Source organism: Pedobacter miscanthi (assembly GCF_032678605.1).
GTDB lineage: Bacteria > Bacteroidota > Bacteroidia > Sphingobacteriales > Sphingobacteriaceae > Pedobacter > Pedobacter miscanthi_A.
This window is the reverse complement of record NZ_JAVTSU010000017.1, coordinates 1-115,343: the sequence shown is the minus strand read 5'-3', so window position 1 is coordinate 115,343 and position 115,343 is coordinate 1. Positions and strand designations below refer to the sequence as shown.

Below are 115,343 nucleotides of genomic sequence, written 5' to 3'. Positions count from 1 at the left end.
TTACTTCCCCCGGCAAAAAACTGTCTAACAAATGGTAATGAGGTGCTATTGCCGTAAGCGTAGCCATAGCCCAGGTTTAACCGGTTCGCCCAAATCAAATTGCGGTTAATTTTATAGAAATCCCTAAAATCAGCCTCTGCCCTGATGAACTGGGTAAGCGGTGTATTGAATAAAGTTTTTTGTCCTAGATCGTTTTTTGGCGTAAACAGTCCCCAAACATTACCACCCGTTTCTAAACTGCCATAGAAATAAACGTTGTTGCGACGGTTGGTTTCCATCTGGTTGGTATAGGTAAAGTTATAATTACTACCTATGATAAATTGATTTTCAAGTGTACTCCTTAACAATGGATTTGCTTCAAATAGACTATCTCTCCTGAATGTATCCGGAAAACTTGTCGAAATATAACTGATCGAAATAGGATTAAAGTTATGCTCCTTATACTGGTTCTCCTTAAAATTATAACCATATTCTCCTTTTATGGCATGTAAGGTGTATTCAGAACCGCGGTTAAGCATCTGGTAAGAAAGCGAAGCAATGGTTTTAGGGATGAATGCCGTTGTACTGTTCGGTTTGTAGAATGGTACAATAAACCTTGGGAACGTCAGTTTTCCTTCAGCTGTAAATGATAATGAATTCCGGCCTAGCGATGTACCCCTAACCTGCGTTTCGAAACCACCACTTACGCTGATATCCAGTTGTTCTGCACCCCTGAATAAGTTTCTTGTCGTTTGCGTAACCTTTACTTCCGAACCCACAAAATTGTTCGATTTACTGGTTCCTGTAACCGAAAAGCTCAATGAGTTTTTCTTAAGAGGGGTGAGGTAAATGTTCAGGTCTAACTGATCGTTTTTGAAACTATCAATCGGTAAAAACTCAGCCCTGACATCCCTGAAAGCACCAACATTTACCATTCTGTTTAACGATTGGTTGTGATCTTTACGGTTGTAAGGTTCACCTTTCTGGAAAAAAACCAAACGGTCGAACAGTCTCGATTTAAAAGTATTGCGATCGTCGTAAATACTAAAATCGTGATATTCCAATGGTTTTAGCTTCCTTAAGGTGGTATCTCTCCTTAAGCTATAATTCGGGTAAATATTGATTTTTCTGATGGTGTAAGGTTTCAATCCTGCATCAGGTGCAATATCTTTAACTTTAACAGTCACATTTACCAGGTTTTTGCCAATGGTACTATCTACCTGCATAATCAGGTAATCGGGACTGAAATAAAAATAACCCTGTTCTTTCAGGTCATTATCTATCCTGATCCTTTCGTTTTTGTAATTATCAAGGTCGTAATAATCGCCTACTTTTAATAAGGTTTTGTCCTTGTTCTGGTTGATGATTTTGGTTAAAATGCCGCTATCCGGTGGGAAAGTGATTTTGTTGATTTTGTAACGGTTTCCGGTTTCGGCAGTGTAAACGGCCTTCCCTTTTTTATCTTTTACTACGGTATCGCCGGTAACAACGGCCTGTAAATAGCCCTCGCTAATTAAATAACTGGTGAGTACATCATTATTGTATTTTAATTTAACCTCGCTAACCAATACAGGTGGCTCGCCCTGCCTGCGCAACCAATTTTTAAAACCTTTCGGTTTTTTAGGTTCGCCTGCCAGGTTGTAAATACCCAGTTTATATTTAATCCCCAAAATGGATTTATTTGGACGGGGCCTTGTTTTACTTTCTAAATCGCTTTTTACCTGTTTTTCATCATCAATTTTACCTGATGAATCAGGATTGATCTTTACTTCCGCACCCGTGTATAAATGTTGTCCCGGCTTTAACGATTTGGTAGAGCTACATGCAGCCCAAACTAAGCAGGCCAGTATAAATAAAATTGGTCTAGTTAGTTGTCTCATTTTTAGGTTTTTGTTCAATGTTTCTTCTGTTTCGTTTTTTCTGGAAAATCTCTCTGAATTTATTATAATCTACAACCAGGGTGAAACCTAAGCCGGTTTCGATGATCTGTCCTTGTACAATTACATCATTCTGGTTGCGTCGGTAAGCTCGTAGTCTATATCTTCCATCAGCTGATAAAGCATATTCTACATTTACGTTCCCTCCGATATCTGTCGATTTTTCGCCCGGAGCCTGCGGTCCTTCCAAAGCAAATGAGCTACCCACCGTTACAGTCAACCTATCGTTTAACAGTTTTTTAGATAAACCTACTTCGAGGTCTGTTTTCTGTTGAAGTGATCCGGTAGAATAATCTTCTGATGAGTTTACCCCAAAGTTAAGTTCAACGCCCTGGATAAGATCTGAAGCTAAATTATTTAACTGTTCAGTCAGTAATTTACTTACACTCGATCTTGCGAGGGTAGAAACACCTCCACCACCGCCGGCCAAACTTTCGAAAGGATTGTTGGCAATAAACCTGTTCAGTGCCAATAAGGCAAAAACCTGTTTGTTCAGTTCGCTTTCATCACGGTTTACGTTAATTAGTTTGGTATAAACCGTTCCGTTTAATGCACCACGTTCGTTTTCAGGTAAATCGAGTTTGAAAGCAATGATCGGTTTCAACAGTTCACCTTTCATCATCAGGTAAACCTGAAAAGGTAATTTGGTTTTGGCCTGGATATTATCCGGTTCGTTAATCAGATCGATAGGAGCGGCATTAACTTCATACAAGGCGGTAAGGTTAACATTTGCCGAAGTGGGTTCGCCCGTCCACACAATCGTACTTCCTTTTACCAGTTTAAATGCTTTTTTACCCAGTGGACCAACGGATAAATTGTAAGAACCATCAATAATCTCATAACGGCCTGTTAAGCTAATTTTTCCGCTTGGATCCATGGTGGCATTCAGATCAGCTTCGCCTTTAATGTTCAGGGCATCGCCATTTGATGGATCTACCACCACATTAAGTTCGGCTTCAGGATCAATCGTTACCGCGGCCACCAGGTTTATTCCTTTAACAGGCGATTTGCTAATGCTGTCTACTTTTAGGGCTTTCTGTCCGTTAAATGGTGGCGCATCAGCATCTATAAACTGCACAATCCCTTCCTGATCAATGATTGATGGATCGCTGGATGGCAAGGCAAAGAAGAACTTAGTACCCTTGTTCACCTTAATATTCATGTTTACGTCGGGTTGGTTCAAATCTCCACGTACTTTAATGTCGCTGGTAAGGAAAACCGTTCCGTAAATCATATCATTATCCGCTGAGGTAGAATTGATCGCCCTGAAATTGTTCATTTTAATATCTAAACCGAAGCGGTAGTTTTTGAAATCGGTAGTGTAAACTTTTCCGTTGATGGTTGCTTTTTGGTTTAACGAATCGATCAGAGTAAAATTATTAAAACCAATGCCCTCGTTCGTAAATGATATTTTCTCGTTTGGCATGCGGAAATATGAATTTACATAAGCCACTTTGAAGCCTGCGTTGTTGAAAGTTAAATCGCCCAATATTTTTGGAGCGGTAAGGGCTCCTTTAACGGTAAGGGCTCCGGTTAATGTTCCGGTACCGTTTTTAAGCTGACCGGCAGATAAACTCTCGATATTCTTCATTTCGATTTTATCGATGTTCACTGTAAGATCTAAGGCGCTTTGTGGTGCGGTATAATAAAATCCGTTAACCCTTAACTCATGTACACCGGTTAAGGCTACATTTACCTCAAACGCATTTTCAGTATTGTTATTTACTGCCAAACGTAAAGTCCCTAACTGGTCTTTTTGATAACGCAATTGATCAATGGTTAGGTTAGCTTCGAATTTTGGTGTTGAAGCTAAATCTTTAACATTTGCGGTCCCGTTTAAACGGCCACCAACCAAAGTGGTATCAGTTTCAGCAAATTTCGTTAAGGTTTCTAACTGAAAATCTTTAAATTCTACCGTTAATGGTGCATTTGGTTGGGTTGGGTTACTATTGATGGAAAGCGACTGACCGCTGTTGCTGATCTGGAACTGGTTTACCAATATGCCCGAAGCGCCAAACTGGATGTAGTTATCCTGCGAAACCACCCATTTTTGATAATCGAGCAATAATTTCTGTGGATCTAAAGTGAATTTAAAGTCTTTATTGATTGATTGGAAAGTACCACCAATTACATATTTGTTTTTAAGCTGCCTATCGCGGAGAAAGATGTTAACCCCTAAATTGTTGTTTGCAGCATCGCCACTTACCTCGGTATTGAACAAGGCAATAGATGAACTCTGAAGGCTTTTAACGGTTAAACTATAATCTAATTTGTTATTGTCGTTATTGATGTTCAAAACCGTAGTATCTACCTTGAAATCGCCATATACCACCTGTGGGAAGTTACCTTTAATCTGCAAGCTGTCCTTCCGGGTATCAATTAATCCATAAAACTGCGATTGTTTGAATACGGTTAATGCCGGAACAAAGTTTTTAAGCAGTTTAGAATCGTAAACCTGTACAAAGAACCTCAAACGCTGATCGGGAACCTTTGTAACGGTACCGAAAGCATAATATTTATTGATTTCGTTAATTACCGCGCTGCCTACTTTGGTCAATTGGTACTTGCCATCAATTTTGGCTGATAATATTTCGGATTTTAACGTAAGTTCGTTTTCAGTAGCTGTCGATTTAGCACGGATCGAAATCGTATCAACATTTACCTTTTGTTTGTCTTTTACCAGTTGCAGGCCGGTAATATCAACCGATCCGTTTAAATAATCGGCATCTGCGGTAGCCAAATCTACTTTAACTACACCAGCGGCACTTAAAACGGTTGGACTGAAGTTTAAAGCCTGAAGATTAACCTGTTTTAAATTTAAATCGGCTTTTACGGCAGGATATTTACCAGCAAGATTCACTTTTGCATCTAAATTAAAGTTGGCATTGCTATCGGGCATGTTACTTTTGATGCTGATGTTCTGGTTGCTATAATTGCCGGCAAGGATTAAATTGCGGTAGGTGTATTTGTTGTAATAAGCGCTGATTACTTTTGCGTTAAACTTTGCATCGATTTTTTTAGGGTCGAGCCCTGTACCGGCAACATTTGCTTTTACTGAAACGCGGCCAAGTTTGGGCTGCATTTTTAACAAACGGCCTACGTTAAAGTTGTTCAGGCTAATGTCTGCTTTGTAACTTTCTTTGCCTTTTGGTCCGTTCATGCCTGCTACCACTACCGCGCCGCCCATATCGGTATTGATATTCAGGTTGGTGTTAAAATCGGTCATAGAGCCTTTAAAACTGCCTTTTGCATCAATTACATTCGGTAATTCGATTGATGGGGGCAAAGATTTTTTAGGCACGGCCACCAAAATATCACCTTTCGTTACATGCAGTTTTTTGATGTTTAAATCAAGAAAGGTTTTTTTGATGTCGGGTAGGCCTCTGGCTTTTCCACTGATGTCGATCTGCGTATTTTTTAAGCCGCTGATTTGCAGTTTCGGAATATTCAGGTTGTTTAAATAACCGTTTACATCTGCAGTTATTTTAATTTTTTCGTTGCGGTAATTGGCCGGTACGGCATCGCTAAAGTAACCTGCATCTTTTAAACCAATGGTTGTGTTTTTTAAAGCAATATTCAATTTAACGCGTTCAGGATGTTTGGTTAAATCTTCCATTGAAGTAAAATTTAACTCAGTAGCGTTTTCTATCGAGGTATTTGGCGTTTTCAGGATAAAATTAGCCAGTTTGATCTGTTTGTCGTTATACACCGCATCGCCACGTAATTCATCCAGGATAAAACCACTTTTTTCTTTTAACGATCCGTTTTTAATGTTGGCTTTAATTCCGGCTGCACTGTAACTTACATCACTGGCACCCAGGTTAAGCTGATTGATTTTAAGGTGGTTAAAATCCATGCCTTTTACAGCAGGTTTTGCGCCAAGGTTATCGAACTGTACATTGTTATCGGCTAAACTAATATTCTTGATTATCAGTCCCAATGGCGATTTTTCAGGAACAACGGTATCTTTAACTTTCTTTAAATTGTTGCTCGGCGCAGGTTTAAAGGCAAAAAGGATATTCGATTTGTTTAAATGCGCATTATCAACGGCATATTTGCTGTTGGTTAAATCTACTTTAAGGTTTACCAGGCCAAGATCGTTTACATCGGCTACAGCTTTGGTAGTCGAGATCTGGTCGTCGTAATTTACCTTTACCTTACTGAAAACAAAGTTCTGTACTTCTATTAATGGTAATTTGCCCTGTTCTTTCTGTGTACTATCTACGCTGTTGGTGATGTGCTGAACCAATTTAACAAGTGGTTTTTGTTGTAAATAGCGCAAAGAAGTATTTACGAGGCTTAATTCTTTTATTACATAATGCTGGTTGGCGAGATCAAAATCCTTGATTTTGGTTTTAAATGCACCTAAATACACTTTTACATCGTTTCCGGCCACATCATCACGATAATTAATGCCAATATCTTCAAACGAAACTTTATCAACAGAAAATTTTAGGGTAGATGTCGTGTCTTTTTTTACTTTTTCTTCCGGCTTTTTCTGGTCACTTGCAAAAGCATCCACCAGAAAAGAGAAGTTGAAGGTTGTATCGGGGCTGATACGTTTCACATTTGCACGTACATTTTTTAGCTCAATGTTATTTACTTCAACGGTGTTTTTTAACAGTTTAAATAAACTAATATCAACGGCTAATTTTTCAGCATATAAGAGGGTATCGCCTTTACGGTCTTCGATGTAAAATTTATTTAAAACCACATCTTTAGGTAAAGCTATTTTAATGCTTTCTAAACGTACCTCCGTCTTGGTTTTGTTTTTAAGGTAGTTTATGGCTTTATCCTTAACAAAGTTTTGAACGGCCGGGATATTTAAAGACAGGGCTAAACCAACAACCAATATGATGATGGCTGCAATTACCCACAATAAAATTTTGAGACTTTTGCGTACGTATTTATTCAAAGCTAATCGTGTTTGGTGTCAGTTAAAAGCTAAAAGCATGCCACTAATGTTAAATTTAAGGCAGTTTTTATTAATTAATACAAAAAATAACTTAAATTGTTCGCCCGCTATAAAAATTTAACATGGGCGGTGATGTAAACAGTTAAAAATGAAATCAATAAACCTAAATATATCCTTTGAGCAATATGCCGGTATCGAAGAATTAACATTGGCAGATCGAACCCTTTGCGAACTTTCGGAAAAGGCTTTGGCAACTTCTTATTCACCATATTCTAAGTTTAGGGTAGGTACAGCAATCCGTTTGGCTTCGGGCGAAACCGTGCTGGGCAGCAACCAGGAAAACCTGGCTTACCCGTCAGGGCTTTGTGCTGAACGTGTTGCGCTTTTCAACATTGGCTCTACTTATCCAAATGTGGTAATAGAAAGCATGGCGATTACGGCTCAAACAGACCATTTTGAAATTTTAAAACCGATTACTTCTTGTGGAGGTTGTTTGCAGGTAATGGCAGAATTTGAGCGTAAGCAAAAAGCACCGATTGAAGTGATTTTTTATTGCTTAAACGGCGAAGTTTTAAAAGTGCCAAGCGTAAAGAGTTTATTGCCTTTTGCTTTTGTTGAGGATCGGTTGGAAAAGTAGTTGATATAGAGACTTTGTCCTGTCTCGAGTTACCGTCATTTCGAGCAGGGTGGAGAAAATCTATCTTTGATTATAATACTAAGTGCCTTTATTATAATTTAATTTTTTCCCTACAGCGCAGTCTTGCCTCGGCTACCGATGAAAAATCGGTACAGATCCGCCGCCACCGAAGGGCTCTTTCTTTTTGGCATCAAAAAGACCAGCGTAGCTAGCTTGAATGCCGTTGAAAACATAAAAGCCTATGAAAAAACAAAAAAATGCCGGCTGAAAATTTATTCATTTTTTGATGTAATTTTCAATGGTATTCATGAGGGCTTACGCCGTTTTCTTTCGAAGCAAGTGGGATGGCTGGGACGGTGGAATCCGATCCGGATGCCTTGATCGGGAGTTAGGCCGGATTTAATTAAAACGGAGATGTTTGCTTTGGCCAAGCTCGGCGGAAATGCATGCCGAGATAAACCATTCATTAATAGGGTTATATAAAAATCAGTGTAAATGACAGAGGATTCTTAGTAATGATAAACCACGAGAAATCGTCATTGCGACAAGGCTTTTTCAGCCGACGAAGCAATCTTAAAACGATCGCGACTCGCGTGCGCATTAGGATTGCTTCGTGCCTCGCAATGACGGATACTTTATTTATATTTGATTTTTTTAACCAGAATGAAGTATCTCTACACCCTCGTTTTCTCTATTTTTATTTCTTTAGGCGCATGCGCGCAGTCCGTACTCAAAAGTAAAGCTGATTATAAAATCACCTATTTCCGTTCTTCAGATGGAAAACCGAAGGAAGACCGTAATCCGGCCATCACAATTGTTTCGGCAAATCAGAATTTGATCAGCAATGCCGCCATACTCGGTAACAAGGCGAAATACCCTTACGAACAAAGTATTGTGACAAAACCCGCAGGGATTTTATTTCAGGTTGCAGATTTAAGTGCGAATAACCAAATAGCTACGGCGGATAGTGCTGCGATTGCCAAACAGGTTTTTGAGCTGAGCAACGAAACCAAAGTGATTTTAGGTTATACCTGTAAAAAAGCCACAACGGTTGTGAATTCGAACCGTATTGATTTATGGTACACTACTAATGCCGGTATAAAAGCCGCGCCAACGAGTTTGGGGCAAAAGCTCGGTCTGGTTTTAGAGCAGGTACGCAATGGGAACAGCTTTGTAACGGCTACCAAAATCGAAGAAGTTAAAAAAATGAAAGCAATCGACTTACAAAAGATAAGCGACAAGTTAACTGATGGGTTAACCTATAAGGATCTGCTTTGGAAAAGCAGGTTTACCACCTTAAATGTTTTTAATAACGAACAGATCAACTTTATTGATAAACCGCAATCGAACGATTCTATATTCCGTTTTGCGGGTGGAACGGTGATTGCCAGGAAAGTTAAATTCCCTGAATTGAAAGCTAAACCCAATGTTTTTGTTGATTTAACCGAACAATCGAACGGTGATGCCTATGATAGAACGGGTTCAGTATTTATTATTCCTACAGATAAGCAGATCAGTTTGATGGATGCACTTAAAAACTCTGTTAAAGACCTGCCAGTTTACGACAACGGAAACGGCAAAAAATACCAGGGTGTAGTGGCCACGGCAAATTATAACCCTGTTATTGAACTGATGCGGTTTTTTACCCCTTTTGGCGTGGGCAAATACAATACTTTAAAGCTAAAGGATAAAAACTGGGCAGAAAAAGTGTATTACAGACAGGATGTATCAGAACTTTTTCCGTTGGTAAATGGAAAAGAAGTATGGGTAGCTGTTTTTATTGGTAATTACGATAAAGGCGGACACAAAGTGTCGTTAAATATTACACTACATAACGGTGGAAGAGAAAAGGAGGTTAAAGAAGTGATTTTACCTTTGTTTAACTCAACAAATGTAATGGAAATGGCGGGACAGGAATATGCCACGATGTTTAGCAGTGATAAGGGACTGGAAGTTTCTTTTACTTTAACAAAAGATTTGAAAGACGCAAAACTACGTTACATTACCACCGGGCATGGTGGCTGGGGGAACGGTGATGAATTTGTGCCACGTAAAAATACCATCTGGCTGGATGATAAGGAAGCTTTTGCTTTTACGCCCTGGAGGCAGGATTGCGGATCGTACCGTTTATCTAATCCGGCTTCGGGTAATTTCGAAAGCGGACTTTCTTCTTCTGATTTAAGTCGTTCTAACTGGTGTCCGGGTACGGTTACCAACCCAAACTGGATCAGTTTAGGTGATTTAAAGGCAGGAACGCATGCGATAAAGGTAACCATCCCAATGGGGAAGCCAGAAGGCGGCAGTTCTAGCGCATGGAATGTATCGGGTGTGTTGTTGGGCGAGGAATAGGGGATATGGAGATCGTCATTGCGAAACCGATTTTTCATCGGGTGAAGCAATCTTTAAAGTAGGGATACGACGGTATGAAAGATTGCTTCGTCGTTCCTTCTCGCAATGACGCCCGATTTTTCTATGCACCATACAACCCCAAATAGCAGCACAATGCTGTCTTTCTAAACCGGATTGCAGAGAAGATCCTTTTTAGCTGCCAGAGTGTAGGTTGTGGGCAAAAAAGATCGTATCGGAAAGCCGGAGGTAACGCTTAACAAACCTTACGGAACCCTGCTTTCCAAATCAGCGGAAACAAATTTAGATTCCGGCAGATGAGACACCAGCCTACGGGATGGAAAAACAAATTTTCCACCTCGAAATGTGAATAACCTGTCTTCACTCTGTGCTATCATTTTTATTATATTTACGGCTGCCAATTTTTGTAAATAAATGAGTGAAGAATTAGATCAAAACGTAAACGAAGAGCACAAACATACCATAACCCCAATAAACGGTTTATACGAAAACTGGTTTCTCGATTATGCGTCTTATGTAATTCTCGATAGGGCTGTTCCGCACATACACGATGGTTTAAAACCTGTTCAACGCCGGATTATGCACTCTTTAAAGGAGATGGATGACGGGCGTTTTAATAAAGCAGCCAATGTAATCGGTAATACGATGAAGTACCACCCGCATGGTGATGCCTCTATTGGTGATGCGATGGTGCAAATTGGGCAAAAAGACCTTCTTATCGATATGCAGGGTAACTGGGGCGATCCGGTTACGGGCGATAGTGCTGCGGCACCACGTTATATCGAGGCGCGTTTATCAAAATTTGCCAACGAAGTGGTTTTTAATCCGGATACTACGGAGTGGCAGCTCAGTTACGATGGACGTAATAATGAACCGATTACCTTGCCGGTTAAATTCCCATTATTGCTTGCACAAGGTGCGGAAGGTATAGCCGTAGGTTTGGCTACCAAGGTAATGCCACACAATTTTATCGAATTACTGGATGCCTCAATTGAAGCACTACAGGGTATACGGCCGAATATCTTGCCCGATTTTTTTACGGGTGGAATGGCCGATTTCTCGAATTATAATGAAGGGCAGCGCGGAGGTAAAATCCGGGTACGTGCAAAAATTACGGAGAAGGATAAAAAGACTTTGGTCATTACTGAGGTTCCATTCAGTACCACAACCGGTTCTGTAATTGATAGTATTTTATCGGCCAATGATAAAGGCAAAATCAAAATCAAAAAGATTGAAGATAATACGGCCGCCAATGTAGAAATTGTTGTGCACCTGGCGCCGGGTATTTCGCCTGATGTAACCATTGATGCACTTTATGCTTTTACGGCCTGTGAAGTATCGATTTCGCCCAATACCTGTATTATCCAGGGGGATAAGCCGCACTTTTTAAGTGTGAATGATATCCTGATCGAAAATACAAAACATACCAAGCGTTTACTTAAAAAAGAACTCGAAATCCGTCTGCATGAGTTGCAGGAAAAGATTTTCTTTAGTTCGTTATTAAAAATATTTATTCAGGAGGGGATGTATAAAAATCCTGAATACGAAAATTCGAACAATTTCGATACGGTGGTTGAGGTTTTACATATTTTGTTTGATCCTTTTAAACCATCACTTTACCGCGAAATTTTGCCGGAAGATTTCAAAAAGCTGATCGATAAGCCAATGAGTAGCATCACCCGTTTTGATGTGAAAAAGGCCGACGAACAGATGAAAAACCTGGAAGATGAAATTAAAGTGGTTAAAAACCATTTAAAACACCTTACCGAATATGCCACCGCCTGGTTTCAGAAACTGAAAGATAAATACGGAAAAGGCAGGGAACGTAAAACCGAAATCCGTTTGTTTGATCGGGTAGAGGCTTCGAAAGTGGCATTAGCCAACGTAAAGCTGTATATGAATACTGAAGATGGATTTATTGGAACAGGATCGGGATTAAAGAAAGATATACATGTTGCCGATTGTTCGGATATTGATGAGGTGATTGTTTTCCGTGAAGATGGTAAATGCATCATTACGAAAGTGGCTGATAAAACCTTTGTGGGAAAAAATATTATCCATGCACAGGTATTTAAGAAAAATGATGAGCGTACCATTTATAACATGATTTATAAAGATGGTGCAAGTGGTACGGCCTATATTAAAAGATTTGCTGTAGTAGGGGTAACCCGGGATAAGGAATACGATTTAACCAAAGGCTCAAAAGGATCGAAGGTATTGTATTTTACTGCCAATCCGAACGGAGAAGCTGAAATTGTAAACGTTGCACTGAAACCACATTCTAAATTGCGTAAACTCCAGTTCGATCAGGATTTTGCGGAAGTGGCCATTAAAGGCCGCGGTTCGCAGGGTAATATCATTTCGAAATATCCGGTTAAAAAGATTATTTTGAAAAGTAAAGGTGTTTCTACGTTATCAGGTTTAAAAATCTGGTACGATGAGTTGCTGAAACGCCTGAATGTTGATGGCCGTGGAAAATACCTGGGCGAATTTGATGGCGACGACCGCATTTTGCAGGTGCACAAGGATGGTTACTATGAATTAAGCTCGTTTGAACTGAGTAACCACTTTGATGATGGCCTGATCCTGATCGAGAAATTTGATCCGGAAAAAACCTTTGCTGCCGTACATTTTGAGGGCAAGGCACAGAACTATTTTATCAAACGTTTTGTATTCGAATTGCAGGCTAACGGAAGGAAAACCATTATCATCAGCGAGGAACAAAAATCGAAACTATTGTACCTTACTTCCAATCCGGGTGCAAAAGTAATTGTTGATGTATTAAAAGGAAAAACGCAGATTCCGGAAACATTGGATTTGATCTTAACTGAACTGATTGATGTTAAAGGTTTAAAGGCAAACGGTAACCGTTTATCTCCACACGATATTCAAAAAGTAGTGCTTGAAGAACCCGAAATAGAGGAAGAAGAAATTGAAGAAACTGTTGCAGGAGAAGGGGAAGAAGATGGACCGGTTGAGGAAGAAAATGAGCCTGAAGAGGAAACAGCACCAAAAGCCGGACCGGAGACACCGGTAACGGAAAAACCGGTAGCTGAAAAGCCAAAACCAAAATTCGAACGTACGGAAGATCCTGTTGCCAAAGTTGAAAAACCTGTGGCTGTAGAAAAACCTGAGGTTGAAAAAATAAAACCTGAACCAGTTAAAAAGGAAGAAACCAAGGCAGAAGAAAAACCTGAAAAGGAAGAAAAACCGGCAAAAAAGATTGATTTAGAAATCACCAATCCGGATGATATCGATATGGATGATAAAGGGCAGTTGGGGTTGTTTTAATAATAAGGCTTAGCGAGACGCTAAGATCAGATTAGATGATGACTTTTCTCTTGCAAATCGTCATCCTGAACTTATTTCAGGATCTTTCTGGCTATGAGACCATGAAATGAATTCAGGGTGACGACCGCCTTTATTGTGCTTAAAAAAGGATCGTCATTACGAGAAGGCTTTTTCAGCCGACGAAGCAATCTTTCTTGTAGGATCGATAACCGGAAAGATTGCTTCCCCGAGAAGTCGGGGCCGGCTGTGGTACCTCCTCGCCATGACGGATTTTTAATAAACAACAAAGGCTCCTGATTTTACATCAGAAGCCTTTTCCCTTAAAAAAGTATAGAACATTATTTAATACTTACCAATACCTGGATTTTTCCAACGGTTTGCTGGTTAAAATCCTGTAAAGCTTTTCCTAAAACCTGACCAACTTTAACCTTATTTAAATCTGCTTTCATAGCCACACCCCGCTGTGATGAACTAACCAGCATATCGCCTCTTTTAATAACACCGCCTTCTAAACAAACTTTAGTTGGGATTACCCCAATAACACCCATCGGTACTTTACCAACAAGTTCTGAATCAATATTTTCTTCCGTTAATAAAACCCCTGGTTTGGTGGCATAAACTCCCGCTACCAGATTAGAGTAAGCACCATTCGATTTTTCAACCGCTCTGTCTTTATCTGTTGAGATGATTAAAATATCACCTGGTTCAAAATCTTTAGTTTCTCCGTTTACATCAAATGCTTCTGCTAAATCGGCTCCTCCGGTTTGCGTACCACCATTAAAGAAACCCTTACCAGCTTTGTTAATCCTTGCCACATTACCGCCTGCACTTTGGCCGATAAAAATATCTCCTGATGCGCCTGTATGGTTCGCTAATATGGCTGTTCCGGTACCGGCATCTGATACATGAAGCGTTGGATTACCATTGGCCGCATTGAAATTTGCGAAACGGGCAGCTCTTCCGGTTCCAAAATTAGGCGTCCAGCCGTATACTGCGTTTCCGGTTCCATCATTATTGGCCTCGATACCATGGCCGTTTTTACCTGCATTTGCGGTAATTCCGTTTCCGTTACCTTCAGTAAGTGCAATCAATGCCGGTCCGTTTCCTGCAGCGTTTGATGAATAAAATAATCCACCAAACCCACCCGTGCCTGACGATAATCCATAAACCCCGGCTGTTCCGAAGTTGGCAAAAATAGAATTTACCTCACCTTTAACGGCGGGAGAAATACCTTGGGTATTATCTACCTTAAAGTTACCCGCAATTCCATTTCCGACTGTTTTTGCGGTTATAACATCATTTGTGTTTGCTGTGTTAAAGTTTTCAAAATGAGCAGCACGACCGGTACCAAATGATGGAACCCAACCGTATACCGCATCTCCGGTACCATCAACATTGGCTTCTAGTGCATTTCCGTTTTTACCAGCGTTAGCTGTAATGGCGTTGCCATTACCATCGGTTAAAGCGATAAGGGCCGCACCATTACCTGCAGGGTTAGAGGCATAAAATAAACCTGCCCTACCTCCGGTTCCGGATGATACGCCAAAAATGCCCGATGCACCAAAGTTTCCGAATATGGTATTTACTTCTCCACGTACGGCAGCACCAACACTATTGGTATTATCAATTTTAAATGAAGCTGCATTTCCAAGTGTATTATCAGGTATATTACCATTACTATTTGATGTTACCTCTAATATATTTACATCAGTGTTTGTTGCATTGGTATTGATGAATCTACCGGCTCTACCTTTACTTCCGCTATTACCAACCTCGCCCTGAACAGCCACAGCGGTACCGGTAGTATTTGTGGCAATAAAACCTCGAACACCAAAGCCACCGCCATCGTTACGGCCCACAACCGCTCCTGCTATATCGCTGGTGGTTAAACCAACAACGGCCTCGCCACCACCTGTATTCTGGCCCAGAACACCTGCCGAAGTTTGTGCGCTTGTAATCCCGTTTATAGCCAAACCAGTTCCGCTCGTACTTTTAATCCCAATACCACTTCCAGCTGTTGAAGCATTGATTACTATGCCATTACCTAATGTGTTTACCGTTAATGCTGTGTTTGCATTTGCATTGTTTGCAATAGCGATGCTGGCTGCAGGGCCATTGGTTGATGTTCCAAATAAACCTGTACCGGTATTGCTATTGGCATACACACCATAACCTGCTGCGCTGGAGTTACCGTAAACACCTAAGCCATTTGGTGTTACCCCGTAAACACCCCAGCCACTTCCATTATGGCTGCCCCACATTCCAATACCCAAACCGCCGGTACCATTATTGATGCCACGAACGGCAGAGGCAAAACCACCAGGTGATGTTGAGTTTACAATACCCCTCATTGCGGCAATGCTAGATGATGTGGTATTATTGATACCCTCAACTGATGTTCCATCGCCATTGTTGGTGATCGAGAATAATGTTGGTGCAGAGTTTTCTGTGGCAGCAAAAGGAAGTGTTAATGCACCTCCTGCATCTGATCCTGGCGCCCAGGTTGTTCCATTATATTTTAAAACCTGTCCATTAACGGGAGCAGTAGCAGCAACTGCAATATTTTGTATGCCATTAACTACCGGATTAGGATAATTTCCACTTAAATCGCCGCCAGCAGCACCAGTAAGTGCACCAGCAGGTCCCACTGGTCCGATAGGGCCGGCAGGGCCAGTTGCCCCTACAGGTCCTTGCGTGCCTTGTGCACCACCTGGGCCAACAGGACCTACTGCACCTGTTGCTCCTGTAGCACCAATTGGTCCGGTTGCTCCAGCAGGGCCGATAGGGCCAATAGCTCCTGTAGCCCCTGTTGGACCAGTTGCTCCAATAGGTCCGGTTGCTCCGGTTGCACCAGCAGAACCAACCAATCCTTGCGGACCAATGGCACCTGTTGCTCCTGTAATACCAATTGGCCCTTGTGCACCAGCAGGGCCGATAGGGCCAATAGCTCCTGTAGCACCCGTTGGTCCGGCTGCGCCAGTTGGTCCCGCCGGACCAGTAGCACCTGCAGGACCAGGGTTACCCGAAGCTGCGTATAAAGCAAAAGGTACACTCATTAATTGTGTTGCGCCTAAATCTGTAAAAGCACCGCCACCAATAGCCAGTTCTACTTTTAAATACTGATTTGCATTTTGCCATGGCACACCTGTTAAAGTTCCTGTTGATGGGCTTCCTTTACCAATTTGCAAGGAAAAAAGACCCAGTGCATTGGTGCTAAGATCGTGGCTTTCCTGATATTGTACAGGTCCGTTGGCACTGGCTCCCAGTATAGAGATCCTAACTTTTACATTTTGTTTGGCAAGTACAGTTCCATCGTTATTGCGGGCAACTGCCTGATAGTTGATCCCTGTTAATCCACTCTGAGCAAATACTTTCCCAAGGAAGATGAGGGTAACCGCAACGATGAGCGTAAACTTTTTCATGTTAAATAATTTAAGTGAAGAGGTATTAGATGACTATTTACTGTTTTGTACTGCTTTCTTGTTGCATGGGTGGTTGTTTAACTTCTGCTTTGGGCTCGGTTTTTTCAACTTTGATTTCTGATTCGGAAGCTGTTTTGATATTGCTTACCGCGGTTCTTTTCGCCGCTGAAAATGACGAACGCTGTGCGCCCGGTGTATAATTCTGAAACAACCTTTGTTTAGTAGGCGTAGAAACGTCTTTTTTCGAAACTTCTTCTTTAGGTTTCTGAGCAGCAATTTCGGCCACTTTATTCGGGAATAAAGTATTAATGGTTGATTTCTGTGCTTTTGCATTTGCGATACCAATAACAGTCAGCATCAACAGGAAAAATAATTTTTTCATTTTCTATAGCGTGTTTGTAGGGTTAATATTTAATCAATAGCATAACTTAAGGTAAATTTGATTCCGTTTTTAAGCACATACCTCCTCGCTGTTGGCGCGATATAACTCATGTCGAACTGAAAAGTTTTTACTTTTAAGCCCAGGCCAACGGAAACGTGCTGTCTGTTGCCTTTTTCAGGATCTTCGTAAAAATATCCGGTGCGGAGAAAAAACTGGTTCATGTAAGCGAACTCCATACCACCGGCTATCGTAAATTCTGATATTTCTTCTCTGAAACCACCTGGCGCATCAAAAAGAGAAGTAAATAGCGCACTTGGTACACTTCTGTTCGGATCTTTGCCTTTTTCAATCTCGTTTGTTGCAATTCCGTTTGCATCCAGTTTATACCTTGGCGGCGTAGGAACCATCAGTTTGTTTACATCCACCAGAAAGGTTAGGCTGTTGGACTGGTTTTTTAACAAGGTATATCCACCACCGATGCGTAAATTCATAGGTAAAAATGATTCGCCTCCGGGAGAAGAGGAATATTTTAGTTTGGTACCTACATTGGTTAAACTCACTCCCCAGGCATAACGCGAATTGTTTAATGTGTTTTCGGAATACAGGCTGATATCGGCCGCATAGGCATTAACTGGGTTTACCTGTAAACCATTAAATGTTCCGTTGCCTAAATCGCTTCTAATGAAACGCCCGGTTAATGCAATGGCAAAATTATCTCCGAATTTTCTGGAGTAGGTTCCGTCGATGGCAAACTCGTTGGCATTATATTGTTGTAAAAGTCCGCCGTTTTCATCACGGAAATTAATGTTACCCTGATCAAAATATTTTAAGGAAACACCAATTACTTCTTTATCGTTTAACTTGTGGTAAGCATTTAAATTGCCAAGGTGAAGGCTTTTATCAATCTCCCTCATCCATGGCACATACGAAACACTAATACCTGTTTTATTTGCGAAAGAGAGTTTTGCACCATTAATATAATTAGAATTGGCATCGCTGATTAATCCCGTTCCTGCCTCTCCAACCCCTGAGTTTCTTGCATCAGGACTGATTAATAAAAAGGCCGCACCAGTAGTTACTGTACTGTATTGATTTTGGAGCTGAGCCTTTGCGTAATTAAGCGAGCAAAGCAAAATCAGTACAACGTATGCAGTTTTGATAAGCGTTTTCATCGACGTATTTTAGATAGTGAGCAGTTTGGTTTATTGTATAATGAGCTTTTCAGAAAATGTGCGGTAGTTAACGTACAGTACCACGTGGTACACTCCTGAAGCCAATCCATTTAAAGGTATTACATACTCTATTTTGCCCGCTAAACTGGTAACTGAACTTGAGTGTACAATCTGACCGGCATTGTTAACCAGGTTAATCACCACCTTGCCATCAGTTAATAAATCGAAATCGACTTTGGTTTTTCCAATAGCAGGGTTGGGGTATACGCGCATATTACCAACGGCATTAGGAACAAAATTGGAAGCTATTATTTCTGGCTGCTGGAAACCCTGTGTAAGCATAACACCTGCGCTTTGCAGGGTAAGGGTTGCTACCTCGCCAACGGTAAACTGTACTAAAGTAGTACCAACCTGTTCGCTTCCACCGGTACTGGCAACTACACTACGGGTAAGTGTGGTTTGTCCATAAGATTTAAATAAACACAGCAAAAAAATTAAAGAAAGTAAAAATACCTTTTTCATAGAGCGCAGGGAGTTTGTTTTTTATGGTTTATAGAATTAGCATTCTACAAATTCAACCACAATTTTCACCTTCCGGTAGAGGTAAAGGATGAGCATTAATGGATGACCACTACAAATTGACAGAAAGCAATCTGTTATTTCAATACGCTTTTTACGGTATTTTTGAAATGAATATTAATGAACAGAAATTATTGCAGGCCTAAAAAAGCCTTGTTTTCTAAGGCGTATTTAACCAGTGATGCTGTATTATTTAAGCTGAGTTTATAAAAGATATTTTTTCGGTGGGTATCTACTGTTCTGGTACTTAAAAAGAGCAAATCAGCAATTTCTGCATTCGTATTGCCATCAATAATCAGGCTTACAATTTCCAGCTCGCGTGAGGAGAGCTGGTGTTTGTTCTTTTTATCCGAATACTTATTGGTTTGTAAAAACTCTTCAAGTATATGCTGCAGATTTTCTGATACATAATATTCGCCATGATAAACACAATCAACCGCATTAAAGAGATGTTTGTCATCAGTATCCTTAAACAGATATCCTTTTGCACCGGCCTCGAGCATATTCAGTACATTTCTCTTATCATTTAACATCGAAAGTATAATAACCTTAATGTGTGCATAATCAGATTTTAAAATATCAAGGGTTTGATAACCGTTTAAAACCGGCATGTTAATGTCCAGTAAAATTACATCCGGACAATCGATTTTGATGAGATCGATTACCTCAGCACCGTTATTGGCAACTGCAATTACGTTGAAATCGCTTCTAACGGCTAAAATCAGCTTCAGGCCGTTAATTAATACATTATGATCATCTGCAATTAATATCTTAATCATTAATTTTTGGTTTTAAAATCCTTTTTAGGTTAATCGAAATGGTAACCGCAACACCTTTTCCTACTGCCGAATCAATATCCAGTTCGGCCCTTATGGCTTTGGTAAGCGCTTCGATATTAAACAACCCATAGCCCCTTTTCATGGTATTGTAATCGTATCCCTTGCCGTCATCCTCATAAAGTAAAATCAGCTTTTCGTTACGGTTAATAATTACGATATAAATATTTTTGGCTGCGGCATGTTTAATGGTATTATTGATCAGCTCCTGGCAGATCCGGTAAATGGCATATTCAGGTGTACTTTTAAGGGCCACAGTAAAACCTGAGTGATCAAAGTGGATGTTAATAATCCCCAATCTGTTAATGTTATCAATCAAATCTTCCATTGCCGTTACCAGTCCGTTTTCATCAAGAGTTTGAGGGCTTAGGTTAATGAGGGTGTTCCTTAATACATCTACAGACGAATCGATGTATGCTGCAGATAACTTGCGCAGTTCGCCGCCGTCTATCATTTTATTGATGTCGCCTGCCAGGAGGTAATGTTTTAAGGTAGAAAGCTTTAAGCCCAGCTCATCGTGCAAATCATCCGCAATTCTTTTTCTGTCGGCTTTTTGAAAGTTAATCATCTGCCGCAGCTGTAACACCTGTAAATGTTTTACCCATCTGAGGTAAATAAACAATGCTATTAGCGAAATCACGATTAAAATAAGCGTTCCCAAGCCAATAAACCAGCTTTTTTGCCAAAACGGCGCACTGATCAAGATAGATAAAACCGTTTTTTCATTACTGATCACATCTGTGAGTACGAGTTTAAACTTCCCCGATGGCATATTCGGAAAACGGATACTGTTGCTGCCAAAAACACTTACTTTTTTATTATCGTAGCCAATCATCTGGTAAACAATTTTCCTTTGCGCAGGATCTATAAAATCCATCGTACTAAAGGCAATTGTTATTGTGTTTTCATCATGATTGAGCTTTAAACTGCTTGCGGTAATTGGATTGCCGATGCCCTGATGGATTTGATCATTAATGAGAATATCCGTAATCTGTGGCTTTGAATAGCTGGTGTACACATTCGATTTTACTGGATTTATCACGTTAATTCCGTTAATTCCTCCAAATACCAATGCTTTATTATTTAACAATACAGCCGCATTGGCATTAAAAACCATGCTTTGTAACCCGTCATCAATGGTATAACGTGTTTGATTTCGGTTCCTGGTGTTATAAAAGTACAGGCCATTGTTGGTTCCTATCCAAAGATTTTGATTTTCATCAGCCAGTATGCTGCTGCAGTTGGCATCAATTAAGCTGACTTTGGCAATGGTATTCGAATCAGGATTAAATTTTAAAAGTCCTGAAGTGGTGGCCAGAAACAGCATTTTACCAACCTTTATACTTCCGTTGATGCCATAGGGTGATCTTGCAATTTCTTTGTTGAAAATAAATTTTCCGTCTTTTAAATCTGCAAGGTATAAAGAGGTATAATAGGATTGAATAATAGCTTTATCTGGTGTAACAGGCAAAATATGTTGGATATTTGGCCATGTTACCGCCCGGTTAATGCCCTGGTCCATTTCGAAGTATATCCGGTTTTCTGATTTCAGCACAATTTTAGCTACACCGTATTCGGTAGCGGCAAATAAATTTTCTCCAATTTTTAAAATCTGATTGATCTGTACTTTCCCGTTCAGTTTTTCAGAAAAGCTTGTTTTTAATAAGCTGAAAGTTTGCTTTTTATCATCGTAACTAAAAAAAAGCCCGTTAGAAAGCCCTACTAAAATATGGCCATGATCTAGTGCTGCAAGGTGTGAAACGCCAAGTTTTAAAAATTCGTGTTTTAAAGGTTTATTTAAATCCTGGTTATAGATGAGTAAACCCGAGGTTTTTGTGCCGCACCAAAGCTGGCCATTTTTTGTTTTTAAGATAGCGCTAATATCATTTTCAAAATTAGCCGGAATATTGTCGGCTTTATCAACGAACCTGGAGAAAATTACCTTATTTAAATTCGTATAATCCAGTCCGTAGCCATTAATACTTAAAAAAATGTTCTGTTTTTTATCAATGTAGATTTTTTTGATGTAATTACCCAATAAACTGAATGCATCATCCGATTGATGGGTATATTCAGCAATAAACTTTTTACTCCCTAAATCGAATAAAAGTAAGCCATTGTTTCTGGTTCCGATAAAAAGCCATGGTTTATTGGGGTATTTGGCTATTGCTGTTGCCGCAATGTTTTTGCTGGTTTTACAAGTGTTAAAGCGCTCATAATGTTTTGTTTTGGTGTTTAATTCAATCAATCCCTTATCGCTGGCCAGCCAAAGTAAACTGTCTGATGCAACATATACGTCAGCAATGTGACTGTTGAGCGCCTCATTATTACTGTTCATAAAATACTCCTGTACATGCTGCTCCATTACATCATCTGTTTTATTGATGTAAATGCCTTTTACCCCTCTGCTGATAAACCAATTGAGCTGCTGGTAAAAGGGAACAGGTGCAAACTGGTATCCGTTAGAATAAGTGGTGATGTATTTGGTTTTATTATCCTTACTGCTGTATTTATAAACATTGCCTGCCAGATATACCCATAAATCTTCCTGTTTATCAATATAAAAAGGGAAAGAATAATAATTATCGTTCAGTTTAACTCCATTAGTAAAATTATAAAGGCTGAAATTATCCTGTTTCCTGTTGTATTTTACCAGGTTGCTCTGCGAACCAATAATTAAATCGCCGTTTTTGTCTTCTATGATGTTGGTGATGTAATTACCAGGGAAAGCTTTAACGTTATTTTTATTTTTGTAGGTGATACAGGTTTTACCATCAAAACGGTTCAATCCATTTTCCGTACCCATCCATAAAAAACCATCATGATCAACATGCAAAGCCTGTACTATCGGGTCACTTAAGCCATCTTCAAGGGTGAGGTGTTTAAAGAGTAAAGTAGGTTTTGTTTGGGCCGAAAGGGTTAGCTGTAATAACAGAAAAAAGAAAATACCACAAATCCTTTTTAACAAAACAGATTTCGAAAAGCCGTTAATAAGGTACATGGGATGTTAATTTGGGATGATTTGAGGCCTTAAATATATAAAATTATAATATTTTTCAATTTTATATTCGTTGATAATAAGCGTATTGCGAAATTATGGTGCATAAACCTGCTTTAAAATATCATTAAATTAAAAAAGCATATATTTGTAATGCTCAAAGGGGTGCTTTTTGATGTTGCAATTTCTGTTGCCATCAATTTGCTGAGATTATACCCATTTAGAGGTTTAAGCCAGAAGGTTTAAGGCGTAGGGTTTTTGAACCTTATATCCTATACCTTAAACCTTACATCTTCTAATGAACCTGATTCGGATAATGCCGACGTAGGAAGAGGTTAAAAATGACCATGCTGTTTCGCCCTGAAAGCAGTCTTCAAATTTTATATTGTAAATGGATTTTCAGGATTGGTTTAAGCTTTTTCAAGAGCAGATTATACATACTTCTTTAGTGGAGTGGTTTGCGGTTGGTTTTGGTGTTGCAGAGGTTCTATTTGCCCGGAAAAATAGCATTTTGCTCTATCCAACCGGCATCATTTCGATTTTGTTATCGATGTTTTTGTTGCTGAACGTAAAATTATATGCAGAAACATTGTTAAGCATCTATTACCTGGTAATGAGTGTTTACGGCTGGGCAATCTGGAAAACAAGAAAACTGGATGGTGAAAATCAGGTATCATGGTCGAGTAATAACGAACTTACCATTGCTGTTTTAATCTCTGTTATCGGTTTTGGTGTGCTTTATTTGGTATTGAGACACTATACCGATTCGGACGTACCCCTATTCGATGCATTTGTTTCGGCTACCGCCTGGGCAGGAATGTGGTTATTGGCCAAACGAAAAATAGAAAACTGGATCTTCCTCAACATTTCAAATATTGTGGCCATCCCTTTGCTTTTTCATAAAAAACTCCCTTTAATGGCTTGTTTAACTACGTTTTTATTCACTGTAGCCATCTTCGGCTTTTTCGACTGGAAAAAGATCATCAATAAAAGCAGGTTCAAATTGGCGCAGCCATCATCATAAAAATCAGCATGCAAGATACATTAACCACTACCTGGCAAGAAAAAGTAAAAACCTATGCGGCACTTTCTGAAGAAATGGGGAAACTTCATCCCGAAATTTTAGCACTGGCCTATCAGGAAAACTGGTTTAAGCTTTTTGTACCCACGGTTTATGGCGGACCAGGCAGAAAACTCCCTGAAATTTTAAGGTTAGAAGAAGAACTGGCGGAAGCCGATGGCAGTTTGGGTTGGACCATTACCTTATGTGCCGGTGCCGGTTGGTTTGCTGGTTTCTTAAATCCTGATTTGGCTGCAGAAATTTTTGCCGACCCTGAAGTTTGTTTTGCCGGAAGTGGAGCTGTTGGTGGAGTAGCCATTAAAACCGAATCGGGCTATCTGTTAAACGGTAAATGGAATTATGCCAGCGGTGCTTTACACGCCACCATATTTACAGCCAACTGTACCCTTAAAGATAAAAATGGCAATGATATTTTAGATGAAAACGGAGAACCGGAGATTAAATCGTTTATCCTTAAAAAAGATGAAGTAGCGATTTTACCCGGATGGTCTTATTTTGGTTTAATCGCCACCGGAAGCCATGCTTTTGAGGTCAAAAACCTAAATATACCCGAAAACCGGACTTTTAAAATTAACCAGCATATCGAAATAGCCGATGCAGGATTTGATTATCCTTTTTTACAGCTCGCAGAAACCACTTTAACCGTAAATAGCCTGGGCATGACCAATCATTTTATTCAGCTGGTTGAAGATGCTTTTTATTTACGCACAGGTTTAAAAAGATATAACGATGAGCAGGTTTCTTTTTTTACAAACGAACTCAATAGCTGCAAACAGACAATAGGAGATCTCCGTACTGAATTTTATAACACCTTTGATCTCTCCTGGAATAAGCTGGTGAATCACCATGAAATTGATAACGATACCCTGGCTAAAGTCAGTGCAATCAGTCGTAAACTGGCACATGCCTGTTGGCGAACTGCAGCCAGGTTATTTCCCTACTGTGGTTTAGAGGCTGCCAAAAAAGAGTCAGAAATTAACCGTGTTTGGCGTGATATCCATACCGCTAGTCAGCATGCTTTGCTCACTTTCGAGGTTTAACTACTCCAATAGCTCGGGCTTAATTTTATCTTTAAAATCTTTGGCAAACTTATTTAACTTTGGCTGTATCACAAAGGCACAATAAGGCTTGCCCTGGTTACCACTAAAATAATTTTGATGGTAATCTTCAGCCTCGTAAAACTCTGCCGCAGGCGAAATTTCTGTAACAATGGCTTTGTCGAAAATTTGTTCCTTAGTGAGGTTACTAACCATTTGTTCAGCCTGCTTTTGCTGATCCTCGTTCTCATAAAAAATAACGGAACGGTACTGCGTACCAATATCATTTCCCTGCCTGTTTAAGGTAGTTGGATTATGGGTTTTAAAAAACACGAGTAAAAGCTCTTCGAAAGAGATTACATCTTCATTAAAGGTGATTTGAACTACCTCTGCATGGCCGGTATCGCCATTACAGATCTCCATATAAGTTGGATGTTTTAATTCTCCTCCCATATAACCCGATGTTACCTGGCTTACACCATTTAACGTTTGAAATACGGCTTCGGTGCACCAAAAGCAGCCTCCGCCAAATGTTGCTGTTTGCATATCCTACTTATATAAAATCTATTCCAACTTTTTAAATCCATCAAGAAAAACATCTTTTTGGCTTCCAAAGTATGAGTTAACGACTGGTTATTCCTGTAAGTTGTTGATCTTTAACTTACAGTGGATCAATATAGTATTTATACCGTATAGTGCAAACAATAAACATTTTTCTGTTAAAAATATGTACTAAATAGAACACCCCCAATTTAAATTAGAGGGGTGTCTTTTATGTAACAATTAAATTGTTTTTGCTTTTATTTTTTTTAGTTCTGATTCGAGATTTGCAATTGGCGTTTTTTCATTTTTCGCCTTATCTATTGCTGTTTCCTGTGTTTTAATCGCTTCTTCATGATAGCCTAAGCGATAAAGTATATGTGCTAAAGTATCATAGTATCCGGCAATTGGATTTAATTCAATAGATCGCCTGCTCCATAACATCGCCTTGGTAAGATAATTGAGGTTTTTAGTGCCGGTTTCGTAAAATTTCCAGGCTGCATTGTTTAATTCGTTGGCATATGAATTAGATGGGGAACCAAACGTTACCATAGATGATTGTGTAACCGTAGTTTTCCCATATATTTTTTGTAAGCTATCCAGTTTTTCTTTTGAAATTTGTTTTTGCTGGGGCATCGAAGCGATATGCTTTTTTGTTAAAGCCTCCTGGTTTCTTTTCTCTATTTTTTTTATACTATCGGCACCGATAGTCATATAGTAATTATCGTAAAAGTAACTGGCAGTTCTTAAATAGCTAGCGGTATCCTTTACCGTACTGTAGTACCATAAAATTTGTGTGTGGTACGCTTTTTCTCCGTTTATGTAATCCCTTTTCCAGGTATTTCTGGCAAAAGAAGCAGCTGAAATTGCCCTCGGCGTATTTTTGGTTTTTGCTGCATCAGCAATGGTATTGGTGATGATCGCATTGTTAATGGCTGTTCTTCTTGGATATGGCTCTGTTTTGTACAAACTATCAATAATTTTTCTGTTGGTACTGGCCAGTTTATAAGCATTCCCATCGCTAAACGGTCCAGCCTCCAGGATATACAGTACATTCTGGTAATCGTTAAAATCTCCGATTTTTAAGTTGTTTGCATATTGCTCAATAAATTGGGCGTTGTTTGTAAACCCGATTTTTTTTCTGGCATCAATTAACTTTTTCAATAACATGTTGTTACTTTTATCCGCATGATATTCAGCTTCTAAATCAGAAATAGATGCATCTTTTGAGGCTAATAAAGCTTTATCGATCATTATAGCGTATTTTTTCTGATCAGTAGAGTTTCCGAAATCTTTATAAAATACATCCTTATTGGAGTGCAGAAAAACAAAGGCAGGAAAAGATTTTACATTTGCGTCCCTGATAATTGACCTCACGCTGGTATCGGTCATTGTGGTTTTATAAACGATAAAATTTTCATTAATCCTGTTGATTACCTCAGGTTCATCTAAAGCCGATTTAAAACTGACTTTTGCATTAGGAGGTAAATTAGTAGGCCTGGGGATGCCTGTTACTTCTAAAATTAATAAAACTGGCTTTTTAGATGATGAAGATTTTTCTAATGCCGTTTGTAAAGATTTTGAGTTTTTTAACTCCTGCGCGAAACCTGAAGAGTACGCGATAAATAAAGATAAGATAAGCGTGAAGAGCTTTTTCATTTTTGAGCGCAAATTAGGTAATTTAACTAATAACGCCCCCGATTTTTACATTGGGGGCGTTATGTTTATTATTGATACTGAATGTATATAGGTTTTGGGGTAAGCTTTAAAAGCTCTTCCGGCGTCATTAAACGTTTAGGCTCCTTTTTAAGGTCATTTTTGTAAAATAATTTGAAACCCGTAAACTGAACCGGTTCTCCCTGTACAAAATGACGGTAAGTTCCTTTTTTCAATTCAGGTTCGCCCCATCCGTCCATATGCACTACTACTTGTACTTCCGGACGAAGTTTAATGCTTGCAGAATTGGTTACCATTTTTTTAGTGAAACGGTGCAATACAAATACTTTTGGAGGAAGGTTATGTTTTTTAACAATATCAGCTAAATATTGAGTTACATAGTTTACATCAGCAGCATCATACGTGCCGATTTTTTTTCCTGGCAACGAACCATCTTTCATCGAAAACTCCGGATCGATACCTAAATGTACATAAGGCAATTCAAGATATTTTTCAATGTGTGGCAATTCTGCCTTAATGGTACTTAATGCTACCTGAAGATCTAAAAACACAATGGTATTGGGGTGCATTTTAGCAATTGACAAAACAGAATCGATTTGTTTATTAGCCATTCTGTTAATGTATTTTCCATCTTTTCCCGGTGTACCGCTTGCCACTGCTGCAATATAGTGTAAACCTGGTTGTACCGGGGTGCTAGGATCTGCTTTTTCCCAATGTTTAACTTCTGCATTTAAGCGTTGCCACATTTCTTTTGGAGCGTATTCCCCCAATGCACCCATTTTTTTTGAGTGCAGGTTTCCGTAATAAACCACTATACGTTTAAACGGCAAAATAGCGCCAGCTAAAGGATAGGGTTGGTTTTTTACAGGCCATTTTCCGGTGGTATCTCCATTAGCTAGTTTTTTAACCAAAGAGTCGTAAAGTTTTGGATCAACAGGTTTCATTACGTTTACTGCTGAGTCCGCTTTCTTTTTAGTCGTATCAGATGAGAAGATTTTACCAACACCGCTGCCGCCTTTACCATCTGAATTACAGTTGGCGAACAAGCTGATTGCGGCAAAACCAAGTATTAGGGTGCCTGCTAATTGAGGGAATTTCATAGATATATTAGATAATTAAAATTTAGTCTTTTTCCGGACCAATGAAAGTAGGACGGAAATCTGATAGTTTAAAATAAAGTAATTAACATTTACACATTACAGAATTTACCAAAAACACCCAATGGTAATTTAATGCCGGATGTTGCCTGTAAATAAAGTTCTCCGGTTTCTAGATTTTTAACCGCCGGGAAAGAAGTACGGATTAAATTTTCGACAATCACCGAAGAAAAACCAAGCGAGTAGGTGTTCAGAATCAGGAAATGTTCTTTTTCGTCCAATAACTGTACAACATCCTGCATCATTTCCTGGATATGGTCTTCCAGTTTCCATTTTTCCCCGTTTGGTCCGTGCCCGTAAGCAGGTGGATCTAAAATGATTCCATTGTACTTTTTGCCACGTTTCAGTTCTTTTTTTACGAATTTCAAAGCGTCTTCCACCATCCAACGGGTATCTTTTAAGCCAGAAAGTTCCTGGTTTTCATTTGCCCAGGTTACTACCTGTTTAATAGAATCAACGTGGGTAGTTTCTGCTCCTGCTGCATTGGCAATTAATGAAGCTGCACCGGTATAAGCGAAAAGGTTTAAAACCTTTGGCTGTGGTGTTTTAAATTTTTTGATCGAAGATGAAATAAAATCCCAGTTTACGGCTTGCTCGGGGAATACACCAACATGTTTAAAAGAAGTTAAACCTAAACGGAGTTTAATGGCAACTTCGTTGTTTTTATAATCTACATGCCAGCGATCAGGAATAGATTGGTTTTTCTTTACCCATTCTCCAGCTGTAGCCGAACGGCCCCTGAAAGTAATGTTGGCTGTTTTTTTCCAATCCTGTTCCGATAATGTTTTTTTCCATACGGCCTGTGGTTCAGGACGGATAAGAATCACGTTTCCAAAACGTTCTAATTTTTCAAAATCCCCGCAATCTATCAGTTCATAATCTTTCCAGTGGGTTGGGGCAAGTAATTGTATCATTTGTTATTTATGTAGGTCGTCATTGCGGGGCACGAAGCAATCTTAATGCGATAGATATACAGAAGGAGATTGCTTCGTGCCTCGCAATGACGATTTTATTTATTATAAATTTAGCGGTTCGTTAAGTCATCAGAAATGTAAAGAATTGTACCTTTTGCATTACCATATAAGCTTTTTGGTTCTTCAACAACGTGTTCTTCACTTCCCGATTTAGGAAAACTTTTGGCATGTTTTGCTTTTAAAAAATCAATAAAATCTTCTACCTCGTTTACCATGCTATCTGGTAAGGTTTCCAATTTATCAATGATATTTTTTGTGGCCGTAGTCATTAAACAAATATACGGTTTTTCTTAAAATTTATCTTTTGCAGCTTTCATAAAACGGCTGGCAAATACAAAGTCGTTCAGCTCTTTAATGTCGGTATGTGCAATTTCCTTATTGCTGCCTTCCCAGAATTTTTTTCCTTCGTGCAGGAACAAAATATAATCGCCGATGCCCATTACCGAGTTCATATCATGTGTTACTACAATGGTAGTGGTTTTATACTCTTCGGTAATTTCCTGGATCAGCTCATCAATAACGATAGATGTTTTTGGATCCAAGCCCGAGTTTGGCTCATCACAGAACAAATATTTCGGGTTCATCGAAATCGCACGGGCAATACCCACACGTTTTTTCATACCACCAGATAATTCAGCAGGAAATAATTTGTTTTTACCGGCAAGGTTAACGCGTTCCAGACAAAAATCAACCCGCTCCAGTTTTTCCTTTCTGGTTTGATCGGTAAACATGTTTAAAGGAAACATGATGTTTTCTTCAACAGTCATACTATCAAACAGGGCAGATCCCTGAAAAAGCATACCAATTTCCTTACGCACTTCGATACGCTGCTCGTAGGTCATGGGTGTAAAATCGCGGCCATCGTATAATACCGAACCAGAATCGGGCTGGTGTAAACCCACCATACATTTAAGCAAGGTAGTTTTTCCCGATCCCGAACCGCCAATAATTAAGTTGGTTACGCCTTCTTCAAACTTTCCTGAAATGCCTTTTAAAACGTCGTTTCCGGAGAATGATTTATAAATATCTTTAATTTCGATCATTACAATAAAAGTTGAGTAACTAAATAATCGCAAACAAGAATAGAGATACAGCTAATAACAACTGCTCTTGTACTGGCCTGCGAAACTTCTAAAGCGCCACCTCGAACATAAAAACCCTCGTAAGCCGGAACCGATGTAATGATAAAGCCAAACACAAATGCTTTTACTAAAGCAACCACAATGGTATAAGGATTAAAATCAGTTGTAATACCTTGGATATACTCTGCCGGCGTAACCGCACCTGAAATTGAACCACCAATGTATCCACCGGTAATGCTTAAGAACATCGAAATGATCACCAACATGGGTACCATGGTAATGCCTGAAATAATTTTAGGCAGAATTAAATACCCGGGAGCATTAATACCCATAATTTCTAATGCATCAATCTGCTCGGTAACCCGCATCGAACCAATTTCTGATGAAATGGCCGAGCCGATTTTTCCTGCCAGTACAATTGCACTAATGGTTGGACTTAACTCCAGGATACTCGAGTCGCGGTTTACAGAACCGATAATGGTTTTAGGTATAAAATCACTAACCAGCTGGAAAGCAATTTGTAAAGTCATTACCGCACCAATAAAAGTAGAGATAATGGCAATTAGTCCTAAAGAGCCTACACCAACATAATCCATTTGTTTGGCAATCTCTTTAAGATATATTTTCAGTTTTTCCGGCCTTCTGAATACAGACTTGAGTAGCAGGATGTATCTGCCGAAATTGGTAAAATTCATTCCGTATGTATTTGCTTAATTTAAATGATCATTCTTATACTACTACAAAGAAACGATAAAAAAGTTGTCGCTCTTTGCTAATTGTAAAAATATTCGTGGTTTTGAATATAAATATGGTTTTTTGTCAACAAAAATTAAACCACAAAACATGAAAGCTGTAATAACCGGTGCAAGTAAAGGAATTGGAAGGGCCATATCGCTAAAATTGGCACAAAATGGATACGATTTAATTTTAGTAGCAAGGGGAGAAGCTGATTTGAAAGCACTAAGAGAAGAATTAACACCTTATGGGAATGCTGTTTTTATTTTCGCGGCAGATTGCTCAGTTAAAGAAGAAGTATATGCTTTTTTAAATTCAGCCGCCATTAATTTCGATGATATAACAGTTTTAGTTAATAATGTGGGTATTTTTTTACCAGGGAGTTTGCTTGATGAAGACGACAAAACCTTCGAAAAGCAGCAACAACTAAACACCAATGCCAGCTATTATACCAGTAAATTTTTCGGAAAAAAAATGCGCTCAGCAAAACAGGGCCATATATTCAACATTTGTTCGGTGGCCAGTAAGGCTCCTGTAAAAAATGGTGGTAGTTATAGTGTAACAAAAGCAGCGATGTTAAGTCTTAATCATGTATTGCGGCAAGAGTTAGCCCCTCACAACGTTAAAGTTACTGCGTTTTTACCAGGTTCTACCAAAACCTCATCATGGGAAGGAACAACAATCCCCGATGAAAAATTTGTACAGCCTGAAGATATTGCAGAAACTTTATTCGCCATTTTAAACTTAAGTAAGGGTGTAAACGTAGATGAGGTTTTGATTACCCCGCTCGATTTTTAACACAAAATGAACAACGTTATGGAAAAGAAGCTTTTTAGAAACGAACACGATAAGATGATTGCCGGTGTAGCTTCGGGACTTGCAGATTACATGCAGGTAGAGGTTACCATAATTAGATTATTGTTTGCATTATCTGCCATATTTATGGCTGGAGGGGGCTTAATAGCCTATATAGTAATGTGGATTATTGTTCCGGTAAATAACGATCCGGCAGCAAGATTCTCAAAATTTAACGATTATTTTAATAAAAATAATCCAAATACAAACCCTTTTGGTAATCCGGATCCATTTGCCGGTACCACAGGAACAGGAAATGCAAACTGGACACAGCCTGTTGATAATAACCAAAAAACGCCTTTCGAAACGCAGGCCGATTTTGGTAAATTTAATAAACCGAATGATACCGGTCGTACCATTGGCGGTTTGGTTTTATTGGTAGTAGGTTGCTTTTTCCTGATGCGCGAAATGGATTTTATCCCGGATTGGTTTAGCATACGCAACTTATTCAGGTATATGTGGCCATTGATATTTATTGCTTTAGGTATCAGCATTATTGCCAAATCGAAAAGGAAAAATGATTGGGCAGCTTTTCAGCACCAACAAGAGGCAGAACAGCAAAAAACTGCCGGTTTTACCGAAGCCGTTGTAGAAAATGAGCCGGTAACCCCAGTAAATAAAGATGATCAATCAACATCCGCTAACCCTCAAGTATAAATAAAATGAAACTAGATAGATTAATATGGGGTATTATCCTGCTTTTTATTGGCGGTGTACTTCTACTCGAAAATTTTGGCGTAATCAATTTTTATTGGCGCAACGTTTGGAGCTTTTGGCCTGTATTCTTAATTATAGCAGGCTTAAATATCCTCTTTAACCGAAACAATTCGCAAACAGGAAGCATTATTTCGATTGCAGTTTTGGTGGTGGCCTTATCTTTCCTTTTTTACAGAGGTCAGCAGGTTCCTGAGCAGGGCTATTGGTGGGGAAATCATTTCAAACATGATATAGAAGCAAATATTAATCATGATGATGACGACAACGATGACAACAGTGACGATGATGATAAAGATTCTTCATACAATCATTTAAAGTTATCTGAGCCTTTTGTAGCTACCGATAATACTAAAAAAACGGTTTTGAATATTTCTGGCGGTGGTATTTCGTTCAACCTTGATGGCGAAACAGCTTCATTAATTGATGCTGATATCAAAAAAAGACATGGTAATTTCTCCTTGAAAAAAGTGGTTAGCGATTCTGCAACCGTTTTAACCTTTGCCATGGAAGATAGAAAAAGCAAGTGGAATTTTGGTGATAACGGCAATGATGTAAACTTTAAACTGAACAAAGAAGCTACCTGGGATGTATTGATGAAACTTGGTGCCGGAGAAGCCAATTTCGATTTTTCTCCTTATAAAGTTCGTACTTTCCGTTTTGATGGTGGTGCCGCTGCTTTGGATATTAAAATGGGCGATTTATTACCCATTACCGATGTGATTGTAAAATCGGGTGTGGCCGATGTTAAAATTAAAGTGCCTGTCAATTCAGGCTGCAGGATTAAAACCAAAACAGGTTTATCGGCAAAAGATTTTGATGGGTTTGAGAAATTGAGCGATGGTGTTTACGAAACATCCAACTATAAAGCATCAGGCAAAAAAATCTTTATCACTTTAGACGGTGGATTGAGTAACTTTGAAGTGAGCAGATATTAGAAAGGCAGAAGGTTTTAAGGAGGAGGGTGTAAGGCTTTATATGATCTAACTTTTATAAAACTCTGATCTTACAAACCTAAACCTCATCATCCTGATCCAATCCAATGAATCCTGATCAATATATAGTAGTAATTAATGGTAAGCCGCAAGGTCCGTATACTTTAGCCGAACTGAAAGATTTAAACATCACAGCGAATACTTTTATACGTAAACCCGGTATGGACGATTATAAAGAAGCTCACGCAATTTCCGAATTGCGTGAGCTTCTGGGTTTTAGCTATCAAAAAACCGCACCTCAATATTTTGCCGCTTTCGATCAGCGGTTGCTGGCAACAGTAATTGATCATTTTATCATTTTCGGGTTTTACACCATCATTATCTTAACCAGTTATATCTTTATCGAAGGGAAAGACCAGCGGATTATGGCTTTTATGGTCCCTTTTCCATCGATATTTATCATTAAACTGATTTATGGAAGCATTGCCGAAGCATCTAAAAGCCAGGCTACTATCGGTAAAAAACTGCTCAATATTAAAGTAACCGATTTAGAAGGCAGCCGGATTTCTTTTGGCATTTCCTTAGTCCGGAATTTTTCTAAAATTTTATCAGTAATCCCCGTTTTCTTTGGGTATCTATATAGTTTTCTGAACAAGAAAAACCAGTGCTGGCATGATATTGCTGCTAATACGCTGGTCATAAAAGACAGGTTGATATAAATGCCTGGGCAGAATGACCCGTTAACTCATAGCATAGACCCGATGGAAGTGGAAATCCCTTTTGGCATAAAAAGGATTTGTTTTGTTAACGATTTCTTCCAAAAGGATTGTAACAAACAGCAGGAGGGAGCCTGACCCGTTATTACTGGTTTTGCTCTTCAAAAAAAATGGTACTGTCAATTTTTTAAAAATAAGTAAAAGTAGAAAAGCAGGGGTAGTACAGCTATTTTAGTTAGCCGGGCTGTACGCTATATCTCCGATGAAAAATCGGAGGATGCCGCTTCCATCCCGTTTATACACTTAGGCCGGTGCAATGATGCCAAACTTGCCTAACGTTAAAAAATAAACCCGATTGAAGCGAACACGGAGTGCAACGGAGTAAAGCGCAAAGCGGGGCAACATTAGCCATGAAACACTGCAGCTGCTTTCCTGAGAAAATAAATCTAAATCGATAAATTTTCTCATCAGCATCAGTCCTGACATAATCAAGCTGAACGTTTTCAATTTTGGTAGTCGGTTAAAAGATGTTAAATAAAAATAGGTGATTGTACTATTTGTTAGTTTTAATAAAATTGACCTGATATATGTTACGTATACTTTTCACTGCAGTTTTTGCCTTTTATCAACTTACCTCTTTTTGCCAAAGCTCATCAGGTTCATTAAAATCGCTCAATGATGAATATAACCTGGGATTTGAAAAATTAAAAAGGGGAACAGAACTTATAGCAGGGTGGAGTACGGGTACTGCGGGTAGCGGTTACAAAATCGCAATAGATTCTATCGAAAAACATAATGGCAAATACGCCTTATTGATTACAAAAGCTGATGAAAAAGTAAAATCGGCGTATGATTTTTCAAAACTTATTATTCCGGCAAAATATGAAGGGAATGAAATTGAAATAAAATTCTACCTGAAATTAGAAAACGTAGATAAATATGTTGATTTTTCTTTCTGGATTGAAGATGAAGACAATGGCATGTTACAATATAAAAATTTATCAGCCATTAAAATTAACGGCACAAAAGGGTGGCAACAATATAGCCTTAAGCTAGGCCTTAAAAAAGAAGCTGCAAAAATTTATCTTTTTCCGGCGCTTTACGGCACAGGGAAACTCTGGATCGATGATATTCAGGTATTGATTGATGGAACTGATATCAGTAAAGCGAAAATTAAAACAGATTACAATCCTATTGGGCCAATACCCATTAATTATGGAAATAATACTGCCGCATCTGGCAGGGTGAAAGTAAAAGATGCTGAGTTATATTATGAAACCTATGGAAAAGGTGATCCACTGTTACTGTTACATGGAAATAGCCAATCGATCAGCGTTTTTAAAAAGCAGATTAAAACATTTTCAAAGACATATAAAGTTATTGCTGTAGATACCCGCGGACAGGGAAAAAGCGAAGATTCCATTATAGGACCACTTTCTTATGATCTGTATGCCGAGGATATGAAAACCTTGCTTGATTCTTTACATATCAGCAAAGCCAACATTTTAGGTTGGAGTGATGGTGGCAATACAGGCCTGATTATGGCTGTTAAATACCCGAAATACATCAAAAAACTTGCCCTTACCGGAGCATGTACAAACCCGAACGAAGCTGTTGCTGCCAGTACTTTGGAAGAGGTTAGCAAAGCGATTGAAAGTTTAAAAACCAGACCGGATATTAAATCAAAATATCAGGTTAAATTGTTTACCATGTTGCTCACCGAGCCACACCTCACGGCTCTGGATCTGAAAAAGATTAAAGCACCTGTTTTAGTAATGGCTGGCGAAAAGGATATGATTTTAGAGAATCACACTAGATTTATTGCAGCTAATATTCCCAAATCAAAGCTTTTTATTTTTAAAGGTGCTTCACACTATGTACCGGTTGAAATGGTTGCCGAATTTAATAATATTGTGTCTGCTTTTTTAAGTAAATAAGGTGAAAATAATAACTTTTTAACCTGAGTTCGATAATTATTTTGCTGTTTAAACACCCCGGTCTACGACCACCCCTCTGAAAGAGGGGAATTACATGCGCCATTCCCCTCCTTTGGAGGGGTGCCCAACGGGCGGGGTGGTTGCGAAAATATAAAAACAGTTATTAAACAGAATTAAAGGTTTATTAATTATCGAACTCAGGTTTTTAGTTTTTTTCCGTTTGTCATCTTTTACAACATTCCAACATTAAAACATTCCAACAATCCTTATCTTTGCAAACAGATGGAAAATATATTGGCAAAACATGGTCTGGCCGGCGGATATTGCAACAGTTTAACCGCTTATTCGAGGTATTTAACCCGCGAGGTAAACATAGGTGATATCGCATTGGGCGGGCATAATCCGATCCGGATCCAATCCATGACGACTACCGATACCATGGATACCTTGGGTACTGTAGAACAAACCATCCGCATGGTAGAATCGGGTTGCGAATATGTACGTATTACGGCGCCAAGCATTAAAGAGGCCGAAAACCTGGCCAATATTAAAAAAGAACTGCGTTTTCGTGGTTATCATGTTCCGTTAATTGCAGATATCCATTTTACACCCAACGCAGCCGAAATGGCCGCAAGGATTGTAGAAAAGGTGCGTGTTAACCCAGGTAATTACGCTGATAAAAAGAAATTCGAGAATATAGAATATACACAGGATGCTTATAATGCTGAACTGAGCAGGATTTATAAAAAATTTATTCCTTTAGTTAAAATCTGTAAGGAATATGGTACTGCCATGCGCATTGGCACCAACCACGGTTCGCTTTCCGACAGGATAATGAGTCATTACGGCGATACCCCCCGCGGAATGGTAGAATCGGCGATGGAATTTATCCGCATGTGCGAAGACCAGAATTACTACAATCTGGTCATCTCGATGAAAGCAAGTAATACACAGGTAATGGTACAGGCGTATCGTTTACTGGTAGAAACCATGGCTAAAGAGGGAATGAATTATCCTTTACATTTGGGTGTTACAGAAGCAGGTGATGGCGAAGATGGCCGTATCAAATCAGCCGTTGGTATTGGAACTTTATTAGAAGATGGATTAGGCGATACCATCCGTGTTTCGTTAACTGAAGATCCTGAATTTGAAGCGCCGGTAGCAAAAGCGCTGGCAGACCGCTACAGTAGAAGGAGTTTGGAGCTTGAAGTTCAGAATTTTGAATCGCCTGTAAAAGTCCAGAGTCATAACGCTCAACTCCCTACTTATTCCCCTTACGAGTACAACCGCCGCATTACCACGCCTGTACAACATATTGGAGGGCATCACCATCCGGTAGTAATGATCGATGTTTCCAAAGAAAATTTAAAAGATCCTTATTTCCTAAGTTCAATTGGTTATAACTATAGCGCAGGTTTGGATAAATACAATTTAGCCGATCAAGCCTGTGATTTGGCTTATTTAGGGGATAATTTGCCTTCCTTTTCTTTTCCAGGGAACTTAAAACAGGTTTACAATTATCAAACCTGGCTTAAATTAAAAGATAAGAACAATTGCCATCCATTATTCTCGCTAGAAGAATTTAATACAACTGATCATAAAGATGAATTTTTGAACTTTGTTCTAGTTGATGCCGGGCAGTTAAACAGTTTAGCAATTTATCAATTAACCAATGCTGTTTTAATCCTTAAAACTTCAGCATTGCATGGAATGGCAGAGCAAAGGGCATTTTTTGTTGCTTTGCAAGAGCAAAACATTCAGATTCCGGTAATTATTAAAAGAACTTATCAGGATGCTGATGCAGATCATCTGATGCTTTATGCAGCAACTGATATTGGTGCCTTATTTACCGATGGTTTTGGAGATGGCATTTGGATTGATGCAGAAGGACAAAACCTATCGCTGATCAATTCGACCAGTTTCGGGATTTTGCAGGCTACCCGTACCAGGATTAGTAAAACAGAATATATCTCGTGCCCAAGCTGTGGTAGAACGCTTTTCGATCTGCAGGAAACCACCCAACTGATCCGCTCACGTACCGATCATTTAAAAGGCATTAAAATTGGTATCATGGGTTGTATTGTTAACGGCCCAGGCGAAATGGCCGATGCCGATTACGGTTATGTGGGCACCGGGCCAGATAAAATTACCTTATACCGCGGGAAAGAAGTGGTAAAGAAAAATGTAACTACGGCTTATGCGCTGGATAAACTAATAGACATTATTAAAGATGATGGCAACTGGGTAGAGAAGGTTTAATAAGAATAGATGTTTGATAACTATGAGCCGAGGTCTGTGTCTCCACGGACCACTATACTGTCATTCTGAGCGCAGCGAAGAATCTATATCCTGATAGCGTAGAATACAAACTACTGCGCAATATCAATGCTAGCATAGTTTAACAGCCAATATTCTCACAGCAGATTCTTCATTGCATTCAGAATGACAAAGACTAGGGTATCATTTAATTTTCTGATCAATAAAACCTAAATTGCCTTGATGAAAATTCCGGAGTTTCAACTCATATTTGACCAACTTAGAAACTGGCTTGCAGGTAGAGGCCTTGCCGGTGGCGAACTCATTTATTCCTATTTTTTTATCGGGTTGTTTGGTGTTATTTTATTTCTGTTCATTACCATATTTTTAACCCGACAGCTTTTTATCGGCGTGGTAAAAAGTGCAAAAACAAAGTCAGACTGGCAAAAAGCTTTGTTCGAATTTAGGGTGTTCAGGGCTATCGCTTTAATATTTGGAGCTTATATCATTTACAATGTTGTTCCTTATCTTTTTATCTATTTTAAGAACTGGCATTTTTATGCTTTAATTTTTGCTAAAATCTATATGGTTTTGGCTGTTATGTTTGCCGTAAATGCATTCTTGAATGCCGTGGTTTCGATCATGGAATCATCAAAGAAATATGCCGATAAACCCATCAGAAGTTATAAACAGGTCGCTAAAATAGTATTTTACATCGTTGGCTTTGTATTGATTTTGTCGATTATATTAGGTGAATCACCTTTGTATGTTTTTGGGGGATTTGGAGCCGTTACCGCCGTTTTTATATTGATTTTTAGGGATCCGATTTTGGGTTTTGTGGCTTCGGTACAAATGAGCGCCATCGATCTGGTGAGGGTTGGCGACTGGATTACGGTAGAAAAATATGGTGCCGATGGTGAAGTAACCGAAATAAACTTAACCACCATTAAAGTAAGAAACTGGGATAAAACCGTAACCATAGTGCCGAGTTATGCTATTGTAAGTGAGTCATTTAAAAACTGGCGTGCCATGGAAGAAAGCGAGGGCAGGAGGATTAAACGCCATATTAATATTAAAATATCGAGTATTAAATTTTGTGATGAGGAATTGATCGGTAGGTTACAAAGCATTGATTTTTTGAAAGATTACCTTAAAGAAACCCAAACTTTTATTGAACGTTATAATGCCGAAAATACTGTAAATCCTAATAATCTGGTTAATGGGCGCCACATGACTAATATTGGAACTTTTAGGGTGTATGCAGAGAAATACCTGGAGAGCAATCCGCATATTAATACCGATTTAACTTTTATGGTACGCCAGCTGCAAGCCACGGAAAACGGACTTCCGATTGAAATTTATGTATTCTCGAAAGAGAAAGGATTAAAACGTTTCGAAGAAGTGGCCGCCGATATTTTCGATCATTTATTGGCTGCGGTACCTTATTTCGACCTCGAAATTTTCCAAAGCCCTAGCGGCAGCGATATGCGAAATTTTGTGAGAAGAGGGGATGATTAATATGTTTGTAAGTTTGAATAACGTGGAAATAAAAATTGCGACAAATATTAAAACTGAAACATTTTATAAAATTATTAAATTCTTAGAGGAAAATAGTTGGGTGCTAACTGCGGAGTATGATGAGGAAATTTATGACAAGGGGATTGACTTTGATCTTTATCAATTTGAAAAAGATACAGAAACCATATTATTATTGTGGAATAACTGGTTCGACGGCGAAATTAAAGCAACAACAGAAACGTTGGATGAAATAGCCAAACATTTTAACTTCACCTTAGAATACGGAATCCCAGAATATTTACATAAACAGAATATAATTAATGATATGAAACCACTAATAAAAATCAAAAAGAAGCACTAATCAGTTTCGTATTTAATAATATAATCGATACGTTCCTTTACATACTCAATCATTTTTTGATTTTTAAAATCAAACCACAGCTGTCTGTATTCTCCCGAATTATCTATTTTATATTTAAATTCCCTGAAAGGTTTTCTTTTATTAAGCGCCTCGATTAATGTAACTTTTATCCGTGTATTATCGGGTAGCTCATCTGTAAACTCTTCCATAAATCTAAAAGACTCAGTGGAATCCGGTTTTTCGATTTCCTTATAATCACTAAAATTTTGCTCTACTTCTTTAATATCCTCATCCCATGCATCGGAGTCGTTATATTGCATTAGTTGATCGGTTGGCAGGAAAATTAATCTGTTGTTATTAATGTTCCAATGGCACACCATGCCACAGTCAATATTTTCCGCTATTTCTTTAATTTGTTCTGAAGTTAAAGCAGTCATTACATTTAAATTATTCTTCACCCAAAAATATCAAAACCTTTTCACAAACTTTAAATAAAATTGGTGGCAAAGTTTCGCTGGTGTAGGGGTGCGTTGCCCCGTAAACATGGTTAGCGCCTTCAATTTTAACTAATCTGCTGTTCGGGTTGGCTTCTGCCAAGGTCTGAGCGGTTTCAAAAGGAACATTCACATCATCATCGCCATGGATAATTAACCAGGGGATGTTTACCCGTTTTGCCGCATCTGTAATATTCAATGTTGCGGCATTTTCTACCAAATCTTCCAATAAAGTTACATTTAAGGGCATCTGCTCCTTGGTACGTGCGTTGGTAACAAAGATTTTTCCGGTTTTTTTCCATTCTGCTTCCTGTTCTTTTTTCCAAAGACTGTTAAAATCGGCAATTGCACTCCAGGTAATCAGTTTATTAATCCTTAAATCGTTAGCGGCTTCAATAATCGATAAGCCACCGCCACGGCTATGGCCTATCAGGTTCACCTTTGTATCTTTACCATAAGCTTTTTCAATAAAATCGAGCACCGCATTTAAATCAAATAACTCTTTTGATACCGTATTGCTGGCAAAAGCGTCCATATCGGTTACATCTTTTGGGTCACCAGCTGGCACACCACTATGCGATAAATTAAACTTAACATATCGATAGCCGTTGCTGGCAAAATACCTGGCTACTAAATTATGGGCGCCCCAATCTTTAAAGCCTTTAAAGCCGTGTACAAAAAGTATAATGGGCGTATTTGGGTTTTTCTCATCGAAAGTAATATCACCGATAATTAATTTTCCGTCTGAACCGCTAAGGCTAAAATTGCTTTGTGTAATCATAATTTAAGATAATTGGTATAAAATATAAACCTACGAAATCTAATTTTGTTGTGTGTTTTTAAGAGAGATAGTCATTTCGACTCTAGCGCAATCCCGAATGTTCGGGAGAGAAATCTATTTTTAATAACTATATATAGATTTCTCCACTGCGGTCGAAATGACGTGGTTTTAAAAAGAAAACCATTAATAAAACCGGAGACTGGTGTTATCTAAACCCGATAGCAGTGAAAATACTTTTTGGTACAGCGCTTCGACAGTTTCATGCTGACAATCGCAAAAAGATTGTAACGAATAGCGGGACTAACATTAAAATGAAACACAGGTTTTGCTTTTCAAAAAAAATCAAACAGGTTTTTTGTAATAATACCATGCCCAGCCGATAAACAATAACTGAAAAGGCAACCTTGCCCACGCGATAAATGGCGTTACCGATATTTTGCCTAATAGGAACGGCGCTTTCTGGATCATGTAAACGTGCGCAGGCAAAAATGCGATTAACATGAGTATAATTAGCACCGCCGCAACCTTTCTCGTCTTCCTAAACAACAATAAAATGCCCAGAACGATTTCTAATACTCCCGAAAAATAAATTAAAAAGCCAGGCGCAGGCAACCATTTCGGCATAATGCCGTAATATACTGCAGTGGATAAAAAGTGGTTACATCCAGCTAGAACATAGAAGATAGCATAAATCCAAAGAAAAATTGTGTAGATTGGTCTGTTTATCATGGTCAATAAGTATAGGTTAATCTTCGGTGTTGCTATTTAAAACCGTTCTAAATTAATGTAAATTACAGGTTAATGACAGTCACATGCGTTCACCGTGTTACTTTTGTATCCCGATAATAGTTAATAACGGAAGCACTTGGAATATTTAAAAGTAATAGCTTTTACGCATCACCACATCGACCTGAAATCTTTAGGGAAATTAGTTATTTGTGATCAAAGTTTAGATAGCAGGTTGAAGAATGTTCAGGCAGAGCTTCCCGTTAGCGAAATTTTCTATATTGGAACATGTAACCGTGTTGAATTTGTTTTCCTTACTAAAGAGAAAACCGATAAAGAATTTGTAACCAGATTCCTTACTGTTTTAGATATGGGATTACCTCCTGAGTTTATGGAGCGTTTTCTTGATAGTGTTTCTGTTTACGAGAATGAAGAGGCTTTTAACCATCTGTTAAGAACATCGTGCTCTTTAGAGAGTTTGGTGGTTGGCGAAAAGGAAATTCTTGCCCAAATCCGTAGGGCTTACGAAAATTGCCGCGATGCCGGGTTTACCGGAGATTATATGCGGATGATTATGGAACGGGTGGTTAAAACAGCAAAAGAAGTTTATACCCATACCAATATTTCAAAAAATCCGGTTTCTGTTGTTTCATTGGCTTACCGTAAACTGAAAGAATTAAATATGTGCGGCAACTCGCGTATCTTAATTATCGGTGCCGGCGAAACCAACCAAAATATTGCAAAATACCTTAATAAACATAAATACTCTAACTTTTCGATCTTTAACCGTACGCTTTCTAAAGCCGAAACTTTGGCCGAAGAGTTAAACGGAAAAGCTTACCCTTTAGCTGCACTTGAAGATTTTAATGAAGGTTTTGACGTGATCATTACCTGCACCGGTTCTACCGAAGCCATTATTAACGAAGAACTTTATGCCAAATTGCTTAATGGCGAAACCAGCAAAAAAGTAATTGTTGATTTAGCTATACCTAACGATGTTACACCTGCGGTTATCCACAATAACCTCGTACATTATATCGAAGTAGAATCGCTTAAAGAAGTGGCACGTAAAAACATCCAGGAACGTTATAACGAACTGGTACATGCCGAAGAAATCATCAGCAATAACATTACCGAGTTTTTCTCTGTTTTAAAACAACGCCGGATCGAACTGGCGATGCAGGAAGTACCAAGAAAGATTAAAGAAATCAAAAATACAGCCATTAATGGCGTATTTGCTGATGAAATTAGTCAGATGGATGAAGCCTCGCGTGAAGTTTTAGAGCGCGTAATGAATTACATGGAGAAAAAATACATTAGCGTACCAATGATAATGGCCAAAGAAATTTTGGTTAACCAACCTTAAATTTTTACCGCAAAGATCGGTAAGTTTAATTTTATTTTTCTGTCATCCTTGAACGAAATGAAGGACCTTTCTTCTATTAAGTAAACCCCGAAACCAATTCCATTGTCGTCATCCTGAACTTGTTTCAGTATCTTTCGTGCAATCAACTTACAATCCATATATTGTTCAACCACCATGTAACATGGTATTTGGATTTTATTTATTGGGGAGAGTTGTATTGCTTAGAGATTCTTCGCTGCGCTCAGAATGACAACCGATTGCCAAATGTCACAGAAATCCTTTAAATTCTCCCTTCTGTAACCTCACTGTCTCATTTTTAAACAATTCATGGTATAAACCACTAATTAAATTAAATTTGCAACTCATTTAACCTTTATAGTGAAGAAATTAACCATCGGAACACGCGGTAGCGACCTGGCATTATGGCAAGCAAATCATATAAAAGATGAATTGGCGGCCATCGGAATTGAAGCAGAAATAAAAATCATTAAAACACAGGGCGATAAAATCCTGAATTTAAGATTGGATAAACTGGAAGGTAAAGGCTTTTTTACCAAAGAACTGGAAGAAGAGCTTTTGGGTGGAACAATCGATTTGGCGGTACATTGCCTCAAAGATTTACCCACTACTCATCCTGAAGGATTGGTTATTGCCGCTTTGCCACCACGTGAAGAAGCAAGTGAATATCTTTTGATTTTAAAGGATTGCGTTGATGTTTCGCAGAAACTTTCGTTAAAAAAAGGTGCAATGGTAGGTACTTCATCTAACCGCCGTAAAGCGCAGTTGTTGGGGTTACGTCCTGACTTGGAAATCGTAGACCTTCGCGGAAATGTACCCACCCGTATTCAAAAACTCCGCGATGAAGATTATGATGCCATATTAATTGCCAAAGCTGGTGTGAAGCGCTTAAATCTTGATGTGAGCGATTTACATGTAGAAGAATTGGAAACTACAGCGTTTATACCTGCACCTGCACAGGGTGCCTTAGCGATCCAGATCAGGGAAAATGATGCCGAACTTTTTGAAGCACTTCAAAAACTGCACGACCCTGAAACTGCCGAAACCGTAAATGTTGAACGTAAAGTGTTAAACCTTTTCGAAGGTGGTTGCCACATGCCTTTAGGCTGTTATTGCAAAAAGGAAAACGGAAAATTCGAAATCTGGACTTCAAAAGCAGAAACCGCCGATCATTTTCCGGAACGTTTGTTTTTGCGTGCCGATACCACAGAAGGTTTAGCAGAAAAAATTGTAGCCAAGTTTAATGTAGAGAGAAAAAAACCGGCAAAAGTTTTCATCTCGCGCGAAATTGGCGAACACAGTTATTTCCGTAGGGCATTAGAAAATAATAATATAGAAATAGAAGGGCGTTCGTTAATCCGCACGTTCCCGATTGTAACGGTTTTAGACCAGTTTATTTTAAGGAATATTGATTGGATTTTCTTTAGCAGCCGCAACAGTGTTGAATATTTTTTTAATTTAAAACCTGTACTGCCAAAGAAAACAAAATTTGGTGTAGTAGGAAGGGGATCGGAAGACGCATTACGTAAATTTGGCCATATTGCCGATTTTGTTGGCGAGAGTGGCGATATTACCGAAGTGGCAGAAGATTTTGCAAAGTTGGTTGGTGGACAGCAAGTGCTGTTTCCAAGAGCGCAGGATTCTTTACAGTCGATCCAGAAATCGTTGCCAGCCGATGCTAAAATAATCGATCTGCCGATTTACGAAACCGTAATAGAAGATGATATTGATCAGAGTTATGCTGATGTGTTGATTTTTACCAGTCCATCAAATGTAGATGCTTATTTCGCCGATAATTTATTAGAACCCGGTCAGCAGGTAATTGCCATCGGAAACTCTACAGGCAAGAAATTTGACGAAATGGGTGTAAAATATGCTTTACCCTATTCACCTGATGAAATTGGATTAGCTGAGGCGGTGTTTGGGATAGAAGTAAGGTAGGCTTGAGGTGAAAGGTTTAGGGTGTAAGGTAAAAGGCAGAAAGTTGAAAGACTAAAGTGCAAAGCTTATTGCCCTCGTCGTAAAATCATCTCTAAGTCCAAAAAATCTGTGTAATCAACCCGAAGGAAAAATTAAAAAGATATTCAAGTCTTGATAATCGATACTATTATCTCGATACTTTAAGTCTTGATACTAAATACTTGATACTAAAAAAATGTTAAATCGTCCACGTAGATTAAGGAAAAACCCATTGGTGAGAGAGATGGTAGCCGAAACCCGGTTATCGAAAGATATGTTTGTGTACCCTTACTTTGTAGTGCCAGGCAATAACGTTACCCATGCCATTGATGCCATGCCAGGCGTAAACCACTATTCGGTTGATACTTTGGTAAAAGATGTTGAAGCCGGAATGAAAAAAGGGCTCAACAAAATCATGCTTTTTGGTGTGGGGGATGAAAAATCGGAAGATGCAAAATCTGCCTATCACGATCATTCTCTGGTTCCAACGGCTGTTCGCGAGTTAAAAAAACAATTTGGCGACGATTTATATGTAATTACCGATGTTTGCGTTTGTTCTTACACCACACATGGGCATTGCGGTATTTTAGAAAACGATTACGTTCAAAACGATAAAACAGTTGAAGTAATTGCTAAAATGGCTTTAACGCATGCCGAAGCTGGTGCCGATATGTTTGCCCCGTCTGACATGATGGATGGACGTATCGAAGCCATGCGTAACCTTTTAGATGAGAATGGTTTTGTAAATGCGGCCATCATGAGCCACGCTACTAAATTTGCTTCTGCCTATTACGGTCCTTTTAGAGAGGCTGCAGATTGTGCACCTAGTAGAGGTGACAGAAAAGCCTATCAGATGGATTTCAGAAACCCATTGGAAGCCTTACGCGAAGCCGCTTTGGATGAACAGGAAGGAGCTGATGTATTAATGGTAAAACCAGGGTTGGCCTATTTAGATATTATCCAACGGTTAAAACAAGATACCAACCTGCCGATTGCCGTTTACAACGTATCGGGCGAATACTCCATGGTAAAAGCTGCCGCAGAACGCGGGTGGATAGACGAACAAAAAGTAGTAATGGAAACCATGCATGCCTTCGCCCGTGCAGGTGCAAGTATTATTACCACTTACCATATTAAAGATATTTTAAATAACGACTGGCTTTAAGGTGGAAGGTTGAGGGTTTAAGGCTTAGGGTTTTCCTTGCTAATCTGATATTTCCATTTCATAAATAACAAATAGGTATTTAGTGTTTTATAAGTTTTGGCTTTTGCCTTAAACCTTAAACCTTTTACCTTATACCTTAACAAAAATGTTAGATTCATTAAAAAAAATGTTTTCAGGCAACGAAGCCGATATACCGGTAAATACAGGAAGTAAACCTGATATTTCGAGGGTAAAATCTGCCGAACTGTACGAGAAATCAAAAACGTATTTCCCGGGTGGGGTAAACTCTCCGGTAAGGGCTTTTAAATCGGTTTATGGTACACCACTTTTTATCGAAAAAGGTGATGGCTGTTACATCTGGGATGCCGATGGTAACCAGTTTATCGATTTCTGTGGCAGTTGGGGACCGTTAATTTTAGGACATAACAACCCTAAAATCCGCGAAAAAGTTGCCGAAGTAATGCAGAACGGAATGAGCTTTGGCGCACCAACAGCGTTGGAAAATGAACTGGCCGAGCTGATTATCAAAAATAACCGTTTTGTTGAGAAAATCCGTTTTACCAGTTCAGGTACCGAAGCGGTAATGTCGGCAATACGTTTAGCGAGAGGTTTTACCGGCCGCGATAAAATTTTAAAGTTCGAAGGCTGTTACCACGGTCACAGCGATTCGCTTTTGGTTAAAGCAGGTTCTGGGTTGGTTACTTTTGGCGAAACTTCTTCTGCCGGTGTGCCAAAATCTTTTGCCGAAGAAACCATCGTCGTGCCTTTAAATGATAAAACTGCTATTGAACAGGCTTTTGCCCAGTTTAAAGATCAGATTGCTGCGGTAATTATCGAAGGAATCCCTGCAAACAATGGATTAATCATGCAGGATGAAGAATATATTCATTTCTTGCGTAAAATATGTACTGATAATGGTTCACTATTAATTTTTGATGAAGTGATTACCGGTTTCAGGATTGGTTTTGAAGGTGCGGCTGCGCATTACGGCATTACACCTGATATTGTTACTTATGGTAAAATTATAGGTGGAGGTTTACCTGTTGGCATGTACGGCGCACGTGCTGAAATTATGGCGCATATTTCGCCTGACGGTGGGGTGTATCAGGCAGGAACCTTATCCGGAAATCCTGTGGCCATGGCCGCAGGTATTGCAACCTTAACAGAACTCAACAAATCAAGCTTTTACAAAGATTTAAATACTAAAGCACAAGAATTTGTTGCCAGTATCCAACGTTTTGCAACTGCACGTAATTATAAATTTAAGGTATTTACCATTGGTTCTATCTTCTGGTTTGCTTTTACCGATAAAGATAAAATTCAATCGGCTGATGATATTGATGCCAGCAGCATGGAAAAATTCAAAATAATGCACCGTGAGTTACTAAATAGAGGAATTTATTTAGGCCCATCGGGATATGAAGTTGGTTTCGTATCTTCAGCACATACTAAGATTGAATTGGAGAAAGCGAAACGTGCTATATTTGAGGCATTGGATTTAGTGTTTAAGAAATAAAGTTTACTCGCAATGACGAATATAAAATGATCTGTGTAATCAACCCGAAGGAAAAATCGACGAATGAAGAAATCAATTATCATATTTTACGCATTATTGCTTTACGCATTGATTCAGCTCATTTCCTGGGGTACACTGGTAGTGCGTTTGCAGCCAAGCCGCATGACAATGATTATGGGTGAGGGATCTGTGTTTTTATTTTTGCTCTGTATTGGCGGATATTTCCTTCATCAATCCTTAAAACGTGAAGACAAATTAAGAGAACAGCAACAGAATTTCCTGATGTCAATTACACATGAGTTAAAGTCTCCTTTGGCTGCTATAAAACTTTCTATCCAAACCATTGTTAAAAGAGATTTGGATAAAGCGCGTCAAACTTCGTTGCTTAATAATTCGTTAAAAGATATAGAGCGTTTGGATGACTTAGTTGAGAATATGCTTTTGGCGACCAAGATTGAAAACCGTTCTTACACCTTTCCGAAAGAGGAATTTAACTTTTCTGAACTGGTTTATAAAATTACCGATCGTTTGCAGGTTCACTCTTGTGGTAACGAACAATTGATTAGTGCCCAAATTCAGCCAAATTTGCAGATTATGGGTGACAGATTTGCCTTATCGTCAGTGGTAACCAATTTAATTGAAAATGCAGTAAAGTATTCTAGTCCTTGTGACGAAATAAATGTGCATTTAAATGATATAGACGGTCATATTCACTTAAGTGTGATCGATAAAGGTCCGGGTATTTCAGATGCCGAAAAAATGTTGATATTTGATAAGTTTTACCGCGTTGGTAACGAGAATGTCAGAAAAGCGAAAGGAACAGGTTTAGGCTTGTTTATTGTGAAAGAGGTTTTACAATACCATGATGCAGATATTACAGTAAAAGACAATCTGCCTCAAGGAAGTATTTTTGAAGTAACATTTAGTTAATCTCAATTATGTCACAAAAATTAAGAATTCTATTGGTAGAAGACGAGGATCACTTGTTAGATGCTATCAAATTAAACCTCGAACTTGAGGGTTATAAAGTTCACGCCGTTAAAGATGGCAAAACCGCTCTTAAAATTTTTAAAGAAGAACGCTTTAATCTAATCATTTTAGATGTAATGTTGCCTGAGATGGATGGTTTCCAGGTTTGCGAAACAATCCGTTTAGAGAATGCAGAAGTTCCGATTATGTTTTTAACAGCTAAAAACACTTCGGAAGACCGTGTTTTAGGTTTGAAAAAAGGAGCTGACGATTATCTGGTTAAACCATTTAACTTAGAAGAATTAATTCTTCGTGTTGGTATTCTGGTTAAACGCAGTTTAAAATCTGATGATTTAAAAGAATTAAATTCTTACAAAATCGGCGATAAAACAATCTATTTTAACTCTTTCGAATTGAAACATGATGATGGCACCATCACACCGTTAACCAAAAAGGAAACGATGTTGTTGAAATTATTAATTGAGCGTAAAAACGATGCCGTTTCAAGAGAGCAGATTTTAGAAACCGTTTGGAATTACGATGTTTATCCATCAACCAGAACGATCGATAACTTTATCTTAACGTTCCGTAAGTATTTCGAACCAGATCAAAAAAATCCGGTTTATTTTCATTCCATCCGTGGGGTAGGTTATAAATTTACCGACAGTCATTAATGTACAATAACAAGGGCAGGTATGCTTTAATGGCCGTTTTTGTGCTGGCTGCATTGGTTTGTGTTTTTTACAATCAATATCAGCTGGCTGCCGTTTCAGGTATTTTATTTGCCTTTGTAGTTTGGAGCCATTTCAAACATGGTTCGGTATTAATGGCATCTAAGCATTTCAAAAATAACGAATTTGGTAAAACTAAGGTTTTATTGGCCGAGGTAGCAAAGCCAGAGCGTTTAGCGAAGAGCAGAAGGGGTTATTACGAATTTATGCAGGGTAATATGGCCCTAAAAGAACAGGATTACGATAAAGCCGAATATCATTTTCAGTTGGCCAGTCGTTTTCCAGTAGGAGGTAAGAATGAAAAATCCTATGTACTGATCCATTTGGCTAATCTTGCTTTGCGGAAGAAAGATAGAGAAAGGGCAGAAGCTTATACCAAATTGGCCAAAGATTTAGCCGAAACACAACGATCGAAAGATATTATCGTTAAAATTGAAAAAGAAATAAGTAAAATATAATAGAAATATTGTCATTTTGAATAACGAAGCACCAGTTTAGGAATAAAAAGGTACTTCGTTTTTTTTTTATTTATACCTTTGCAAAATTAAAATTTTAGCCCACTCGTTATGCTGAACTTGATTCAGCATCTTTTTTGCTATTAAGACCCTGAACTAAATTCAGGGTGACGTGACTAAGGAACACCAAATACAAAACATGAAGAATAATTTATTTTTAGACGCTGCATTTTCAAAACAAACCGAACGCCCACCAGTATGGATGATGCGTCAGGCAGGTCGTTTTATGCCACAATATTGGGAAATTAAAAACAAATACTCTTTTTTAGAGATGTGTAAAACTCCTGAAATTGCGGCTGATGTAACGATGTTGCCCGTTGATTTGTTGGATATTGATGCCGCTATTTTATTCTGTGATATTCTGGTAACCGGAGAGGCTATGGGCGGAGATTTGAGTTTTACTCAAGGTATTGGCCCTAAGTTTGCCAACCCGGTGCGTAATGCGCAAGACATCGAAAACTTAAATGTTGATTGTTTAGATGAGTTACAATATGTAGCTGATGCCATTAAAGTGATTCAACAACGTTTAAATGGAAGCATTCCTTTAATCGGTTTTGCTGGTGCACCTTTTACCGTAATGAGTTATTTAATTGAAGGCGGTTCATCTAAAGATTTTAAATTAACCAAACTCTTTATACACAACCAGCCAGCGTTGGCACACAAACTTTTGGCTAAAATTGCAAAAGTAACGGCCGATTATTTAAACCTTCAGATTGCTGCAGGTGTTAACGCTGTTCAAATTTTCGACAGTTGGGCACTTGCCCTATCATGGAACGATTACCAGGAGTTTTCTCACCGTTATATCCAGGAAATTATTGCCAACCTAAATAGAAAAGATATCCCTGTGATTTCTTTCTGTAAAGGAAGTTCGGTTTTTGCTCCGATTATGGCAGAAGCTAAACCAGATGTAATTTCAGTGGATTGGAATGCCGATTTATTGAACATTAAAAATGCTTTGCCAAAAGGTATTGCCGTACAGGGAAATTTAGATCCACATATTTTATATGCCGATAAAGCAGTAATTAAAGCACAGATCCATAAATTGTTCGAACGCATGCGTGGTACCGAAGGTTTTATCTTCAACTTAGGTCATGGTATTATGCCTGATATTCCTTTCGATAATGTGAAGTATGCTATTGATGTGGTTAAGGAGTTTAGGTATTAACTGAATCATTTGATTTTTGTATATTAGCTTTATAACTCAAATAGCATGACTGTTAAATCGTTAAATGATGAGGATAAGCTGCCAATTAAACAATTAATTAAAGCAGTTAATAAGAAGATGGAAGATGTTCTAAGGGTTGTTGATGCTTTAAATTTAGGTAGAACTGAAGTGAAAGCAGATGGCGTTTATAGAACATTTAATAATGGTGATGTTGTTAAGATAGCAGAAGGTAATTTTAAAAGAAGAAGAGTTTCTGTAAAAAGAATTAAGCTTTTTTAATGCCCAAACAGCCCAAATTAAGGATTTTTGCAGGACCAAATGGTTCTGGTAAAACTACTTTGTTTGATTCTATAAAATCAAGCTATTTCTCGACCCGGATTTTTGTTAATGCAGATTTATTGGAAGAAGAATTTACGAAGAAGAATTTTTTAAACTTATCTAATTTTGAAATCGACGCTACTAATAAAGTTTTTGAATCGTTTTGCTTTAAAAATGGACTTTTCATAAAAGCTGGATTTAACAAAAAGACTTGGAACTTGGCTGTAAGAGAAAATGTTATTGTTAAAGCCATATCTAGCTCAACAATTTATAATTCTTATCATTTTGCCATTATCGCTGACTTTATTCGATACTCATTAATTGAAACTAAAAAGTCATTTAGCTTCGAAACGGTATTTTCACACCCCTCAAAATTAGATCTTATTGATTTTGCTCATCTTAATAATTATAAGGTATATCTTTATTTTATTGGTACAGAGACACCAAAGATGAATGTAGAACGTGTAAAGGATCGGGTTTTGAAAGGCGGCCATTTAGTTGATGCAGAAAAGATTGAGAAGCGCTATTTTTTGACAATGGATTTATTAATTGATATGCTTAAAAAGGTAGATCAAACTTATCTTTGGGACAATTCTGAAACACAGAATTATGTTGGCGAAATTTGTGATGGGATATTAGATCTACAACTTACCGATATCCCAAATTGGATTGACACCTATATCTTGAATAAAATTAAATAATGATAGAAACCCTATTGCCATACTACCACTATTTCCTTGCAGTACACATCGTATTTGTAATCAGCTGGATGGCAGGACTGTTTTATATCCTTAGTCTTTTTATTTACCACACCGAGGCTAACGATAAACCCGAACCTGAAAAAAGTATCCTCCAGAAACAGTTTGTTAAGATGGAAGCTACTTTATGGAAAATTATTGCTACCCCGGCAATGATTATTTCTGTTTTGGCCGGAGCATCCATGTTAACTTTGAACCAGGGTTTGTTACAAATGAATTGGATGTGGGTTAAGCTGGGTTTTGTTGTTGGCTTATTGATTTATCATTTCATTTGCCAAAACATCGTTAAACAGCTTAAAAACAATCAGTATAAGCTAACGAGCTTTCAGTTGAGGTTATGGCGCGAGTTGGCGACGATTTTTATGATCGCCATTGTGTTTGTGGTGATTCTTAAAAATGCAATTAACTGGATTTACGGTTTAATTGGTATAATGGGTGTAGCGATGGCCATTATGATTGCAGTTAAACTGTACAAGAATTACCGTTTGAGAAAATAAGTTAAAAGCTGAAAGACCAAAGATTAAAGTAATGGGCCTTGGTGGTCAACCCATATTAACTTTGTTTCCTTTTCGTCAACTTGTATGGGCTTCCTGATACTTGATACCCGATACTTGATAATTTAATAAAAAACTATTCTAAATTTGGGCGATAAAATCCAAGCACATGTTTACAAACACAGGTCTGAAAAAGTCCTTACTCTTAATAGCTTTTCTTTTCAGTTCTTATTTTGCTTCGGCACAGTTTAACCAGTCGGCTTTTGAAAACAGGATCCGCCCCGATAGCAGCTTAACCAACGAAGTTCACTTCAATTTTTACAATTTAAATTACGTCCGCAATTATGAATATACCAACGATTTTCACGATGGTTATACTTTGTACGGAACGCAGCTGCAACCACAGATCGTTTATTATGCACATCCAAATTTGGCCATCACGGCAGGGGCTTTTATCAGAAAGGATTTTGGAAGAAACGGAATTTCAGACGCGAAACCTTTGTTTAGTGTAAAATATCATAAAAGAAACCTTACCCTAATTTTTGGAAGTTTAGAAGGCAATATCCAACACAAATATATTGAGCCACTGTACGATTTTGAAAGAACCATAACTACACCGATTGAATACGGAACGCAGTTATTGGTAGAACGTAAGAAATTTACTTTAGATGCGTGGATTGCCTGGCAAAAAATGATTTACAAAGGCGACCCTGCTAAAGAAGAAATCATCGGTGGTTTATCGACCGAAAGTTTTTTAATTAAAAATGATGATTGGAAATTGAGTATCCCTGCACAGTTTTTGGCCTTCCACCAGGGTGGACAGATTGACGTGCTTAAAGAAATTCCGATTACGACCATGTTTAATGGCGCAACTGGTATAAAGTTACATAAAGATATCAATACCAATATTAAACAAGTATATACCGACAACTATATTGCCGTTTATAAAGATTTTTCTCCTGATAAAAGAAGGGCTTATCAGGGTGGTTTTGGCTTATGGCTAAATGCCGGGGTAGAAAGTAAATGGGGAAGTTTAGTGGCTTCTTACTGGAAAGGAAATAACTTTATTTCGATTAAAGGCATGCCATTGTACGAATCGGTTTCGGATAATTTGTATAGCCCGGGCTTGAAGCAAAGTGCGAGAAATATTGTTTCGTTGCGTTATGCTTACCAAAAAGAACTAATCCCACATTTATACCTTGATGTGCGTTTTGAGCCGCATATAGATCTTGATAACACTGATAAGCAACTTCAGTTTAATCATTCGTTCTTTTTAACCTATAAACAAGATTTTAAATTGTTTAAGGTGAAGAAAGGTGAGCGGTAAAAGGTGTAAGGTTTAGGGTGATTAAACTCATACCATTTCAAACCCCGTAGGTTTTAAAATCTACGGCGTTTATTATTTTTAAGCATTGCCTCTGTTTATAAACCCGATAGCAGTGATTCCGATTCTTCATCGGAAGTAACGAATAGCGGGATTGCTGCCCTCCATGAAATGCTGAACATCCATTTTCAAATAAAATCTATATCTTTCTTAAAAAAAAATATTTTAACTATATCTTGTTGATAGTCAGCTTGTATAATTCTGATTTTAACTTTATTTCATTCGTTCTTTTTAACCTATAAACAAGATTTTAAATTGTTTAAGGTGAAGAAAGGTGAGCGATAAAACGTGTAAGGTTTAGGGTGATTAAACTCGTACCATTTCAAACCCCGTAGGTTTTAAAATCTACGGGGTTTATTATTTTTAAGCATTGCCTCTGTTTATAAACCCGATAGCAGTGATTCCGATTCTTCATCGGAAGTAACGAATAGCGGGATTGCTGCCCTCCATGAAATGCTGAACATCCATTTTCAAATAAAAATCTATATCTTTCTTGAAAAATATTTTAACTATATCTTATTGATAATCAGTTGGTATAATTTTGATTTTAACTTTATTTAACTTTTTTTCTTTCCCCATGCAACCATTGTTTGTAATTGCTCATCTTCTATATACAAACACACAATGAAATTGACGCGAAGCTATACGATAAACGATTTGATGGAAGGCTGCCAAGCCGGCGACCGGAAGATGCAGGAGCTGCTTTACAAGCAAACTGCACCGAAGATGCTGGCCGTTTGCATGCGCTACGCCAAAGATAGGATGGAGGCGGAAGATGTGCTGCAGATGGGGTACATTAAAATCTTTCAAAAAATAAAGGAGTATAGGGGCGATGGGTCTTTTGAAGGCTGGATCAGGAGGGTGATGGTGAATACCGCGATTGAAAGTTACCGTAAAAATTTACGCAGCTTAAATGTGGTAGAAATAGATGAAGCTTACGAGCAACCCTCAACCGGATTTGATTTTGGAACTTTGGGGATGCAGGATTTAATGAAAGTGATCCAAAAGTTAGCAGATGGTTACCGCATGGTTTTTAACATGTACGCAATAGAAGGTTACTCGCACAAAGAAATTGGAGAAGCACTTGGCATCTCAGAGGGCGCAAGTAAATCGCAGTTATCGAGAGCAAGAACAATATTAAAAGAAGAAATTATAAAAATGGAGGGATTTGGTTATGCAACCTATACGGGATAAGGATTTTGATCAGTTATTTAAGGATGCTTTTGCTGATGCAGAGGTAACACCTTCCAAAGATTTGTGGAGCAATATTGAAAGTGAGATAGCTCCAAAGAAAAAAAGGATTATACCCATTTATTGGTTATCTGCCGCAGCTATATTATTGATTGCTACAGTTGGTATTTTGGTTTATCAACAGCAAAACGCCACCAGCGAGGGCAAACAATTGGCAAATAATACGATTGAAAAAGCTCAACCAGTAACACAGCAACCAATTGTTATCGATACTGTTGCTAAAGTAGTTGAGCCAGTTAAGGCTGTTACTCCGGTTTTACCCGTTCAAACTAGTCCAGCAATTGTTGTTGCAAAAACAAAGGTGAAACAAAGCATTAAGCCTGTTGTAGAAAAACAAACCATCATTACTGCACCTGAAATGCAAAAACAGGAAACAGTTGTGGCCAAGGTAGAAGAACCTAAAAAAGATATCAAAACAAAAATAGAAGAAGCGATTTTGCAGCCCAACGAAGAAATTGTTACCGCCAGTAATTTAACCGCCATTAAAACTGATGGCCCTATTAATGATAATGAGCAAAGCAATAAAAGTATCCGCAACATGGGAGACGTGATTAACCTCATTGTTAACAAAGTAGATAAAAGGAAGGATAAACTGATCCAATTCCGTACAGATGATGATGATTCTTCTCTATCGTCGATCAATATTGGCCCTTTTAAAATCGGTAAACGGAAGAAATAAAAATTTTCAGTTAACATGATCCAAACATTTAAACTTTACAACATTTATAACAATAAAACACGCATATGAAACGTCTAATATTTACAACACTTTTGGTAAGCGGACTTGCCGGTGTTATGGCTCCAGGGGCTTTTGCCCAACAAGATAGTACTAAAAAGAAAATAGATTATAGTGAAGGGCATGGCATTATGCTAAGAACTAAAACTACCGATTCAGCCAAAAAAGGCCGTTTTGTAGGCGGAATTACCTTCACAAGAATTGATTGGGGTTTCTCGAGGCTAATTGATAACGGAAGTTTTAACTTATCGCCAAATAACGACTTTTTAGATTACAAAGGTGGTAAAACCAGTACATTCTCTTTTGATATTTTACAGTTTGGCTATCGTTTTAACGCTAACTTTAAAGTGTATGTGGCAGGTGGTTTCGATTGGACATTGATCCGTTTGAGAAAAGATATCACCATTGCTAAAAACTCAAATGAATTTGTTTATACCGACCAATCGCCGATACATTTTTCTAAAAACCGTTTCTCGAGCAGTTATGTACATATTCCACTTAATTTTGAGTTCCGTACCAAAGAGAACAAAAACAGCAAAAGATTTTATCTGGTGTTAGGTCCGGAGGTAAGCTTTTTGTTAAACGGAAAAATTAAACAGATCAGTGATGAACGTGGTAAAGAAAAACAATATGATAGCTACCACTTTCAATCGGTTCGTTACGGAGGTACTGTTCGGTTTGGTTACGGAGGTATAGGCTTGTTTACCAAATATTACTTTAACGATATGTTTACCACCTCTCAGCAGGCAGGCTTAAAGAATATGAGCTTCGGGGTTACTTTCGGGTTAAACTAACCCCTAAATCCCCTAAAGGGGGCCAATTAATCGCTTTTAAGACAAAGAGGCAACACACAAATAAACAGATCCTGTTTCGGTTAGGCGAGACAGGATTTTTGTTTTATAATGTTTTTAGAAACATTGTAGGTGTTAACACGCTTAACTTGCTTTTTTTGTAGTCTTTGATATTTCGCGTGACTATCGCATTAATTGATCCATGGTTTTCAGCCGAAAAATTTTGGAGTGCATCTTCGAAATCTGTGAACTCAGAATCAATAGCTTTAATAATAGCATTTTTGTCTATTATTATCACGTCCAAGAAAACTAACAGCTGTTTAAAATCAGTCATAATCATTTTGTGTTGAAAATGTTTTCTTAGAAGGTAATAAGTATTTGATATTATTAAACCTGTTACAAATCCTTTTACCTGTCTTTTTTCACAAGCGCTTAAAATTTTAATAGATTCATCAAGAAATGGTTTTCTTTGAAGAAAAAAGTCGAGAAGGACGTCAGAATCAATAACAATATTACTCATTGTCCCAATATTTTTTATATTTCTCGTCTCTGATTTTTGATAATTCTTCTTTATAATCATAGTCTTTTGGCAAGTCTACTTTTGGACGATTCATCATCAGTGATTTAACTATAGGAGAAAGCTCATCATCTTTGCTCACAACTTCTTCCTTTTTGGTTACAGCTTTTAAATAATTCTCTACTACTGCAGATAAGCTCCTGCCTTGCTGTTCTGCATAAGCTTTTGCCTGTTTAATAACAGACTTATCTATCGTTAAAGTTAACTTAGTGTTCATGGTCTTATAATTACCGATATCAAAATATATTAATATAAAGATACGTAGATGTTTTTGTACGTGCAAAAATAAAATATAACACACGTGTAATTTTATTTTACCTTAAACCTTCCACCTTAAAACCCTCCACCTTTTTCTTATCTTTACCAAGTGAGCAATACCCTAATCAGCGTTAAAAATTTAACCAAGCAATATCAGGCAGAACAGGCCGGTGGCATTAAAAATGTAAGTTTCGAAATCAAAAGAGGCGATGTGGTAGCCATTATCGGCGAGAGTGGCAGTGGAAAATCGACTTTACTGAAATCAATTTATGGATTGTTAAAAACAGATGAAGGCGAAATCTTTTTCGAAGATCAAAGGGTTAAAGGTCCGGATGAGCAGTTAATCCCTGGCCACAAACAGATGAAAATGGTTACGCAGGATTTTTCGTTAAATATTTACGCAAAAGTTTACGATAATATTGCCTCACAATTATCGAATACCGATCTCAAAACCAAAGCCGAAAAAACCCTTCAGATGATGGAGCACCTTCGGATTTTACCGCTCCAAAATAAAAAGATCATCGAACTGAGCGGGGGAGAGCAGCAGCGTGTGGCCATAGCAAAAGCCATGGTGGCCGATACGCAGGTTTTACTCCTGGATGAACCCTTTAGTCAGGTTGATGCCTTACTTAAAAACCAGCTACGTGCAGATATTAAACGGGTGGCTTCGGAAACCGGTGTGACTGTGATTTTAGTTTCGCACGATCCTGCTGATGGTTTATTCCTGGCAGACCAGTTACTCATTCTGAAAAATGGCGAATTGTTGCAGACTGGAAAACCAGCTGATATTTATCAAAATCCCAAACACATTTATACCGCTCAGATTTTAGGCAATGCCGTGGTTTTATCGAGAGCAGATGCGGAAAAAATTGGGTTGAAAACGCAAAAAGATTCGATAGTATTTTATCCTGAATGGGCTGAAATAAACAGTAACTGGACCAGCAGACGTTTTGAAGTGAAAGATGTTTACTACAAAGGTTTTTACGATGAACTGCTTTTAGAACGAAATGGTGTAAACATCCGTGCCTTGCAGTTGAACAGGGGAGAGCATAAAAAAAGCGACTACGTTCAATTGAACATTAGTCGCTTTTTAGCGTTTTAAATATTTTTTCTTTACGTTACATTTTCTGCAGCAACTAATACAACTTTTACACGAATTGTATTGGTTGGGGGTGGTCCGTAGGAGTAAATACGGATTGAACCCGGATATATATCGTATCCATAGCTTTGGTTATAATTAGGTATTTGAAAATAGCCGCTCGAATTAACTCCATCGGTTGAAATATAAACCAAAACTCCTTCATCTTGAACATTGATATTATCAATTTCATTTGCATTTAAGTCGACATAATAAATGTTTGTAGATCCTGATAAGATTCTCCAGGTATTAGCCGGTTTATCGAATATAATCGTTCGATTTGGAGTAGTTTGATTAATAACTGGATCTTTTTTGCAAGAAGCCAGACCTAGTGTGGCAATGCAAAGCATTAGGATGGTAAGTTTTTTCATGTTGATTAGTGTTTATTTGTGTGTGTGATCTACCTATTACAAATCTTTTGCCAAAAAATTATTATTAGACAATTATGGATTAATTATTGTGCAACAGATTAAATACACAACATGTTGAAACCTTATTTTTTATAATATGAAGCTCTTTTTCCGTCTCTTACCCTGGCTAATTTTAATTGTTGCAGGCTACTTATTCGTCTCTAAAAAGTTTAGCATTAACACCTCTGTTGAAAGCAAACACCAGCTTCTGGTAGAGAAAATCGAGACCATTGGCAAATTGGAGCTGGTGAGGTACCAGATCAGCGATGTTTTGGAACACAAAAATAAAACAGATTTTTTACCCGAAGCCAGTGTTTTATTGATTGTAAAAGCCGAAGCGGTAGGTTGTATTGATCTTACCAAAATTACCCGCGAAGATATTAGCATTGATGCGGACACTGCTGTAGTAAATTTACCACAGCCAGAAATCTGTTATGTAAAAATCGACCATAAAAACTCACGCGTTTACGATACAAAAATGGCTTTCTTTCGCGAGGCTGGTTTGGTAGATGAAGCTTATAAAGCTGCTGAAAGACAGGTAACTGCCGAAGTGAATAAATCGAGTATTTTAGCACAAACTAAAACCAACGCCACAACGGTGCTTAAACCGATTGTTGAAGGCTTAGGGTATAAGAATGTGAGGTTTACTTTTGAGTAGGGGATATACCCAACTTTCCGACTTCGGACCTCCGTCTTATTTCAAAAAATCTGCTCGATGTGGATTAAAAATATCGATTAATAAACCGGCTTCCAAACATACTACGCCATGAAAAACGTTTGATGGGGCAAAGAAAACATCGCCTTCATTTAGTGTTTTCTTATCATCGCCCATGCTTACTTCAAAACTGCCTTTGGCCACATAGCTCATTTGAAGGTGAGGATGGTTATGGATTGAACCAATGGCATCTTTTTCAAATGATACTTTTACTAGCATGAGGTTATCATCGTAAGCCATAATTTTGCGTTTCACGCCTGCACCTAAATCTTCCCAATCAATATCGCTGTCAGAAATTAATGTTTTGTTGCTTAAGTCTTTGAAATTCATTTTTATGATAAAATTATATACTCTATCGGCATTTCGACTGGATCTAACCGATTTTTTATCGGTAGCGGAATGGAGAAATCTTTCTTTTAGCATTTAATTAAACAACTTAACGGATTTCTCGACTTCGCTGCGCTCCGCTCGAAATGACGGACATATCTCTGCGGTTACACTATTAAACCAAATATTCAAACAAAGTCTGGTCTTGGTTCAGCTCAATAATTTCAAATTTAAAATCTTTCATGCGTTGTAATAAACTTGCATAATCATTTTTATTAGAAAGCTCGATACCAACCAATGCAGGACCATTTTCTTTATTCGTTTTTTTAATAAACTCGAAACGGGTAATATCATCCTGCGGACCTAAAACCTCATTTACAAATAATTTTAGCGCACCTGGTCTTTGCGGGAAACGTACGATGAAATAATGTTTCAGGCCTTCGAAAAGTAAAGATTTCTCTTTAATCTCTTGCATGCGCTCTATATCGTTATTTCCACCGCTTACTATACAAACTACTGTTTTTCCTGTAATCTGGTCTTTAAGCTGATCTAATGCAGCCACAGAGAGTGCTCCTGCAGGTTCAACTACAATTGCATCTTCATTATACAATTTTAAAATGGTGGTACAGATTTTTCCTTCCGGGATTAAATGCATTTGATCCAGCAACTCTTTGCAATATTCGTAGGTAATATGGCCGATGCGTTTTACAGCAGCACCATCCACAAAACGGTCTATTTCTTCCAGGGTAAAAGGACCGCCAAATTCCATTGCCGTAACCATTGATGGTGCACCCAGCGGTTCAACCCCAACCAATTTTACCTCTGGTTTAACCGTTTTCATGTAAGCACTTACACCCGATGCTAAACCGCCTCCACCAACCGGCATTACAATCATATCCAAATCTGGCAGATCTTCGTAAATTTCTACACCAACCGTTGCCTGGCCTTCAATTACTTTTTCATCATCAAAAGGAGGAATAAAAGTGGCTGATTTTTCTGCGCTGTAAGCCAAAGCTTCTTTCAAACAATCGTCGAAAGTATCGCCAACTAATATCACTTCCACGCTATCGCCGCCAAACATATAAGTTTGTTTAACCTTTTGTTTGGGGGTAATCTCCGGCATAAAAATAACGCCTTTAATGCCGAGTTTTTTACACGAATACGCTACACCTTGTGCATGGTTACCAGCACTTGCACAAACCACACCGTTAATTAATGCATTTTGAGGTAACGAACTGATTTTATTGTATGCACCACGCAATTTATAAGAGCGTACAATTTGAAGGTCTTCTCTTTTTAAATAAATATTGGCATTGTAATGAGCAGAAAGTCCGGCGTTAAACTCCAAAGGCGTACGTTTTACCACGCCCTTTAGTCGTTGCGATGCAGATTGAAAATCTAGCGTATTTGGTGTTGTAGTATTCATTGTTGTAGTATCAAGTAGAGAGAATCTAGTATCAAGACTGATATTCTCTTATATTTTTTTGTAAAGCAGGGTTTGGTGTTCCATCGGTTGCAGCCGCCCTGCTTTACATTTTATTCCGCTGCGCTTCATGCCCATTTCAATCAGGTTTAGAGAGCAATGTTTGTGTTTCAAACTTAAATCCTCCTCCTGCCACCTCCAAAGGACATCCCTCAAAGCTTTTAAAGCAATTCGGCACTTGCTTTTAGCTATAGTCTTTAACTTTTCAGCTTTACGCTAAATGCATCGCAACCAATTGATTTAAATCGTGATCGTTAATGCCCTGTTTGCCATCGGCTAAAACCAAAAATTGTTTGTAAACAATATCTAAATGATCTTTTTCCAATTTATGGCCTAAACGATCTAAATGGTGTTTTAAAGCATGGCGGCCACTTCTTGCGGTTAATACAATGGTCGCATCAGGGAAACCAACATCTTCCGGTTTAATAATTTCGTAGTTTTCGCGGTTTTTCAAGAAACCATCCTGGTGGATACCTGAACTGTGTGAAAATGCATTTCCACCAACAATTGCTTTATTTGGTTGCACGGGCATATTCATCTGGTTTCGTACCATGTGGCTCATTTCATAGAAACGGGTTGTATCAATCTGGGTATTTAAGCCTAAAATTTTGTGTGTTTTCAAAATCATGACGACTTCTTCCATAGAGGTATTACCTGCACGTTCTCCGATGCCGTTAATGGTACATTCTACCTGACGGGCGCCATTTTGTAAGCCTGCTATCGAATTCGCTGTAGCGAGGCCTAAATCATTATGGCAGTGCACAGAAATAATGGCCTGATCGATATTTTTTACGTTTTCTTTCAAAAAAAGAATTTTCGAACCATATTGGTCTGGTAAGCAATAACCATTTGTATCCGGAATGTTTACCACAGTTGCACCGGCAGCAATTACCGCTTCTACCATTTTGGCTAAAAATTCGATATCCGCACGGCCTGCATCTTCTGCGTAGAATTCTACATCTTCTACATATTTTTTAGCATATTTTACTGCATCTACTGCGCGCGCTAAAATATCTTCGCGGGTACTGTTAAATTTATGTTTAATGTGGAAATCAGATGAACCAATCCCGGTGTGGATACGTGGTCTTTTCGCATAACGTAAAGCATCTGCAGCAACATCGATATCGTTTTTATTTGCACGGGTTAAAGCACAGATAATTGGGTTGGTAACCGCTTTTGATAATTCGATTACACTGTTAAAATCTCCTGGACTAGATACCGGGAAACCAGCTTCAATCACATCAACACCTAAAAGTTCGAGCGATTTAGCGATTTCTACTTTTTGGTTTGTATCTAACTGGCAGCCTGGAACCTGCTCGCCATCACGTAAGGTCGTGTCGAAAATATAAACTTTGTTTGGGTCGTGAATCATAATCTTAAGTTTAGGAAGTGATTAATTTTTGTGATAAGAATTTTAATACTAATTTGCCCATTTCGGCTGTGCCCAAAACTTTAAACCGGTTTGTGTTTTGGTCAGCAATATCATGTGTTCTAAAGCCTTCTTTCAATACCTGATCGATGGTATCAACCAATAATTTGGCTTCTTCTTTTAGTCCGAAACCAATTTCTAACATTAATGCTGCCGATAGGATAGAAGCCAGTGGATTGGCTAAATCTTTGCCTGCAATATCGTGTGCTGAGCCGTGGATAGGTTCGAAGAAACCTGTGCTTTCGCCAACAGATGCCGAAGCCAGCATACCCATTGAACCTGCAATTTGCGAAGCCTCATCGGTTAAAATATCACCAAATAGGTTAGCAGTTAACACCACGTCGAATTTTTTAGGGTTTTTGATCAGCTGCATCGCGGCATTATCGATAAACATGTGCTCTGTTTCTACGTCAGGATATTGTTTTGCAATTTCCTGAACGGTTTCGCGCCATAAACGTGAACTTTCTAAAACATTTGCTTTATCTACCGAACATAATCTTTTGTTCCGCTGTTGAGCCGCTTGGTAAGCTTTGTGCGCAATGCGTTCTACCTCATAGCGATGATAAATCATTAAATCTGAAGCCGTATTACGGTCTTCAGAGCGGGTTTTTTCGCCAAAGTAAACATCACCTGTTAATTCGCGGAAGAACAAAATATCGGTTCCTCTTAAAATTTCCGGTTTGATGCTCGATGCCTGAAGAAGTTCATCAAATAGTAATATCGGGCGGAGGTTGGCAAATAAGCCCAGTTCCTTACGGATTTTTAAAAGGCCTTGTTCTGGTCTAACTTTTAAACTAGGGTCGTTATCATATTTGGCATGACCGATGGCTCCAAAAAGGATGGCATCACTTTGTCTGGCTTTTTCTAAAGTTTCATCAGGCAAAGGTTCACCAGTAACTTCGATGGCCGCATGGCCCATTAAAGCTTCTTCGAACGTAAATTCATGTCCAAAAATTTCGGCAATTTTTTCTAATGCTGCTTTCCCCCAGGTGGTAACCTCGGGTCCAATACCGTCTCCAGGTATTACTAAAATGTTCTTCTTCATTGTTGATTCCTCTTTCGCTACCGCCGTTTTTACCACAGATTTTTTCAGGATTTGTGGCTAATTTTGCATCAGCTTAATATTTCTGTGTTTAAACTTTCGACGACTTTTACTTCGCCTTTTTCTAACAATATTCTTTTTTCAATGCAGGTTGGCAGCTGCGATTCAAAGTGGCCAACGTAAATCAGGGTCATTCCATTGCTGCACAGCTCATCAACCAGCTGGTTGAAATATTTTGTTTGCTGTTGGTCTAAACCCTGACAAGGTTCATCCAGAATTAATAGTTCCGGATTTTTTATAATCGTCCGCGCTAATAATACCAATCGTTGTTTACCGAGTGGAAGTGCGGTTAATAATTCATTTTTGTTTTCGGCTAACCCAAAATATTCAATCAGCTCATCAACTTGTGTTCTTTTGGTATAAGGTAATTGCTGAAACAGGCCTACAGTATCGTAAAAGCCCGAAGCAATACATTTCCACACGGTTGAAGTGGCATCGAAGTACCAGTGAAACTCTGGCGAGATTAAACCAATGTGCTGTTTAATATCCCATATACTTTCGCCACTTCCACGCTTGTTGCCAAACAAATAAAGTTCGTTGGCATAAGATTGTGGGTGGTCGCCATTTATTAAACTCAATAAGGTGGATTTTCCCGAGCCATTATGGCCTTGTAATAACCATTTTTCGCCAGCTTTAACTTCCCAGTTGATGTTTTTTAGTACCTGTTTTTCGCCATAGCTGATGTTAACATCAACCATTTTTACCATATTAGTTGATGAATAAATCGGCGACTCCTTTAAAAAAGCAGGGATTTTCTTTTTGTATATTTCAGGTGGAAGGTCTTCAATTTTTCTTGAAAATGACGTTACAATCTGCCCGTCTATAATCTCTGCAAAACAATCGATGCTTGCAGGCAATTCGAAATCGTTGCAGATTAAAATTAATTGTACGCCTTCTTCCGTAATCTGATCCAAAAGCGTATTCAGATTTTTGCGCGATGCGGTATCCAAACCTGTATAAGGTTGATCGATAATCAACAATTGAGGTTTTAACCATAAGGCTTTAACCAACTGCAGCTTTTTATGCTCACCGCTTGATAATTCGATTAGCTGTGAGCTGGCAAAAGTAGCAAAACCAAGTGCTTCTAAAATGGGTTCAACCAAATCCAAATGAAGTCCTTTTTCTTTGCCATAAGCTACCAGTTCTGCATGCACTGTCAAAGTATCATTAGCCTGTAAACTGGTGTAGCGCTGCTGGTAATAAAAATTGGCAACACCTTCTAAATTTTTAAACTGGTACCAACTTTCTACAAATAAAACTTCGGCCGGTAATTTACTTTGGGCATCGTAATTGATTTCAATACTGCCTTGTGAAGGAATTAAACCCGCAATGGCTTTAGCCAAAGAAGTTTTTCCGCTGCCACTTTCACCCCATAAAACCCAGTTTTGGCACACATTTACTTCCCAATACAAATCCTTTAGCACCGCTTTATTGCGATAACTTAAGTTTAGGTTTTGTATGTAGACAAATGGTTTAAACATTATTTTGCCTGTTCAAATTCTTCAATTAATTGTTTTTGGTTTAAGATGAAATCGATATCATCATAACCATTAATCAGACATGATTTTTTGTAAGGATTGATTTCAAATGATTCCTGAGCGCCAGTTTCTACAATCGTAACTGTTTGATTTTCTAAATCAACTTCTAAGGCCGATTTTGGATTGTGATCAACCGCGTTGAAGATCTGCGTCAAAAACTCCTCGCTTACCTGGATTGGTAACAAGCCATTGTTTAAGGCATTTCCTTTAAATATATCAGCAAAAAAACTGCTAATTACCGCATCGAATCCTGCATCCTGAATGGCCCATGCGGCGTGCTCACGACTACTGCCACAACCAAAGTTTTTTCCTGCCACTAAAACCTGGCCACTGTAGGTTGGGTTGTTCATCACGAAATCAGCTTTAGGCTGGTTATCGTTTTCATAACGCCAATCGCGGAACAAATTTTCGCCAAAACCCTCGCGGGTGGTCGCTTTTAGAAACCTCGCAGGAATAATCTGGTCGGTATCGATGTTCTCTATGTTTAAAGGCACTACTGCCGATGTTAATTTTGTGAATTTTTTCATGTCAATTAGTATCAAGTAAGGAGTACCAAGTAGCAAAACTTGTATTCCATTTTTTATCTTTATTCTTTAAACCTTACAACCTTCCACCTTAACAAAGTGTTCAACTGTTGGAAAAGGATCATAAAAGTGATGTAATAACTTTTTCCAATCCTGGTACTTTGCCGATTCTCTGAAACCTTTGGTGTGCGCCTCCAGTGTTTCCCAGTTTACCAGCACGATATATTTATTTTCTACCTCTACACATTTTTGAAGCTGATGCGAAATATAACCTTCCATCGAAGAAATGATTTTTTGCGCTTCGTGAAAAGCTTTTTCAAAATCGGCCGATAATCCGCCTTTTACATTTAGTATGGCAACTTCTAAAATCATATATTTATTATCCGTCATTGTGAAGCAATCTACTTAGCCTTGCAATCGCATTAAGATTGCTTCGTGCCTCTCAATGACGATCAGGCTTGGCATTTAGCTTTTACCTTAAACCTTTAGCCTTCTACCTTATCTAACAAATCCCTTATATCGGTAATTTTTCCAGTTACGGCTGCAGCTGCTGCTGTAAGTGGACTGGCCAATAAGGTACGGGCATTTTGTCCTTGTCTGCCTTCGAAGTTTCTGTTCGATGTAGATACACAATATTTACCAGCCGGGATTTTATCTTCGTTCATTCCTAAACAGGCACTGCAACCCGGTTCGCGTAACTGGAAACCAGCGGCTTCGAAAATTTTATCCAAACCTTCGTTTATGGCCTGTTGTTCTACCTGTTTTGATCCCGGAACAATCCAAACGGTTACATTATCTGCTTTGCGTTTATCTTTAACAAAATCGGCTACTTCGCGTAAATCTTCAATGCGCGAGTTGGTGCAGCTTCCGATGAATACATAATCAACTGGTTTTCCAATCAATGATGAATCATCATCAAAGCCCATATAATCCAAAGCTTTCTGGTACGAAAGTTTTTCTTTTTCTGGTTGTGCACCAGTGGCCGGAATATGTTCCTGAATACCCATACCCATACCCGGGTTGGTACCATAGGTGATCATTGGCGCAATGTCTGCAGCATCGAAAGTTAACACACTATCGAACTTCGCATCGGCATCACTATATAATGTTTTCCAGTAAGCTAAAGCTTTATCCCACTCTTTGCCGGCTGGAGCAAATTCTCTTCCTTTAATGTAATCGAAAGTGGTTTGATCAGGTGCAATTAAACCACCACGTGCACCCATTTCGATACTCATGTTACAGATGGTCATGCGGGCTTCCATACTTAAAGCCTCGATTGCAGAACCTGCATATTCTATAAAATAACCTGTACCGCCAGCGGCAGAAATTTTGGCAATAATGTATAAGATGATATCTTTTGCACCTACGCCTTGTCCAAGTTCGCCATTTACCTCAATTTTCATGGTTTTAGGTTTCGACTGCAATAAACATTGCGTGGCGAAAACCTGCTCAACCTGCGACGTACCGATACCAAATGCAATGGCACCAAAGGCACCATGGGTAGAGGTGTGACTATCGCCGCAAACCATTGTTTTTCCCGGTAAGGTAATACCCAGCTCCGGACCGATAACGTGTACGATTCCCTGGAAAGGATGACCTAAGCCGTAAAGTTCTACTCCGAATTCTGCGCAGTTTTTAGTAAGCATGTCTACCTGATAACGCGAAAGCTCCTCTTTAATCGGTAACAACTGGTTTAAAGTTGGTACGTTATGATCGGCAGTGGCTACAGTTTGCTTTGGACGTAAAACAGGTAATCCTCTTTTGCGCAATCCATCAAATGCCTGCGGAGAGGTTACCTCGTGTATTAAGTGTGTATCAATGTATAAAATATCAGGAAATCCTTCTTCACTTTTTACAACGTGAGCATCCCAAATTTTTTCTACTAATGTTTTTGACATTTTGTTATTATTTAATGTTTGTCAGTCTGAGCTTGTCGAAGACTTTTTCGTTATAGAAACAAAAAGAATTCCTTCGACAAGCTCTTGATGACATTCTTTTGTTTCTATGCAGTTTTAATCGCTTTCATTGCAGTCATTGCCTTACGCAAAGTAGCACCAATCTGTTCTACTTCGTGAGAGCGGATCGCCTCGTTGATATCAATTAATTTTCTGTTATCAACTGCACCATCTTTACCTTCGTTAAAGTTTTTACCAACTAAATCAGTATCTACTTTTTTCATGAAATCGCCTAAAAGTGGTTTACAAGCCTGATCGAACAAATAACAACCATATTCTGCAGTATCAGAAATTACACGGTTCATTTCGAATAATTTCTTACGTGCAATGGTGTTGGCAATAAGTGGTGTTTCGTGTAACGATTCGTAGTAAGCCGATTCTGGTTTAATACCTGCCTGTACCATAGTTTCGAAAGCCAATTCAACACCGGCACGAACAAAAGCAACCATTAAAGTATAGTTATCGAAATATTCCTGTTCGCCGATTTTTACATCACCTGCAGGTGTTTTTTCGAAAGCAGTTTCGCCAGTTTCCGCTCTCCATTTCAATAAGTTTTTATCACCATTTGCCCAATCTTCCATCATAGTACGACTAAATTCGCCACTCATAATGTCGTCCTGGTGTTTTTGGAATAACGGACGCATAATGTCTTTCAGTTCTTCCGATATTTCGAAAGCTTTGATTTTAGCCACATTGCTTAATCTATCCATCATGGCCGTAATACCACCTTGTTTTAGAGCTTCGGTAATTACTTCAACACCATATTGCACCAATTTAGAGGCATAACCGGCATCGATTCCTTTTTCTACCATTTTATCGAAAGATAGGATGGAACCTGTTTGCAATAAACCACAAAGGATGGTTTGCTCGCCCATTAAATCAGATTTTACTTCAGCTACGAAAGATGATTTTAATACACCAGCCCTGTGGCCACCGGTACCCACACAATAAGCTTTAGCCTGTGCCAAGCCTTTGCCTTGAGGATCATTTTCAGGGTGAACAGCAATTAAGGTAGGAACACCAAAACCACGCACATACTCTGCTCTAACTTCACTACCAGGGCATTTAGGCGCAACCATGATAACGGTTAAATCTTTACGGATTTGCATACCTTCCTCAACGATATTGAAACCGTGAGAATATAACAAAGTAGCTCCCTCTTTCATTAAAGGCATAATTGCATTTACAACAGCGGTGTGTTGTTTATCAGGAGTAAGGTTAATTACTACATCTGCATTTGGAATTAACTCTTCGTAAGTGCCAACGGTGAAATTGTTTTCAGTTGCATTTTTCCACGAATCGCGTTTACCTTCAATTGCTTCCTTACGTAAAGTGTAGCTTACATCTAAACCACTATCTCTTAAATTTAAACCTTGGTTTAAGCCTTGTGCGCCACAACCTACAATTACCAGTTTTTTGCCTTTTAATGCGCTAACGCCATCTAAAAATTCAGCACTGTCCATGAAGTCGCAAACACCTAATTGGTTTAATTTTTCTCTAAGAGGTAATGTGTTAAAATAATTTGCCATTGTTTTTTATTGGTTAATTTCTATTTAATTATCGGGTTATATATTCTTTTTTTCCTTCGGTTTGATTCACAGATGAGGTGATTTTGCCGATTTTTTATTTGAAAAGCGGGTTTCTGTGCTTTTCGGTTGTTTCAGTCCCGCTATTCGTAAAAACTTTAGACTGTGCTTCGACTACGCTCAGCATGACAGTCTAAAATTTTTACTGCTATCGGGTTTATTTTACTTGGGTTCGGTTTTTCAAACCCTCATCCATTTTCCATCTTACCTCTTCTATTTTATATTTGTCTTTTCAGTGCCCATGCATAACCTTGGTGTACATTATCGTGACCAATAGTCGTGATCAGAATTTCTTCTATGCTGTTCATTTGTACGCCATAAGTTGCTGTTGCAAAAGGAGTAATGCTCGAAAATTTTCCATTTGAATAATCATCTTTTATTTTTTCAATGCTTTCTAATGCAATCGCTTTCAATTCTGCTACTTCTTCTGCTGTTACCGTATAAGTTGGTTTCGTGTCCTTTTTGTAATCCTCGTTAAATTTTACCGAAGTCGCATCTTGCAATACACCTGTGCGCACATAACATAGTGTTTGAGTGCTCACCACAATGTGTCCAAAGTTCCAGATGATGTTATTGTTGAATCCATCGGGAATTTTATTCAGTTCTTCAACAGTTAAACCATCAATTAACCGGATAAAGGCCTTGCGTGAGTTTATTATAAAATCAAATACCTCGTTCATCTTTTTTTTCTTTAGTCTTTGAGCTTTCAGCCTCACTTAGCGCTTCATTAAATGTAATCTTGTTAAAGAATGGATCGTTTACGGTTACTGCCCAGGTTCTATAAAAAGTTTTCTCCAAACCCGGTCTGTTATATTTGTACTTTTTGTCTATAATTTCTTTATGAAATGCTTCTAAACCTGTACAATTAATATGAATATGTGCACCTGGAGAACTATCTCCGTGATGTTCGCTTAAATGTAATTCAATACCATCTAACGAAACCTGCATATAAACCGGGGTGTTTTCTTCAAAAGTATGTTCCCAGTCTATTTTAAAGCCCAGCCAGTTTACATAAAATTCAATTGCTTTATCGTAATCGAAGATTCTTAAAATGGGTATGACTTTATTACATTTCATATTTTTGGTTTCTCGTCATTGCGAGGCCGGATTTTGTGTGAGCCGAAGCAATCTATTTGAGTTAGTCTAAAAGATTGCTTCGTCGTTCCTCCTCGCAATGACGGATTTGTTGTAGACCTTACATCGTAAAAATCTTTCCGCCTTTTTCTAAAAATTCGTTTTCTACCAATTCTTCACCTGGTTCGAAAGCTTCAAATTCTTTCAGTTTTTCGTGAAAACCAGCACTATCTTTAATAATAGCAACCCGAGCAGAACGGACAAACTCGATCAATTCATAAGGTTCTAATGCTTTTACCAAAGCATCAGTCTCTTCGCGGTGACCAGTTACTGCAAAAACGGTATAATCTTTACGAATCACTACTGCACTGGCACCATACTGACGTAATAAACGCTCTACCGTTACTTTTTCTGCAATTTCATCAGTAGAAACTTTGTAAAGTGCCAGTTCCTGCCAGATAATTTCTTCGTTGGTGTTGAAATAAACTTTCAATACCTCAATCTGCTTTTCAATCTGGCGGGCCAGCTTTCTCACCACTTCGTAACCTTCGTGGATAACGATATTAAAACGGTGTATCCCTTCAATTTCTGATGCTGAACTGTTTAAACTTTCGATATTGATTTTTCTTTTCGAGAAAATAATAGCAATCCTGTTTAGTAAACCAATGCGGTTTTCGGCATACACCGTAATGGTATATTCCTGTTTTCCTTCCAGGTCAACGGTGTCTTCTGTGTATTTTATTTTATCTTCAGTACTCATGATAGTTTCTTTTTTATCTTAAACCTCTACCTTACTTCAACCTGATTTCGCTTACACTCATTCCTTGCGGAACCATTGGGAAAACGTTGTTTTCTCTACCAACCATTACTTCCAATAGGTAAGAGCCTTCGTGGTTGATCATGGTTTCTAGTGCGGCTCTTAAGTTTGCACGTTCGTTAACCATTTGTCCTTCGATGTAATACGCTTTAGCTAAGGCTACAAAATCAGGACTGGTGATATTCACGAAAGAATAACGTTTATCATGAAATAACTGTTGCCATTGACGAACCATACCTAAAAAGCGGTTGTTTAAGATCAGAATCTTCACTGCTGCACCAAACTGCATGATGGTACCCAATTCCTGAGGAGTCATCTGGAAACCACCATCACCAATAATGGCGATAACCGTTTTATCTGGTGCACCGTATTTGGCGCCAATTGCTGCCGGTAAACCAAAGCCCATGGTACCTAACCCACCAGAAGTAATATTGCTGCGGGTATTGTTAAATTTAGCATAACGGCAGGCTACCATTTGGTGCTGACCAACGTCGGTAACAATTACAGCATCGCCACCACAAATTTCGTTGATGTTGCGCAATACTTCGCCCATGGTCATTTCATCACCTGTTGGGTAAAGTTCTGGAGTGATGACCTGATCTATTTCCTCCTGGTTGTATTGTCTGAATTTAGCCAACCAATCTTCGTGTTTGTTTTCGTTAACTAACTTGGTTAACAGGGGTAGGGTTTCTTTACAATCGCCCCAAACGCCCACTTCAGCTTTAACATTTTTATCAATTTCGGCAGGGTCGATATCTAAATGTACCACTCTGGCTTGTTTGGCGTATTTATCTAAACGACCGGTTACGCGGTCATCGAAACGCATGCCGATGGCAATTAAGACATCACATTCGTTGGTTAACACATTTGGCCCATAGTTGCCGTGCATACCCAACATCCCTACGTTTAATGGGTGTGAAGTTGGAATAGCACCCTCGCCCATAATGGTCCAGGCCGCTGGAATTCCGCTTTTGTCGATAAAAGCCTTAAATTCTTCTTCCGCTTTACCCAAAACAACACCTTGCCCGAATAAAATGAAAGGTTTTTTTGCTGAATTGATTAATTCGGCAGCTTGCTCAATATATTCGATTCTAACTTTTGGTTTCGGGCGGTAACTGCGGATATGGTTGCATTTTACATATTCAGGAAATTCCTCTAACTGTAACTGTGCATTTTTGGTAATATCAATTAATACAGGTCCCGGTCTACCGCTTTTTGCAATGTAAAAAGCTTTGGCCAATACCTCTTGGATTTCTTTAGCATCAGTAACCTGGTAATTCCATTTGGTAACCGGAGTGGTAATGTTGATCACATCCGTTTCCTGAAAAGCATCCGTACCCAATAAGTGTGCGAAAACCTGTCCGGTGATACAAACTAATGGCGTACTGTCGATTTGAGCATCTGCCAAACCAGTAACCAAATTTGTTGCACCTGGTCCGCTGGTTGCAAATACAACGCCAACCTCGCCGCTTGCCCTTGCAAAGCCTTGGGCAGCATGGATACCACCTTGTTCGTGGCGGACCAATATATGTTCTAATTTATCGGCATAATCGTAAAGGGCATCATAAATAGGCATGATTGCGCCACCCGGATAACCGAAGATAGTGGTTACCCCTTCTTCAATTAATCCATTCAACAAAACCTGCGAGCCTGTTCCTTTAAAGGTTTTTGAGGTTCCTGCTTTCGCCTCGGTTTGTTGTATTGTTTCTTGTGCAGTTTCCATAGTTATGTTTTTGAGGTTCTATTATTCTTTAATTTTAAACCCAATTCTTTCTCTGTCTTTCCACTTTATCTGAGCAATTTTCTCATCGATTAAATTTTCCATTGCATCATAAAGCTCATTAAGTTGAACATCATGTTCACCAATCCGTTCTTTAATCTCGGTTAACTGTTCGTTAAGATTGCTTTGTTTTAGCAAAATTTTCCGAACATCAACAAAAGCCCTCATAATGGCAATGTTCATATTAATGGCTTTGTCGCTGTTTACAACACCGCTTAACATGGTTACTCCATGCTCTGTAAAAGCATAAGGTAGTTTTCTAGTGCCGCCCCAACTTGATGTCACAATTTGTGACTTCAAGTTGGGCTGATCTTTTATCACCATTTGTGATAAAGCACCCTGATTAATCATTTCAAATTCTGCAGAAGTTAACTGAAACATAAAATCTTCCGGAAAACGTTTGATGTTACGTTTTACCGCTTGATTTAATACTCTTGTTTCAACTTCATAAAGCGATGCCAAATCGAAATCCAGCATTACTCTTTCTCCCCGGATTTCATAATCCTATTCTGAATACTTTTAATTATTTGCATAATCTATTTTCTTAGTAATCAATTCATCTGGGGATGATTTTTTGATTTTAGTATTCGTCAGTTACACAGCCACTTGCTGCGTCTGAAACTGTTTTAGCATATTTATATAAAACACCTTTTGTTACTTTTAATGCTGGTTGAGTATAATTTTTCCTGCGTTCGGCAATTACTGCTTCGCTCACCATTAAATTGATGGTATTATTTACGGCATCAATTTCAATCAGGTCGTTATCTTCCACTAATCCAATTAAGCCGCCTTTATAGGCTTCTGGTGTGATGTGGCCAACCACAAAGCCGTGCGTTCCGCCCGAAAAGCGTCCGTCGGTAATTAATGCAATTGATTTACCTAAACCAGCACCAATAATTAGGGAGGTTGGCTTTAACATTTCAGGCATGCCTGGTGCGCCCACGGGCCCTTCGTTTTTAATTACGACAACATCACCTGGTTTAATTCTTCCAGAAGAGATTCCGGCAACTAAATCACGTTCGCCATCAAATACACGCGCAGGACCTTCAAATTTCTCACCTTCTTTACCGCTGATTTTTGCTACAGAACCCTTTTCAGCAAGGTTTCCATAAAGAATCTGTAAGTGGCCTGTTGCTTTAATCGGTTCGCTTAATTTTTGAATAATTTTCTGATCATAATCCATAATCGATTTCACATCAGCTAAATTTTCTGCTACGGTTTTTCCGGTTACGGTTAAGCAATCGCCATGTAATAAACCTTCGTTTAACAAATATTTTAATACCGCTGGGATACCACCATATTGATGTAAATCCTGCATTAAGTATTTTCCGCTAGGTTTAAAATCAGCCAGTACCGGTGTCACATCACTCATTTTCTGGAAATCATCCTGCGTAATTTCTACACCGATAGCTTTACCCATAGCAATAAAGTGCAAAACAGCATTGGTACTACCACCTAATATAATGATCGAACGGATTGCATTTTCGAATGCTTTTCTTGTCATGATATCGGAGGGCTTGATATCTTTTTCCAGTAAAACTTTTATGTATTTGCCGGCATCCAGGCATTCCTGTTTTTTCTCCGGGCTTACTGCTGGGTTTGAAGAAGAATATGGTAAACTCATTCCTAAAGCTTCAATTGCCGAAGCCATAGTGTTTGCCGTGTACATACCACCGCAAGCTCCTGCGCCAGGGCAGGTGTGTTTAATTATGCCCTGATAATCTTCTTCAGAAAGGTTCCCGCAGATTTTTTGTCCCAAAGCTTCGAAAGCCGAAACAATATTCAATTCTTCTCCTTTGTAATGGCCGGGAGCAATTGTACCGCCATAAACCATAATAGAAGGGCGATCTAAACGGGCCATGGCCATAATGGCACCAGGCATGTTTTTATCGCAACCAGGGATGGAGATAATCCCATCATAATATTGGCCACCACAAATGGTTTCGATACTATCGGCAATTACATCGCGGCTTACAAGAGAGTAACGCATCCCATCGGTGCCGTTGCTCATTCCATCACTTACACCAATGGTATTAAAAACCAAGCCGACTAAATCATTTTTCCAGACCCCAACTTTGACGTCTTTTGCAAGGTCGTTTAAATGCATGTTGCAGGTGTTGCCATCGTAGCCCATACTTGCAATACCGACCTGTGCTTTAGCCATATCTGCATCGGTTAAACCGATGCCGTAAAGCATAGCCTGTGCAGCCGGTTGTGTTGGATCTTGTGTAAATGTTTTACTGTACTTGTTTAATTCGCTCATTGTTTAAAATGTATATTCTGGTTCTGTTAGTTGTAAATATTTTAAGGCAAAAAAAAACCGCCTCGTTTCGGAGGCGGTTTCGATAGGGTATATTTTTTACATTATACGCAACGATTTCCACCTCTCTTTTGAGAAATGACAATAATTAAGTTGCTAATAATGTTTGTGTTTATATTCATGTTGTTCACTGAACCACAAACATACTAACTTCTTGAAAAATGCAAAGAACTATTTTACTGTATTTCTCTATTTTTTTACTCCGATTACAATTCCCGTAGCCCAAACCTGTTTGGTAAGCTGTAAATCATCACGTAATTCTAAATCTTTGATTAACTTAATTGCTTTTTCCTGATGTCCTTCAGGCCAATTTTGTTGAGGCAACATGTCATCAATGATATAAAGGCCACCTTTGTTCAGCATGGTAATTGCTTCATCCAGAAGCAAATATTTTCCATGCCAGGTATCGGCAAATATGTAATCGAATTTTTTGTCTTTATTCTTTTCAATCCACTCGGCACCATCAGTATCAACCAATGTTAAACGATTATCATTGCCAAGAAAATTTTTCGCAATGGCTAAAAATTTAGCATCGTTATCTATCGAAGTCAGGGTACTATCCTTATCCAGGCCATCCAATATCCATGAAGTAGATAAACCTGTTCCGGTGCCAAGCTCCAGGAATTTACCTGAAGGTTTGGAAGCAGCGAGTGTTTTCAACAAAGAACAGGTTAATACGTCCGAAGCCATATCAAATCCCGACGCCTTAGTGGCAGCATTTATCTGCTGGTAAGCTTTCGGGTAATGTTGATTGATTTCTTCTGTCATTGGTTTTATTTAATTGTTGACTCTTTTATTCGTTTCTCGACTTCGGACTCATGACTTACCGACTTTGGACTATATAATCACTTCGTAATTTACTTTTTCAAGCACCAGGTTTTTGTAGGCACGTTGTATGGTATAACCGATAGATTCTCTCCATAAAGAGCGGAACACAATATCATCTATCGAGGCAATGCCTGCAATTTCAGTTGCAGTTCCGCATAAGAAAGCACTGTCAGCCTTTTTTAAATCCTCTACTGTTAATTTTTTCTCTATACATTCTATATCCAGTACGGTACAAAGTTCTTTAACGGTTGCACGGGTAATGCCAGGTAAAATGTTTCCTAATGATGGAGTGTATAATTTTCCGTCTTTTTCAAGGAAGATGTTTGCTCCCGATGCCTCTGCAACAAAACCATGCATATCTAAAAGCAAAGCTTCATCGTAACCTTTAATATTCGCTGCTGTAGTAGCCAGAATTGAGTTGACGTAGTTTCCACTCAATTTCGCCTCCATTGGCGTTGATTTTGGGTTTGGCCTTTCGTAATCCGAAATCGTTAATTTTAATAATTTATTGCCCGAATAAGCGTCCCATTCCCAGGCGCAGATTAAGATCGAAACTCCGCTTGGTTCGTTCAACTTCATGTTTGGGTGGCAAAATACCAACGGACGGATATAAGCATCTTTCAGTTTGTTCAACTGCAACAGTTTATAGGTTGCTGCAATTAATTCTTGTTTATCCCATGGGAAAGGAATGTTTGCCAGCTGACAAGAACGCTCTAGTCGGTCGAAATGGGCAGCAGCTTTAAAAATGCGGTTACCGTTATGCGTTTTATAGGCTCTAATACCCTCGAAAGCAGCATAGCCATAATGTAGCGATTGCCCGTAAAGGTCAGTGCTGCTATTTGCAGCTTTTTCAAAAGCTCCATCAAGGTAAATAATCGTATTAGAATTATAGTATTTCATCTGTTTATTTTATTGTTTTTTCATCCGTCAGATGGAGCTCACCATGATTAAATAAGCATTCCACTTGTTTTTTGGTTTTTAATCATGGACGGTTTATAATACTGTGTTTTGTTATTTAAAAAAAGCGTCCCGTTTGTATCGGGACGCTTTAGGTATATTTAGTTTTTTATATCTATTTAAAAGCTGCCCATTTTCTTTCCCCATAAAATTAGGAGAAGAAGGTTAAGTAAAATGACTGGTAACAACACGACATTCCACACTGTTTTTGCAGTAGTAGGATGTGTAGTAAATATGTTGTTCTCGATCGCCATTGTTATCTCTTTGTTTATAAAACCAATTTAGTTTTTGGTTCATTAATATGCAAGAGAAATCAAAAAAAAGTTGAATCAGAATATTATTCTTGTTTTTTGGTTGATTTCGGAATTTTGTTCTTAACTGAGGTTGGATTAGTTATTTAATGCCGACAGCTGTAGACCAAATATCAAAACGGTATACGGTATGTTTGTTATGCTTGCATTATAAATTTTCTGTTTTTCTGCCTAAAATGGCTTAAAGCACGCTGAGAATTGAAAATTTAGGTGATTTTTTGGCGTTAAAAAGAGCAGGGAATTTAAAGTGATTATCAGTTTTGGCAGGAGGGATTTTATTTCTTCGTTCAGTTTTAAGATTTGCAACAAAATGGCCTGTCTGACATGTATAAAAACGAAAAAACCTCCCTGATTTTTAAATCGGGAGGTTTTTGAAATGAGTTAATTATTTTACTTAAGCAATACCTTCGGCCAAAACCACAATTTTGTTATGGATGGCTTCAACTACACCGCCTTTAATAAAAAAGCGTTGCTCATCAGCTTTGTTTGCTTTTATAATAACTTCTCCATCTTCTAAAGTAGAGATGATAGCGGCGTGGTCTTTTAAAATCTGAAAAGATCCTAAAGTACCAGGAACCGTAACTGCTGTTACTTCACCTTCGAAAACTTTTTTATCCGGAGTTAATATTTCTAAATTCATTTGCCCCTCTCTAATCTCCCCAAAGGGGAGAGGTTTTTAAAATGTATATTTTTTGCGCCTTAAACTCCTCCCCTTTGGGGAGGTAGGGTGGGGCTTCTAGTTCGCTTCTGCTAATAATTTTTTACCTTTTTCGATGGCATCTTCAATGCTACCAACTAAGTTAAATGCAGCCTCAGGGTACTCATCAACTTCGCCATCCATGATCATGTTAAATCCTTTGATGGTATCTTTAATGTCAACCAATACGCCTTTTAAGCCTGTAAACTGCTCAGCTACGTGGAAAGGTTGAGATAAGAAACGTTGAACACGACGGGCTCTTGATACAACCAATTTATCTTCTTCAGATAATTCGTCCATACCTAAGATTGCGATGATATCCTGTAATTCTTTATAACGTTGTAAAGTTTCTTTAACACGTTGTGCGGTGTTATAGTGTTCATCACCCAAAACAGCAGGAGAAAGGATACGAGAAGTAGAATCCAATGGATCTACCGCAGGATAAATACCTAACTCGGCAATTTTACGCGAAAGTACAGTAGTAGCATCTAAGTGGGCAAAAGTTGTTGCCGGAGCCGGGTCAGTTAAATCATCCGCTGGTACATATACCGCTTGCACTGATGTAATTGATCCACGTTTTGTTGAGGTAATACGCTCTTGCATTAAACCCATTTCAGTTGCCAATGTTGGTTGGTAACCTACCGCTGACGGCATACGGCCTAATAAAGCCGATACCTCAGAACCTGCCTGGGTAAAACGGAAGATGTTATCAACGAAGAAAAGAATGTCTTTTCCTGCGCCTTCACCATCACCATCACGGAAATATTCTGCAACGGTTAATCCTGATAATGCTACACGTGCACGTGCACCAGGAGGCTCGTTCATTTGTCCGAAAACCAATGTTGCTTTAGATTCTTTTAATTTTTCAGTATCAACAGCTTTCAAATCCCATCCACCTTTTTCCATTGAGTGTAAGAATTCGTCACCATAATTGATTACACCTGATTCGATAAACTCACGAAGTAAATCGTTACCCTCACGAGTACGCTCACCAACACCTGCGAATACTGATAAACCAGCATAAGCTTTAGCTATGTTGTTTACCAACTCCATGATCAATACTGTTTTACCTACACCAGCACCACCGAACAAACCAATTTTACCACCTTTAGCATAAGGCTCTAATAAATCGATTACTTTAATACCTGTAAAAAGCACTTCAGTTTCAGTAGATAAATCTTCGAACTTAGGAGGAGTTGCATGGATAGGACGACCATCTGTTTTATCAACAGCTGTAATACCGTCAATCGCTTCACCAACTACGTTAAATAAACGACCTTTAATCTGGTCGCCTACTGGCATCTTAATTGCTGAACCAGTATCAAGAACCTTCATTCCACGAACTAAACCGTCTGTAGAGTCCATCGAAATTGCACGTACGCGGTCTTCACCTAAGTGCTGTTGAACTTCTAAAACAATTTTTTGTCCATTTTCTTTCGTTATCTCTAACGCATCAAAAATTTTAGGTAGATGGGCATCATCAGCAAAGCTAACGTCAACCACTGGGCCGATAATTTGTGCTATTTTTCCTAAGTTAGGCATATCTGTTGTGAGTAAATTTATTACAGTCAATGAATTAAAGCTGTTTATAGGGGCTCCAATTCGGTTGGCAAAGTTAAGTTATTCTTGCTGAATTTTAAATATATATTATAAAATTTTTTAACATGTTAAATGTTGCCAATTTTTGACAAAAAAATCCCCTGAAAATCTATCGTTTTCAGGGGAAGGAGAGGTGGGACAATGTTTAAAAGGTATAGCCGATACTAAAGCCCGGCCATATGCGATAGAAAAGATCGCCACCTACGCGGCTCCGTGAGAAATCATCCTGAGTTAACCTGACTAATATGCCGGCACGATACATTAGGCCGCCTTCGTTTTTTTGATGCCTAAAGCCTAATCTAAGGGTGCTTATTTTGGCAAGCTTGTAATTTTTGCCAACTATCTCATTCGTAACACTATATTGATAATTGTCGAATAAACTAAAAAAAGTTAAACCGGCACCAGCCTCTATGTGATTTGGATTGTTCTTATTCTTGTTATATAAAAAGTTTATTTCTGTAGGAAAAGTGTATCTGCCATATGCATCTACATCTCTCCTGGGGATGTATTCAAAACCAACCCTCGGCGCAATTGTTAACTCGTTTGAAATATGAAACAACCTATCATAATTTATGGAGTAAACCACTGCATTGCCTAGCCCTTCTAAGTAAATATTGTTGCTTTTAGTTTGAGCAACTGAAGCTAGAAATGTAGCCAATAGAATTATGCTTAAATAGTATTTTTTCATATTTTACCTTATTCTGGAAGAAAAATTAATTTCATTATTGTCAAAATTGGCCATACCTGTATAACTTCCGTTGCCTGATTCATTCTTTTTGGATATTTTAAGGCGGGTGGCGATATATGGACTTTCATTTGATCTATATCTGAATTTTAGATTATTATTATTATTCGCCTGTATATACTCTGCCCTATATCCATCTAAATTAAAAAATCCCGTGTCATATTCATAAATGAGAAAGTAAGCATAATCACCTCTATCAGGGTAATAGTATGTTTTTACATTTGGAGTTGTTTGTTTACAGTTTTGATATGCAGTGTAATTGGTTCCAGCGTTACTAGTTGCGGTTGCTAAACCAATACAAGGATCATATTCAGAATAAAGAGCAGTGCTTAAAGGAAAATATGTGAAGTTTATATTGATTGAGTTTTGTCTTCTAATCTCCTTGCGTGAAAAATCTCTTATAAAGAAATTATAATCTACATCATTAACTACATTAAAAACACCCTCTGCTTTCGCATTTTTATTGGATCTGAAAGAAGCTTCAACCTGATTACTGGCAGGATTTATTCCGTTTTCCCAACTAACTGCTGCAATTAAATAAATTTCACTTGCTCCCTTAATAAAAGATTCTTTATTTTCTTTAATTGTCATTGAAGGGATATAAGTATCTGCTCCTCTTTCAATTGTAGGTGGCGAAGGTACTTCACTTATTGGCGGAGTTATATTTCCGTTGTCATTTACGCGTTCATTCAATGTAATGGCCCAAACACGGTGTCTCTTAGCGAAACATTCATCAACGGATATGTTTTCAATTAATGCACCATTCTGATCGTAGGTGTAACCTGTAAAAACCTCTTGTCCGGCTATTTCTTCTCCGTCAAAAGGCACAATAACCGGATTTGGGTAAAAGCGTTCTAAAGGAATCACTGCATTTAAACAAGGATCCGGTTCTACCGGATTTCCCGGATCTCCAGGTTCTGTCGGGTCTGTTGGTGCCTCTACCACTTCCAGTTCATCGAAAAACGGTATGTAAATCTGAGGGTATAATGTTTCGCCGTTTATTTGTAGTGGCTGCGTTAGCGCTTGTTGCAGTGCCTGGAGATTTATGGCGCTGGGTGGTCCGTTTGGGTTAGAAGGGATGGGGCCGCTACTCATATTCAGATTCCTTTTTAAACTAAGCGTTTGCAAAGATTGTGGCTTTACCAAGTCATTTAAAAGTACATTGTAATCGCCATCAAATTTTTGCGAAACTCTTTCGTGAACCAATTTTTCATCTCCGGATCTTGGGCGAGTTTAGCGATGATCATGCTATATTCATTTAACTTTTTATTTAAATAAAGTTTGGCCTCTTGTTTGGTTGTAAAGGTTTTCGGCGGTTCTGCAGTTTGAGAGCTTAGATCCTTTTTACAACTCATCATTCCTATTGAAGTTGTGATAAGGATTAAAAAAAAATTGTGAGCATTTTTTTAGATTGTAATGTTTCATATTTATTAATTGTTTTAAGTATAATTCTGACTTAGGTAACAAACCTATTACTAAAACGCAGTATAACCAAATATTTAGTTTAAATGGTTTTGTATTGTTTTTTTGAAAAAAAAGTATCTTAAAGGGTACCTGGATGAGGTTTTAAATAGTAAAAGCTGAAAATTGAATGTTTTTATAATTTGGAATTTTACACCAACCCCTTAAAATTTTACACCAACTGCTTAAAAAGGAATAAAATTTGAAAAAAAAGAAGTTTGTATAGTGTGTAGATTTCTTTTAACATTTGCATAATTAATTTTACCCATCAGATGAAAACCATTTTAACAACAGGCAGCAATGGCCTTTTAGGACAAAAAATAACAGAAAAAATTCTTGCCGAAGGAAGGTTAAAACTAGTGGCTACATCTAAAGGAGCAAACCGTTACCCTGTTATAGAAGGTTACGAATATGCAGAAATGGATATTTTAGATGCTGATCAGGTTAAGCATGTTATCGAAAAATACAGACCTGATGCGATTATCCATACGGCAGCAATGACGAATGTTGATACCTGCGAGGCCAATAAGGAACTTTGTCATCAGCTTAATGTAGATGCTGTTGGAACCTTGCTTGCGATATGTGAAGAAAAAAACATCCGGTTGATCCATTTAAGTACCGATTTTGTTTTTGATGGTGCCGATGGACCTTATCAAGAAGAAGATGCTGTTAACCCGGTGAGTTACTATGGCGAATCGAAGGTATTGGCCGAAGAGCTGATCAAAAATTCAAAGGCAAACTGGAGCATCTTAAGAACAATACTGGTTTATGGAATTACAAGTGATATGAGCAGGAGCAATATTGTGCTTTGGGCTAAAGGCGCGTTAGAAAAGGCATCACCTATAAACGTGGTGAGCGACCAGTGGCGTATGCCTACATTAGCTGAAGATTTAGCCGAAGCCTGCTTGTTGGCGGTAGAGAAAAATGCACATGGAATTTATCATATCTCTGGTAAAGATTACATGAACATTGCAGATTTAGTGCGAAAAGTTGCCGATTATTGGGCACTCGATAAAACCTTAATTAAGGAGATCGGTTCGGTAAGTTTAAACCAGACGGCTAAACGGCCCATTAAAACGGGTTTCGTATTGGATAAGGCAATTAAAGATTTAGGCTACAACCCGCATTCTTTTGAAGATGGCTTGAAGATTTTAGATCGACAGATGAAAAAAGAAAATTAGTTCATTGGGAGTATGAACACTAATGAACCAATAGCAAATAAACCATTGAACAAATTAACATATTTATAAACTAAACAATATCTAAAAATGGCATTACAAGTAGGCGATAACGCCCCCGATTTTAAATTATACAGTTCTGATTTAACGGAAATTTCTCTTTCAGGTTTCAAAGGAAAAAAGGTAATTATCCACTTTTTTCCGATGGCTTTTACCGGAACATGTACCGAACAATTGTGTACCATGAGAGATAATTTTAGTTATTATGAAGGTATCGATGCCCAGGTAATCGGAATTTCAGTGGATTCTCCTTTCTCTTTGGCTAAATTTAAAGAAGTGCAAAGTTACCAGTTTCCGCTATTGTCTGATTTTAATAAAGAAGTATCAGCAGCTTTTGGTGCATTTTATGATGAATTTGCTTTCGGATTAAAAGGAGTTTCGAAAAGAGCAGCTTTTGTGATTGATGAAGAAGGAAAAATTGCATACGCTGAAGTTTTAGAAGATGCGCATGACTTGCCTGATTTTAAAGCAATTAACGATGCATTAAGCGCATAAAGCATAAACAGCAGAGATTATTTTGAGATTTTTTTTAAAATTTAATTGGAAATTAAAATATCAAATTATACCTTTGCAGTCCGTTAACGATACGGAAACGCATTTGTAGCTCAATTGGATAGAGCATCTCACTACGGATGAGAAGGTTTGGGGTTCGAATCCCTACAAGTGCACTTGAAGGGAGGATTGTAAAATCCTCCCTTTTTTTGTCTACATCCAGAACTCCTAATTCTCTCATTTTCAGGTAATTAATGGATAGTAAATTCATCATCGTAGGTGTTCGATACATGCCGTTTTCATAGTAGAGATTAGAGTCGAACACCAGTTCAATAAATTCACGCTTTTCCAGGGTATCAAATTCATGGTAAACGGATTTTATGTCCGTAAATGTATCCAGGCGGTTGTTGAGTATTTTATAGGCTTCACCGTGGTTAGTGCCTAACCTGGCGATAGCGATTTCCAGGTCGTCGATATTGGTCTTGTACTTTAAATACCACCTTCGGTAAGTCTCTTGGTCGATTTCATTTCTAATCCACTTTTCTTCGACAGCATAGAGCATTTCCTGTTCACCTGCCAGTTCTGCTTTTTTGTTGGCCAGGCCCTTCCTGTTATTTTCGACTTCTTTTTCGATTTCTTGATTCGCGCGGTCTCTGATTTTTTTTACTGATTTTTTTGGCAAGCTCATTAATTCCAATGCGGTATCAAATTGGATGTGCGCTTTCTTTGCGCTAATGTTGTTGTGTTTAGAGAATCTGCATTTATAGTAGTAGAAATATTGGCCGGATTTGCCACGTGAGGCTGCGCCGGTCACTACATTTCCGCAATGGCATTTTAAAATGGCTCTCAAGGGGAGTTCGTCGTTGACGATTGTTCGGGTTTTAGCGGGTCTGGTAAATTTACTCTGCACCATTTTCCATGAGATCATGTCGATAATAGGTTCGTGAATGCCAGGGAATAGCCCTCCGGGATGTTCTTTATAGGGCTCAGCTTTAATCAGTCCCGCGTAAACGGCATTGGTGAGGATCCGTTCCACAATCATGTTGCCTTTACGGTCTAGGCCCATTTCGGCCGCTTTTTGTTTGATCAGGTAAAGCGGTACGTTTTTTAGATAAGCTTCATAAATAAAACGTACGATTTTTGCTTCTCGTTCATCGATGATTAATCGTCGGTCTCTGGGTTCTCCTATTTTTTTATAGCCAAAGGGACTGATCCCAAAAACAAACTTTCCTTCCTTGGTTTTCTTGGAATATAAACCGGACCTGATTTTGATACTGCGGTTGATGTTATCTTCCTCTGCTAACAGCAATTGTAAGCCTGCCCTGAAGAAGCTACCTGGGGTATTGTAGTCAAATTCTATACCTTCTGAAACACTGATGATCTGGATACCATATTTGGACTGTAATGTTTTCACCATGCTCATGGCCTCGCCCGCGTCCCGGCTAAACCTGTCCATCTGGTCAACCAATAGGTAATCTACATTTTTATGGTATAGCCCGATAAACTCTTGTAGTTTGATGAAATCAGGTCTATCGAAGGTTTTTGCACTTTTTCCCCTGTCGATGAACGTGTCTACGAGGTTGATTTTGTGAAATTCTATATAGTGGTCAGTTACCACCCGTTGACGCTCAATTGAGTTTTCACTCTGCTTTTTGTCGCTGAACCTTAAATATCTAATTGCTCTCTTTTCCATATAATTCTTCCAGTGTGGATCTGACCAGCACTTTGACGATTAAATTTACCAAATTTTCCTCTTTTTGGTCGGCAATCCTGCTGATATCATTATCGGAATTCTCTATACTTTTGGCCGTTGTTATATCAGAAATGAGGCCGTTCTGATCCATGTCCGTTGATTTTTTGCTGTTATTGCTTCTAGGAATTTTGGCGGTAACGGCTTTTCGTACTCTTTTTTTTGGTGTGGCAAGTAGGTTCCTGGTAACTTTACTGCCCTTTCTAATCGCTTTCCTTTTTGGTTTGCTTGTTATAGTTTCCATAAGGATTAGGGTTTTTAGGTCAAAAGTCCGCCATTTCGGTTGCGCTCTGCCCAATGTTGGAGAAGTTGGATTTTTTAATCGACTACATTTGATACGTTTAAATTCAATTGATATAGAAAGTGTTAAGAGCACTGCTGCCAATCTGTTGTAAAGATGGATTTATGATAGGATTAGGCTTCTTTAGCTGAGTGGGGGGTATCTCATTCAATTCTGGTACAAATTTAAGGTTCAGTTCTGGCACGCAAAGGAATTTCCGGCATAAACGCTCCTGTGGCCTTTGCCCGCTGCCCATTTATTCCGTTCTCCTTTTGATTTGGCAGAAGCTGAACCTGGCCGGGCTCCATAATTAAATCAGAAAAATTATGGAAAATTTAAGTTTTAAAGTAGCGGAAATTGAGATCAGTTATCATCCGGCGTTTAAATTGGCGGAGTTGCCACAGGTTACATCCGCACAGGACGCCTATGAGGTTTTGATGGATCGCTGGGATGATGGTAGGTTGGAACTTTTAGAAGAGTTTAAGGTGATTTTGCTCAACAGGGGGGCTAGGATATTGGGGGTAGTGAACATTTCGCAGGGTGGTTTGTCTTGAACGCTAGCTGATCCCAAGGTAATTTTTGCAGTGGTGCTGAAAGCCTGTGCAAGTGGGGTCATCCTGGCGCATAATCATCCAAGTGGAGAATTGTCGCCAAGTGATGCAGATATTTCCTTAACCAGGAAATTAAAATCCGGGGGTGATATTCTGGAAATTAATGTCCATGATCATTTGATTGTTTCCAGGTATGGGTTTTATAGTTTTTAGGATGAGGGGATGATATAAGGTTAAGGGGAGGTTAATTCGAATTTGATAAAAGATAGTGACTATTTCTGGCCGAATTGACCTAGCGTATTTTCTAAATTAAGCGAAAAGCTTGTGTTTGTTTAAACAAAATAATCACTAACTTCATTTTTATAATAACGCTTTTAAACCAAACGATAAATTAGGGCCATTAACAAGGGCCATTCTATTGAGATTGTTCCGGGCTGTTCAGTCAATTGGAAATGAGATCGCTTTTCAAGTTGGAGATTGCGGTTTGGCCATTCAAAGAAATTCAAAGATTTTGAGGGAAAGTAGGAAGGACAGTCTTTGTTCAGCTTTGGCAAACCGGGTTAAACACCGTTGATCTCCTTTTGATCTGAGCCTGATGATCCGCAATTTTTAATAAGATATCATGTAATACGCCAAGTGTAAACCCGTCGGGATAAATAATATTAGCATTTATTCAGTTGCATGCTGTCCCTGACCAAATATCATTTTGATTAGAAATAACATCCCATATATTTTAATTTTTTATTTAACAGAATTATTATGGAAAATCAACCAGTTTATGTTGCCAATGCCATCTACAGGCTTGGAAAAAGTCACAATTGGAGTGGCTTATTAGCCTTAGAGTATGCAACATTTAGTGCTAAAAATGGTAAAGTGATTTCTGCTCAGGATCTGCAGAAGGTAAAAAACGAAGCCGAAAAAATATACAGATCTGCTGTTGCGCCAGAAGAGAGAAGGTTCGATTCAGATTTTGTACAGCTCCGATACGAATTGTACAAAGGAGTGGAAAAGCTAGGATTTTTTTCCTCAGAATATTTAGGAGATTATTTCAGTAGGAGACTTGAGGAGGTTTATGAGGATTCGATGCTGAATGTCGGCTCAGAAAGAAACAAGCAGGTTGGGAGCCACCTTAAGCATGGTCTAGAGAATGCAGCTTCTATTCTAACAGATGCATACGATCTTGCCTCTGCTAACCCTGAGTTTAAAGACGCCGTAGATAATGTTTTTGTATCAGATTTTCAGAGCCATCTTAGCGATGGTGAGCAGGAGATCAGGATTGCAAATCCCGACTTCGATGAGTTTCTATCAACCAATGGTATGTTGGACGCTACTGGCAAAATCCAAAGGGATGTCGCGGCTTTAAAAGACCTGCTGGTCAAAAAATTAGATAAGGCTTTTGCGTCGCTAGCCGCTACAAGCGGGGCAATTGGCGATCAGGTTGGCGATATAGGGTCTCTACTGACAGATACAGATGATAAAGTCGGGCAGATCCTGTTTAAAATAGCGGAGGAACAACGTGTGAAAAATGAGCAGGCCCTTTCCAATTGGGAAGATTATTCCATGCAGTCTACCATATCGCTGCTGGCATCTTTGATGGACAATAAAAAGTTTGCCAGCGATGTTGTTGCTGTATCTAATGCGATATTTCAGATCAAGGACCTTACGGCACAGTTCAACAGTATTGAGGGTATGTCCGCAATGGGAGCGGTGGGATTGGCATCGGGTTATATTGGAATTGCTGTTGCGCTCTTCAGTGCCTTTTCACAGCAGGGTGGTCCAAGCGCGGACGAAATTATTATTGGGGCATTGAACAAGGTGGCCCTGCAGATTGAAGAGGTGAGGAAGCAGGTGATGGAAGGACTGGGGATTATAGATAAAAAACTGGATTCTTATTTTAAGGAAACCTTTGATAACCTCAATATCATTATCGAATATTTGCGGGAAATAGATGTTGATGTTGATCTGGCCAGGGATTCCCTCCGCAATATAGCATTGGAATTGAGTTTGTTGCAGAAGGACGTAGACTTCAAACTCGATTATCTGATCAATCAAGAACTGAGCAGGCTGCGCAGTAAGATCAGAAATTTTAAACTCATCCACGGCCGTGAACAGACCGTTGAAGAGATAAAGTCCTGTTTACTGGAAATCATCCAGGAATTTGAAGATGCGAAAGAACCGATCCATACCGGAGATAGAAACGCAATAGCAGATGTAGATTCGCTCGCCGCTGCTATTGATCAAAAAGCGGTGCAAGGGGTGATCAGTATCCTTAAGGCCTATATCAGCAGTTTTACGGATCTGAAACTTAATGAGGGACGGGCAAGTAGGGAACGGCTGAATATCTGTATCGATCTTATCGCTCAATTGGCATTGGACAATCCGGTAAATTTTAAAGAGATTAACAGTGCAGGGCTGGAGGATATCCATATTGAGCTTAAAAAACACAACAGTGAGGTTGCACGTTTTCGTGGCAATGAGAAAAATGCCTATACCAAGGTATTCGAGCAGTTGGCCCAGCAATATCTATCTGCGGTATCGGCACTTAGGGATCAGACTGAAACCATTTACCGTCAGGAATTGGAAAGGTATACTGAAATTCAGAACAAGGATTTTTCTCTGGCCGGGATTGTTACGGTTTTGCAGAACTATATGAATATTGCAAGAAATGGATATCACCAGGATAACGACAGTGCTTCCGATATCTTTAACGGTTCAGCTTTACGGATACTAGAGGGATTTGCTTTCAGACATCAAGGTACTGATTCAATCCGGGATTACTATCCCTCAATTGACTTTTCGTTTCCTCTTGGAGTATCGATCCATGATTTTGTCAAGGCCTGGCTATTGTGCGGAAATGCTGATTGTCCGTCCGTGCATCTAAGTGAAGAGCTGGCAGAACATATCCTTGAAGAAAATCCATTTTTGGTGTTTGTGCTGAATCTGGGACTCAAAACCTATGAGCTGCAGCCTTCTTGTTTTAGCGCATTTAGCGCTATTGATATTGTTAGAGTAGGACCGGCAGAACAGATATGGGGGTGTTATTCAGTCTCATTTGCGTTAGCGGCAAATTTAAAAGGCGATAAATTAGACATTTCGAAGGTATTGATCGAAGACAAACTCAAAAGGTTTATTGTTTATAGCGGTGATGCAGCTACCCGGTTTTTCATCATCAAAGACGAACTAAAAGATGTTGGCGGGTACAAAATTTCTGCGAAAATAGATGGAACCGGTTTTTATTACGCTAAGGATAATGCGAAAGAGAAAACGCTACAACATGCGGCATCTACATTGAAAGATTATACGGGAGTCATTCGAAATAGAGTCTTGGCGGACCTATATGATAAGGGCAGCGAGCTGTATAGGTGTGTAAAAAGAGTTGAATGCTTCAAAAACCTGATTAAGCTCTTTGTTAAATATAGCCTAAATGAAAATTATGCCTTGATGTCGGACAATTTAGCCTATCTGATCGGTGAGGTGAGGACAGATTTTTCGGTGGTGGATTATACCCGGCTTGGAAAAATCCTACCTTTGTTGGATGGAGACATCGTCGAAAATCTAGTTGGTTCATTCAGCTTTCCTGATCAGGCACAAGCTAAGACAGCAGAATTTTGGGAGGACAATGACATTACGCTGCAGTTTTTGGACAAGGGTTTTATGCGAAAAGCAAATGAGTCGATCGAGGTGTTATTTGATGAAATATATAAACTGACTAAGATACCCACCGATGAACTACGGGTTTCGGAAAGTCAGACCTTGTTGGAAGTGATTTTGGTGCAAAAATCGGATTTATAATACTAATATGCCATCATTAGAGCAACTTTATAATAGCATGCCCCCTAATCAACAGTTTGTTTCTGAAGAACTGTTTGAGACGCTTAAGCTTTTGGAAGACCTGATTAAGGAAAAAAAACCAAAAATATACGAGGACCATCAGGGCTTGTACGAATTACGGGATCAATTGGTACAAGAATCAGATCGAGGACTTTGCCTTTTGGCTATTGGTCGAATGGACAATGTATTGACAGAATTTCTTCAGCTTAAGTTATTAGGAAGTAAAACCTTCAAACGAGACTTGTTCAATAACAACGGACCGCTGGGAACATTTTCTTCAAAGATCAAAATGTGTCTTGCCATGGGGTTAATCTCAAATGGTTATTATCAAGAAATCGAAGTAATGCGAAAAATCAGGAATATTTTTGCTCATTCTGATCAGCCTATTACATTCGAAAGTAAAGAAGTTGAAACCCTGTGCCTTGGTTTGAAGGTTTTCGCTGCACAGAAAGGGAGACCCAATAGATCAAAATTTATATCGACCTTTCTTTTTGTCATTACAGGCATATACACGGAATTAAGGACTGCTGTTCCTTTTGAGGAAAAAAAGGAACAGCTCTCACAAGCAGCAATTAATAAGGTTGAAAAGACCCAACAAGAAGTTCGCAGTATGTTTGATATTATTCCTGGAACAGATAGTAAGAATAATTCCGCTGGTTAGAACTTCTTTTTTTTGGCGCTGGGGCATCAAGTAACTCGTGACCATTTAACCTGTCATTAAGCCCTGGCGGCTTTAGCCTCCAGAATTGCAAGATATTTCATGCCATATGGATCTATGATTTTTTCGGGCGCTTCAATCTGTAATGCAGAATAAACAGCATTAGCAAATCCAGGAAATCCTCCGATAGCACCTGACCAATGGTCAGCGGTTGCATATCCATAAACCGCACCAGCCAACCCCATTGCCGTTCCGAAAATAATTGGGCCAATCCTGCTCTCGCTGAACTTTGATGACAATTGTGCCTTATGATGGTTCAGCTCCTGGATTTTAGCTTGCAATAGTCGGTCATCATCATACTTTTGATCAAAAGCAATCTGTTCAATGATATTTCTCAGTTGGCTGATATCTTCGCTATGTTTGTCTTTGATACGCGATAGTTTGCGTAGATCCAATTCCAATGGAAAAGGAATTACACCTTTAAGGACTTCTCTGCGTCTCTTTTCCTCAACCGGGTTGCCAATCTGCTTGTGGTAAGGCCTACCATTTGGTATAATTGGATTATCTGTTGCAGGTAATAGATCAAGTTTTTTTGCAATGATGTTAGAAAGATAAGACATCAGATAACCTGCTGTAATGCTCTCGACATTATACCAGTTGCCATCCGATCGTTTGGCTAGGCCAAGAATCTCTAATCTATATAATAACTCTGCATTGAATTTTTGCCCGTTAATATTAGAAGGTACAAACTTTCTACCATTGATACGGAAGGCTTCATTGTAATGTTCGAATCTTCTTCTTTTTTCAGCAATACGATATCCCGGGCGGGAAACAAACTCTATAAACGGATCGACCAACGAGAAGGGGTCGCTGAGGCTATGAATCGGATTAATTGGAACAACCAAATTTTCTCGAACAAGGTCAGCCATAAAAGGTTCATAAAGGTTCGGACTGTAGAAATATTCATCAGGTACAATTGTACCAACAGAATCATAATAGATAAGCGAACGCATCGTCCACTCATTTTGAGGAAGATTAATATAGGGGAAATAAAGTAAATTATTGGGCATAAAGAGCGTTTTGACCAAGGTAAGGAAAGAATGTGATTTGTGCAATACTCCTATTTTTGTCAGATTTCCTATCACCAAAGAACTAAAAAACAAAGTCAATAAAACTTAAAGAAATTACAGGGTTATTCTTTTGTGTCCAATCTATCCAATATTGGATAGCTCATGTTTTTTCCTCGCCAATTTTGGATATCAAATTCAAAACAACATGGAAACAACTGTATTGGAGTTAACTCCTGAATTGGAGATAACACTCGAACCTAAAAATTATCCTTATGGCATAGGAGACGTGCCCCTTGGTACTTATGCCGCAAAACTCGACTTTATGTTATGGTCAAAAAGCGGCCTGACCATTAACTGTTTTTTCAGCTTACCAGATTCACATCAGAAAATCAGTCTATCGGTTTACCGGAAAGCTGTCAATCAGGGCAGATATCTGGCTGGTGAGACAGAGGTGCGATACTTGCCTTTTGGAATTTTACTCGAGCTAACAGTTGAGGCAAACGAACTCGGAAAGCCGGTACTGACTGATATGGTCATTAAAAAACATGGACAATAAAACAACTTATACCGGTTTAACTGCACCGGCTCGGGTTCCTCGCCGTTGGTCCTTTTCTCCTTAAAAGAAAAGGAGCAAGCGGAAGTCGGGCGAAGCCTGACTTTTAGCCCTCTAGCTAGCGCTAGTGGCTATTGGAGAATTCTCCGGGAATTCTTTGGCGCCTTGCAGGTGGCTTTTAATAAGAAAAAGGAACTCCCTGAGGAATTCTAAAAAAGGGAAACGATGGAACACTTGAGCGCAATAAAACACGGCAAAATCACCGGTGAAAGACTGCACAAGATCAGTCTCGAACTGGGCCGCTCTAAGCGGCTGGTTTTCGCACAGATGGTGGATTATTTTTACCGCAATAAAAAAGATCCCACTGATCTGAACGATGAACTGCTGAAAAATTCGCTGGCCAAAAGCCATAAAACCTACATGGGTTTTATCCGCTCACAGGAAGAGCTGTTATTGCTGCCGGTAAAGCAAGGGGTAGAAAAAATGATTTCCAACCAACGGGACATTGTCAAATTTTTCAACGAGCAGGTGCTTGCTGCGAACAAAACACTGCTTTCAGGTCAGCAGGAAATGATCAAAATCAATCACGAGAATGAAAAACTGCTAAAAGCCGTATTTCAGCGTATGGAGGCAAAAGAGCGTCTCAAACTTAAATTTTTGCAGGTACTGAACAGCTATATCAAAGCCCGGGAAGAACTTGGTAGTTTTAAGGGCAGGGAAAAGGAAGAACTGGCCGAAACAGCGAGAAAACAGGTAGAAATTTTGTAGGCTTATGTTTATCAATATCACGGATAGTGAAGCTGGAAACAATAAAGGTAGTAGCGCCCAACTGGTGCATTACCTGGATAAAGAATCACGGTTGTTTCCTGATGTATTAGCTGAACCTTGGTTTAATGGGAATGATCAACATGTTGATTCTTACCTGGTAAAAAGCCTGATTGATAAAAATACGGCCAAATTGGGCAGGGATGAGGCTAAGTTTTTCCTGATCAATATTTCGCCCAGTCAGAAAGAAATTGCCCACCTGAAAATGCTTGATCAAATGGGAGCAAAGCAAGAGTTAAAAGCTTTTGCGGTAAAAATCATGGATGAATATGCCCGGAATTTTTACCGCAAAGGTATTAACAGCAATGAAGATTTGCTCTGGTTTGGTAAGCTGGAAAACTACCGTTATTATTCCTATAAAGATAAAGAGGTCAAAAGTGGGCAGGTGAAAAGGGGAACGGTAAAACCCGGAGAGCAGATGCATATTCAGGTGATTGTCAGCCGCAGGGACATCAGCAATAAAATCAAACTGAGCCCGATGAATAATTCCAGGGGCACCAATGCAGGACATTCTAAAATGGTCGGGCAGTTTGACCGGGTAGCTTTTAAAGTTTCAGGGGAAAAGCTGTTTGATGAGCTGTTTGGCTTTGAGAGGCCGGTGAGAGAAAGCTTTAAATACGCCAACACCCAAAAGAACGGGAGTCTGGAGGAGCGGATCGCAATGGCCGGACAAAAAGAAAATAACATGCACCAACAATCGGTTTCAGCTCAGGAACGGAACCTGAACGTTTTGCCAGAGCTATTGGCCCCGCCTGCCGATACTTTAATGGACCTGCTACTCGCCAGGGCTGAATTCGATCCCCTCGCGCCCGTCCAACAGAAAAAGAAACGGAAAAAAAGGTGCCAGCATTCAGAACTAAAAATCTAAAGAAAAACAATGAATACAGGAGAAGATATAGGTGGACTTAGAAAGATCACCGATTTTACCAGGCTGATCAGTCTGTTTATTTTAAGCATCCATTTTTATATGAGCTGTTATTTAGGCTTTAGGATCTGGGGCTTTACGGCAGGGATTACTGATCGGTTGATTTTAAATATCTCCAGGACCGGGCTTTTTTATGGGTTTATGATGCCAAAACTGGCGGCACTATTGTGTCTGGCCATTTCGCTTTTGGGGGTCAAGGGCAGGAAGGACGAAAAGATCAGAAGGAAAGATATTATCATTTATCTGGTGATAGGACTGGTGTTATATTTTATAGGGGCTATTGTTTTTGAATTTGGATTTGGTGTCCGGCTTACCGCTGGGCTTTATATCCTAAGCACTTCTAGCGGTTATCTTTTAGTGCTTTCTGGTGGTGCCATGCTTTCTAGGTTAATTAAAGCCTCAATCAGTACCGATATCTTTAACAGCGAGAACGAAACCTTTCCGCAGGAGGAGCGGCTATTAGAGAGTGAATATTCGGTTAACCTGCCGGCTAAATATAACTTAAAAGGAAAAATCAGGAACTCTTACATCAATATCATTAATCCTTTCCGGGGGCTGCTCGTTACGGGCACCCCCGGATCTGGGTGCGGTCTGGGAAAAGTTATTTTGTAATCCGCCATGTAATTACCCAGCACATCCGCAAGGGGTTTTCAATGTTCTTATACGATTTCAAGTTCGACGATCTTTCAATCATTGCCTATAATGCGCTTTTAAGATACAAACATAATTATGCTGTTAAACCCACTTTCTGGGTAATTGATTTTGACAGGATTTATCATCGCTGTAATCCGCTGGATCCGCAGAGCATGGAAGATATTACCGATGCAACTGAGGCCAGTCGGACGGTGATGCTGGGTTTAAATAGGGACTGGATTAAAAAGCAGGGCGATTTTTTCGTGGAAAGTGCCATCAATTTTGTCACGGCTGTAATCTGGTTTTTAAGGAAATACAAAAATGGCCGCTACTGTACTTTACCACATGCGATCGAGCTGATCCAGGCCGAATATGACAGGCTTTTTGCGGTATTGCAGGAGGAACCGGAGATCAGGGTGCTGATTAATCCATTTATTTCGGCGCTGCAGCGCAAGGCGATGCCTCAACTGGAAGGGCAGATTGCCTCTGCCAAGATTGGCTTGGCCAGGCTTTCTTCACCACAGTTATATTATGTTTTGAGCGGCAATGATTTCACGCTGGATATCAATAACCCACTGGAGCCTAAGATTGTCTGTATGGGCAATAATCCGCAGAAGGTGCAGACCTATGGGGCGGTGCTTTCGTTATATGTGAACCGGATGTTAAAGCTGGTGAACAAAAAAGGCATGCTGAAAAGCAGTATTGTTTTTGATGAGTATTCTTCAATTTTCGTGGGGGGCATGGACAGTCATATTGCGGTGGCCAGGGGGTATAAATGTGCAACGACCTTAGGCTTGCAGGATTTTTCGCAGTTGAGAAAAGATTACGGGCAGGAGCAGGCGGATGTAATTTCGGGTATTGTCGGAAATATTATCAGTGGGCAGGTGAGTGGGGATACGGCAAAAAAACTTTCAGAGAATTTCGGGAAGATTGTGCAGGATAAGGAGAGTAAAAGTATTAACAGTTCTGATATTTCTATTTCAAGGTCTACGCAGATGGATTATGCGGTACCCGCATCGAAAATTGCGTCGCTGTCTTCGGGTGAGTTTGTGGGAATTGTGGCGGATAACCCGGAGGAGAAGATCAGGCTGAAAATGTTCCATTGCGAGATTCAGAATGATCATAAGGCAATTGCTGAGGAAATGGAAAGTTGTGTGCCAATTCCGAGACCGAGAAAAGTGGGTTATGGCGATATCGTTGAGAATTACCTGATGATTAAATCGGAGGTGGATGCTTTGCTAGAGGAGGAGTGTGCGAAGATTTTGGCGAGGGTAGAGAAAAGAAGATCAATGGAAGAAAATAATGAAAAGAAAGAAGAGTCTGGTGCAGAAGAGGATGATCAAGAGCAGTTGGTTAGTATTTGATTTGTTCGTGGGGCTTTTATCATTAAAATAATTTATTTACGGGTAGGGTAGCAAGCTTGTAAAAACGCCTAGTATTGAGTAAAGAGAAAAAATAAATGGCAGAATCATCGTACGTTTCCGATTATACACCGAGTCAGGTGTTTCCTGTCGAATGAATCTCTTTGACTCTTCTGGGTTTTAGTTTTTCATGGTTACATTGCGGACAAGGTTTGCGGATACGCCATTCGGTCCACTGTTCACGGCTTAGGCTGACATTTGCTTACTTAAGATGCCAAAAAAACATTTTTAAATTTGCCTTTTTAAGGTAAGAAGTTTTATTATATTTGCGCCATTGAAATGATGATAGGTACTTCGGTACGCATTTTTTTGATACCCAAGTAATATTGGAACCGGTCCCGTAGTTCAACGGATAGAATAGAAGTTTCCTAAACTTTAGATATGAGTTCGATTCTCGTCGGGACCACTTGGAGAGGTAAATCTCCGCATTAAACGGCTTTTCTGCAACAGGAAGGCCGTTTTTGTTTTTGCTGATCTTCATGTATAGTGTGTTTCCGACAACCAAAACGACAACCGATTTTCCGTTGTCATGGTTGCTTAACTCATTGATATGGCAGAGATTAAATTAAACTTACGAGAGCCTAACGCAGAAAAAGAAACACCAATTAATGTGATCATCAGATACAATGGTCAAAGGCTAGTTTACTCAAGTGGCAAACGAATTCATCCCGGTATGTGGGACAACCTCTCGCAGAAAGCAAAAAGGTCGAAGGACTCTACAAGTTCAGAACTTTTGAATGGAAATCTGCGTCTCATCACTCAAGGTGTATATGAAGAAATAGAACGCTATCAGAAAAACAATCAGCAACGGTTTCCAGAACCAAAAGAACTAAAGGCAATACTTGATTTACGGTTTTCAAGGGTAGCTCAAACAACAAGTAAAGACTTCTTTGAATTCATCGAATGGTTCAGCTTAGAATATGCTCCGAAGAAGCAACTTATAAAGAGTAACGAAACAAGCGCTACTAGTCCAAATACATTAAAGACGTATTTAACTACTCTCAGGCTTTTAAAGATATTTGCGAAAGCCAAAGGTAGTTTTGACTTTAAAGACATCAATTTGGAATGGTACCAAAGCTTTACGGAATGGTGTAACTCAACGAAGAATTATAACCCGAGTACGATTGGAAAGCATATTAAAGTAATTAAAACTTGGCTAAGAAAAGCCGAGGATGATGGTTTGCATACGTCTACCTTTTATAAACACCAAGATTTCAGGAAGCCATCCTATTTATCAGAAACCATTTACTTAAATAGGGATGAATTAGCATTGATACAGAAGCTAGACCTTTCTAATCACGTCGAACTAGATCGTATTCGCGATTTGTTTTTAGTTGGCGCATGGACTGGTTTAAGGTTCAGTGACTTTAATCGTTTAAGCGCAGATAATATCTCTGATGGTTTTATACGGATGAAGACAAGTAAAACCAGTTCTCAGGCGGTCATTCCTATTAACGCAGTTGTTAGCGATATACTTGCAAAATATGATAACAACATACCCAATGGTTACGCCAACCAGTATATGAATAGACAACTAAAGGTTATCTGCAAGATGGCTAAGATACAGTCCTCAGAAATAAAAGTTGATTTTGTGAATGGCAAGAAAAGAGTAAATAAAGTTCAAAAATGGCAACTGGTTAGCACACATACAGCTAGGCGATCGTTTGCAACTAACCTATACGGGTTAGTACCTAACAATACAATTATGGCAATAACGACTCACAAAACCGAAGCAGCATTCCTGCGTTATTTAAGAAAGAGCAATGATGAGCATGCCCAGATCCTTAAACAGGTGTTGGATAGAATGTAAAAATTCATGAACTACCTTGGAACTTATCCATAGTTCGATAACTTAGCGGAGTTAAATCTGGCTCCGCTAATATAATCATGTTTACGACTACCTTGTTACCCAACTTCAGAAAACTTAGTGACTACTTCGTAGATTTAACAGAAGCGCAAATAACTACCGTTGAATCTGATGGTGGAGTTGTGGTAAACCTTGAATATCTTGACAATACTGGCTTTGAACGACTTCAGCTTCATTTAGCTTCGATATTAGAACGTTACGGTCTTAAAGACCACTACAAAGAACTCTTGTACCTAATCTTACGCAAGAACGAAGAAATCGGAGAAAAGCATACTATGTTTTGGCATCAATACAATGAAGAAAAGAAACTTAAAGAGGTAGCAACATTTTTGCTTGGCCTTAAAAATCTTAAGCAACATGAAACAGTACAACTTGCTATAAAACCATCATTAAGCCCGACACACACTATAAATAACAATGAAATTGCAGAGTGGATGATTCAAAGCATAGTAGATAACCTAGAAAAGCAAGAATTCCCATTGAGCCTGTTCGGATCGCAAATATATAAGCTGTTTAATGGCTTTGAAGACGACCAACACATCTCATTGGATAAACTCACGGCCGCAAGTAAGTTAAAGTTACAGAATCCTAAATTTAAACTCCGCCCACTATATGTTGAATTGTGCTTGTATTTACAAGGCTACCTTGTAAACCAGACACATCTAACATTACCAACCAACGCAAAACTCTCTGACAAGCAAGCAAACTTCTTCTTTGATATACTTCAAATGCTTGACTATATCTCCAATGATGATTTTGATTCAGAACCTAAAGACTACATCTACGCACTTTTTCAGAACAACAAGCAAGTATCTGTTTATCAAGGCAATAAAACAGATTGATTTCAGTATAATAGTATTGCCTTTTGCCTAGGCTAGTAGCCGCACCTTTGTATTGTAATTCAATAACAACATTGAATTTAACACAAGCAAAGATGAATAATAGACAATTTCAAATCAGACAGAAACAGCATCAGTACGACGTATTGAAGCCTGTTAACATGTCCAACCTTGCACCACGACAAGGTTTCTATCTAATAATGAATATCTCCGTGCAAGTTATCGCTGGCGTAAACTGCAAGGTTGCAAGATGTCTTTGGAAAAAGAACGAATCGGAAGATTTCGACTTAGATTTTCATGTGACCATCCAACTCAAATCCCTTGAAGGCATCCATGCAATAGGCCCGAAACATAAGCTAACAGGCTACCTTCTGAAAAGCGTTATCCACATTATGAAAGCAAATGTAGTGGCTATCAAAGAAGAAAGAGTTTTCTATGTTGAATGGGATTTGCTCAATAATGCAATGTCATTTCCTACAGGTAGTTTCAGTGATGATAATGAGCATGATAACGAACTGTCAGCGGCAATCGCGAACAGTACTGATGAAGACATAGAATTGATTAATGCCATTCATGCACAACTCGATATGACAGATGACGTAATGCAAGCCATACTCAGATTTGAAGATAATGCTTTCGAAGAATATGAATCGACAAATGATTTAATCTTCGCACTACAAGCACAAAACCTATTAGATAACAAATAACTCCCACTCAATTAATACAGATCAAGATGATACACCCTATTAAAAATTACGATCAATACATTACAACCTCAGCTAAATTATTTCAACAGGAAGACGAGCTCAACCCTATTCCATCTAATGTAATCATTAACAAAGTAATAACTGGTTGGGGAGCGACTTATGCAGAGATAAAAGCTAACAGGCACAGTATTATATTACTGCCCCACAAAAGCCAAATTGCGAGCAAACATGCAAAACATTATATCGTGGAAAAGGACTACACTCAGGATGTTACAGAGGCGATTAGCGTAGAAAAGTTAAAAAAGTACATCGATGCACGAGGGATTAAGCATCTAAAGTTTCTTTCAACCCCTGAGGGACTTGGTAAGATTATAACAGCTTTAAAACAATGCGGCATTGACCCTTACCAAGAAATCTTTCTCTTATGCGATGAGTCTCACAAAATAACTACAGATGTCAAATACAGGGTAAATATTTCAAGCTTTACAGACCATTTCTTTCAGTTCAAGAACAAAGCTATGATATCTGCCACACCTTTTAAACCATCACATCCAAAGCTAGCTGAGCAAGGCTTCAAAATGATTAAAGTGAATCATGAAAGGGATGTTAAAAAGGATATCACCTTACTCTGCGTCAACAACCTGGGAGCTGCATTCAAAGATTGTGTAGATCAGTACGATGGTGAAATGCTATTTGTGTTCTTCAATTCCTTGAATGGTATCGAAACACTCATCACCAAGAATGAACTAAAATCGAAAGCCCATATCTATTGCTCAGAAGACGGAGTCAAAGACTTCAGCTTGAAAGATGGATTCAATGCCTTCTCAAAGATTGATAACACTCATCTTGCGAAATTTAACTTCCTTACAAGCAGCTTTTACAATGGTCTTGACATCGATGGGTTCGAGCAAATGCCCGATATAGTAATCTTATCAGATCCATTATATGCCGAATGGAGCATTGTGGATCCTAACACTGATGTTTATCAAATTCTTGGCAGGTTCAGACAGCCATATGGCTGTAACGAAATAAAGGATCGATACAGAACAGCAACACACATCGTTAATAACCATCATAAATCTGTAGTTCGGCTTGAGGAGAATGTACAATCAGACATATGCTATTCTTACATGGGTTACAAAGCTTTGAATGATCTTCAAGAGACTGTGGCCATCGGATCTGTAGCTAAAATTTACGAAGAAGCAAAGCAAAGGCTTCGACCATACGCCAACCTTATAAACACAAGACAGGAACTAGATCCCTTCAAAGTTGATAACTATTTTTATGGCTGGAAACTGAATGAGTGTTATGGCCACCCCATTTCATTACCGTTAGCTTACGAGTTTTCAGAGCTTTTTAATGTAATTGAAGAGCAAAAGGTTTATCTACCTGAAGATTTTGTGGCGATGTCCAAAACTATGAGCCGCTATAGCACTGCCAACATTAAGTGGTGCTGTGCTGAAATAATCCAAAACCAATTTGTAAGTGATGAGCAACAAAGAGCAAACATTAGTAATGATCTGAAAAGTAGGTTTCCCTTAATTATTAGAGCTGAAGAGATCTTAGGTATGGCAAAAATACAAGAACTACGTTATAAAAAGACTGCAATCGAAAGAGCATTAATGGCGTATGATATAGAGAACGGGCTCAACCATCACGGATTGATAGATGCCATTACCAAACTATTCAAGGTAGGTACCAGTTACCAAACAGCAGACATTAAAGTTAAGATACAAAAAGTGTACGATGATTTCAACATAGACAAAACGGCCAAGGCTACCGACATCGAAACTTACTTTCGTATTGACCCATTCACAGGCCACGTAGTTCTAAAAAAGAAAGAGCTTAAACAACTTAAGGAAGTCCCATTAACGGAAACAGAAGTCTTCGTAGACACCAAAGGAATTAAGAAGAAGTCAGTTAGAATGTATAAGATCTTGGAAAGGAAACTAAACCCAATGAGTTTGAACTCAACAAGAGAAAAGCCATTCATCCCTTCATGTGATTAGCTTAAGTCAGCTCGCACATTTAATTTGAGTAATGGTTTTATTAACCCCTCGATTCAGAAAATGTGCGAGCTTCGTTATGATACTAAAAGGAAAGTCCTAGCTTGTTTGGAGCGATGAACGTCAGTTAGATCCCATATCCAATCAATCCTATCCGTATACTGATACTTACACTGGAAGCTGCCTCTGCGACGATCCACCTTTAGTTTTTTAATATAACCTAGCTTAACGAGAGACTCAATCCGTTGGTGGATAACCTTATAAGAAACGCCTAGCTCGGATGAAATTCTCGTGATCTGATAGCCAAGTCTCATGTTCAAATTATAAAAGAACTGGCGTAGGATAAGCAACATTGACTTATCATTTAGGCTTAGTTCATTCTCAAAGAAGCTGTAAGGAATAGGGTCAAAATTGAAAGATCTTGTAAACTCGTAGCGATTAACAGGCAACCTATTTCTAACAACACGCTTCCTTGGTCTTTTAATTGCAACTACTCCCCCTTTTTCAAGTCGCTTTAAAGACTTAATTACGAAGTCTCTGGAACAACCTGCTCTACTAGCAATAGACTCATAGGATGGAAAACAACCTTCATCACCATCGAATGATCTTAAGCTTACGTATGTTAGTATATCTGTGTATTTGATTTTCAGTTTTTTAAGGTTGGTCAACCTTGGTAATGCCACGAACTGGCCATTTACATAATTCATTTTTCATTGTCATAGTACTATTTAGATCTAGAACCTAGATTAAGGTGCTTTTATAGAGTTGATCTTGCTAGATGTTCTGGCGAACATCATTACATAAAGATACGAAAAATCACGGATTTAAGCTAGTAAAATTTACCTCACGCATACTGGAACTAATGCACTGATTACTCTCAAAGTCAATCTTATAGTTCTAGTATGTGCCAGGTAATTAGCTATGTTCACATTTTCCCTCCGGCATACCTGTTCCTTCATTGAGATTGCGGCTTACTCAATTTAAAAAACGAAGTGCTAGTAACTAGAGGAACGCCAAAGCATGCTATAAATATAAGACTAGAGGGATTGAATAGCGATTTGTGATGTATAAGAAAGGGAAGAGTTAAAGTACATCCAGCTATACCCAAGCATACTAGCATAGTCTTAATCCATAACATTTTAACACGAGTGTAAACCAAGCCATAACAAACAACATAATAGGCTAACAGCGTTGGTAATGATAACATCGTTGAATACAGTATTGTGAAAAGTAGAAACGTTGGCATAAAAGACCACTGTGTATATTCAGATGGAGAAGAAAGAATGAGAAAGGTTATAACAAAAACAGACCCCAAAACAATCGTTGAGAGCCATACTTTGAGAGCGAAAATTAGTGTACTGCGCATTAGCTTAAAAGTAACGATCGAGCAGCTATTTTCAAAATATAAATTAAGCCCTATTCTAATAATGCCCCCCTCCCCAAAGGAAATGAGAGTGTATTGCTCTGTGGAGTAGCCTTAGATAGCGGTTTTTCCTTGTTGCTTTAAAAGGTAAGGAGTTCTACTAACCATATTAAGAGTAGTGCTTGAAATATAAAAAATCTGTAAGGTGTTCGCTGACTACTGGTTCCGACTTTAGCCCCCCTCATGCTTTCGACGAGAGATCAAAAGATTTAAGCCAAGCTATAGCTACATACAGGCTTTGATTTCATATACAGACGAAACATGATTTTAAACCTGAAACACAATAATATGAAGCTATTTGAAGCAGCCGACTCAAAAAACGAGCAGCAAAATGAACCACAACTGCCAGCACTAAAGAATCACAAACTGGCACGACGAGCTTTCCCACGAGAAAAATCTATTAACGAGGGAATAGAATATATGTACCATGATCTACTTAAACGCTTTAAACGGATGTACTCAACTTTACCTAATGTAAGTGATAGAACAGTAGTAGAAATCAATGGCAAGATTGATCCTTATGATCCTGAAGGTTTGTACACCTTTATCACACCTTACTTTTACTACCATGTGCGATGTAGCTACCTTGAAAAGTACGAGGTGTTTTACCAGTTCCACAATTGCCCGTTTGAGGCTGAGATACGTGGATGGTTTAAAAGGGTGCATAGCCCAATGTGGGCATTCGAAATAAAGAGGCATCAAGATTTTCCCAAGTTCTACCAAGGTGTACTTGCTTACCAACCAAAAGAAAGGATTCACATCCTCGAATATGTAACAGTGTAATTGCCTAAACAAGCGCAGTACCTTTTAAAACAGACACTTCAAACTAAGCCATTCTAACAATCTACAGGCACTCTTGACAGGGTGCCTTTTCTATTTTAATCACTTTTAATTCTTAAAACAATGAAAACACAAACCAAAGCGAAAGCACAATCTAAAACACAGTATGTTGCCATTACAACTGATGTGCAAGAAGTAAACCAACAAGTAGAAAAAGCATACACCTTAATGGTTGATGCAGCTAAGGAGCTTCTAAAGCGATTTGACGTTGCCAAGTTCAGAACGTATGCCCTAATGGATCATACCAAGAATGAGCAGAACACAAATCTAGTAAAGGAGTTCATCTGTTACCATTGGAACATCACACTTTCGATGAGTCCAAAGGATGCGAAGATGTACATCTTCATTGACCTTGGAGAAGAAGCATTACAGAAATTTGGCAGTACATTAACCAACAATCTACTTAGAGAGTGCTATCAATTAACCCAATCGAACGACAATACTGGCGGCATTGAATATTCGCTTAGAGTAAACTATACACCTGCTGAGCAACTTCATAATTTTTATTATCGCAGAGTTGTAGAGGGGGAAACCGGTTATGTTTCCATTGCCACGGTAGAAAAAGAAGCAGCATAAATAAAAAATATGGGTGCAGGAATGCACCTACATTCATTTCTCCTTATTATCTTTACGGTTGAACTAAAAACGGAGGATGAACCAACGATTTAAAGGAATACAGTAGAATTAACATATTAAAATATTAGCGTAAGCTATCAGTTCTTGTCTAAGGAATCGGCAAAATAACAAAGACAACAAGAGCAGATAAGTTCACGCCTATGCTAAAAAAGCGTAGGCTGACTTGTTTGTTGTTGTCAGGTTTTTGCCGAACCTCTTAGACGCAGACATAGCTCAGTCCTGCGCTTTTTGCATTAACCACCAGCTCGGACTACTGGATAAAAACAATCTAGATGTCTGCAATCTCCAACTATGCTCAGCAGAGCAAAAAAACCAAACGCTTCATTTGGCTTGGTTACCTTTTATCACAAATCTACATTTGGCTACTACATGGATTTGATGATGTAATCGAGGAAATCACACCAACAGACAATCCAATCGTTTTGCTGCTTGTAGCATTCGGTCTGTACTGGTTAATTGTGTTCTTGATTTTATGGGCAACTGATAACTAAAACATCATGAAAACAACTATCTTGACATTATTTGCCTCCTTATTAGTGGGCTTTTCATATGGTCAATGCACATATGAATTTAAAATCAATGGAGCAAGCTATCAGGCAAGTGAACAGCTCCTAAATGATACGTTCGGTAAAGCCTTTGAGCAGATGAAAGCAGAGCGTTCCGTAAAAGACAAAAACTTTGAGCTCTGGTTGGGAACTTATAGTATATTTAAAGCTATGTCCTGCTCAAATGCTTTCACTTGGGATTTATACTATAATAAGCTAGTCAATATGAAGTATGAGGGACGGGCATCGAATAGAGATTTGGGATTGGCTGACAATGGCTCGAAAGCAACAGGGAATCCCAACAAGAAAGAAAATTTGGGTAGACGTATGGCGATTCTCAACTACATAATGACAAAATATCTTACAAACCACTTCTTAAATACAACATTGTAACACTTTAAAGAGCAATATTAATGGACTATAACCGAAGAATAATAACTCTATGGGAGCGTTTAAGTGTTTATATGCTCGAACTTGATGATAAGATTAACAGTGGTAAGCTTAATAGAGAGAAAGCTATCAAGTTACTAAACGAGCTTAGGCAGATTCGGGGCTTGATATTAAGTAATCAGAATCATGATTCATTTGATTTATCACTACGACTTAAACTAGATGATGGGAATCAAGCTTCGGTTGAAGAGGCTGTCGCTATTGCCAAATTAAAGATAGATCAATTGGCTGAAAAAGCTAAAGCACTAACTAACAAACAAAGTAAATGGCAAAAACTCATCCAGAAGTGGCTGTAAAATAAGCAACTGCGAAAGGTAATCAAGATTCATTCATCATATTAAAGAGCTACAGCAATGTGGCTCTTTTTAATTATACTTGAATCATGGCAGAAGTAACATTTGGACTAGATCGAAACACTCAGTCAATCAAACACATTTCGGAAGTTCAAAGCGGATTGAGTTGCAACTGCAATTGCATTCAGTGCGGAAAAGCAATAAAGGCTGCTAAAGGACAAGTCCAAGAACATCACTTTAAGCACCATGAGCTTTCAGATTGCACTGCTTCTTTTGAAAGTGTATTACATCTGACTGCAAAGAAGATTATACAGAATGGTTGCTTATTTAATACTGGAGCTAATGGTGTAATATCTTATTCTGCCTCAGAACTCGAAAAGGTTGATGGGGTATATAGATATGATGCATTTATAACAACGCCAGATAAATCGATCGCAATTGAAATCGTAGTTACGAACCAACTGTCGCAATCGAAATATGATTACATACGTTTAATAAAGCAAAGGTGTATTCAAATTGATCTGCAAGAAGTTGACAGGAACATTAACTATGATGATTTAGAAAAACTTGTGTTGGCTAATGCCTCGTGCAAACGGACGATTTGGTGGGATGGAGAATCTCAAGTCACCATATCTAATGACTCTTCATCGGATCAAGCGTACTGGCTTCTATTACTTCCTTTAGCATTACTATATAAACCTTTAAGGAAATTTGTATTCAAGCTATTTGAATAGTATTTCATTCCTGCTACAAACCTTTCCTCAAAAGGGGTGGCTTAAGGGAGGAAAGGTCTTCGCAGTCATTGATTCTGTGGTTGTGTGGTTCTGTAATGCTTGCTTTATAAGGCACTGCGTTTACTTTTCAGCTTGTAGTTCTTAGGTACAGACAGTGCTTTAAGGTAGGGAGATCGGTATTCGGCAAGTCTAATGCCACTTAAAACACACGCCATTGCTTTGCACTGTCATGGTTTTAATTTTGGCAAACCGGTTGCCTCATGAATGCTTTCTCTATCTTTATCTAGGATTTGCTTCACTTCATCCTGGATAAATCTACACGCATTCCACTTTTCAGCTCACCTGCGTAATCGAAAATGCTGCGCTGCGCTTGTGTAAAGAACATAGATCGAACCTCATTGCTCCGCAATTACCAGTTCTCACACATTTTCTCAGTTCGCAGGCGGTTCGCGTATATCTATTCTTTCAGTTATTCTTATATTTGATAATAAAGGTAGTGGAATCCAAAACATATAGTTTAATAATGAACGCAATCGTGTTACGAGTTTGCAAAACTTCAAACGAAGCATCCCGAACTTTTGTCAACCCCTACAATTAATCGTTTAATGATAACATGTTTTCTAAATAACTACTAATGGGTTGTATATATGTTGATGACAGCGTCCATGATCAAGGAGGATTTATAATTTGCACTTGTGTCTACAGCGAAGAAAATCTAGATGATGAGATCAAATCTATTATAGCTGACCACGATTTAGATCCACAGGTATTTGAATGTAAGAGCCGCACCAATTACTCCAAAGAACCAGAGAAAGCGAAGGTAAGATCTGCCCTAAAAGCCCTGTTACAGGAAAAGTGTAAAATTGGTATCGCTATAATTCCCAGAGATAGAAGAGAGTTTGTAGGTATGGAGGTATTGACAGCTATGAAGCAGTTTATTGAACACAATAACATCAATGAAGACCTCGACGTTTACTTAGATGAAGGCATGTTCATGACTTCGGGAGATTTTGACAAGGCAATGAACGATATTAAATTGGCAAGTGTTAAAGTACACCAAGAACAGGATTCAAAAGTGTCAAGAGGCATTCAACTAGCAGATTTAGCCTCTCACATGATTGCAACGCAACTCAAAGGTGCAATGGGACTTGTAACCAAAACTGTTAAAGCGGGAGATAATTCAGGTTATGACCCAGATCTAGATCTTGAACTTACATTAGAAATGTTTGCCGCTCTAAGAAATAATTTATTTAGCAAAACACAGGATGCAATATCTGTAGAGAGTCTGGAGAATGCTATTTTGGATGTTTACCCGTATGGACTTTATATATCTGAGAATTGTGGGGAAGAGCTATCAGATTATAGCATGAAAACCTTTGGGAAAGTTTATCTGGGCTGTATGCATTAATTTAACCTCACTCTGCGAAGCAATTTGTCAAGACGGCACTCGTCATTAACTGGTAGTTAGGTTTTATACTAAAGTTGTTTATATTTGAATACCTAAATTAAATGTATGACCGCACTCTCTTTTACATTTTCCGCAAATGGATTATTGTATGTTGCCCTATCGGGAACTAAAGCAGCACCAATCTTTATCTCTAAAGATAAGATAGCATTGCCTGCCAATCACTCTCCTTCGCAAATGACATCATGGTTTGAAACTCAACTAGAGATGCTATTGAACACATTAACGCCAGCTGTTGTTAGCTATAAGCTAACAATCAACAATGTTAATAATAACATGGTTCATAATTGTTACTACGGGCAGGCCATACTTAATCTATTATGTCATAAAAAGAATATTTCGATCTCACATACCTCTCCGTCCGCAATAGTACCAAGTAAGTTTGGACTTGCAAAGGGTGTAAACCTGCATTCTTATATTGATAGCTTAGTCGGCCTACATCCACCATACTGGGATGGTAAAATGAGAGACACTGCCTTAATATCTCTCTTAAGTTTATCATAATGGAGATAGGTAAGTTTTCTACTATTGGATTCGTGGGGAACGGCATGTTTGGAACCGTTTTTAAGGCGAAGGACAATCTTCTTGCTGTAGAGCGAGCAGTTAAAATTGTACAGGCTAAGGATCCAAATGAGTTTATGAAAGCCATAAATGAGGCCCAAATTCTTGAAAGATGCAGACACAACCATATTGTAGATATAAAAGAAATAGATATCTACCCTGTGGAAGGTGTTCCTGCACCATGTATAGTTATGGAATACTTAGCTAATGGAAGCGTACAGAACCTTTTAGAAACAAAATTTGTATCATGCCAAAAGGCTGTTAGCACAATTAGTGATTGCCTATTTGGATTGGAGCATGCACACTCTCAAGGCATATTACACCGTGATATAAAGCCTGCAAACATCCTTTATTCCGAGAATTGGCAGGCTAAGCTATCTGATTTTGGATTAGCTTACGGCTTAGCTCACCAGGTATTTGATTTCGAAGGATACAGTTCACATTTGCCTCATGAGGTACTTGAGGGATCGGTTCAGGATGAGTTATCTGACCTTTATTCAATGGGAATTACATTTTTTAGAATGCTCAATAACTTAGCGATCTTAGATATACCTTTTGCCAACGATGCAGACTGGTTGAGAGCTGTTAAGAAAGAAAAATTTCCTGAAAGGATATATCCTAACCATATCCCACAACAATTAATTAAGATTTCCAAGAAGTCTATTAAATCTGATAGAGCTAATCGGTATCAAACATGTTTACAGTTTAGACAGGCACTACAAGCAATTCATTTTTGTGTGGAGTGGCATCCTCTTGATGCGGATAATTGGAAGGGCTGTCATCTAAGCGACGTTTACGAGGTATCTATACATGAAAAGCGAAGTGGGTTCGTGATTGACTTTAAACGCAATGGCAGAAAAGATAATTCCAGATGTTACAGTCAAATCCCTAGTGAATCTACCGCAAGAGAATTCTTTTACGGTTTGATAAGGGATACAACTTTAAAGATTTAACTTCATGGAAAAGAAACCAGCAAATCCAAATACAGCATACGGTCGAAAACGTTTGCGGGAAGAACATGCTAAGTGGAGAAGTCAAGCTAGTCCACAAGAGATACAGGAAGAAAAGTCAACGAGCATACTTATTTGGCTAATTGTAGTGGGAGTATGTTTACTCATTGCTTTTCTACTAGGAGGTAGTAATGGCGCTCTCAGATGGCTTACTCACTAAGCCATAGTTTTACAAAAGATGATAATGACTTAATTTATCATCTTCCTTATAAGTGTACACTTGTAGAAAAATTAACAATGCCATACGCACAATTTCTTTTCTACTCCCTATGTTTAAGCCCAAGTTACAAACCAATTTTAGCTATATAGCGATTGTGTTTGTCGTTGTGATTCTTATATTAGCAATTGATTAATCGTTAAACTCAATGGATGATAGAGCCTTCAAAACCTTAATTGATTATCTAACCCGTATACCATCTGTTCAGACCCCAATTTCATTTGGATCAGATGATGAAGGCGATTGGTGGGTTAAGTTTTCAATAGACATTCATCATGACCTTGCTTGGCATGCCGTTCAAGAACTCGGTTGCGTGGTTAATTACCTTTCTGTAAATGAGAGACTTCCAAGTAAATTCTATCCAGTATCACCTGCTCCATACTTAAATGGAGGGCCAACGGATTACCTATCATGGGTAATAGAAAACGATGATAAAGACTTTAAGCCAGACACATTAGTGAAATGGTTAGAGGGAAGATTGCCACAGCCTGTGGATGACCTTAGTCAATGGATTGAAGAATAAAGTCCATTACCTAGGCTGCACATTTTCTTATCATATCTGTTTTATTAACCCCTTCATAATAAAAATGTGCAATGAGAGGTTAGTGTTATGATTGTCGTTTTAAAAGGTAAACAACTGTTTAGCTCACTCCTGACCTTGTAAACACAGCATCGACAACTACATCTTTTTTCAGCGTATCCAAAATCTTGCACCTCCCCCTTAAGATAAGGTTATTAACAAAATCTTGGATATAGGAAAGAATGATTGACAGACTTGCAATCATGATTCATTCTCTTAACTTTGCTTTTCTAAATCTCTCTTTTAAATTAAACGCTCAATGAAACGGTACATTCTTTCATTACTTGTAACTTTGTTAACACTATCAAGTTGCACCACCAATTACTATCTTACTGTTTCCGATACTGAAACACCTATCTATTCAACTGTTGATGAATATGATAGGGAAACAACTATTGAAGCAGGAAAAGCATTTGTCTATATAGGTAAATCGTCAAGAACCGCTACACGATACGGAATGGCAACTGGTTACAGTCCATACCTTGTCACATGGAAACCACTTAAAAGGCTAACGAAGAAGCAACTTAATGATTTGGTGTTTACCAATGACTATGGTTACACTTATAGTGGTGTGTTAACTTCGGATTATAAGTATGGTAAGTTATTGAATACTTATCCTAACTACGCTCCATCTGCAACTACGAGAGCTACAACCAAATCCACTGGTTCATCAGGAGGAACAGTGCAGGTAAAAGGCTACACTCGTAAAGATGGTACTTATGTTAGACCACACACTAGATCAGCACCCAGAAAAAACTAATATGAATCAATACACACTTGATGACATTCGAAAAGAGTCCCATTCTCTAACTTTGCACACCTATGCCACCCACTATCTTTATTCTTGCAGACAGTCAACTATCGAGAAATGGCTTAGGATGATAACGCTTTTAGGTTTCATGATACCAGTACTAATAGGTGGTATTGTGAGTTCATATGGCTTAGATTCAATCTTGTCTAAATGGTCATTAATTGCGTTAACTCCACTTGCTATCTTTCAACTCGCACTCTCAGCTATATCATTGGTTTACCGTTGGGAAGATAGAGTGTCATACTATTTAGAGAGTAGCATAAGCAATAGAAATCTGAGTCAAGAATTTGACAAACTAGGTAAGTATCCAAATGAAGATGTTAAAATAACTGAACACCAGTATGAGCTTCTAATAGAGAGAAATAATAATAGAGAAGAACAAGATGACAAATACCCTTTCACAGATAAAGAAATGCGTAGGGGTATGAGATATGCACTAAGGCGATTCCAACGAGGTTGCTCAGGATGCCAGCAAATACCAATATCAATGAAACCAACTGACTGCGGTGTATGTGGTCAATTTTAAAATAGACAAATATGAATGATAAGATTAAATTAGTCATGAATGGCTACGTGTCCTTAACTGATAGCGAGAAATTAGAGTTGAAAAACCTCATTAAAGAATATGATAACAAGGGAGGTCTTGAGCAACTATATGAAAACAGGAACCTTGATGGTGAAGTAAAAAGAATAGTAGGACCGACATCATCCAATGCATGTACGTGCTGTGGTAGATAATTATTCAGATCGCAAATGAAAGTATTTATTAGTTGGTCTGGTGAGACCAGTAAGAACATAGCTGAAATATTCAAGAAATGGCTACCAAGTGTAATACAAGTGGTGAAACCATACTATTCACCTGATGATATCGCCAAGGGTACAAGATGGAGCTCAGAGATCGCGAAGGAGTTGGATGAATCAAAGGTTGGCTTGATATGTTTGACTAAAGACAATCTACAAAGCGCATGGATTATGTTTGAGGCTGGGGCGCTATCTAAAAACATCGATCAATCGAAAGTCTGCCCTATACTATTTGGGGTCGACCCTTCTGATATTCAAGGTCCATTAGTTCAATTTCAAGCTGCTAAATTCACTAAAGAAGAGGTAAAAAAGGTTGTTCGTATGATTAACAAAGAACTCGGAGAATTAACTTTACCCAGTGAAGTTTTTGAAAGCGTCTTTGAAATGTGGTGGCCTAGATTACAGGATCAAGTTGTTGAAGAGCTAAAGAAAGCGGAAACAAGTACTGGGCCGGAAATTCGGTCAGAACGGGATTTACTTGAGGAGGTTCTTTCATTGTCTAGAACATTAGTAATGTCTAGAGAAAAACGTAGGCAAGGGGATATAAGTCCAAGAGCTATTGAAGATCTTGTTATTAATATGGAAAACATCATCAATGCGATCATTGAGGAAGATAGAATAGACATATTTAAGTTTTTAGCTGATCTGAAACGTCCAGTTAATCATTTAGTTGAGTTTTCTGGTCTACCACAAAGTTCAATGCAAGATCTATTAAATAGGCTGGATCGAAGTTATGAGAGAGTAAATAATATATATGAAGGGAACAGTTTAGGTGTAGACGCAGTGAAAGCTGCAAATAAATTAAATTTTGATTTTAAAAGAAGTAACATCAAGAGAAACAGCTAAGGTAATTGAGTTTTATTTGTATTGATCTATCTAATCATAGCACAAATTTAAGCTTGTCCTACCAATACGTTTAAAGGAACTACGGCATAAACGCTCATGTGGCGTTCGCGCAGCCTATTTATTCCGTTCCTCCTTTACTTAATTGGTCTGAAAGCTTGATACATGTGCCATATTTAAATAGATACAACTATGGTACAAGAACAATTTAAGGTAGCTGAAGTGCAAGTAAGCTACAAATCAGATTACAACATTAGTGAACGTCCTAAGATAACCTCATCAAACCAAACATTTCAGCTTCTAAAGAGTAAATGGGATATGGGTAGGATTGCGTTTCTAGAAGAATTCAAAATCATACTCCTTAATCGAAGTAACCATGTTCTTGGGATTGTTGATATATCAATGGGTGGTGTAAGTGGTACTTATGTTGATCCAAAGGTAGTGTTTGCTGTCGCTTTAAAAGGTAATGCGTCTGGAATAATACTCACCCATAACCATCCTAGTGGATCAATTAGACCAAGCGAAGCAGATATTAAATTAACAACGAGGTTGGCAGAGTGTGGAAAGTTACTGGATATCAATGTATGGGATCACATTATTTTAAGCGAAAACAGCTACTATAGCTTTGCTGATGATGGAATGATGTAGCTTATAAAATTATTAACTTAGTAGCAATTAACCGATTTATTAATAGGTTACACATTATATAACTCGTAGGCTGTTGGAGACAACGAAACCGACAACGAAGCTTTTAGAGTAAAGATAGAGCAGCTAAAAAAGTGCCCTGAGATACGGATAGAATAGAAACTACCTAAACTTTAGATATGAGTTCGATTCTCGTCGGGACCACTTTTCAACATTAGTTAAAATTCAAAGGGGTTCAAAAAACCCCTTTTTCGTGCCTATAAACGTGGTTTTTCTTTTTTTATAATAAAGTAAGATATCACTGAATTCATTGAAAACAACAAAAAGGTACCACGAAAAGTACCACCAAATTTTCATTTTTTAACCTCATATTCGTAACTTTCATAAAATTCAATTCTATGAGAGCCACTAAAGCTGATTGCAGCATTCATTTTAGACTCAGGGATTCAGAGTCAGAATCGCCCACCCCTATCACCTGTTTTATTGAATATAATGGTAAGCTGGGTATTCCATCAATATTGACCACCGGATTCCAGTCCAAAGTGTGCACCCAAATTTAGTCCCCGAGTTTGGGAAGATTGATCTCAATTGATACCAAAGATAAAAGGCACATATAAATTCCCGATGCTTGAAGTCTAAGTAGGTTTCGCCAGTGCCAAGCAACATTTCTTGCTCCAATCCTTATTAGAAGTCGACATAAGTGTTCCAATGCGATTTGAGAACCCATCGCCAATCAAACTACAGAATATTTTTCACAAGTGACATTAGAAACAAAAGCTTATGTTTTTGCAGGGTGTTTTAGCGCCTGACAGCGACTTTCATCCTTGAAACAACACCATGAATCCAGAACACCAAAACAAAGCTTAAAAACGCTAAAAATCAGTCAACTGTACACTTTAAAGCATAATCAGTGCACATTTTGGAGCGGAATAAGTGACCACTTTGCCCATAAAGTAGTGGCCACTTTTGGAATAATCCCCATTAT

At 38.6% G+C, this 115,343-nt stretch carries 103 protein-coding genes, 2 tRNA genes, 3 pseudogenes and 1 riboswitch (1 of these 109 running past the window's edge); of the genes and pseudogenes, 61 read left to right on the top strand and 47 right to left on the bottom strand.

From position 1 onward, the window contains the following. Positions 1–1,859, bottom strand: the 5' portion of a protein-coding gene (locus tag R2R28_RS22635; RefSeq protein ID WP_316827929.1) for a BamA/TamA family outer membrane protein. Its footprint begins 457 nt before the window's first position; only the first 1,859 of its 2,316 coding nucleotides appear in the window; it begins with the start codon at positions 1,857–1,859; its stop codon lies beyond the left edge, outside the window. Then, positions 1,843–6,831 carry a translocation/assembly module TamB domain-containing protein gene (locus tag R2R28_RS22630; protein WP_316827928.1) on the bottom strand — a complete coding sequence of 1,663 codons (4,989 nt, stop codon included), beginning with the start codon at positions 6,829–6,831 and terminating at the stop codon, positions 1,843–1,845. Before R2R28_RS22630 ends, R2R28_RS22635 begins: the two co-directional genes overlap by 17 nt. A 148-nt stretch (positions 6,832–6,979) precedes the next feature. Here R2R28_RS22630 and R2R28_RS22625 point away from each other — a divergent pair, with 148 nt between their 5' ends. The 3 genes from R2R28_RS22625 to R2R28_RS22615 all read left to right on the top strand — a co-directional run bounded on the left by R2R28_RS22625 (position 6,980) and on the right by R2R28_RS22615 (position 13,126). Further along, a complete protein-coding gene (locus R2R28_RS22625; RefSeq protein WP_316827926.1) occupies positions 6,980–7,468 on the top strand; it encodes a cytidine deaminase in 489 nt (162 codons plus the stop codon). A gap of 663 nt (positions 7,469–8,131) precedes the next feature. Continuing rightward, a complete protein-coding gene (locus R2R28_RS22620; protein WP_316827925.1) occupies positions 8,132–9,817 on the top strand; it encodes a PNGase F N-terminal domain-containing protein in 1,686 nt (561 codons plus the stop codon). A 432-nt stretch (positions 9,818–10,249) separates the two neighbouring features. Continuing rightward, complete coding sequence (locus R2R28_RS22615; RefSeq protein WP_316827923.1) at positions 10,250–13,126, top strand: DNA gyrase/topoisomerase IV subunit A; 2,877 nt, start codon at positions 10,250–10,252, stop codon at positions 13,124–13,126. A gap of 338 nt (positions 13,127–13,464) precedes the next feature. Here the strand turns inward: R2R28_RS22615 and R2R28_RS22610 are convergent, their stop codons facing one another. The 6 genes from R2R28_RS22610 to R2R28_RS22585 form a co-directional block, all read right to left on the bottom strand. After that, complete coding sequence (locus R2R28_RS22610) at positions 13,465–16,548, bottom strand: collagen-like protein (protein ID WP_316827921.1); 3,084 nt, start codon at positions 16,546–16,548, stop codon at positions 13,465–13,467. Positions 16,549–16,585: 37 nt separating this feature from the next. Further along, positions 16,586–16,930, bottom strand: a complete 345-nt coding sequence (locus tag R2R28_RS22605) for a hypothetical protein (protein WP_316827920.1) — start codon at positions 16,928–16,930, stop codon at positions 16,586–16,588. Between the two features lie 29 nt (positions 16,931–16,959). Next, entirely contained in the window at positions 16,960–18,102 is a 1,143-nt protein-coding gene (gene porV / locus R2R28_RS22600) for a type IX secretion system outer membrane channel protein PorV (protein ID WP_316827919.1), read from the bottom strand. A 30-nt stretch (positions 18,103–18,132) separates the two neighbouring features. Next, positions 18,133–18,624, bottom strand: coding sequence for a T9SS type A sorting domain-containing protein (locus tag R2R28_RS22595; RefSeq protein ID WP_316827918.1), 492 nt, complete (start codon positions 18,622–18,624; stop codon positions 18,133–18,135). 188 nt (positions 18,625–18,812) lie between these two features. Beyond that, entirely contained in the window at positions 18,813–19,460 is a 648-nt protein-coding gene (locus R2R28_RS22590) for a response regulator transcription factor (protein ID WP_316827917.1), read from the bottom strand. Further along, complete coding sequence (locus R2R28_RS22585; RefSeq protein WP_316827916.1) at positions 19,453–22,518, bottom strand: two-component regulator propeller domain-containing protein; 3,066 nt, start codon at positions 22,516–22,518, stop codon at positions 19,453–19,455. The genes R2R28_RS22590 and R2R28_RS22585 overlap by 8 nt, the downstream gene beginning before the upstream one ends. 274 nt (positions 22,519–22,792) lie before the next feature. Continuing rightward, positions 22,793–22,864, top strand: a riboswitch (TPP riboswitch). 42 nt (positions 22,865–22,906) lie between these two features. Between R2R28_RS22585 and pnuC the strand changes: the two genes are divergently transcribed. Then, entirely contained in the window at positions 22,907–23,539 is a 633-nt protein-coding gene (gene pnuC, locus R2R28_RS22580; protein ID WP_316827915.1) for a nicotinamide riboside transporter PnuC, read from the top strand. A gap of 8 nt (positions 23,540–23,547) precedes the next feature. Beyond that, positions 23,548–24,636 carry an acyl-CoA dehydrogenase family protein gene (locus tag R2R28_RS22575; protein ID WP_316827914.1) on the top strand — a complete coding sequence of 363 codons (1,089 nt, stop codon included), beginning with the start codon at positions 23,548–23,550 and terminating at the stop codon, positions 24,634–24,636. Here the strand turns inward: R2R28_RS22575 and msrA are convergent, their stop codons facing one another. The 7 genes from msrA to R2R28_RS22540 form a co-directional block, all read right to left on the bottom strand. Continuing rightward, positions 24,637–25,179, bottom strand: coding sequence for a peptide-methionine (S)-S-oxide reductase MsrA (gene msrA / locus R2R28_RS22570; RefSeq protein WP_316827912.1), 543 nt, complete (start codon positions 25,177–25,179; stop codon positions 24,637–24,639). 237 nt (positions 25,180–25,416) lie between these two features. Continuing rightward, positions 25,417–26,832, bottom strand: coding sequence for a hypothetical protein (locus tag R2R28_RS22565; RefSeq protein ID WP_316827911.1), 1,416 nt, complete (start codon positions 26,830–26,832; stop codon positions 25,417–25,419). Positions 26,833–26,900: 68 nt separating this feature from the next. Beyond that, the gene (locus R2R28_RS22560; RefSeq protein WP_316827910.1) at positions 26,901–27,950 is read right to left on the bottom strand and encodes a hypothetical protein; all 1,050 of its coding nucleotides are present in this window, start codon (positions 27,948–27,950) and stop codon (positions 26,901–26,903) included. A gap of 89 nt (positions 27,951–28,039) precedes the next feature. After that, a complete protein-coding gene (locus R2R28_RS22555) occupies positions 28,040–28,921 on the bottom strand; it encodes a class I SAM-dependent methyltransferase (RefSeq protein WP_316827909.1) in 882 nt (293 codons plus the stop codon). 110 nt (positions 28,922–29,031) lie between these two features. After that, positions 29,032–29,250: a DUF2281 domain-containing protein gene (locus R2R28_RS22550; RefSeq protein ID WP_316827908.1), complete on the bottom strand. Its 219-nt coding sequence runs from the start codon at positions 29,248–29,250 to the stop codon at positions 29,032–29,034. Positions 29,251–29,271: 21 nt separating this feature from the next. Next, on the bottom strand, positions 29,272–30,024 hold the full coding sequence (locus R2R28_RS22545) for an ABC transporter ATP-binding protein (RefSeq protein WP_187591562.1): 753 nt from the start codon (positions 30,022–30,024) through the stop codon (positions 29,272–29,274). Then, positions 30,024–30,758 carry an MlaE family ABC transporter permease gene (locus R2R28_RS22540; RefSeq protein WP_025145954.1) on the bottom strand — a complete coding sequence of 245 codons (735 nt, stop codon included), beginning with the start codon at positions 30,756–30,758 and terminating at the stop codon, positions 30,024–30,026. Before R2R28_RS22540 ends, R2R28_RS22545 begins: the two co-directional genes overlap by 1 nt. A gap of 148 nt (positions 30,759–30,906) precedes the next feature. Here R2R28_RS22540 and R2R28_RS22535 point away from each other — a divergent pair, with 148 nt between their 5' ends. From R2R28_RS22535 to R2R28_RS22500, 8 genes are all read left to right on the top strand, one after another. After that, entirely contained in the window at positions 30,907–31,596 is a 690-nt protein-coding gene (locus R2R28_RS22535) for an SDR family oxidoreductase (protein ID WP_316827907.1), read from the top strand. An 18-nt stretch (positions 31,597–31,614) separates the two neighbouring features. After that, on the top strand, positions 31,615–32,310 hold the full coding sequence (locus R2R28_RS22530) for a PspC domain-containing protein (RefSeq protein ID WP_316827906.1): 696 nt from the start codon (positions 31,615–31,617) through the stop codon (positions 32,308–32,310). 5 nt (positions 32,311–32,315) lie between these two features. Next, positions 32,316–33,305 (top strand): LiaF transmembrane domain-containing protein, encoded by a 990-nt coding sequence (locus R2R28_RS22525; RefSeq protein WP_316827905.1) that lies wholly within the window; start codon positions 32,316–32,318, stop codon positions 33,303–33,305. A gap of 104 nt (positions 33,306–33,409) precedes the next feature. Then, positions 33,410–34,021 carry an RDD family protein gene (locus R2R28_RS22520; protein WP_316827904.1) on the top strand — a complete coding sequence of 204 codons (612 nt, stop codon included), beginning with the start codon at positions 33,410–33,412 and terminating at the stop codon, positions 34,019–34,021. A 584-nt stretch (positions 34,022–34,605) separates the two neighbouring features. Then, on the top strand, positions 34,606–35,955 hold the full coding sequence (locus R2R28_RS22515) for an alpha/beta fold hydrolase (protein ID WP_316827903.1): 1,350 nt from the start codon (positions 34,606–34,608) through the stop codon (positions 35,953–35,955). A 282-nt stretch (positions 35,956–36,237) separates the two neighbouring features. Continuing rightward, positions 36,238–38,214, top strand: coding sequence for a (E)-4-hydroxy-3-methylbut-2-enyl-diphosphate synthase (ispG, locus tag R2R28_RS22510; RefSeq protein ID WP_316827902.1), 1,977 nt, complete (start codon positions 36,238–36,240; stop codon positions 38,212–38,214). A gap of 240 nt (positions 38,215–38,454) precedes the next feature. Next, positions 38,455–39,729: a mechanosensitive ion channel family protein gene (locus tag R2R28_RS22505; protein WP_316827901.1), complete on the top strand. Its 1,275-nt coding sequence runs from the start codon at positions 38,455–38,457 to the stop codon at positions 39,727–39,729. A gap of 22 nt (positions 39,730–39,751) precedes the next feature. Next, on the top strand, positions 39,752–40,090 hold the full coding sequence (locus tag R2R28_RS22500) for a hypothetical protein (protein WP_316827900.1): 339 nt from the start codon (positions 39,752–39,754) through the stop codon (positions 40,088–40,090). Here the strand turns inward: R2R28_RS22500 and R2R28_RS22495 are convergent. The 3 genes from R2R28_RS22495 to R2R28_RS22485 all read right to left on the bottom strand — a co-directional run bounded on the left by R2R28_RS22495 (position 40,087) and on the right by R2R28_RS22485 (position 42,094). Further along, positions 40,087–40,527, bottom strand: coding sequence for a UPF0158 family protein (locus tag R2R28_RS22495; protein ID WP_316827899.1), 441 nt, complete (start codon positions 40,525–40,527; stop codon positions 40,087–40,089). The two genes, R2R28_RS22500 and R2R28_RS22495, sit on opposite strands and share 4 nt — an antisense overlap. A 10-nt stretch (positions 40,528–40,537) precedes the next feature. Next, positions 40,538–41,365 (bottom strand): alpha/beta hydrolase, encoded by an 828-nt coding sequence (locus R2R28_RS22490; protein ID WP_316827898.1) that lies wholly within the window; start codon positions 41,363–41,365, stop codon positions 40,538–40,540. 342 nt (positions 41,366–41,707) lie between these two features. Next, entirely contained in the window at positions 41,708–42,094 is a 387-nt protein-coding gene (locus tag R2R28_RS22485; protein ID WP_316827897.1) for a DoxX family membrane protein, read from the bottom strand. A gap of 136 nt (positions 42,095–42,230) precedes the next feature. Between R2R28_RS22485 and hemA the strand changes: the two genes are divergently transcribed. The 3 genes from hemA to hemB all read left to right on the top strand — a co-directional run bounded on the left by hemA (position 42,231) and on the right by hemB (position 46,599). Next, a complete protein-coding gene (hemA, locus tag R2R28_RS22480; protein ID WP_316827896.1) occupies positions 42,231–43,457 on the top strand; it encodes a glutamyl-tRNA reductase in 1,227 nt (408 codons plus the stop codon). Between the two features lie 378 nt (positions 43,458–43,835). Next, positions 43,836–45,416 carry a hydroxymethylbilane synthase gene (hemC, locus tag R2R28_RS22475; protein WP_316827895.1) on the top strand — a complete coding sequence of 527 codons (1,581 nt, stop codon included), beginning with the start codon at positions 43,836–43,838 and terminating at the stop codon, positions 45,414–45,416. Positions 45,417–45,630: 214 nt separating this feature from the next. Continuing rightward, entirely contained in the window at positions 45,631–46,599 is a 969-nt protein-coding gene (gene hemB, locus R2R28_RS22470) for a porphobilinogen synthase (protein WP_316827894.1), read from the top strand. 17 nt (positions 46,600–46,616) lie between these two features. On the opposite strand, the gene R2R28_RS22465 is transcribed toward hemB, so the two are convergent. After that, the gene (locus R2R28_RS22465; RefSeq protein ID WP_316827893.1) at positions 46,617–46,757 is read right to left on the bottom strand and encodes a hypothetical protein; all 141 of its coding nucleotides are present in this window, start codon (positions 46,755–46,757) and stop codon (positions 46,617–46,619) included. On the opposite strand from R2R28_RS22465, the gene hemL reads away from it, so the two are divergent. The 12 genes from hemL to R2R28_RS22405 all read left to right on the top strand — a co-directional run bounded on the left by hemL (position 46,745) and on the right by R2R28_RS22405 (position 57,230). Further along, complete coding sequence (gene hemL, locus R2R28_RS22460) at positions 46,745–48,115, top strand: glutamate-1-semialdehyde 2,1-aminomutase (RefSeq protein WP_316827892.1); 1,371 nt, start codon at positions 46,745–46,747, stop codon at positions 48,113–48,115. The two genes, R2R28_RS22465 and hemL, sit on opposite strands and share 13 nt — an antisense overlap. Positions 48,116–48,178: 63 nt before the next feature. Continuing rightward, a complete protein-coding gene (locus R2R28_RS22455; protein ID WP_316827891.1) occupies positions 48,179–49,045 on the top strand; it encodes a sensor histidine kinase in 867 nt (288 codons plus the stop codon). A gap of 8 nt (positions 49,046–49,053) precedes the next feature. After that, positions 49,054–49,758 (top strand): response regulator transcription factor, encoded by a 705-nt coding sequence (locus tag R2R28_RS22450; RefSeq protein WP_025146905.1) that lies wholly within the window; start codon positions 49,054–49,056, stop codon positions 49,756–49,758. Continuing rightward, the gene (locus R2R28_RS22445; RefSeq protein ID WP_316827890.1) at positions 49,758–50,273 is read left to right on the top strand and encodes a hypothetical protein; all 516 of its coding nucleotides are present in this window, start codon (positions 49,758–49,760) and stop codon (positions 50,271–50,273) included. Before R2R28_RS22450 ends, R2R28_RS22445 begins: the two co-directional genes overlap by 1 nt. 196 nt (positions 50,274–50,469) lie before the next feature. Next, positions 50,470–51,495 (top strand): uroporphyrinogen decarboxylase, encoded by a 1,026-nt coding sequence (hemE, locus tag R2R28_RS22440; RefSeq protein WP_316827889.1) that lies wholly within the window; start codon positions 50,470–50,472, stop codon positions 51,493–51,495. A gap of 45 nt (positions 51,496–51,540) precedes the next feature. Then, positions 51,541–51,774 carry a hypothetical protein gene (locus tag R2R28_RS22435; RefSeq protein WP_316827888.1) on the top strand — a complete coding sequence of 78 codons (234 nt, stop codon included), beginning with the start codon at positions 51,541–51,543 and terminating at the stop codon, positions 51,772–51,774. Beyond that, the gene (locus R2R28_RS22430; RefSeq protein ID WP_316827887.1) at positions 51,774–52,514 is read left to right on the top strand and encodes a hypothetical protein; all 741 of its coding nucleotides are present in this window, start codon (positions 51,774–51,776) and stop codon (positions 52,512–52,514) included. The genes R2R28_RS22435 and R2R28_RS22430 overlap by 1 nt, the downstream gene beginning before the upstream one ends. Next, positions 52,514–53,068, top strand: coding sequence for a CopD family protein (locus tag R2R28_RS22425; protein ID WP_316827886.1), 555 nt, complete (start codon positions 52,514–52,516; stop codon positions 53,066–53,068). Before R2R28_RS22430 ends, R2R28_RS22425 begins: the two co-directional genes overlap by 1 nt. 166 nt (positions 53,069–53,234) lie before the next feature. Further along, positions 53,235–54,392 (top strand): hypothetical protein, encoded by a 1,158-nt coding sequence (locus tag R2R28_RS22420; protein WP_316827885.1) that lies wholly within the window; start codon positions 53,235–53,237, stop codon positions 54,390–54,392. A 717-nt stretch (positions 54,393–55,109) separates the two neighbouring features. Beyond that, a complete protein-coding gene (locus R2R28_RS22415) occupies positions 55,110–55,643 on the top strand; it encodes an RNA polymerase sigma factor (RefSeq protein ID WP_316827884.1) in 534 nt (177 codons plus the stop codon). Next, the gene (locus R2R28_RS22410) at positions 55,624–56,379 is read left to right on the top strand and encodes a hypothetical protein (protein ID WP_316827883.1); all 756 of its coding nucleotides are present in this window, start codon (positions 55,624–55,626) and stop codon (positions 56,377–56,379) included. The genes R2R28_RS22415 and R2R28_RS22410 overlap by 20 nt, the downstream gene beginning before the upstream one ends. A 65-nt stretch (positions 56,380–56,444) precedes the next feature. Further along, entirely contained in the window at positions 56,445–57,230 is a 786-nt protein-coding gene (locus R2R28_RS22405; RefSeq protein ID WP_316827882.1) for an outer membrane beta-barrel protein, read from the top strand. A 103-nt stretch (positions 57,231–57,333) separates the two neighbouring features. Here R2R28_RS22405 and R2R28_RS22400 read toward each other — a convergent pair whose 3' ends face one another. Together R2R28_RS22400 and R2R28_RS22395 are read right to left on the bottom strand one after the other, a co-directional pair. After that, positions 57,334–57,747: a PIN domain-containing protein gene (locus R2R28_RS22400; RefSeq protein WP_316827881.1), complete on the bottom strand. Its 414-nt coding sequence runs from the start codon at positions 57,745–57,747 to the stop codon at positions 57,334–57,336. Beyond that, on the bottom strand, positions 57,740–58,021 hold the full coding sequence (locus R2R28_RS22395; protein ID WP_316827880.1) for a DUF6364 family protein: 282 nt from the start codon (positions 58,019–58,021) through the stop codon (positions 57,740–57,742). The genes R2R28_RS22400 and R2R28_RS22395 overlap by 8 nt, the downstream gene beginning before the upstream one ends. A gap of 150 nt (positions 58,022–58,171) precedes the next feature. Between R2R28_RS22395 and R2R28_RS22390 the strand changes: the two genes are divergently transcribed. Further along, complete coding sequence (locus R2R28_RS22390) at positions 58,172–59,164, top strand: ABC transporter ATP-binding protein (RefSeq protein ID WP_316827879.1); 993 nt, start codon at positions 58,172–58,174, stop codon at positions 59,162–59,164. Between the two features lie 11 nt (positions 59,165–59,175). Here the strand turns inward: R2R28_RS22390 and R2R28_RS22385 are convergent, their stop codons facing one another. After that, positions 59,176–59,571, bottom strand: a complete 396-nt coding sequence (locus R2R28_RS22385) for a hypothetical protein (protein ID WP_316827878.1) — start codon at positions 59,569–59,571, stop codon at positions 59,176–59,178. 136 nt (positions 59,572–59,707) lie between these two features. On the opposite strand from R2R28_RS22385, the gene R2R28_RS22380 reads away from it, so the two are divergent. Further along, positions 59,708–60,268: a DUF4230 domain-containing protein gene (locus R2R28_RS22380; protein ID WP_316827877.1), complete on the top strand. Its 561-nt coding sequence runs from the start codon at positions 59,708–59,710 to the stop codon at positions 60,266–60,268. Between the two features lie 36 nt (positions 60,269–60,304). On the opposite strand, the gene R2R28_RS22375 is transcribed toward R2R28_RS22380, so the two are convergent. The 21 genes from R2R28_RS22375 to R2R28_RS22275 form a co-directional block, all read right to left on the bottom strand. Next, a complete protein-coding gene (locus R2R28_RS22375; protein ID WP_316827876.1) occupies positions 60,305–60,655 on the bottom strand; it encodes a cupin domain-containing protein in 351 nt (116 codons plus the stop codon). A 172-nt stretch (positions 60,656–60,827) separates the two neighbouring features. Then, positions 60,828–62,078, bottom strand: coding sequence for a threonine ammonia-lyase IlvA (gene ilvA / locus R2R28_RS22370; RefSeq protein WP_316827875.1), 1,251 nt, complete (start codon positions 62,076–62,078; stop codon positions 60,828–60,830). Between the two features lie 268 nt (positions 62,079–62,346). Then, a complete protein-coding gene (locus R2R28_RS22365; RefSeq protein ID WP_316827874.1) occupies positions 62,347–63,507 on the bottom strand; it encodes a 2-isopropylmalate synthase in 1,161 nt (386 codons plus the stop codon). Between the two features lie 10 nt (positions 63,508–63,517). Further along, complete coding sequence (leuB, locus tag R2R28_RS22360) at positions 63,518–64,609, bottom strand: 3-isopropylmalate dehydrogenase (protein ID WP_316827873.1); 1,092 nt, start codon at positions 64,607–64,609, stop codon at positions 63,518–63,520. A gap of 68 nt (positions 64,610–64,677) precedes the next feature. Continuing rightward, positions 64,678–66,147, bottom strand: a complete 1,470-nt coding sequence (locus tag R2R28_RS22355; protein WP_316827872.1) for an ATP-binding cassette domain-containing protein — start codon at positions 66,145–66,147, stop codon at positions 64,678–64,680. Beyond that, positions 66,147–66,731, bottom strand: coding sequence for a 3-isopropylmalate dehydratase small subunit (leuD, locus tag R2R28_RS22350; protein WP_316827871.1), 585 nt, complete (start codon positions 66,729–66,731; stop codon positions 66,147–66,149). Before leuD ends, R2R28_RS22355 begins: the two co-directional genes overlap by 1 nt. A 66-nt stretch (positions 66,732–66,797) precedes the next feature. Then, positions 66,798–67,100, bottom strand: coding sequence for an antibiotic biosynthesis monooxygenase (locus R2R28_RS22345; protein WP_316827870.1), 303 nt, complete (start codon positions 67,098–67,100; stop codon positions 66,798–66,800). 113 nt (positions 67,101–67,213) lie between these two features. Then, the gene (gene leuC / locus R2R28_RS22340; RefSeq protein WP_316827869.1) at positions 67,214–68,626 is read right to left on the bottom strand and encodes a 3-isopropylmalate dehydratase large subunit; all 1,413 of its coding nucleotides are present in this window, start codon (positions 68,624–68,626) and stop codon (positions 67,214–67,216) included. Positions 68,627–68,730: 104 nt separating this feature from the next. Beyond that, positions 68,731–70,212: a ketol-acid reductoisomerase gene (gene ilvC / locus R2R28_RS22335; protein ID WP_316827868.1), complete on the bottom strand. Its 1,482-nt coding sequence runs from the start codon at positions 70,210–70,212 to the stop codon at positions 68,731–68,733. 275 nt (positions 70,213–70,487) lie between these two features. Next, complete coding sequence (locus tag R2R28_RS22330) at positions 70,488–70,949, bottom strand: DinB family protein (RefSeq protein ID WP_316827867.1); 462 nt, start codon at positions 70,947–70,949, stop codon at positions 70,488–70,490. After that, positions 70,933–71,346, bottom strand: a complete 414-nt coding sequence (locus R2R28_RS22325; RefSeq protein ID WP_316827866.1) for a glyoxalase superfamily protein — start codon at positions 71,344–71,346, stop codon at positions 70,933–70,935. The genes R2R28_RS22330 and R2R28_RS22325 overlap by 17 nt, the downstream gene beginning before the upstream one ends. 118 nt (positions 71,347–71,464) lie before the next feature. Beyond that, positions 71,465–72,103 carry an acetolactate synthase small subunit gene (gene ilvN / locus R2R28_RS22320; RefSeq protein WP_116251728.1) on the bottom strand — a complete coding sequence of 213 codons (639 nt, stop codon included), beginning with the start codon at positions 72,101–72,103 and terminating at the stop codon, positions 71,465–71,467. A gap of 31 nt (positions 72,104–72,134) precedes the next feature. Continuing rightward, on the bottom strand, positions 72,135–73,883 hold the full coding sequence (ilvB, locus tag R2R28_RS22315) for a biosynthetic-type acetolactate synthase large subunit (RefSeq protein ID WP_316827865.1): 1,749 nt from the start codon (positions 73,881–73,883) through the stop codon (positions 72,135–72,137). A 21-nt stretch (positions 73,884–73,904) separates the two neighbouring features. Then, positions 73,905–74,402 carry an ORF6N domain-containing protein gene (locus R2R28_RS22310; protein WP_316827864.1) on the bottom strand — a complete coding sequence of 166 codons (498 nt, stop codon included), beginning with the start codon at positions 74,400–74,402 and terminating at the stop codon, positions 73,905–73,907. 118 nt (positions 74,403–74,520) lie between these two features. After that, positions 74,521–76,203, bottom strand: coding sequence for a dihydroxy-acid dehydratase (gene ilvD, locus R2R28_RS22305; RefSeq protein ID WP_316827863.1), 1,683 nt, complete (start codon positions 76,201–76,203; stop codon positions 74,521–74,523). A gap of 246 nt (positions 76,204–76,449) precedes the next feature. Then, positions 76,450–77,028: an O-methyltransferase gene (locus R2R28_RS22300; protein WP_316827862.1), complete on the bottom strand. Its 579-nt coding sequence runs from the start codon at positions 77,026–77,028 to the stop codon at positions 76,450–76,452. Positions 77,029–77,097: 69 nt separating this feature from the next. Next, a complete protein-coding gene (ilvE, locus tag R2R28_RS22295) occupies positions 77,098–77,988 on the bottom strand; it encodes a branched-chain-amino-acid transaminase (RefSeq protein WP_316827861.1) in 891 nt (296 codons plus the stop codon). A 762-nt stretch (positions 77,989–78,750) separates the two neighbouring features. Next, the gene (gene atpC, locus R2R28_RS22290) at positions 78,751–78,996 is read right to left on the bottom strand and encodes an ATP synthase F1 subunit epsilon (protein ID WP_025145830.1); all 246 of its coding nucleotides are present in this window, start codon (positions 78,994–78,996) and stop codon (positions 78,751–78,753) included. A gap of 96 nt (positions 78,997–79,092) precedes the next feature. Continuing rightward, positions 79,093–80,595, bottom strand: a complete 1,503-nt coding sequence (gene atpD, locus R2R28_RS22285) for a F0F1 ATP synthase subunit beta (RefSeq protein WP_116251722.1) — start codon at positions 80,593–80,595, stop codon at positions 79,093–79,095. Positions 80,596–80,797: 202 nt separating this feature from the next. After that, a complete protein-coding gene (locus tag R2R28_RS22280) occupies positions 80,798–81,340 on the bottom strand; it encodes a hypothetical protein (protein WP_316827860.1) in 543 nt (180 codons plus the stop codon). A 3-nt stretch (positions 81,341–81,343) separates the two neighbouring features. Beyond that, positions 81,344–82,492: a hypothetical protein gene (locus R2R28_RS22275; protein WP_316827859.1), complete on the bottom strand. Its 1,149-nt coding sequence runs from the start codon at positions 82,490–82,492 to the stop codon at positions 81,344–81,346. A gap of 638 nt (positions 82,493–83,130) precedes the next feature. Between R2R28_RS22275 and R2R28_RS22270 the strand changes: the two genes are divergently transcribed. From R2R28_RS22270 to R2R28_RS22260, 3 genes are all read left to right on the top strand, one after another. Next, positions 83,131–84,039: an SDR family oxidoreductase gene (locus R2R28_RS22270; RefSeq protein ID WP_316827858.1), complete on the top strand. Its 909-nt coding sequence runs from the start codon at positions 83,131–83,133 to the stop codon at positions 84,037–84,039. Positions 84,040–84,126: 87 nt separating this feature from the next. After that, entirely contained in the window at positions 84,127–84,591 is a 465-nt protein-coding gene (locus R2R28_RS22265) for a redoxin domain-containing protein (RefSeq protein ID WP_316827857.1), read from the top strand. A gap of 99 nt (positions 84,592–84,690) precedes the next feature. Continuing rightward, positions 84,691–84,764, top strand: a tRNA-Arg gene (locus R2R28_RS22260). Positions 84,765–85,492: 728 nt separating this feature from the next. On the opposite strand, the pseudogene R2R28_RS29235 reads toward R2R28_RS22260, so the two are convergent. Continuing rightward, positions 85,493–86,281, bottom strand: a pseudogene (locus R2R28_RS29235) (recombinase family protein); the annotation flags it as partial. Continuing rightward, complete coding sequence (locus R2R28_RS22255; RefSeq protein ID WP_316827856.1) at positions 86,262–86,582, bottom strand: hypothetical protein; 321 nt, start codon at positions 86,580–86,582, stop codon at positions 86,262–86,264. The gene R2R28_RS22255 and the pseudogene R2R28_RS29235, both read right to left, overlap by 20 nt. Positions 86,583–86,944: 362 nt before the next feature. On the opposite strand from R2R28_RS22255, the gene R2R28_RS22250 reads away from it, so the two are divergent. The 4 genes and pseudogenes from R2R28_RS22250 (at position 86,945) to R2R28_RS22235 (ending at position 91,661) form a co-directional block, all read left to right on the top strand. After that, positions 86,945–87,172 carry a hypothetical protein gene (locus tag R2R28_RS22250; protein ID WP_316827855.1) on the top strand — a complete coding sequence of 76 codons (228 nt, stop codon included), beginning with the start codon at positions 86,945–86,947 and terminating at the stop codon, positions 87,170–87,172. A gap of 15 nt (positions 87,173–87,187) precedes the next feature. After that, positions 87,188–87,382, top strand: a pseudogene (locus tag R2R28_RS22245) (JAB domain-containing protein); the annotation flags it as partial. A gap of 546 nt (positions 87,383–87,928) precedes the next feature. Continuing rightward, entirely contained in the window at positions 87,929–90,961 is a 3,033-nt protein-coding gene (locus R2R28_RS22240) for a hypothetical protein (RefSeq protein ID WP_316827854.1), read from the top strand. 7 nt (positions 90,962–90,968) lie between these two features. Next, positions 90,969–91,661: an MltR family transcriptional regulator gene (locus R2R28_RS22235; protein ID WP_316827853.1), complete on the top strand. Its 693-nt coding sequence runs from the start codon at positions 90,969–90,971 to the stop codon at positions 91,659–91,661. Positions 91,662–91,717: 56 nt separating this feature from the next. Here R2R28_RS22235 and R2R28_RS22230 read toward each other — a convergent pair whose 3' ends face one another. Further along, complete coding sequence (locus R2R28_RS22230) at positions 91,718–92,728, bottom strand: kinase (RefSeq protein ID WP_316827852.1); 1,011 nt, start codon at positions 92,726–92,728, stop codon at positions 91,718–91,720. A 205-nt stretch (positions 92,729–92,933) separates the two neighbouring features. On the opposite strand from R2R28_RS22230, the gene R2R28_RS22225 reads away from it, so the two are divergent. The 9 genes and pseudogenes from R2R28_RS22225 to R2R28_RS22185 all read left to right on the top strand — a co-directional run bounded on the left by R2R28_RS22225 (position 92,934) and on the right by R2R28_RS22185 (position 102,507). Then, positions 92,934–93,284 carry a hypothetical protein gene (locus tag R2R28_RS22225; protein WP_316827851.1) on the top strand — a complete coding sequence of 117 codons (351 nt, stop codon included), beginning with the start codon at positions 92,934–92,936 and terminating at the stop codon, positions 93,282–93,284. 222 nt (positions 93,285–93,506) lie between these two features. Next, positions 93,507–94,049, top strand: coding sequence for a BfmA/BtgA family mobilization protein (locus R2R28_RS22220; RefSeq protein ID WP_316827850.1), 543 nt, complete (start codon positions 93,507–93,509; stop codon positions 94,047–94,049). 4 nt (positions 94,050–94,053) lie between these two features. Continuing rightward, positions 94,054–94,974, top strand: a complete 921-nt coding sequence (locus R2R28_RS22215) for a DUF5712 family protein (RefSeq protein WP_316827849.1) — start codon at positions 94,054–94,056, stop codon at positions 94,972–94,974. 9 nt (positions 94,975–94,983) lie between these two features. After that, a pseudogene (gene mobC, locus R2R28_RS22210) lies at positions 94,984–97,028 on the top strand (conjugal transfer protein MobC). 391 nt (positions 97,029–97,419) lie between these two features. Continuing rightward, positions 97,420–97,491: transfer RNA gene (locus R2R28_RS22205), tRNA-Arg, on the top strand. A 144-nt stretch (positions 97,492–97,635) separates the two neighbouring features. Then, positions 97,636–98,895 (top strand): site-specific integrase, encoded by a 1,260-nt coding sequence (locus R2R28_RS22200; protein WP_316827848.1) that lies wholly within the window; start codon positions 97,636–97,638, stop codon positions 98,893–98,895. Positions 98,896–98,972: 77 nt separating this feature from the next. Next, on the top strand, positions 98,973–99,794 hold the full coding sequence (locus R2R28_RS22195; protein WP_316827847.1) for a hypothetical protein: 822 nt from the start codon (positions 98,973–98,975) through the stop codon (positions 99,792–99,794). Between the two features lie 92 nt (positions 99,795–99,886). Further along, positions 99,887–100,498, top strand: coding sequence for a hypothetical protein (locus R2R28_RS22190; RefSeq protein WP_316827846.1), 612 nt, complete (start codon positions 99,887–99,889; stop codon positions 100,496–100,498). Positions 100,499–100,524: 26 nt separating this feature from the next. Continuing rightward, a complete protein-coding gene (locus tag R2R28_RS22185) occupies positions 100,525–102,507 on the top strand; it encodes a hypothetical protein (RefSeq protein WP_316827845.1) in 1,983 nt (660 codons plus the stop codon). Positions 102,508–102,581: 74 nt separating this feature from the next. Here R2R28_RS22185 and R2R28_RS29230 read toward each other — a convergent pair whose 3' ends face one another. Beyond that, the gene (locus R2R28_RS29230) at positions 102,582–103,211 is read right to left on the bottom strand and encodes a helix-turn-helix domain-containing protein (protein WP_410479194.1); all 630 of its coding nucleotides are present in this window, start codon (positions 103,209–103,211) and stop codon (positions 102,582–102,584) included. Positions 103,212–104,215: 1,004 nt separating this feature from the next. On the opposite strand from R2R28_RS29230, the gene R2R28_RS22180 reads away from it, so the two are divergent. From R2R28_RS22180 to R2R28_RS22110, 15 genes are all read left to right on the top strand, one after another. Beyond that, on the top strand, positions 104,216–104,710 hold the full coding sequence (locus R2R28_RS22180; protein WP_316827844.1) for a hypothetical protein: 495 nt from the start codon (positions 104,216–104,218) through the stop codon (positions 104,708–104,710). Between the two features lie 120 nt (positions 104,711–104,830). After that, on the top strand, positions 104,831–105,343 hold the full coding sequence (locus R2R28_RS22175) for a hypothetical protein (RefSeq protein WP_316827843.1): 513 nt from the start codon (positions 104,831–104,833) through the stop codon (positions 105,341–105,343). A 332-nt stretch (positions 105,344–105,675) separates the two neighbouring features. Beyond that, the gene (locus R2R28_RS22170) at positions 105,676–105,894 is read left to right on the top strand and encodes a hypothetical protein (protein WP_316827842.1); all 219 of its coding nucleotides are present in this window, start codon (positions 105,676–105,678) and stop codon (positions 105,892–105,894) included. A 6-nt stretch (positions 105,895–105,900) separates the two neighbouring features. Further along, positions 105,901–106,341, top strand: a complete 441-nt coding sequence (locus R2R28_RS22165) for a hypothetical protein (RefSeq protein ID WP_316827841.1) — start codon at positions 105,901–105,903, stop codon at positions 106,339–106,341. Between the two features lie 71 nt (positions 106,342–106,412). Beyond that, positions 106,413–106,694 carry a hypothetical protein gene (locus R2R28_RS22160; RefSeq protein WP_316827840.1) on the top strand — a complete coding sequence of 94 codons (282 nt, stop codon included), beginning with the start codon at positions 106,413–106,415 and terminating at the stop codon, positions 106,692–106,694. An 86-nt stretch (positions 106,695–106,780) separates the two neighbouring features. After that, entirely contained in the window at positions 106,781–107,425 is a 645-nt protein-coding gene (locus R2R28_RS22155) for a hypothetical protein (RefSeq protein ID WP_316827839.1), read from the top strand. A gap of 634 nt (positions 107,426–108,059) precedes the next feature. Next, positions 108,060–108,833 carry a DUF3800 domain-containing protein gene (locus R2R28_RS22150; protein ID WP_316827838.1) on the top strand — a complete coding sequence of 258 codons (774 nt, stop codon included), beginning with the start codon at positions 108,060–108,062 and terminating at the stop codon, positions 108,831–108,833. 105 nt (positions 108,834–108,938) lie between these two features. Next, positions 108,939–109,394: a hypothetical protein gene (locus R2R28_RS22145; RefSeq protein WP_316827837.1), complete on the top strand. Its 456-nt coding sequence runs from the start codon at positions 108,939–108,941 to the stop codon at positions 109,392–109,394. After that, positions 109,394–110,404 (top strand): serine/threonine-protein kinase, encoded by a 1,011-nt coding sequence (locus tag R2R28_RS22140; protein WP_316827836.1) that lies wholly within the window; start codon positions 109,394–109,396, stop codon positions 110,402–110,404. The genes R2R28_RS22145 and R2R28_RS22140 overlap by 1 nt, the downstream gene beginning before the upstream one ends. A gap of 422 nt (positions 110,405–110,826) precedes the next feature. Continuing rightward, positions 110,827–111,201 (top strand): hypothetical protein, encoded by a 375-nt coding sequence (locus tag R2R28_RS22135; RefSeq protein ID WP_316827835.1) that lies wholly within the window; start codon positions 110,827–110,829, stop codon positions 111,199–111,201. Between the two features lie 316 nt (positions 111,202–111,517). Then, positions 111,518–112,018: a hypothetical protein gene (locus R2R28_RS22130; RefSeq protein WP_316827834.1), complete on the top strand. Its 501-nt coding sequence runs from the start codon at positions 111,518–111,520 to the stop codon at positions 112,016–112,018. A 1-nt stretch (position 112,019) separates the two neighbouring features. Beyond that, entirely contained in the window at positions 112,020–112,595 is a 576-nt protein-coding gene (locus R2R28_RS22125; RefSeq protein ID WP_316827833.1) for a mobilome CxxCx(11)CxxC protein, read from the top strand. 11 nt (positions 112,596–112,606) lie between these two features. Continuing rightward, positions 112,607–112,807, top strand: a complete 201-nt coding sequence (locus R2R28_RS22120) for a hypothetical protein (protein WP_316827832.1) — start codon at positions 112,607–112,609, stop codon at positions 112,805–112,807. A gap of 15 nt (positions 112,808–112,822) precedes the next feature. Then, positions 112,823–113,716, top strand: a complete 894-nt coding sequence (locus R2R28_RS22115; protein ID WP_316827831.1) for a toll/interleukin-1 receptor domain-containing protein — start codon at positions 112,823–112,825, stop codon at positions 113,714–113,716. Positions 113,717–113,905: 189 nt separating this feature from the next. Continuing rightward, positions 113,906–114,361, top strand: coding sequence for a JAB domain-containing protein (locus tag R2R28_RS22110; protein WP_316827830.1), 456 nt, complete (start codon positions 113,906–113,908; stop codon positions 114,359–114,361). Positions 114,362–115,343 lie beyond the last annotated feature (982 nt).

Excerpts from the sequence above, each read along its gene's own strand:
- R2R28_RS22625 (WP_316827926.1), top strand. The coding sequence starts at position 6,980 with ATGAAATCAATAAACCTAAATATATCCTTTGAGCAATATGCCGGTATC.
- R2R28_RS22620 (WP_316827925.1), top strand. The coding sequence starts at position 8,132 with ATGAAGTATCTCTACACCCTCGTTTTCTCTATTTTTATTTCTTTAGGC.
- R2R28_RS22615 (WP_316827923.1), top strand. The coding sequence starts at position 10,250 with ATGAGTGAAGAATTAGATCAAAACGTAAACGAAGAGCACAAACATACC.
- R2R28_RS22610 (WP_316827921.1), bottom strand. The coding sequence starts at position 16,548 with ATGAAAAAGTTTACGCTCATCGTTGCGGTTACCCTCATCTTCCTTGGG.
- R2R28_RS22605 (WP_316827920.1), bottom strand. The coding sequence starts at position 16,930 with ATGAAAAAATTATTTTTCCTGTTGATGCTGACTGTTATTGGTATCGCA.
- porV (WP_316827919.1), bottom strand. The coding sequence starts at position 18,102 with ATGAAAACGCTTATCAAAACTGCATACGTTGTACTGATTTTGCTTTGC.
- R2R28_RS22595 (WP_316827918.1), bottom strand. The coding sequence starts at position 18,624 with ATGAAAAAGGTATTTTTACTTTCTTTAATTTTTTTGCTGTGTTTATTT.
- R2R28_RS22590 (WP_316827917.1), bottom strand. The coding sequence starts at position 19,460 with ATGATTAAGATATTAATTGCAGATGATCATAATGTATTAATTAACGGC.
- R2R28_RS22585 (WP_316827916.1), bottom strand. The coding sequence starts at position 22,518 with ATGTACCTTATTAACGGCTTTTCGAAATCTGTTTTGTTAAAAAGGATT.
- pnuC (WP_316827915.1), top strand. The coding sequence starts at position 22,907 with ATGGATTTTCAGGATTGGTTTAAGCTTTTTCAAGAGCAGATTATACAT.
- R2R28_RS22575 (WP_316827914.1), top strand. The coding sequence starts at position 23,548 with ATGCAAGATACATTAACCACTACCTGGCAAGAAAAAGTAAAAACCTAT.
- msrA (WP_316827912.1), bottom strand. The coding sequence starts at position 25,179 with ATGCAAACAGCAACATTTGGCGGAGGCTGCTTTTGGTGCACCGAAGCC.
- R2R28_RS22565 (WP_316827911.1), bottom strand. The coding sequence starts at position 26,832 with ATGAAAAAGCTCTTCACGCTTATCTTATCTTTATTTATCGCGTACTCT.
- R2R28_RS22560 (WP_316827910.1), bottom strand. The coding sequence starts at position 27,950 with ATGAAATTCCCTCAATTAGCAGGCACCCTAATACTTGGTTTTGCCGCA.
- R2R28_RS22555 (WP_316827909.1), bottom strand. The coding sequence starts at position 28,921 with ATGATACAATTACTTGCCCCAACCCACTGGAAAGATTATGAACTGATA.
- R2R28_RS22550 (WP_316827908.1), bottom strand. The coding sequence starts at position 29,250 with ATGACTACGGCCACAAAAAATATCATTGATAAATTGGAAACCTTACCA.
- R2R28_RS22545 (WP_187591562.1), bottom strand. The coding sequence starts at position 30,024 with ATGATCGAAATTAAAGATATTTATAAATCATTCTCCGGAAACGACGTT.
- R2R28_RS22540 (WP_025145954.1), bottom strand. The coding sequence starts at position 30,758 with ATGAATTTTACCAATTTCGGCAGATACATCCTGCTACTCAAGTCTGTA.
- R2R28_RS22535 (WP_316827907.1), top strand. The coding sequence starts at position 30,907 with ATGAAAGCTGTAATAACCGGTGCAAGTAAAGGAATTGGAAGGGCCATA.
- R2R28_RS22530 (WP_316827906.1), top strand. The coding sequence starts at position 31,615 with ATGGAAAAGAAGCTTTTTAGAAACGAACACGATAAGATGATTGCCGGT.
- R2R28_RS22525 (WP_316827905.1), top strand. The coding sequence starts at position 32,316 with ATGAAACTAGATAGATTAATATGGGGTATTATCCTGCTTTTTATTGGC.
- R2R28_RS22520 (WP_316827904.1), top strand. The coding sequence starts at position 33,410 with ATGAATCCTGATCAATATATAGTAGTAATTAATGGTAAGCCGCAAGGT.
- R2R28_RS22515 (WP_316827903.1), top strand. The coding sequence starts at position 34,606 with ATGTTACGTATACTTTTCACTGCAGTTTTTGCCTTTTATCAACTTACC.
- ispG (WP_316827902.1), top strand. The coding sequence starts at position 36,238 with ATGGAAAATATATTGGCAAAACATGGTCTGGCCGGCGGATATTGCAAC.
- R2R28_RS22505 (WP_316827901.1), top strand. The coding sequence starts at position 38,455 with ATGAAAATTCCGGAGTTTCAACTCATATTTGACCAACTTAGAAACTGG.
- R2R28_RS22495 (WP_316827899.1), bottom strand. The coding sequence starts at position 40,527 with ATGACTGCTTTAACTTCAGAACAAATTAAAGAAATAGCGGAAAATATT.
- R2R28_RS22490 (WP_316827898.1), bottom strand. The coding sequence starts at position 41,365 with ATGATTACACAAAGCAATTTTAGCCTTAGCGGTTCAGACGGAAAATTA.
- R2R28_RS22485 (WP_316827897.1), bottom strand. The coding sequence starts at position 42,094 with ATGATAAACAGACCAATCTACACAATTTTTCTTTGGATTTATGCTATC.
- hemB (WP_316827894.1), top strand. The coding sequence starts at position 45,631 with ATGTTAAATCGTCCACGTAGATTAAGGAAAAACCCATTGGTGAGAGAG.
- hemL (WP_316827892.1), top strand. The coding sequence starts at position 46,745 with ATGTTAGATTCATTAAAAAAAATGTTTTCAGGCAACGAAGCCGATATA.
- R2R28_RS22465 (WP_316827893.1), bottom strand. The coding sequence starts at position 46,757 with ATGAATCTAACATTTTTGTTAAGGTATAAGGTAAAAGGTTTAAGGTTT.
- R2R28_RS22455 (WP_316827891.1), top strand. The coding sequence starts at position 48,179 with ATGAAGAAATCAATTATCATATTTTACGCATTATTGCTTTACGCATTG.
- R2R28_RS22450 (WP_025146905.1), top strand. The coding sequence starts at position 49,054 with ATGTCACAAAAATTAAGAATTCTATTGGTAGAAGACGAGGATCACTTG.
- R2R28_RS22445 (WP_316827890.1), top strand. The coding sequence starts at position 49,758 with ATGTACAATAACAAGGGCAGGTATGCTTTAATGGCCGTTTTTGTGCTG.
- hemE (WP_316827889.1), top strand. The coding sequence starts at position 50,470 with ATGAAGAATAATTTATTTTTAGACGCTGCATTTTCAAAACAAACCGAA.
- R2R28_RS22435 (WP_316827888.1), top strand. The coding sequence starts at position 51,541 with ATGACTGTTAAATCGTTAAATGATGAGGATAAGCTGCCAATTAAACAA.
- R2R28_RS22430 (WP_316827887.1), top strand. The coding sequence starts at position 51,774 with ATGCCCAAACAGCCCAAATTAAGGATTTTTGCAGGACCAAATGGTTCT.
- R2R28_RS22425 (WP_316827886.1), top strand. The coding sequence starts at position 52,514 with ATGATAGAAACCCTATTGCCATACTACCACTATTTCCTTGCAGTACAC.
- R2R28_RS22420 (WP_316827885.1), top strand. The coding sequence starts at position 53,235 with ATGTTTACAAACACAGGTCTGAAAAAGTCCTTACTCTTAATAGCTTTT.
- R2R28_RS22415 (WP_316827884.1), top strand. The coding sequence starts at position 55,110 with ATGGAAGGCTGCCAAGCCGGCGACCGGAAGATGCAGGAGCTGCTTTAC.
- R2R28_RS22410 (WP_316827883.1), top strand. The coding sequence starts at position 55,624 with ATGCAACCTATACGGGATAAGGATTTTGATCAGTTATTTAAGGATGCT.
- R2R28_RS22405 (WP_316827882.1), top strand. The coding sequence starts at position 56,445 with ATGAAACGTCTAATATTTACAACACTTTTGGTAAGCGGACTTGCCGGT.
- R2R28_RS22400 (WP_316827881.1), bottom strand. The coding sequence starts at position 57,747 with ATGAGTAATATTGTTATTGATTCTGACGTCCTTCTCGACTTTTTTCTT.
- R2R28_RS22395 (WP_316827880.1), bottom strand. The coding sequence starts at position 58,021 with ATGAACACTAAGTTAACTTTAACGATAGATAAGTCTGTTATTAAACAG.
- R2R28_RS22385 (WP_316827878.1), bottom strand. The coding sequence starts at position 59,571 with ATGAAAAAACTTACCATCCTAATGCTTTGCATTGCCACACTAGGTCTG.
- R2R28_RS22380 (WP_316827877.1), top strand. The coding sequence starts at position 59,708 with ATGAAGCTCTTTTTCCGTCTCTTACCCTGGCTAATTTTAATTGTTGCA.
- R2R28_RS22375 (WP_316827876.1), bottom strand. The coding sequence starts at position 60,655 with ATGAATTTCAAAGACTTAAGCAACAAAACATTAATTTCTGACAGCGAT.
- ilvA (WP_316827875.1), bottom strand. The coding sequence starts at position 62,078 with ATGAATACTACAACACCAAATACGCTAGATTTTCAATCTGCATCGCAA.
- R2R28_RS22365 (WP_316827874.1), bottom strand. The coding sequence starts at position 63,507 with ATGATTCACGACCCAAACAAAGTTTATATTTTCGACACGACCTTACGT.
- leuB (WP_316827873.1), bottom strand. The coding sequence starts at position 64,609 with ATGAAGAAGAACATTTTAGTAATACCTGGAGACGGTATTGGACCCGAG.
- R2R28_RS22355 (WP_316827872.1), bottom strand. The coding sequence starts at position 66,147 with ATGTTTAAACCATTTGTCTACATACAAAACCTAAACTTAAGTTATCGC.
- leuD (WP_316827871.1), bottom strand. The coding sequence starts at position 66,731 with ATGAAAAAATTCACAAAATTAACATCGGCAGTAGTGCCTTTAAACATA.
- R2R28_RS22345 (WP_316827870.1), bottom strand. The coding sequence starts at position 67,100 with ATGATTTTAGAAGTTGCCATACTAAATGTAAAAGGCGGATTATCGGCC.
- leuC (WP_316827869.1), bottom strand. The coding sequence starts at position 68,626 with ATGTCAAAAACATTAGTAGAAAAAATTTGGGATGCTCACGTTGTAAAA.
- ilvC (WP_316827868.1), bottom strand. The coding sequence starts at position 70,212 with ATGGCAAATTATTTTAACACATTACCTCTTAGAGAAAAATTAAACCAA.
- R2R28_RS22330 (WP_316827867.1), bottom strand. The coding sequence starts at position 70,949 with ATGAACGAGGTATTTGATTTTATAATAAACTCACGCAAGGCCTTTATC.
- R2R28_RS22325 (WP_316827866.1), bottom strand. The coding sequence starts at position 71,346 with ATGAAATGTAATAAAGTCATACCCATTTTAAGAATCTTCGATTACGAT.
- ilvN (WP_116251728.1), bottom strand. The coding sequence starts at position 72,103 with ATGAGTACTGAAGATAAAATAAAATACACAGAAGACACCGTTGACCTG.
- ilvB (WP_316827865.1), bottom strand. The coding sequence starts at position 73,883 with ATGGAAACTGCACAAGAAACAATACAACAAACCGAGGCGAAAGCAGGA.
- ilvD (WP_316827863.1), bottom strand. The coding sequence starts at position 76,203 with ATGAGCGAATTAAACAAGTACAGTAAAACATTTACACAAGATCCAACA.
- R2R28_RS22300 (WP_316827862.1), bottom strand. The coding sequence starts at position 77,028 with ATGACAGAAGAAATCAATCAACATTACCCGAAAGCTTACCAGCAGATA.
- ilvE (WP_316827861.1), bottom strand. The coding sequence starts at position 77,988 with ATGAAATACTATAATTCTAATACGATTATTTACCTTGATGGAGCTTTT.
- atpC (WP_025145830.1), bottom strand. The coding sequence starts at position 78,996 with ATGAATTTAGAAATATTAACTCCGGATAAAAAAGTTTTCGAAGGTGAA.
- atpD (WP_116251722.1), bottom strand. The coding sequence starts at position 80,595 with ATGCCTAACTTAGGAAAAATAGCACAAATTATCGGCCCAGTGGTTGAC.
- R2R28_RS22280 (WP_316827860.1), bottom strand. The coding sequence starts at position 81,340 with ATGAAAAAATACTATTTAAGCATAATTCTATTGGCTACATTTCTAGCT.
- R2R28_RS22275 (WP_316827859.1), bottom strand. The coding sequence starts at position 82,492 with ATGAGTAGCGGCCCCATCCCTTCTAACCCAAACGGACCACCCAGCGCC.
- R2R28_RS22270 (WP_316827858.1), top strand. The coding sequence starts at position 83,131 with ATGAAAACCATTTTAACAACAGGCAGCAATGGCCTTTTAGGACAAAAA.
- R2R28_RS22265 (WP_316827857.1), top strand. The coding sequence starts at position 84,127 with ATGGCATTACAAGTAGGCGATAACGCCCCCGATTTTAAATTATACAGT.
- R2R28_RS22255 (WP_316827856.1), bottom strand. The coding sequence starts at position 86,582 with ATGGAAACTATAACAAGCAAACCAAAAAGGAAAGCGATTAGAAAGGGC.
- R2R28_RS22250 (WP_316827855.1), top strand. The coding sequence starts at position 86,945 with ATGGAAAATTTAAGTTTTAAAGTAGCGGAAATTGAGATCAGTTATCAT.
- R2R28_RS22240 (WP_316827854.1), top strand. The coding sequence starts at position 87,929 with ATGGAAAATCAACCAGTTTATGTTGCCAATGCCATCTACAGGCTTGGA.
- R2R28_RS22235 (WP_316827853.1), top strand. The coding sequence starts at position 90,969 with ATGCCATCATTAGAGCAACTTTATAATAGCATGCCCCCTAATCAACAG.
- R2R28_RS22230 (WP_316827852.1), bottom strand. The coding sequence starts at position 92,728 with ATGCCCAATAATTTACTTTATTTCCCCTATATTAATCTTCCTCAAAAT.
- R2R28_RS22225 (WP_316827851.1), top strand. The coding sequence starts at position 92,934 with ATGGAAACAACTGTATTGGAGTTAACTCCTGAATTGGAGATAACACTC.
- R2R28_RS22220 (WP_316827850.1), top strand. The coding sequence starts at position 93,507 with ATGGAACACTTGAGCGCAATAAAACACGGCAAAATCACCGGTGAAAGA.
- R2R28_RS22215 (WP_316827849.1), top strand. The coding sequence starts at position 94,054 with ATGTTTATCAATATCACGGATAGTGAAGCTGGAAACAATAAAGGTAGT.
- R2R28_RS22200 (WP_316827848.1), top strand. The coding sequence starts at position 97,636 with ATGGCAGAGATTAAATTAAACTTACGAGAGCCTAACGCAGAAAAAGAA.
- R2R28_RS22195 (WP_316827847.1), top strand. The coding sequence starts at position 98,973 with ATGTTTACGACTACCTTGTTACCCAACTTCAGAAAACTTAGTGACTAC.
- R2R28_RS22190 (WP_316827846.1), top strand. The coding sequence starts at position 99,887 with ATGAATAATAGACAATTTCAAATCAGACAGAAACAGCATCAGTACGAC.
- R2R28_RS22185 (WP_316827845.1), top strand. The coding sequence starts at position 100,525 with ATGATACACCCTATTAAAAATTACGATCAATACATTACAACCTCAGCT.
- R2R28_RS29230 (WP_410479194.1), bottom strand. The coding sequence starts at position 103,211 with ATGAATTATGTAAATGGCCAGTTCGTGGCATTACCAAGGTTGACCAAC.
- R2R28_RS22180 (WP_316827844.1), top strand. The coding sequence starts at position 104,216 with ATGAAGCTATTTGAAGCAGCCGACTCAAAAAACGAGCAGCAAAATGAA.
- R2R28_RS22175 (WP_316827843.1), top strand. The coding sequence starts at position 104,831 with ATGAAAACACAAACCAAAGCGAAAGCACAATCTAAAACACAGTATGTT.
- R2R28_RS22170 (WP_316827842.1), top strand. The coding sequence starts at position 105,676 with ATGTCTGCAATCTCCAACTATGCTCAGCAGAGCAAAAAAACCAAACGC.
- R2R28_RS22165 (WP_316827841.1), top strand. The coding sequence starts at position 105,901 with ATGAAAACAACTATCTTGACATTATTTGCCTCCTTATTAGTGGGCTTT.
- R2R28_RS22160 (WP_316827840.1), top strand. The coding sequence starts at position 106,413 with ATGCTCGAACTTGATGATAAGATTAACAGTGGTAAGCTTAATAGAGAG.
- R2R28_RS22155 (WP_316827839.1), top strand. The coding sequence starts at position 106,781 with ATGGCAGAAGTAACATTTGGACTAGATCGAAACACTCAGTCAATCAAA.
- R2R28_RS22150 (WP_316827838.1), top strand. The coding sequence starts at position 108,060 with ATGGGTTGTATATATGTTGATGACAGCGTCCATGATCAAGGAGGATTT.
- R2R28_RS22145 (WP_316827837.1), top strand. The coding sequence starts at position 108,939 with ATGACCGCACTCTCTTTTACATTTTCCGCAAATGGATTATTGTATGTT.
- R2R28_RS22140 (WP_316827836.1), top strand. The coding sequence starts at position 109,394 with ATGGAGATAGGTAAGTTTTCTACTATTGGATTCGTGGGGAACGGCATG.
- R2R28_RS22135 (WP_316827835.1), top strand. The coding sequence starts at position 110,827 with ATGGATGATAGAGCCTTCAAAACCTTAATTGATTATCTAACCCGTATA.
- R2R28_RS22130 (WP_316827834.1), top strand. The coding sequence starts at position 111,518 with ATGAAACGGTACATTCTTTCATTACTTGTAACTTTGTTAACACTATCA.
- R2R28_RS22125 (WP_316827833.1), top strand. The coding sequence starts at position 112,020 with ATGAATCAATACACACTTGATGACATTCGAAAAGAGTCCCATTCTCTA.
- R2R28_RS22120 (WP_316827832.1), top strand. The coding sequence starts at position 112,607 with ATGAATGATAAGATTAAATTAGTCATGAATGGCTACGTGTCCTTAACT.
- R2R28_RS22115 (WP_316827831.1), top strand. The coding sequence starts at position 112,823 with ATGAAAGTATTTATTAGTTGGTCTGGTGAGACCAGTAAGAACATAGCT.
- R2R28_RS22110 (WP_316827830.1), top strand. The coding sequence starts at position 113,906 with ATGGTACAAGAACAATTTAAGGTAGCTGAAGTGCAAGTAAGCTACAAA.